The organism is Enterococcus sp., from assembly GCF_032555305.1.
In the GTDB taxonomy this organism is placed as follows: domain Bacteria; phylum Bacillota; class Bacilli; order Lactobacillales; family Enterococcaceae; genus Enterococcus_A.
This window is the reverse complement of sequence record NZ_JAWGOQ010000015.1, coordinates 1-104,893: the sequence shown is the minus strand read 5'-3', so window position 1 is coordinate 104,893 and position 104,893 is coordinate 1. Positions and strand designations below refer to the sequence as shown.

At 38.1% G+C, this 104,893-nt stretch carries 100 protein-coding genes; 12 read left to right on the top strand and 88 right to left on the bottom strand.

All coding sequences use genetic code 11. From position 1 onward, the window contains the following. Positions 1–98 precede the first annotated feature (98 nt). From E6139_RS12515 to galE, 3 genes are read right to left on the bottom strand one after another with little or no spacing between them, the layout of a single operon-like run. The gene (locus E6139_RS12515; RefSeq protein ID WP_316403399.1) at positions 99–1,082 is read right to left on the bottom strand and encodes a LacI family DNA-binding transcriptional regulator; all 984 of its coding nucleotides are present in this window, start codon (positions 1,080–1,082) and stop codon (positions 99–101) included. 12 nt (positions 1,083–1,094) lie between these two features. Further along, entirely contained in the window at positions 1,095–2,576 is a 1,482-nt protein-coding gene (gene galT / locus E6139_RS12510) for a UDP-glucose--hexose-1-phosphate uridylyltransferase (RefSeq protein ID WP_316403398.1), read from the bottom strand. 11 nt (positions 2,577–2,587) lie between these two features. Further along, complete coding sequence (gene galE / locus E6139_RS12505; protein WP_316403397.1) at positions 2,588–3,577, bottom strand: UDP-glucose 4-epimerase GalE; 990 nt, start codon at positions 3,575–3,577, stop codon at positions 2,588–2,590. Between the two features lie 151 nt (positions 3,578–3,728). Between galE and E6139_RS12500 the strand changes: the two genes are divergently transcribed. After that, entirely contained in the window at positions 3,729–3,896 is a 168-nt protein-coding gene (locus E6139_RS12500; protein ID WP_316403396.1) for a DUF3042 family protein, read from the top strand. Positions 3,897–3,924: 28 nt separating this feature from the next. Here E6139_RS12500 and E6139_RS12495 read toward each other — a convergent pair whose 3' ends face one another. The 11 genes from E6139_RS12495 to E6139_RS12445 all read right to left on the bottom strand — a co-directional run bounded on the left by E6139_RS12495 (position 3,925) and on the right by E6139_RS12445 (position 13,921). Further along, positions 3,925–5,694 (bottom strand): FAD/NAD(P)-binding protein, encoded by a 1,770-nt coding sequence (locus E6139_RS12495; protein WP_316403395.1) that lies wholly within the window; start codon positions 5,692–5,694, stop codon positions 3,925–3,927. 216 nt (positions 5,695–5,910) lie between these two features. Continuing rightward, positions 5,911–6,720, bottom strand: coding sequence for a sugar-phosphatase (yidA, locus tag E6139_RS12490; protein ID WP_316403394.1), 810 nt, complete (start codon positions 6,718–6,720; stop codon positions 5,911–5,913). Positions 6,721–6,967: 247 nt separating this feature from the next. Next, the gene (locus tag E6139_RS12485) at positions 6,968–7,369 is read right to left on the bottom strand and encodes a rhodanese-like domain-containing protein (protein WP_316403393.1); all 402 of its coding nucleotides are present in this window, start codon (positions 7,367–7,369) and stop codon (positions 6,968–6,970) included. A 26-nt stretch (positions 7,370–7,395) separates the two neighbouring features. Further along, on the bottom strand, positions 7,396–8,352 hold the full coding sequence (locus E6139_RS12480) for an ROK family glucokinase (RefSeq protein ID WP_316403392.1): 957 nt from the start codon (positions 8,350–8,352) through the stop codon (positions 7,396–7,398). Between the two features lies 1 nt (position 8,353). Further along, a complete protein-coding gene (locus E6139_RS12475; protein ID WP_010746043.1) occupies positions 8,354–8,560 on the bottom strand; it encodes a YqgQ family protein in 207 nt (68 codons plus the stop codon). A 203-nt stretch (positions 8,561–8,763) separates the two neighbouring features. Continuing rightward, positions 8,764–9,432, bottom strand: a complete 669-nt coding sequence (locus tag E6139_RS12470) for a rhomboid family intramembrane serine protease (RefSeq protein ID WP_316403391.1) — start codon at positions 9,430–9,432, stop codon at positions 8,764–8,766. Positions 9,433–9,473: 41 nt separating this feature from the next. Next, positions 9,474–10,013 carry a 5-formyltetrahydrofolate cyclo-ligase gene (locus E6139_RS12465; RefSeq protein WP_316403390.1) on the bottom strand — a complete coding sequence of 180 codons (540 nt, stop codon included), beginning with the start codon at positions 10,011–10,013 and terminating at the stop codon, positions 9,474–9,476. 56 nt (positions 10,014–10,069) lie between these two features. Beyond that, positions 10,070–11,062: a GDSL-type esterase/lipase family protein gene (locus E6139_RS12460; protein ID WP_316403389.1), complete on the bottom strand. Its 993-nt coding sequence runs from the start codon at positions 11,060–11,062 to the stop codon at positions 10,070–10,072. Positions 11,063–11,162: 100 nt separating this feature from the next. Then, a complete protein-coding gene (locus E6139_RS12455; RefSeq protein WP_316403388.1) occupies positions 11,163–12,149 on the bottom strand; it encodes an iron ABC transporter permease in 987 nt (328 codons plus the stop codon). Next, positions 12,146–13,129: an iron ABC transporter permease gene (locus E6139_RS12450; RefSeq protein ID WP_316403387.1), complete on the bottom strand. Its 984-nt coding sequence runs from the start codon at positions 13,127–13,129 to the stop codon at positions 12,146–12,148. Before E6139_RS12450 ends, E6139_RS12455 begins: the two co-directional genes overlap by 4 nt. Before the next feature lie 3 nt (positions 13,130–13,132). Continuing rightward, positions 13,133–13,921 carry an ABC transporter ATP-binding protein gene (locus E6139_RS12445; RefSeq protein ID WP_316403386.1) on the bottom strand — a complete coding sequence of 263 codons (789 nt, stop codon included), beginning with the start codon at positions 13,919–13,921 and terminating at the stop codon, positions 13,133–13,135. Positions 13,922–14,080: 159 nt separating this feature from the next. Between E6139_RS12445 and E6139_RS12440 the strand changes: the two genes are divergently transcribed. Further along, complete coding sequence (locus tag E6139_RS12440; protein WP_316403385.1) at positions 14,081–15,007, top strand: ABC transporter substrate-binding protein; 927 nt, start codon at positions 14,081–14,083, stop codon at positions 15,005–15,007. Positions 15,008–15,065: 58 nt separating this feature from the next. On the opposite strand, the gene E6139_RS12435 is transcribed toward E6139_RS12440, so the two are convergent. The 7 genes from E6139_RS12435 to E6139_RS12405 form a co-directional block, all read right to left on the bottom strand. Further along, positions 15,066–15,800, bottom strand: a complete 735-nt coding sequence (locus E6139_RS12435) for a DUF6681 family protein (RefSeq protein ID WP_316403384.1) — start codon at positions 15,798–15,800, stop codon at positions 15,066–15,068. Then, on the bottom strand, positions 15,797–16,207 hold the full coding sequence (locus E6139_RS12430) for a hypothetical protein (RefSeq protein ID WP_316403383.1): 411 nt from the start codon (positions 16,205–16,207) through the stop codon (positions 15,797–15,799). Before E6139_RS12430 ends, E6139_RS12435 begins: the two co-directional genes overlap by 4 nt. 262 nt (positions 16,208–16,469) lie before the next feature. Beyond that, positions 16,470–16,619 (bottom strand): 50S ribosomal protein L33, encoded by a 150-nt coding sequence (rpmG, locus tag E6139_RS12425; RefSeq protein ID WP_010740369.1) that lies wholly within the window; start codon positions 16,617–16,619, stop codon positions 16,470–16,472. Between the two features lie 123 nt (positions 16,620–16,742). Further along, positions 16,743–17,216, bottom strand: a complete 474-nt coding sequence (locus tag E6139_RS12420; protein WP_316403382.1) for a glutathione peroxidase — start codon at positions 17,214–17,216, stop codon at positions 16,743–16,745. A gap of 105 nt (positions 17,217–17,321) precedes the next feature. Then, positions 17,322–19,448, bottom strand: coding sequence for a penicillin-binding transpeptidase domain-containing protein (locus E6139_RS12415; RefSeq protein ID WP_316403381.1), 2,127 nt, complete (start codon positions 19,446–19,448; stop codon positions 17,322–17,324). Positions 19,449–19,817: 369 nt separating this feature from the next. Further along, on the bottom strand, positions 19,818–21,758 hold the full coding sequence (thrS, locus tag E6139_RS12410) for a threonine--tRNA ligase (protein ID WP_316403380.1): 1,941 nt from the start codon (positions 21,756–21,758) through the stop codon (positions 19,818–19,820). A 382-nt stretch (positions 21,759–22,140) separates the two neighbouring features. After that, positions 22,141–22,320 (bottom strand): 2-hydroxymuconate tautomerase, encoded by a 180-nt coding sequence (locus E6139_RS12405; protein ID WP_316403379.1) that lies wholly within the window; start codon positions 22,318–22,320, stop codon positions 22,141–22,143. Between the two features lie 325 nt (positions 22,321–22,645). Between E6139_RS12405 and E6139_RS12400 the strand changes: the two genes are divergently transcribed. Both E6139_RS12400 and E6139_RS12395 read left to right on the top strand, forming a co-directional pair. Next, the gene (locus tag E6139_RS12400; RefSeq protein WP_316403378.1) at positions 22,646–23,056 is read left to right on the top strand and encodes a VOC family protein; all 411 of its coding nucleotides are present in this window, start codon (positions 22,646–22,648) and stop codon (positions 23,054–23,056) included. A gap of 17 nt (positions 23,057–23,073) precedes the next feature. Then, entirely contained in the window at positions 23,074–23,940 is an 867-nt protein-coding gene (locus E6139_RS12395; protein ID WP_316403377.1) for a VOC family protein, read from the top strand. Positions 23,941–24,074: 134 nt separating this feature from the next. On the opposite strand, the gene E6139_RS12390 is transcribed toward E6139_RS12395, so the two are convergent. Then, positions 24,075–24,467, bottom strand: a complete 393-nt coding sequence (locus tag E6139_RS12390; RefSeq protein WP_316403376.1) for a hypothetical protein — start codon at positions 24,465–24,467, stop codon at positions 24,075–24,077. Between the two features lie 66 nt (positions 24,468–24,533). Then, positions 24,534–26,627 (bottom strand): LPXTG cell wall anchor domain-containing protein, encoded by a 2,094-nt coding sequence (locus E6139_RS12385; RefSeq protein WP_316403375.1) that lies wholly within the window; start codon positions 26,625–26,627, stop codon positions 24,534–24,536. A gap of 672 nt (positions 26,628–27,299) precedes the next feature. Between E6139_RS12385 and helD the strand changes: the two genes are divergently transcribed. Continuing rightward, on the top strand, positions 27,300–29,582 hold the full coding sequence (gene helD / locus E6139_RS12380; protein WP_316403374.1) for an RNA polymerase recycling motor HelD: 2,283 nt from the start codon (positions 27,300–27,302) through the stop codon (positions 29,580–29,582). An 888-nt stretch (positions 29,583–30,470) separates the two neighbouring features. Here the strand turns inward: helD and E6139_RS12375 are convergent. From E6139_RS12375 to E6139_RS12225, 31 genes are all read right to left on the bottom strand, one after another. Then, positions 30,471–31,190, bottom strand: coding sequence for a YebC/PmpR family DNA-binding transcriptional regulator (locus tag E6139_RS12375; protein WP_316403373.1), 720 nt, complete (start codon positions 31,188–31,190; stop codon positions 30,471–30,473). Between the two features lie 72 nt (positions 31,191–31,262). Next, the gene (locus E6139_RS12370) at positions 31,263–32,402 is read right to left on the bottom strand and encodes a nucleotidyltransferase (RefSeq protein WP_316403372.1); all 1,140 of its coding nucleotides are present in this window, start codon (positions 32,400–32,402) and stop codon (positions 31,263–31,265) included. 219 nt (positions 32,403–32,621) lie between these two features. Beyond that, positions 32,622–33,350 carry a class I SAM-dependent methyltransferase gene (locus tag E6139_RS12365; RefSeq protein ID WP_316403371.1) on the bottom strand — a complete coding sequence of 243 codons (729 nt, stop codon included), beginning with the start codon at positions 33,348–33,350 and terminating at the stop codon, positions 32,622–32,624. Next, the gene (gene rsfS / locus E6139_RS12360; RefSeq protein ID WP_316403405.1) at positions 33,350–33,706 is read right to left on the bottom strand and encodes a ribosome silencing factor; all 357 of its coding nucleotides are present in this window, start codon (positions 33,704–33,706) and stop codon (positions 33,350–33,352) included. The genes E6139_RS12365 and rsfS overlap by 1 nt, the downstream gene beginning before the upstream one ends. A gap of 30 nt (positions 33,707–33,736) precedes the next feature. After that, complete coding sequence (gene yqeK, locus E6139_RS12355) at positions 33,737–34,333, bottom strand: bis(5'-nucleosyl)-tetraphosphatase (symmetrical) YqeK (protein ID WP_316403404.1); 597 nt, start codon at positions 34,331–34,333, stop codon at positions 33,737–33,739. Further along, a complete protein-coding gene (locus tag E6139_RS12350; protein WP_410470531.1) occupies positions 34,323–34,958 on the bottom strand; it encodes a nicotinate-nucleotide adenylyltransferase in 636 nt (211 codons plus the stop codon). The genes yqeK and E6139_RS12350 overlap by 11 nt, the downstream gene beginning before the upstream one ends. A 36-nt stretch (positions 34,959–34,994) precedes the next feature. Next, entirely contained in the window at positions 34,995–35,306 is a 312-nt protein-coding gene (gene yhbY, locus E6139_RS12345; protein WP_016180655.1) for a ribosome assembly RNA-binding protein YhbY, read from the bottom strand. Positions 35,307–35,339: 33 nt separating this feature from the next. Then, positions 35,340–36,449 (bottom strand): ribosome biogenesis GTPase YqeH, encoded by a 1,110-nt coding sequence (gene yqeH, locus E6139_RS12340; RefSeq protein WP_316403370.1) that lies wholly within the window; start codon positions 36,447–36,449, stop codon positions 35,340–35,342. Continuing rightward, positions 36,450–36,974 carry a YqeG family HAD IIIA-type phosphatase gene (locus E6139_RS12335; RefSeq protein ID WP_316403369.1) on the bottom strand — a complete coding sequence of 175 codons (525 nt, stop codon included), beginning with the start codon at positions 36,972–36,974 and terminating at the stop codon, positions 36,450–36,452. Positions 36,975–37,117: 143 nt separating this feature from the next. After that, a complete protein-coding gene (locus E6139_RS12330) occupies positions 37,118–37,852 on the bottom strand; it encodes an amino acid ABC transporter ATP-binding protein (protein WP_316403402.1) in 735 nt (244 codons plus the stop codon). Positions 37,853–37,870: 18 nt separating this feature from the next. Continuing rightward, the gene (locus E6139_RS12325; protein WP_316403368.1) at positions 37,871–38,560 is read right to left on the bottom strand and encodes an amino acid ABC transporter permease; all 690 of its coding nucleotides are present in this window, start codon (positions 38,558–38,560) and stop codon (positions 37,871–37,873) included. A 12-nt stretch (positions 38,561–38,572) separates the two neighbouring features. Beyond that, entirely contained in the window at positions 38,573–39,418 is an 846-nt protein-coding gene (locus tag E6139_RS12320) for a transporter substrate-binding domain-containing protein (RefSeq protein WP_316403367.1), read from the bottom strand. Positions 39,419–39,694: 276 nt separating this feature from the next. Next, the gene (locus tag E6139_RS12315) at positions 39,695–40,480 is read right to left on the bottom strand and encodes an acetyl-CoA carboxylase carboxyl transferase subunit alpha (RefSeq protein ID WP_316403366.1); all 786 of its coding nucleotides are present in this window, start codon (positions 40,478–40,480) and stop codon (positions 39,695–39,697) included. Next, positions 40,480–41,346 carry an acetyl-CoA carboxylase, carboxyltransferase subunit beta gene (accD, locus tag E6139_RS12310; RefSeq protein ID WP_316403365.1) on the bottom strand — a complete coding sequence of 289 codons (867 nt, stop codon included), beginning with the start codon at positions 41,344–41,346 and terminating at the stop codon, positions 40,480–40,482. Before accD ends, E6139_RS12315 begins: the two co-directional genes overlap by 1 nt. Positions 41,347–41,357: 11 nt before the next feature. Then, on the bottom strand, positions 41,358–42,722 hold the full coding sequence (locus tag E6139_RS12305; RefSeq protein WP_316403364.1) for an acetyl-CoA carboxylase biotin carboxylase subunit: 1,365 nt from the start codon (positions 42,720–42,722) through the stop codon (positions 41,358–41,360). 6 nt (positions 42,723–42,728) lie between these two features. Further along, positions 42,729–43,151, bottom strand: coding sequence for a 3-hydroxyacyl-ACP dehydratase FabZ (gene fabZ, locus E6139_RS12300; protein ID WP_216409738.1), 423 nt, complete (start codon positions 43,149–43,151; stop codon positions 42,729–42,731). 12 nt (positions 43,152–43,163) lie between these two features. Then, positions 43,164–43,640, bottom strand: a complete 477-nt coding sequence (gene accB, locus E6139_RS12295) for an acetyl-CoA carboxylase biotin carboxyl carrier protein (protein ID WP_316403363.1) — start codon at positions 43,638–43,640, stop codon at positions 43,164–43,166. Positions 43,641–43,642: 2 nt separating this feature from the next. Further along, the gene (fabF, locus tag E6139_RS12290) at positions 43,643–44,869 is read right to left on the bottom strand and encodes a beta-ketoacyl-ACP synthase II (RefSeq protein ID WP_316403362.1); all 1,227 of its coding nucleotides are present in this window, start codon (positions 44,867–44,869) and stop codon (positions 43,643–43,645) included. 17 nt (positions 44,870–44,886) lie between these two features. Beyond that, positions 44,887–45,618: a 3-oxoacyl-[acyl-carrier-protein] reductase gene (gene fabG / locus E6139_RS12285; protein WP_316403361.1), complete on the bottom strand. Its 732-nt coding sequence runs from the start codon at positions 45,616–45,618 to the stop codon at positions 44,887–44,889. Next, the gene (fabD, locus tag E6139_RS12280; RefSeq protein WP_316403360.1) at positions 45,602–46,546 is read right to left on the bottom strand and encodes an ACP S-malonyltransferase; all 945 of its coding nucleotides are present in this window, start codon (positions 46,544–46,546) and stop codon (positions 45,602–45,604) included. The genes fabG and fabD overlap by 17 nt, the downstream gene beginning before the upstream one ends. 64 nt (positions 46,547–46,610) lie before the next feature. After that, on the bottom strand, positions 46,611–46,838 hold the full coding sequence (locus E6139_RS12275; RefSeq protein ID WP_010746005.1) for an acyl carrier protein: 228 nt from the start codon (positions 46,836–46,838) through the stop codon (positions 46,611–46,613). Positions 46,839–46,889: 51 nt separating this feature from the next. Then, positions 46,890–47,852: a beta-ketoacyl-ACP synthase III gene (locus tag E6139_RS12270; protein WP_316403359.1), complete on the bottom strand. Its 963-nt coding sequence runs from the start codon at positions 47,850–47,852 to the stop codon at positions 46,890–46,892. After that, on the bottom strand, positions 47,849–48,289 hold the full coding sequence (locus E6139_RS12265) for a MarR family winged helix-turn-helix transcriptional regulator (RefSeq protein WP_316403358.1): 441 nt from the start codon (positions 48,287–48,289) through the stop codon (positions 47,849–47,851). Before E6139_RS12265 ends, E6139_RS12270 begins: the two co-directional genes overlap by 4 nt. A gap of 195 nt (positions 48,290–48,484) precedes the next feature. Next, positions 48,485–49,894: a DUF2142 domain-containing protein gene (locus E6139_RS12260; RefSeq protein WP_316403357.1), complete on the bottom strand. Its 1,410-nt coding sequence runs from the start codon at positions 49,892–49,894 to the stop codon at positions 48,485–48,487. Between the two features lie 167 nt (positions 49,895–50,061). Next, positions 50,062–51,225, bottom strand: coding sequence for a cyclopropane-fatty-acyl-phospholipid synthase family protein (locus E6139_RS12255; protein ID WP_316403356.1), 1,164 nt, complete (start codon positions 51,223–51,225; stop codon positions 50,062–50,064). A 179-nt stretch (positions 51,226–51,404) separates the two neighbouring features. Next, complete coding sequence (locus E6139_RS12250; protein ID WP_010740403.1) at positions 51,405–51,635, bottom strand: YkuJ family protein; 231 nt, start codon at positions 51,633–51,635, stop codon at positions 51,405–51,407. 104 nt (positions 51,636–51,739) lie between these two features. Next, positions 51,740–52,648 carry an NAD(P)-dependent oxidoreductase gene (locus E6139_RS12245; RefSeq protein ID WP_316403355.1) on the bottom strand — a complete coding sequence of 303 codons (909 nt, stop codon included), beginning with the start codon at positions 52,646–52,648 and terminating at the stop codon, positions 51,740–51,742. Between the two features lie 19 nt (positions 52,649–52,667). Beyond that, positions 52,668–53,906 (bottom strand): glycosyltransferase family 4 protein, encoded by a 1,239-nt coding sequence (locus E6139_RS12240; RefSeq protein WP_316403354.1) that lies wholly within the window; start codon positions 53,904–53,906, stop codon positions 52,668–52,670. Between the two features lie 15 nt (positions 53,907–53,921). Continuing rightward, positions 53,922–54,965: a glycosyltransferase gene (locus tag E6139_RS12235; RefSeq protein ID WP_316403353.1), complete on the bottom strand. Its 1,044-nt coding sequence runs from the start codon at positions 54,963–54,965 to the stop codon at positions 53,922–53,924. 267 nt (positions 54,966–55,232) lie between these two features. After that, positions 55,233–56,960: a phosphoenolpyruvate--protein phosphotransferase gene (gene ptsP / locus E6139_RS12230; RefSeq protein ID WP_316403352.1), complete on the bottom strand. Its 1,728-nt coding sequence runs from the start codon at positions 56,958–56,960 to the stop codon at positions 55,233–55,235. After that, entirely contained in the window at positions 56,960–57,226 is a 267-nt protein-coding gene (locus E6139_RS12225; RefSeq protein ID WP_010740408.1) for a phosphocarrier protein HPr, read from the bottom strand. Before E6139_RS12225 ends, ptsP begins: the two co-directional genes overlap by 1 nt. A gap of 440 nt (positions 57,227–57,666) precedes the next feature. On the opposite strand from E6139_RS12225, the gene E6139_RS12220 reads away from it, so the two are divergent. Together E6139_RS12220 and E6139_RS12215 are read left to right on the top strand one after the other, a co-directional pair. After that, the gene (locus tag E6139_RS12220) at positions 57,667–59,886 is read left to right on the top strand and encodes an ATP-dependent Clp protease ATP-binding subunit (protein WP_316403351.1); all 2,220 of its coding nucleotides are present in this window, start codon (positions 57,667–57,669) and stop codon (positions 59,884–59,886) included. A gap of 150 nt (positions 59,887–60,036) precedes the next feature. Further along, on the top strand, positions 60,037–60,333 hold the full coding sequence (locus E6139_RS12215) for a DUF1827 family protein (RefSeq protein ID WP_316403350.1): 297 nt from the start codon (positions 60,037–60,039) through the stop codon (positions 60,331–60,333). Between the two features lie 12 nt (positions 60,334–60,345). Here E6139_RS12215 and E6139_RS12210 read toward each other — a convergent pair whose 3' ends face one another. The 4 genes from E6139_RS12210 to E6139_RS12195 form a co-directional block, all read right to left on the bottom strand. Then, on the bottom strand, positions 60,346–62,130 hold the full coding sequence (locus E6139_RS12210; RefSeq protein WP_316403349.1) for a hypothetical protein: 1,785 nt from the start codon (positions 62,128–62,130) through the stop codon (positions 60,346–60,348). Between the two features lie 21 nt (positions 62,131–62,151). Continuing rightward, on the bottom strand, positions 62,152–63,729 hold the full coding sequence (locus E6139_RS12205) for a peptide chain release factor 3 (protein WP_316403348.1): 1,578 nt from the start codon (positions 63,727–63,729) through the stop codon (positions 62,152–62,154). A 276-nt stretch (positions 63,730–64,005) separates the two neighbouring features. Continuing rightward, the gene (locus E6139_RS12200) at positions 64,006–65,382 is read right to left on the bottom strand and encodes a hemolysin family protein (RefSeq protein ID WP_316403347.1); all 1,377 of its coding nucleotides are present in this window, start codon (positions 65,380–65,382) and stop codon (positions 64,006–64,008) included. A 112-nt stretch (positions 65,383–65,494) separates the two neighbouring features. Next, entirely contained in the window at positions 65,495–66,619 is a 1,125-nt protein-coding gene (locus tag E6139_RS12195) for an AI-2E family transporter (RefSeq protein ID WP_316403346.1), read from the bottom strand. 76 nt (positions 66,620–66,695) lie between these two features. Here E6139_RS12195 and E6139_RS12190 point away from each other — a divergent pair, with 76 nt between their 5' ends. Beyond that, positions 66,696–67,130, top strand: a complete 435-nt coding sequence (locus E6139_RS12190) for a GNAT family N-acetyltransferase (protein ID WP_316403345.1) — start codon at positions 66,696–66,698, stop codon at positions 67,128–67,130. A 110-nt stretch (positions 67,131–67,240) separates the two neighbouring features. On the opposite strand, the gene E6139_RS12185 is transcribed toward E6139_RS12190, so the two are convergent. The 4 genes from E6139_RS12185 to recX all read right to left on the bottom strand — a co-directional run bounded on the left by E6139_RS12185 (position 67,241) and on the right by recX (position 71,743). Beyond that, entirely contained in the window at positions 67,241–68,989 is a 1,749-nt protein-coding gene (locus E6139_RS12185) for a DUF6056 family protein (protein WP_316403344.1), read from the bottom strand. A 180-nt stretch (positions 68,990–69,169) separates the two neighbouring features. Then, a complete protein-coding gene (locus tag E6139_RS12180) occupies positions 69,170–69,703 on the bottom strand; it encodes a DUF402 domain-containing protein (RefSeq protein ID WP_010740416.1) in 534 nt (177 codons plus the stop codon). 98 nt (positions 69,704–69,801) lie between these two features. Next, positions 69,802–70,953 (bottom strand): A/G-specific adenine glycosylase, encoded by a 1,152-nt coding sequence (gene mutY, locus E6139_RS12175; protein ID WP_316403343.1) that lies wholly within the window; start codon positions 70,951–70,953, stop codon positions 69,802–69,804. Beyond that, entirely contained in the window at positions 70,946–71,743 is a 798-nt protein-coding gene (gene recX / locus E6139_RS12170; protein ID WP_316403342.1) for a recombination regulator RecX, read from the bottom strand. Before recX ends, mutY begins: the two co-directional genes overlap by 8 nt. Before the next feature lie 179 nt (positions 71,744–71,922). Here recX and rlmD point away from each other — a divergent pair, with 179 nt between their 5' ends. Together rlmD and E6139_RS12160 are read left to right on the top strand one after the other, a co-directional pair. Next, positions 71,923–73,296, top strand: a complete 1,374-nt coding sequence (rlmD, locus tag E6139_RS12165; protein ID WP_316403341.1) for a 23S rRNA (uracil(1939)-C(5))-methyltransferase RlmD — start codon at positions 71,923–71,925, stop codon at positions 73,294–73,296. Positions 73,297–73,455: 159 nt separating this feature from the next. Further along, the gene (locus tag E6139_RS12160; RefSeq protein WP_316403340.1) at positions 73,456–74,796 is read left to right on the top strand and encodes an ISL3 family transposase; all 1,341 of its coding nucleotides are present in this window, start codon (positions 73,456–73,458) and stop codon (positions 74,794–74,796) included. Between the two features lie 131 nt (positions 74,797–74,927). On the opposite strand, the gene E6139_RS12155 is transcribed toward E6139_RS12160, so the two are convergent. The 3 genes from E6139_RS12155 to E6139_RS12145 all read right to left on the bottom strand — a co-directional run bounded on the left by E6139_RS12155 (position 74,928) and on the right by E6139_RS12145 (position 77,587). Then, a complete protein-coding gene (locus E6139_RS12155; RefSeq protein WP_316403339.1) occupies positions 74,928–76,190 on the bottom strand; it encodes an LCP family protein in 1,263 nt (420 codons plus the stop codon). A gap of 248 nt (positions 76,191–76,438) precedes the next feature. Further along, on the bottom strand, positions 76,439–77,047 hold the full coding sequence (locus E6139_RS12150) for a superoxide dismutase (RefSeq protein WP_316403338.1): 609 nt from the start codon (positions 77,045–77,047) through the stop codon (positions 76,439–76,441). Between the two features lie 72 nt (positions 77,048–77,119). Then, complete coding sequence (locus tag E6139_RS12145; RefSeq protein ID WP_316403337.1) at positions 77,120–77,587, bottom strand: GtrA family protein; 468 nt, start codon at positions 77,585–77,587, stop codon at positions 77,120–77,122. Positions 77,588–77,749: 162 nt separating this feature from the next. On the opposite strand from E6139_RS12145, the gene E6139_RS12140 reads away from it, so the two are divergent. Both E6139_RS12140 and E6139_RS12135 read left to right on the top strand, forming a co-directional pair. Further along, positions 77,750–78,565, top strand: coding sequence for a DUF1189 domain-containing protein (locus E6139_RS12140; protein ID WP_316403336.1), 816 nt, complete (start codon positions 77,750–77,752; stop codon positions 78,563–78,565). A gap of 91 nt (positions 78,566–78,656) precedes the next feature. Beyond that, positions 78,657–79,604, top strand: a complete 948-nt coding sequence (locus E6139_RS12135) for a phosphoglycerate dehydrogenase (protein ID WP_316403335.1) — start codon at positions 78,657–78,659, stop codon at positions 79,602–79,604. A 12-nt stretch (positions 79,605–79,616) separates the two neighbouring features. On the opposite strand, the gene E6139_RS12130 is transcribed toward E6139_RS12135, so the two are convergent. From E6139_RS12130 to E6139_RS12020, 23 genes are all read right to left on the bottom strand, one after another. Then, entirely contained in the window at positions 79,617–80,549 is a 933-nt protein-coding gene (locus tag E6139_RS12130; RefSeq protein WP_316403334.1) for a glycosyltransferase family 2 protein, read from the bottom strand. A gap of 15 nt (positions 80,550–80,564) precedes the next feature. Next, entirely contained in the window at positions 80,565–82,397 is a 1,833-nt protein-coding gene (locus E6139_RS12125) for a DUF6056 family protein (protein ID WP_316403333.1), read from the bottom strand. A gap of 38 nt (positions 82,398–82,435) precedes the next feature. Then, a complete protein-coding gene (locus E6139_RS12120) occupies positions 82,436–82,735 on the bottom strand; it encodes an iron-sulfur cluster biosynthesis protein (RefSeq protein ID WP_316403332.1) in 300 nt (99 codons plus the stop codon). 12 nt (positions 82,736–82,747) lie between these two features. Further along, positions 82,748–83,413 (bottom strand): TrkA family potassium uptake protein, encoded by a 666-nt coding sequence (locus tag E6139_RS12115; protein WP_316403331.1) that lies wholly within the window; start codon positions 83,411–83,413, stop codon positions 82,748–82,750. Between the two features lie 86 nt (positions 83,414–83,499). Then, a complete protein-coding gene (locus E6139_RS12110) occupies positions 83,500–84,132 on the bottom strand; it encodes a response regulator transcription factor (protein ID WP_316403330.1) in 633 nt (210 codons plus the stop codon). A gap of 148 nt (positions 84,133–84,280) precedes the next feature. Further along, positions 84,281–85,381: a sensor histidine kinase gene (locus E6139_RS12105; protein ID WP_316403329.1), complete on the bottom strand. Its 1,101-nt coding sequence runs from the start codon at positions 85,379–85,381 to the stop codon at positions 84,281–84,283. Next, positions 85,378–86,100: a cell wall-active antibiotics response protein LiaF gene (liaF, locus tag E6139_RS12100; RefSeq protein ID WP_316403328.1), complete on the bottom strand. Its 723-nt coding sequence runs from the start codon at positions 86,098–86,100 to the stop codon at positions 85,378–85,380. The genes E6139_RS12105 and liaF overlap by 4 nt, the downstream gene beginning before the upstream one ends. Positions 86,101–86,235: 135 nt before the next feature. After that, positions 86,236–86,715: a transcription elongation factor GreA gene (gene greA / locus E6139_RS12095; RefSeq protein WP_316403327.1), complete on the bottom strand. Its 480-nt coding sequence runs from the start codon at positions 86,713–86,715 to the stop codon at positions 86,236–86,238. Positions 86,716–86,810: 95 nt separating this feature from the next. Continuing rightward, the gene (gene mltG, locus E6139_RS12090) at positions 86,811–87,953 is read right to left on the bottom strand and encodes an endolytic transglycosylase MltG (RefSeq protein ID WP_316403401.1); all 1,143 of its coding nucleotides are present in this window, start codon (positions 87,951–87,953) and stop codon (positions 86,811–86,813) included. A 662-nt stretch (positions 87,954–88,615) separates the two neighbouring features. Then, positions 88,616–89,584, bottom strand: coding sequence for a glycosyltransferase family 2 protein (locus tag E6139_RS12085; protein ID WP_316403326.1), 969 nt, complete (start codon positions 89,582–89,584; stop codon positions 88,616–88,618). A gap of 66 nt (positions 89,585–89,650) precedes the next feature. Then, a complete protein-coding gene (locus E6139_RS12080) occupies positions 89,651–90,601 on the bottom strand; it encodes an NAD-dependent epimerase/dehydratase family protein (RefSeq protein WP_316403325.1) in 951 nt (316 codons plus the stop codon). Positions 90,602–90,627: 26 nt separating this feature from the next. Next, positions 90,628–92,034, bottom strand: a complete 1,407-nt coding sequence (locus tag E6139_RS12075) for a lipopolysaccharide biosynthesis protein (RefSeq protein ID WP_316403324.1) — start codon at positions 92,032–92,034, stop codon at positions 90,628–90,630. Positions 92,035–92,114: 80 nt separating this feature from the next. Then, positions 92,115–93,332, bottom strand: a complete 1,218-nt coding sequence (locus tag E6139_RS12070) for a CDP-glycerol glycerophosphotransferase family protein (RefSeq protein WP_316403323.1) — start codon at positions 93,330–93,332, stop codon at positions 92,115–92,117. Positions 93,333–93,346: 14 nt separating this feature from the next. Next, complete coding sequence (locus tag E6139_RS12065; RefSeq protein ID WP_316403322.1) at positions 93,347–94,753, bottom strand: O-antigen ligase family protein; 1,407 nt, start codon at positions 94,751–94,753, stop codon at positions 93,347–93,349. Positions 94,754–94,789: 36 nt separating this feature from the next. Beyond that, positions 94,790–95,770 (bottom strand): glycosyltransferase family 2 protein, encoded by a 981-nt coding sequence (locus E6139_RS12060; protein ID WP_316403321.1) that lies wholly within the window; start codon positions 95,768–95,770, stop codon positions 94,790–94,792. Next, positions 95,770–96,825 carry an NAD-dependent epimerase/dehydratase family protein gene (locus E6139_RS12055; protein WP_410470529.1) on the bottom strand — a complete coding sequence of 352 codons (1,056 nt, stop codon included), beginning with the start codon at positions 96,823–96,825 and terminating at the stop codon, positions 95,770–95,772. Before E6139_RS12055 ends, E6139_RS12060 begins: the two co-directional genes overlap by 1 nt. A gap of 10 nt (positions 96,826–96,835) precedes the next feature. Next, a complete protein-coding gene (locus E6139_RS12050) occupies positions 96,836–97,537 on the bottom strand; it encodes an IspD/TarI family cytidylyltransferase (RefSeq protein ID WP_316403320.1) in 702 nt (233 codons plus the stop codon). Then, positions 97,538–98,410: a phosphorylcholine transferase LicD gene (locus E6139_RS12045; protein ID WP_316403319.1), complete on the bottom strand. Its 873-nt coding sequence runs from the start codon at positions 98,408–98,410 to the stop codon at positions 97,538–97,540. Positions 98,411–98,425: 15 nt separating this feature from the next. Next, complete coding sequence (locus E6139_RS12040) at positions 98,426–99,466, bottom strand: glycosyltransferase family 2 protein (RefSeq protein ID WP_316403318.1); 1,041 nt, start codon at positions 99,464–99,466, stop codon at positions 98,426–98,428. Positions 99,467–99,480: 14 nt separating this feature from the next. Next, the gene (locus tag E6139_RS12035; RefSeq protein ID WP_316403317.1) at positions 99,481–100,872 is read right to left on the bottom strand and encodes a sugar transferase; all 1,392 of its coding nucleotides are present in this window, start codon (positions 100,870–100,872) and stop codon (positions 99,481–99,483) included. A 201-nt stretch (positions 100,873–101,073) separates the two neighbouring features. Beyond that, on the bottom strand, positions 101,074–103,767 hold the full coding sequence (locus E6139_RS12030; RefSeq protein WP_316403316.1) for a hypothetical protein: 2,694 nt from the start codon (positions 103,765–103,767) through the stop codon (positions 101,074–101,076). Between the two features lie 210 nt (positions 103,768–103,977). Further along, positions 103,978–104,295, bottom strand: coding sequence for a phage holin family protein (locus E6139_RS12025; RefSeq protein ID WP_410470528.1), 318 nt, complete (start codon positions 104,293–104,295; stop codon positions 103,978–103,980). A 125-nt stretch (positions 104,296–104,420) separates the two neighbouring features. Then, on the bottom strand, positions 104,421–104,893 hold a 473-nt coding region (locus tag E6139_RS12020; protein ID WP_316403315.1), incomplete at its 5' end, for a hypothetical protein.

Sequence of the window (104,893 nt, the reverse complement as noted above, 5' to 3'; positions counted from 1 at the left end):
TCGTCAATTTCACGAAAAGACCCTTGCACTTATTATACTAGAAATCCCTCTGAAACACTGAGGTTACAATAAAATTCAATGATTCAGTAGACATTAAATTATTTTGTTGAATCTCGTTGGATCAGCTTCGTTCCCAGCATGATTTTTCGTGGGACTGGAGAAAATTCTTTAGCCAGCTCTAGAATCGTCGAGACAGCCAGTTCTCCCATCCATTCAGTTTCAACTTTCACCGTCGACAAAGCTGGCGAAACGTATTTCGCTACACTGACATCGTTGAAGCCGATTACTGAAATATCTTCTGGAATGCGCAGACCCGCTTCCTGGATCGCCTGCAAGGCACCAACAGCTAACGCATCACTGGAAGCAAATAACGCATTCGGCAGCTTTTGGTTATTTGCAATGAACTTCGCCATTGCCGTTTTCCCCGCTTCCATTGAAAAGGCCGCAGACAAAGTAAATTCCGGTCGGTAAAGATTGAGCTGATTCAGCTTTGTCTTGAAAGCTTTTAAACGCGGATCTTCGATAGGCTGTAAATTGTGTTTGGTTTTTTCTTCGCCTGAAAGGATACCGATTTTTTGATGCCCTTGTTGGATAAAATAATCGATCACAAGATCTAAACTTTGATCAAAATCAACTACTAGTGAATTCACACCCATGTTCATTCCATCAAAATCAACGAATAATAAATTTTCATCGATTTGCTTTAATTGACGGATTTGTTCCGCATCAAATTTTCCTAAAGCAATCGTGCCGCTGACCTGAATATCCGATAATTCGTTCAATGCTTCTCTGCGAATCTGGATATTCAACTCTTCCGCTTTTTTCTCTATCCCTAAACGAATCGACAAATAATACAGATCAGCTAACTCTTCAGCTTCATCATACCATTGCACTAAGCGAATCACTGATTTGCCAATCTTGTTGGCGCGTTTATGTTTGGTATAATTCAATTCTTCCGCCACTTCAAAGATGCGCTGTTTCGTTTCTTGAGCGACGGATAATTCTTGATCATAATTCAACACACGGGATACCGTTGCCGGTGAAACACCCGCTAGCTTTGCAATATCTCGAATAGTTGCCATCGCTGCCCCCTTCTACAAAGTTTGGATAAAGCGTGTAAAGCCTTCTTGACCTTCAACATCGCGCTTAAAGACACCCGCATCTTCTAGAACCCGGGCGAAAACGGCTCCTACAGCTTTTTTTACAATTTCGGTCACGTTCTCAGATTTTATTTGATTTTCAGCTTTCAATCGATCGGCCCATTCTACATGATAGTGAGCAATCGCATTTTCTTCAGCCAACAAATACTTTTCCACCTCTTTTAGTTCTGGTTCTAAGCGCGGCGGCAAGACAGCCAATCCCATCACCTCAATCAAGCCGATGTTTTCTTTCTTGATGTGCTGTACATCAGGGTGGGGATGAAAAATGCCATCGGGAAATTCAGCTGATACATTGTTGTCACGTAAAACCAGATCCATTTCAAATAAATCATCTTTGCGACGAGCAATTGGTGTAATCGTATGATGAGGGGTTCCATCTGCCGTCTGAGCCACGATCTGCAAAGCTTCATCCGAATAAACTTGCCATTTTTCAAAAATCATCTGACTTGCTTCGATCAAGTCCTTTTGATTTTTTCCTTGCAAGCGAATAACTGACATCGGCCATTTGACGATTCCTGCTTTGATATTTGGGAAATCTTTCAGTTCAAACGTTCGTTCCATTTCAGCTACAGCCATCGGGAATGTATGCCGTCCGCCTTGATAATGGTCATGAGAAAGAATCGAACCGCCAACAATTGGTAAATCAGCATTCGACCCGACGAAATAATGCGGCAAGACCTCAGTAATTTTTAATAAACGTTGGAACGTTGCCTTTGAGATTTTCATTGGGCGATGTTCTTCTGATAAAATAATGCAATGCTCATTATAATACGCATACGGTGAATACTGGAAACCCCAGCTCTCCCCATCAAGGTTCATTCGAATAATGCGATGATTGGTACGTGCTGGATAATTCATCCGACCTTTATAACCTTCATTTTCCATACACAACATACATTCGGGATAATCGACCTTCTTCACTTGTCGTTCTGCCGCGATTTGCTTAGGATCCTTTTCCGGTTTAGACAGATTAATCGTGATCTCCAGTTCCCCATACGCTGTTTTAGCTGGGAAAATAATGTTGCGTGCGATCTCTCGAGTCTTGATATAATCGTTATCTTTACTTAACTTAAAGAAATAATCTGTTGCTTGAACAGGATCTTTTGAATAATACTGAGCGAAATAGGCATTCACAACAGACGGTGGTGGTGTCATCAAATCCATCAGCTGCGCCTCTAGCATATCCTTTTCAGCCTGCAGACCGTTGATCACTTTATTTTTTTCTGCTTGGATCAATAATTGATCCACTAATTCGACAGCACTTGCAGAAACTCCTTGAACCTCTGCCTTTGCTAGTGAATCTTCACCGATCATAGCGATGACCCGATTTTCTAAATACAAACGATCCATTTCCATCCAACCGCCTGATTGAATGGCTAACGAAATAAAATCTCTGATTGTTTGACTGATTGACACGTAATTTCCTCCTAGTCTTCATACCCATGTGGATGACTGACATGCCAATTCCACGCTGTTTCAATGATCGCTTTGATGTCGGTATATTCCGGATTCCAGCCCAATGTTTCTTTGACTTTCTCGCTTGAGGCTACTAAACGACTTGGGTCTCCAGCACGGCGTGGACCAATTTCCGCAGCAATCTCTTTACCCGTCACTTCACGAGCTGCATCCAGCATTTCTTTAACTGAATAGCCATTGTTTGACCCAAGATTAAAGAAATTGCTTGGATTTCCGGCTTTTAAGTACTCTAAAGCAAGGATATGAGCTTCGGCCAAGTCTTCTACTTGAACATAATCACGAATGCAAGTACCATCTGGCGTATCGTAATCATCACCGAAAATCGTCAAGTGATCTCTTTGACCTAGGGCTACTTGTAAAATGATTGGTACTAAATGCGTTTCTGGATCGTGATCTTCACCAATGCTTGCATCAGCTTTTGCGCCAGCAACATTGAAGTAACGTAAGGCAACATAACGCATACCATAAGCATTGTCACACCATTTCATCATTTTCTCCATCATTAACTTGCTCTCACCATAAGGATTTGTTGGATTTGTTGGCACTTCTTCAGTAATCGGTGAAACACCTGGTTCGCCATAAGTCGCAGCGGTTGAAGAGAAGACGATGTTTTTAACGTTAAATTCTTCCATCACCTCTAGTAAGCTTTCCATACCAACAACATTATTATTGAAGTATTTCAAAGGTTTCTCAACAGACTCGCCTACTAATGAACTAGCCGCAAAATGTACGACACCTTCGATCGATTCTTTCGTAAAGACCTCGATCATAAATTCTTTATCCCGACAATCTCCCTCATAAAAGCGTGCATCAGGATGCACAGCTTCGCGATGTCCGGTTAGTAAATTATCTACCACCACGACATCATATTTTTGCGAAACCAATTTGTCGACCGTATGAGAACCAATGTACCCTGCGCCGCCTAAAACTAAAATTGCCATTTGATCTACTCCTGTCATTTCTATTTTTGTTTAGTAAATAAATTATAATTTGTTTACTAAATAAAATCAAGTGGTTTTTCCATTCGTTAAACTTTTCATTTTTGAGGTTTTGCTTCATAATGAAGGTATAGAAAGAAAGGGTGATGAAACGATGCGTAAATTTGCTTCAGGATTCGTTACTGGTACTTTAGCTGCGGCAGCAGTTGTTGCGGGCGTAGTGGTGGGTGTTAAAAAGAAAGTGATCGACCCGATCGAAGAAAAAGAATCAAAAATCGATGAAAATCGTAAAAAAGCTCGTAGAAAACGAATCGCACGATAAAAAAAGAAAGCCCCGCGGCTTTCTTTTTTTATTGATAAATGACAGAGACAATTTGATTCGCTAAATAAAAAACTCGATCATCACTCTTTGGACGAGGAGAGGCTGCGTTCAACCAATCCAATCCCTCAAGAGGAATCCCATAACAAAATATATGCGGCTGAGCATTCCCAGCTTGATCAACTACTTGGTGGGTTTTACGCATAACTTGTAAGGCCCCGGTCTCGTGTTTTTCACCGTCAAAAGTTAAACTATGCGGTGCTATATAGCCCTTTTCCCGCATCTGAATCAATAAAGGATTCTTCGTTCGCCTCAATGTAGTTGCAGGCAAACGCGCCTCAATCAAGTTTTTAGTTTTAAATGAACGCTCAGCATCCTTTTTACTATAGACAAAAAATTCACCAGCTTTTCTTTCTACAACCATTTCTGGTGCTAAGAACTCGATAATTCCAGCCTCGACTAAGGCAAGCAATTGCTTCTGTCGAATTACTGGGGCACCGATCGTCAGAAAACTGTAGCTTCGATTAAACGATCCAAAAAAATCATCATAATATTCTTTCGGAGAGAATTTTTCATGATCCAACATGTAGTTAAAAGGGTCTTGTATTTCTTTATAGGTATCGATGGCCGTCGCAACTGCTCCAGTACAATTACCCAGCTCTGCCTCAGCAATGTCTTTTTTTAAATACGTTTGGATAAATGCTGGAAATTCTCGAGGATCAGTCTCCTTCGCTGGATCAAATAGTACCGACCATTCCAAACGATCCTCAACAGGAATCTGATAATTTTGTAAAACAACTTTTCTATCCCCAGTGCGATAATCTTTCAAAAATTCGTTTAAGTTAATTTCTGTATTTGCTAATTTTTGTTGATAATAGGCCAACTCTGCTTCTTTTTTCAGTAAATCAAACAATTCTGCCGCACTACCCTGAAACTGCTCCATAAATGCTTCTGTCAAAATCTGCGGATTAGCGTCTTCACCAGGATTTTTCTGATTATTTGGACGTGCATGATATGGCAAGCCTCTGCCAGATCCTACAATCAAATGCTGTTCATTTCCTGATGGTTCATAACGCAAACAATCATTCTCTTCAATAAAACTTCCGCCCCATTTAGCAACGAATAGCGCAATATAATCAAAAAAGCTTAATCCTAAACCACGCAGAACCACATTTTCCCCGTCCACTAAAGAATCAAGCGGAGTATCTGATGGATTTCCTGGACCTTGATAGAAAAGCTCATTTTCTTCAGCAAACTTTTGATTTTTTGCTTCCTCGCTAGTCAAATAATTTGCAGAATGTCCTATCGCCAAAATGACATCTGTTACTTGATAATCCTTATCGGTTTGAATAGTTACAGTACCTTTTGATAAAGTCATATCTATGACTTTTTCTTTAATCAGATGAACTCTGACATTCTCCGGTAGATTTTTTTGTAGTTCGTCAAAAAACCAACATTGATAGACACCATAATAGCGCCGCTGACAATAATCATTTTTCTCTAGATGTGTTTCAGAAAAGAATTCTTCTCCACGTTCAAAAGTTTTTAAGTAACTAGGTGCTTCTGTCCGATTCCATTCTGCTAAATTTGGACCTTCATCCTCGGAAAACAAGGTCACATGCTGCATGACCGTGTTCATGATTACTTGATCACTCTGATCTTTACGCCAAATATTCCCGCCTGGCCCATCTGGATCAAAAAGCAGCAAGTCAATTTTTTCACTCTTAGGTGCTCGCTTAATTAACCGATCTAATGCGATCAATCCATACGGACCCGCCCCAATAATTGCAATTTTTTTCATAGTTTTTCTCCATTTTTTATTTAGTTTCGCCTCTTTAAGAGTAGTGAAAAATGAACGAATAAGCAATAACTAACTCAAATTCAGTCCATCATTTTTCTCTTTTCATGAATTCTTTAAAGTTAGATCATAAATATCCAGTAGAGCTTGGTTCTCAGATATGTCTGAGACAAAAAAATTTCTGGTGACTATTTCACCAGAAATTCATAGAAATTATTATTATACAAAGCGTTCAAAAGCTTCTTTGACGCCATCTTCTAAATTTGTTGCTACCGTGTAATCAGCAGCTGCTTTGATTGTTTCACTGGCATTTCCCATTGCAATTCCAGTGCCAGCGAATTCGATCATTGACAAATCATTCTCGGCATCGCCGATCGCCATAACTTCAGATTGCTTGATGCCTAAATGTTCGCTTAATTCCTTCAATGCTAATCCTTTACTTGCATTAGGATTTAAGACTTCAAGAAAATACGGCGTACTCCGAACAATCGTGTATTTCTCAAAATATTCTGTTGGAATTTTTTTGAAGGCTGCACTTAAAATTTCCGGATCATCAATCATCATCATCTTGATTGGAAGAATATTTTCAGCTGAGATCTCTTCAGGTGTCCGATAATGCAAAGGCATGTTTACTAAATAAGATTCCAAAATTGTATAAGGACTAATATCCCGATTTGACGTATACATTTCTTTTTTATCCGCGAGATGAAGATGAACATCTAATAATCGAGCTAAGTGGTCAATCTCTAAATAGTCTTCCCGCGTTAAGCTATGCTCAGAAACAATATCCCACGTTTTCGTATTTAAAACCAAAGCACCATTGTAGGTAATAATGTAGTCGTCTGCTTGATTCAACTCTAGAACATCTAATTGGGCTCTTGTTCCCGATAAAGGACGTCCCGTTGAAAGCACGACATAGACTCCTGCTTTGCGAGCGGCCTTAATAGCGTCAACTACTGGTTGGTTGATTTCATGGTGGTCATTCAATAGTGTTCCATCCAAATCGATGGCAACAAGTTTTATACTCATAAGTTTCTCCTGTCTCTAATAAAAATTTGCCTTCTCAAAAAAATGAAAGTGTTTCATTTTTCAGTGATATTTTCTGTAAAGTCTCCAAAGTCCATCATAAGTGTAATTCAACTTTGAGTCAATTTATTGAAAACTGCAGATTGATCTTAATCTTTTGATCTTCTACTGAACGATCAATCTAGCCGGATTACTATTACTAAAATGATAATTATAAAAAACGGCTAGATAAGCATCCAGCCGTCACTGATTAATCGATTTTTTTCTGTTTGACTTTTCCAGTCCATTCCTGCATGCCGCCTTTAAGAATGAACAAATCTTTGTAGCCTTTTTTACGAAGCAGATTGGCTGCACGAGCACTGACCGCTTTATTATGGTCATAGATATAAACAGGCTGGTCTTTTCTTAAAGAGCTGTAAGTCTCTTTAAGCATACTATAAGGAAAGCTACGGGCTCCCAAAATATGTTTTGCATTGAACTCATCACGTTCACGAACATCGATGATTTGTGCTTTGCGCATTCCTGCTTGAAATTCTTCTTGCGGAATAATTTTAGCTGAGCGTCTCATCATGATCCGCACAAATAGCTCATAAAGACCGTATAAGACGATCACCGAGATTAGTACAATATTAATTTTCCACCAAATTGACATTACTTGATTCCTCTCTTACCTTTAGTCTATTTAGCCAATGAAGCCGCGCCGATGACACCAGCTTCATTTCCTAACTCTGCTAGTTTGATTTTTGTACTTTCGCGAACTTGCGGGAAAGTAAATTCCTTGAAATATTTTTCGATCCGGCTGCGTAAAAACTCTCCAGCTGCTGAAACGCCGCCACCAATTACGATCGTTGAAGGATTTAATGTGTTTCCGATATTCCCACAAGCTAAGCCTAAATAGAACGTTACTTTATCAACTACCATTAAGGCAAGGTCGTCATTTGCTTTTTCAGCTAGTTCAAAAACATCTTTACTAGTGATGTCTTCACCATTATCTAAACGAGCTTTCAATTCTGAACCGCCAGCGTACTCTTCAGCTAGTTGTCGAGCGACGCGAACGACACCTGTGGCACTCGCCACAGTTTCTAAACATCCGCGTTTACCACAGGTACACTCGAAGCCGTTTGGATCAACGGTTACGTGACCGACTTCACCTGCACATCCTGCGATCCCGTGAAGCAGCTGGCCGTTCATTACGATCCCGCCGCCGACGCCTGTGCCTAAGGTCATAAAGACAACATCTGGTTCATTATCGCCAGCGCCTTTCCAACGTTCGCCTAAAGCTGCCACATTGGCATCGTTATCGATGCTGAACTTGATTTTCGTCCCTTTTTCAATCTCACTTTTGACTTGTTGTAGAGTCGTCCAGTTAAGGTTATACGCACCAATAACAGTCCCTGCTTCAATATCGACACTCCCAGGAGTTCCCATACCGATACCGATAAACTGCTCAGGCTTCATATCATATAAGGACAAATGATGATTGATTGAATCGATAATGTCTGGCACGATGTGTGACCCATCATCTAAAATATTTGTTTCGATGCTCCATTTTTGTTGAATTTCACCGGCTTCAGTCAAAATCGCAAATTTAACTGTCGTTCCGCCTAAATCAATACCTAATAATTTTTTATCCACTCTAGTCACCTTCTCGACTTTCTTCAATGTGATGTTCTCGTTTTAAAATGCCCCAACCTTGCAAATAAGTGTCGCGATCGATTACGCGACTCTCATATAAATTCTTCAATTCGATCTGCATCAATTCGATATCATAAATCCGTTTTCCAACGTAAACATAGATACCAAATTGTTTTAATAGCTGCTGCACATCATACAAACTTTCCATCAAACCACTTCCCTAGTATTATACAGAAAAAAAAACTTTTTTTATAGCCTATTTTTAATTTCCTAGTTTATTTTTTAAAATAGATTATTTGGTCCACTCTACATTTTATAGTATTCGCTGCTCACTCGCAAATGAATCAAGATTATTGTTCTAATAAGGTTAAAATACCTTCTATCAAAAAAAGCGGACACCTTTGTCCGCAATCATAGAAACATGTTAAATTTTCTCAAACCGAAGAAAACAAAAACAACTATGGCGAAAATAAAGAATAAAACTGAAGTGACTCGCGCGCGTGTAGTAAATCGGTCCTGTGCATAAGGAACAGCTAGCGCCCAGCCTGACAATGCGCCTCCAATTATTCCGCCTAAGTGCCCCCAAATATCGATTGTTGAATCAAACAAGCCGAAGACGAGATTCATCATGATAAACAAAGCAAATTGGCGAGTCAGCGCTTGTATCGCACCGTTATCACGATAATGCAAGCCAACTACTAAGAAGGCTCCGAACAAACCAAAGATCGCGGTGCTGGCCCCACCTGATAAAGTCGTGGGCTGATTAAAAGCAAAGCTGGCAAAGTTCCCCATGATGCCGCTTAGCAAATAAATCAAGGCAAAGCGCCAATGACCAAAAATCGCTTCACACTGTTGTCCCATGTAATAAAGGACAACGCCATTCAAAGCAAAGTGCATCAAGCCGAAATGAATGAACATAGGTGTAATGAAGCGCCAGAACTGATGCTGCCAAATAACCGATGGAGCGAACATTCCTAATTGATTTTCAATCGATAATCCAGGCAATAAATACTGCATCACGAAAACGATCGTATTGATGGCAAAAAATGTGTACATCACATATGGTTTATCTTTTCTCATATATCTACCTCTCTCATTCTATGGATGATAATAGTACTTTACTAATTACTAAGAAATAATTGCTGGACCGGCTGATCAAATGCTTCTGTCTGCCAATCTTCCATTAATTGTTCAATAAAAACCAAACTGCATGTGTTACCTCTATAATCTGCTAAGTAACGATCATAATATCCTCCGCCAAAACCAATGCGGTATCCTGCTCGATTAAACACTAATCCTGGGACAATCAGCAGATCCAGTTCATCTGGCTGAGCAACAGCTTCAATATCTGGCTCTTCAACACCAAATCTTGTCGTATAAAATGCCGTATCAGGATCAACCCAATGAAAAATCATCTTTCCTTTAGGTAGCGATTTAGGGACAGCGATCCTTTTTCCCATCTCAAAAGCGCGCTGAATCAGTGGAGAAGTTGGAAACTCAAATTTCGTTGCCATTGTCACTCCAATGCTATCTGCCTCGCGCCAAACCTGACTTTGATATAACTTGTTTAAAATACGCGCTGCTTGAATCTGTCTCTCTTCGCTATCTGCTTTTTTTTGAAGACGAGTGATCACGCGTTGTCGAAGTTCATCTTTCTCCATCCATTCACCTTCTTATCTAGAAATACTAACAAACTCAGCACAAAATAAAAAGGGGATTACTCCCCTTTAACGAAATCACTAGAAATTTGACGAGCGATCGCCAATCCAGCAGCTGCATTAAAATGCAGATGATCCCCGCTATCATAAATAGTTCTTAAGTGATCATGTTCTTCAACAATCGCAGAGAAATCCCAAACTTCATTGTAATTGGCGACTAACCAGCGATTGATTTCTCTACGTAAGATTTCTTTTGATTGGTCCATCCCAGGATACCCCAAAGAAGGAGTCAGAGTGCACAGTTGATATGCTACATTGTGATCCCTGCAAAGTTCAATCAAGTTTTTAATCATCTTTTGAAAGTTAGCCAATGTTAGCTCTCCATTGATCAAATCGTTTGAACCTAGGAATAAAATGACTTTGCTGACATTGCTATGACAAGCCAAACAAAATTTTAATCGTGTAACGCTGTCGTAACCATAGAAAAGACTATTAGCCTTTTCTAACGAGCGATCACTGCTAGATTTCAATAAACAACTGCCATTGATGCCTTGATTAACCAAAAAAATATTCTCTCTGCGAATTTTCCTTTGTATAGGTGCAGTCCATGTTGCGCCCTCTGTTAAAGAGTCACCCAGCGCAATAATGCATTCACCTGCAGTCTCTGCCTCGATTGCTATTAGACCTGAACAAAAATCGTGTTCACCAGTCCTAGCTAAAAAATCTGCATCACTATAAGCAAAACCACTTTCAGTCGGCTTTGTTTCGAAAGAAATCTGCCATTTCTTTGCCTGCGGATCAATCGAAACAGCCTTCGTTCGATAAATTGCACCGGGAGAAATACAAAAATCTGGGATTGATTGACAGCACTCGTTCGTCTGAAAAGAGAGGTTTTGAACATGCTGCGTTTGTTTCCCGTACTCATTTGCAAAAACCAAACGAATCTCATCGACCGAAGTAATTTGTCTCATGACTATTTGAACTGAACTATTTGATTTACTATATTGTGCGATCCCCCGTTGCGCATGGCTCCATATCGTCGTCCAACTCATTGAATTTCTCCTTTTCCTTCTATCATTAAACTAAAATGCTGAAGTTAAAACAAAAAAACAGCACCTATTATTTTTGCAAAAAGCTGGATCGTCCTCTTTGCTATTGATTACTCTTTTTTAACAGCTGTAAAATAAAGTACGGCGCTCCAATCAAGGCCACTATGACACCCGCCGCCATTTCACCATCAGGCAAAATAACTCTTGCTAGAATATCACTGAACAGCAATAATATGCCGCCAATCAATGCGGTCATAATTAACGTTTGATTATTCTTTCGCCCTGTGAACTGACGTGCAATGTGCGGTGCAATCAAGCCGATGAAACTGATGCTCCCAGCAATCGAGACACTTACCGCCGCCAAGCAAACCGCACATACTAAGAAGAATACTTGCGTACGTTTCAATTTTACACCTAATCCTACAGCTATTTCATCGCCTAGTTCCAATACCTCCAAGGAACGTCCTCGTAATAGAATCAAAGGCAATAATATAATGATCCATGGTATTAACAACAATACATGCTGCCAAGTTGTCCCCCAGATTGTTCCAGCAAGCCAAGCTGTAACAAATTGATAATTGTCCTTAGAGACTCGGATTGTGCCCATCAATGTTAAGGCCGATATTCCCGCGTTTACAGCGACTCCTGCTAACAGCAATCGATTAGGAGTAATTCGTTGAGATTGACGACCAAAATAATAAACAAGTGCCGTCGCAAAAAAACTTCCTGCACAGGCAATCAACGGTAAATACCAGCTGTTCTCACCTGTCGCAAAAAAGCCTAAATAAATCAGAACTGTCAATCCTGCACCAGCATTAATCCCCAAAATCCCAGGGTCAGCCAAATCATTATGAGTGATTGTTTGGAACAAGTATCCAGATACCGCTAACCCCATTCCTGCCAATATCGAGACAAGCATTCGAGGAAAACGGAAATCAAAGACGATTAGTTGCTGGCTTGTCGTTGCCGTACGTTGAAAAACCTGTAGTAGGTCGCGAAAACTTAAAGGGATCGTTCCCACTGTCAGACTCAGTACTATTCCTAGTATCAATAGGAAAAATATACAGAGCCAACCGATTCTTTTCCTCATAAGCGTCCCTTCCTAATCTGCAAAAGTAAAAATGGTACACCGATGATTGTGATAATCACTCCAGCTGGTGTTTCTAAAGGCGGTGCAATCAAGCGTGAAGCAATATCCGCTACGACAAAAAATAAAGCACCAAAAATTCCGGAAGCCGGAATCACATAACGATAATCATGTCCAACAAAGAAGCGAACCACATGTGGAACAATCAGACCAATAAAGCTGATTGTTCCTACCAAAGCCACCGAGCTTCCAGCCAGCAATAAGACGAAAAGCATGCTTAGCTGACGGATTCGGCCGGGATTTTTTCCTAATGAGACTGCGGTTTCATCTCCCAAGCTTAACAAGGTAACTTGCGGACTGATCAAGCAAGCACCGATAATTCCCAGTAAAACCAATGGAAAAATCGTTTGTAATTGATTCCACGTAAGATTTGCGGTCCCACCGACAAACCAAAAGGTCATATCTTGATTCAAGTCAAACAACAGACTAATACTTTGACTAACTGCCGCAAAGAAAGAACTTAACGCTGCTCCCAGTAAAACGATGCGCACTGGTGATATACCAAAAGAAACCCTTCTAGAAACCAGATAAATTAAAAGAATTGATACTGAAGCACCGATGAAGGAACCGGTGATACCTGCAAGCGGCGATGGATTAGAACTTATTGCAAAAACAATAGCTAAACCTAATCCCGCACCTGAATTGATCCCTAACAATCCAGAATCAGCAATTGGATTGGAAGTGATTCCTTGAATCAAAGCACCAGAGATTGCAAAAGCCGCACCGACTAACACAGCTCCTAACATGCGCGGTAACCGTAGATAGCCAACTAACTGTTCCCCTTGATTATTGGGATCAAAATTCGTCAATGCTTGAGATACATCTGACCACTTGCTGGTGACTGATCCATAACGCAAAGATAAGATCATGGCTGCTATCAACAGAATGATGACGATTGGGAAAAAATACTTTCGTTTAATCATTCGTTAATGCCCCTTTACTAGATCATAAGAAACAACTAACGGTTTATCACTATTAGGCATCGTTGCAAATGTTGCTTGAATATCAAAAAGATTCAACAATTTGTCTGCTGTAAACATTTCTTTTGGCGTTCCTTGAAAAAGAAGCTCGCCTTTTTTCATCCCTAACAAATAATCGGAGAATCGCGAAGCATGATTCAGATCATGAATCGTCATCAAAATCGTTTTCCCTTGGTGATTAATTTTCTGCAGTAATTCTAAAATTTCCAATTGATGAGCGGGGTCCAAAAAAGTGATAGGCTCATCTAAAATCAGCACATCTGTATCTTGGGTCAAGGCCATGGCAATCCAAACACGTTGCTGCTGACCGCCAGATAGCGTGTCCAGTGTCTGATCTTTTAACTGTTGAAGATTTGTTGCTGCTAATGCCCAATTAATCAATTGATGATCATGCTCTTTTAAACCTGAAAATCCTTTTTGATATGGAAAGCGTCCATAGGCTACGATTTCTTCAACAGTCAATCCACTGATTTGATTGCTCGTTTGTGACAAAGAAGCAATCTTTTGCGCAACTGCTTTCGTATCCAAACGCTGAATATTTTCACCATCAATAAATACTTCACCCTTGGCAGGTTCAAGAATTCGTGCTAAAGCCTTTAGAAAGGTTGATTTGCCACTGCCATTCGGGCCTATCAGACTGGTGATTTGCCCCTTGGGAATTTCTACTGTGATATCGTTTACGACAATTTTTTTTTCGTATCCGATTGAAAGATCAGTGGTATTTAATTGTGTCATAGATCTTCCTCATTTCTCTGATAATCGTTCTCAATTATGAACTGTTTCGTTATCTTCGTCAACTGTCAATTAAACAAAAATCCCAGTTGACACCCTTGTTGCTTTCAGTAATAATAGCAATTGAGAATATTTCTCAATTAACTTCAAAGGAGTTTTTTTATGTATAAAAAAATTGTTTTAGGTACCGCTACTCTATTAGCGCTATTCACCTTAGCTGCTTGTGGGCAAAGCAGTGAGAGTAAAGATACAAACAATGACGTACGAACCTTGACCGATGCACAGGATCATCAGGTTAAAATTCCAAATAAGCCTAAACGAATTATTGCCTCCTATCTAGAAGATTACTTAGTCGCGCTAGATGAAAAACCTGTTGCTCAATGGACTGTTGGTGAAGGGAAAATTCAAGATTATTTACAGGATAAATTGAATGATATTCCAACGATTAACTATGACATGCCCTATGAAGATGTCTTGAAATTCGAGCCTGATTTGTTATTGATCGGTTCAAACGGATCGCTTGAAGGCGGAAAATACAAAGAATACTCTAAAATTGCTCCAACCTACGTCGTAAAAAATGGGGATAGTGTGACTTGGCGTGATCAATTAGAGGATATCGGTAATGTCTTAAACAAAGAAGACAAAGCCAAACAAGTAGAAAAAGACTACGATCAACTAGTCAATCAAACGAAAAAAGACATGAAAGAGCAAATCGATGGTAAATCTGCGGTTGTTTTATGGGTCACGAATAATTCAGCTTTCATGGTAGCGGAAAACCGTTCTAGCGGCCAATTGCTATATAAAGAGCTCGGATTTGAAGTTCCACAATTAACTAAAGATATCAGTAAAAAAGCGACTGCAGACTTTTCGCAAGTTTCATTAGAAAATCTGTCACAGCTTGACGCGGACTATATCTTCCTTGTCAATAGCGATTCTAACGCAGCAATGTTCAAGGATCCTTTATGGAGTAATATACCAGCAGTCAAAAATAATCATCTTTATGAGTTTGATGGTGAATCCAGTTGGCTATATAATGGTCCGATTGCCTATACCAAAATGGTTGAAAGTATTCGGGATGACTTAAAATAAAAATACCGTTCTGATCAAAACATTCTCTGTTAAAAGAACAGTTTTGATCAGACGGTATTTATTTTTTACTGCGACGGGTCCGTGTTGCTGCCCCTTCTGTCTTAGCTAGAAATTTCAATCGGTAAGGTTCATGATAACGAATGCCATCCTTAACAAAATCCCCACCTACAATAAACAAGCCGATCGGTTTCAAAGGTTCCGTTTGTCGAATCGTTCCGATCGTTTCCAAGTCACGATAATTTTTTCCGATCTGCAACTGATAAAGCCCTGTATCGATTTCTTTGACATAATAATAGGGATACAGCGTATTTTCATCGATCAAGAAACCTTCTTCTTTTGTTAGGTCACGTGTCGTAATTTCTTTATTATCAATCAGCGTCTGAATATTTTCAACTAATAGCAGCTGATAGTCCTGATTAAATTCAACAGGTATTTCTTTCGCTTGTTCAAAAACCTTCTTTTCCTTCTTATTAGGCTTTTCATTTTGAATATTGAAGGCATCATCTGGCAGATATTTAACAAACAGCTGTGTAATATCTCCTTTTACATTCTTATCCAAAAAGTAATAAAAGAAATTCAAAATAAAGAAATAGACCAAAACGAGAAATACTAACCCATATAATACTAATTGCAGATAATTCTGGTTAAGCCATAGTCCATAAACGATCCGAAGAATATAAACGGTCGGGATAATACTCAGCAATGTGTATGCTCGATTAGAGTACTTGGGACTGATGTCTAAAAAGCCCAGAAATTTATTAAGTCCATTAATGATATCTAATAGTAAGGTCATTGATTATCACCTGCTTCTGATCCAGCTGGTTCATTTGCTGGTTGCTGCTGTTGTTGCGTCGATACCGTTTGCGATTCTTCAGTGGATGATTGTTGCACAGTCGCAGAATCACTAGCGGTTAAAGGCTGTGTATTTTCTGTTGAATTGTTATAAACCGAGCTTTCTTGGACACCATTATTAACATTTGACTCTTCATTTTGAGCTTGCTCTTCCACCGTACTTGTTTCACTAATCATGCTATTTGAATCACGAGAAGAATCGGTGGTACGCGTAGTAGATTCTGTCGTTGTTGTCGTTGCCTTCCCTTGACGATAGCTAGAATTATTTAGAATTCCCGAAGTTGTCGCAATCAAGATCGACAATGTCAAAAGAGCAATTGGCTTTAAAATCGGTGGTACCTTTAGCATCTGATCCTTCCTTTCTAAAATCATTCTGGTTAATAAGTAATTCTATCCTGCGAAAGTTAGCTTTTGTTTAGGATTCTATGAAGTTTCTATGTAGATTTCAGAAAATGTTTTGCAAACTATTACGGTTATTGAATAAAATCAATCATCAATGAACTGCTGACTTCTAATCTAAAAAACATTGAAATATCCCTTCATATCCTGATCTAATAAAAATAGAAAAAAGCTAGGTTCCAAAAAAGGATCCTAGCTAATGAACTAATAATTATTTAACTTCTTTATGCAAAGTAACTTTGCGTTCGCGTGGGCAATATTTCATTTTTTCCAAACGATCAGGGTTGTTACGTTTGTTTTTGTTTGTTAGGTAGTTACGTTCTTTACAAGAAGTACATTCTAAAGTGATATTTACGCGCATGATTTTCCCTCCCTCGTCAAAGCAGTTTTCCAAGATATTTCTCAGACTTTGATATCATATCATGTTTCCATTTCTTTGACCAGTCTTTTTGATAATTTTGTTAAGTAGTTCTACTTGACGTTTTTAAAGCTGCGCTTCAATATCTTTGGCAATGTCTTCTGGCTTCGTTTGCGATGCATAGCGTTTAATCACGTTTCCTTCACGATCAACCAGGAATTTAGTGAAATTCCATTTGATTGCTTTGTTAAGTAAACCACCTTGCGCACTTTTCAAATAGCTGTACAATGGGGCTTCATTTTCACCATTGACATCAATTTTTCCAAATGTTTGAAATGTCGTGTGATATTTCAACTGACAGAATTCAGCAACTTCCACATTTGTTCCTGGTGCTTGATTGCCAAATTGATTGCAAGGAAAGTCAAGAATTTCAAAGCCCTGATCCTTGTATTGATCGTATAGATTTTGTAGGCCTTCATATTGCGGCGTGAAACCACAGCCCGTTGCCGTATTGACGATTAACAGAACTTTTCCCTGATAATCTGCCAATGACTTTTCAGTTCCATCGGTTTGTTTTACTTCAAAATTATATACTGACATAATTTTCACTCCTCATTCATATAAATATATTCCTTCAATGAAGCTTTCTTCACTGTACCTACAGCTCAGCAAACAGAAAAAGTTAAGGAGCTGAGCTCCTTAACTTTATTGTACGCCATATGTGTCCGCAAATGCATTTATTATGTCTTTTGCGATGGCTTTGTTCGTATCGTCGTGTTCTTCATCCAAGTTCGGCAGCATCACGCTGATAGCTACTTGAGGATTATCGTGAGGTGCATAAGCTACAATGTTACTATTAATCGTGTTCACCGCTTGACCATTGACCGATACCACTGTTTCGGCTGTCCCTGTTTTAGCAGCCGGATCAAGCTTGGCAGATGCTAAGTCTTTTGCAGTCGTATAACCATCCGTTCCATGTACCGCTTGATAGAATCCTTGTTTGATGATCCCCATTTGCTCAGCTGTAATGTTAACTTGGTCAAGTTTTTTACCTGTGATTTCCTTTTGCAGCTCACCCAATCCACCGCTATCATTGTTCCCATAGATTCCTTTAACCACATGAGGTGATATTCTCGTTCCACCATTCGCAACAGTCGATGCATATTGCGCTAGCTGCATCGGAGTGTACGTATCATACTGGCCAAATGACAAGTCAAGTAAATTCCCGCCACCTGGAGCATCTTTTGTCCCGAATTGATTATTAATGTAACCAGAAAATTCATTTGGCAAATCAATTTGAGTATCTACACCCATTCCATATTCCGCAAAAGCCTTACGTAACTTATCATACATTTCTTTAGAAGAAGCACTTTCTGGCAAAGTCATTTCTTGTTGGTATTGAACTCCCAACATGCGTAAGACGATTTGCATCATATAGGCATTGGAAGACCATTCCAACGCTTTTACAGTATTTAACGGTATCTGGTTGCCTAAAGATTTGTTATAGATAGATCCTTTTAGTGCTGTTCCAGCTAATTTAATTGGTTGGTCTATCAAAGTATCATTTCCGGTGATTACCCCAGTTTGGTAGCCGGCAGTCACTGTCCCCGCTTTAACGACAGATCCGGGAACAAAGGCACTAACAATTGTTCCTAAAGCGTGTTCTTCGATTTCTTTACTATTCATCTTATGAGTGAAGCCAGTCATGGCTAATACTTCACCAGTATTGGGGTTCATTGCAACTGCGTAAGCACCTGGTGAGTATTTCGCCACTCCGCTATCGACTAATCCTTGATAATGCTTCTTCAAGATGTCTTCAACTTTTTTCTGGAAGTCGCTGTCAATAGTCAAAACGACGTTTGAGCCTTTTTCACTTTTTTTGATTTCCTTTTGTTTTTCGATGGTCCCTTGATTGTTCAAAGTCACTTGGAACTCGCCTTTTTTACCTTGAAGTTCTTCTTCATATTGCTTTTCTAAATAACTCTTACCTACACGATCATTACGGGCATAACCTTTTTTCAATAAAGCATCCGCTTCTTCAGCCGGCAATCCTTCTTTTTCAGTGGTGATTGTGCCTAAGATACTTTTCAATGACCCCTCTAAGTTATCATTATATTCGCGATCCCAGTCCATCCCTACGGATACACCCGGTAGATCAGAGGCGCGTTCTGCGACCACTGCTAATTCTTCATCGGTCACACCTTCATTTTTTATAAAAACAGTACTAAGCTCTGCAGCGCTGTTCATTCGTTTAAAGATCGTTGCAACTTTCAGCTGATCTTCGCTGAACTGAATCTCGCTGTCTTTGACCTTGTCGACTACTTTTTGGTACTCATCCGAGGTATCAAGGTTCTTCTCTTTGAAAGATAGTCGGTCTTCGGCTTCTTTCAAATGATCTTTATCGGCCAACCAATAGTCTTTTTTATCACGAGTAGTCAGATTTTCGTCTGCAGGCACATCAATCAATTTATCAAGTTCGTTTGCAATGTCAAGAATTTCATAAGCTTTCATTGCACTTCCGCGAGTGAAAGTAATGGCGCGGTTAGCAGTATTTTTTACTAAAGCTGTTCCCTTAGCGTCATAAATCTCACCACGAGGCGCATTTTCTTTCACTGTAATCGTAGTTGATGCTTTCATTTCCGCTTTCATTTTATCGCCTTCAACGATTTGCAGATACCCTAATCGCGTGACCAAAATGACGAATAGGCCAAAAATGACAAAAAATAAAAAATTCAATCTAAATGGGATATGGCTTTTATTTTGATTACGGCCTTTTTCGTCCGCAAGTTTCAATTTATCAAAAAATTTCTTAAATGGATTCGTTATTTTCATTCATCTGTTCCTTCCACTTTGACAGTTACTTGTCTTATTGTAGCCGAAAAAATGATTTTTCAAAAGGATTAATCGCAGTTCCTTTAATATAGTTTAAGAACTTTGCTTTCTTTTATAGTCAAACACCAAATTGTTTCACAGTCGTATGATAAAAATTTAAGTTGATGTTCTATATAGCGTAAAATGACTATCTGCATCTGATACAAAACTCATTTTTCGTGAAACAATCCATTTAGTATTTTTCTGTGGAAAACTTTAAAAATTTAGAAAGCCAGTATTACGCAATTTCTTTAAAAAGTTTTCCACAAATGAATTTTTGATTTCTCCAAAAATAAAAAAAACCGGCGAGAAAAACTCACCGGAAATTTCCTAGTTGCGACTCATATTATCGATATCATCTTTGATCGCGTCAACAAACATATTCAAATCTTGCACTTCTTGTTCTTCACTACCATAACGGCGAACATTAACTGAAGCATCATTCATTTCCTTATCTCCAATTACTAATAGGTAAGGAATTTTTTGTGTCTGTGCTTGGCGGATTTTATAACCAAGTTTCTCGTTACGATCATCGACTTCGACCCGAACACCTTCACGAACTAGACGATCCTTCACTTCATAAGCGTAATCTCCATGATGTTCTGGTGAAACTGGTAAGATCGCAACTTGTTCTGGTGCCAACCAAGTTGGGAAAGCCCCTTTGTATTGTTCAATCAAGTAAGCAGTGAAACGTTCCATTGTTGAAACTACGCTGCGGTGAACAACGACTGGACGATGTTCTTTTCCATCTTCACCGACATAAGTTAGATCAAAACGTTCTGGTAATAGGAAGTCAAATTGGATAGTTGATAGTGTTTCTTCAGTTCCTAATGCTGTTTGAACTTGAACATCTAGTTTAGGACCATAGAAAGCTGCTTCCCCATCTGCTTCAAAATAATCAAAACCTGATTCATCCATTACTTCTTTCAACAAACGTTGAGAATTTTCCCACATTGCATCGTCGTCGAAATACTTTTCAGTATTTTCTGGATCGCGATAGCTTAAACGGAAACGATAATCTTCAAATCCAAAGTCTTTATAAACTTCTAGGATCAAGTCTAACGTACGACGGAATTCTTCTTTGATTTGATCTGGACGAACAAAGATATGTGCGTCATTCATTGTCATTTCACGAACACGTTGTAATCCGGATAATGCACCAGATTTTTCATAACGGTGATCCATTCCAAGTTCAGCTAACCGAATTGGCAATTCACGGTATGAATGAATATGATTTTTATAAATCATCATATGATGCGGACAGTTCATTGGACGCAATACTAATGATTCTTCGCCGTCTCCCATGTCCATGATTGGAAACATATCTTCTTTATAATGATCCCAGTGACCAGAAGTTTTGTACAAACCAGTATCTGCTAATACAGGAGTATAAACATGTTCATAGCCCATTGAGATTTCTTTATCAACGATATAACGTTCAATAATACGACGAATTGTCGCACCTTTTGGCAACCAGAAAGGTAATCCTGAACCAACTTCTTGCGAGATCATAAATAAATCTAATTCTTTACCAAGTTTGCGATGGTCACGTTCTTTGGCTTCCTCACGCATTTTTAAGAAATGATCTAGATCTGCTTGATTGAAAAATGCAGTACCATAAACACGTTGCATCATTTTGTTGTCAGAATTTCCGCGCCAGTATGCGCCGGCTACAGATAATAACTTGAAGATTTTGATTTTTCCTGTTGATGGGACATGTGGTCCACGACATAAATCAGTGAACTCACCTTGTGTATAAGCAGTGATTACTTCGTCTTCTGGCAAATCAGTAATCAATTCTACTTTATAAGGATCATAGCTGAAGAAATCTAACGCTTCTTGACGACTCATTACTTTGCGCTCAATTGGCAGATTTTCTTTAATAATCTTTTTCATCTCTTTTTCGATTGCTGGAAAATCTTCTTCGCTGATTTGTTCCCCGTCTCCATTATCAGTATCGTAATAGAACCCTGAATCAATCGCTGGGCCTACACCGAAATGCATATTTGGGAATAGGCGGCGGATCGCTTGCGCCATTAAATGTGCACTTGAATGACGAACGAGCGGCAACGCTTCTTCGTCTTTATCAGTCACGATTTTTAATTCCGCATCTTCTTCGATTGCACGATTTAAATCCTCCAGCTCACCGTTTACCACGACGGCTAATGCTTTTTTTGCTAATGAACTAGAAATGCTTTTCGCAATCTCTAAGCCAGTAACACCATTGTCAAACTCTTTTGCTGATCCATCTGGAAATGAAATTTTTACCATCCTGTAGTTCCCCCTTGAAATTATTCGATTGATAATCAGAAAGGTTTCTCGAACTCCTTTAACTTATTGCCAAAGAAGCTAGTTCGATAAACAATACACGAAAAAAAGTCCTAGTACCGAAATCGGTACTAGGACGAATAAACGTGGTTCCACCTAATCTTTGGACAGGATTTCTGTCCCTCACAAGCGATAACGGCGCTGTCCGCTCCTGCATTTAACAAGAGTCATCTGAAAGTGGTCATCCCTTGTGCTTGTTTGGAAAAGTTTCAGCCATGCTTTCCCTCTCTGATAAACAGCCTTCAAGTTCAGGTGTCTTTCTTCATCAATCAATTACAAGGTCATTATAAACACTTATTGATTTGAAATGCAAGCATAATATTTATTATTTTTTCCATTTGCCGCCCTGTGCATATTTCCCTTTTTGCATTTCATTGATGATGACATGAATGTTCTCTTTTGGGGCTCCGGCAGTTCTTGAAACTGCTTCAGTTACTTCTTCTACCATCTTGGTTAGTTGTTCTTCTGTTCTTCCTTCGATTAATTCAATGTGGACAAATGGCATATAAATCGCTCCTCTATTTTTTGATTTCAATCGTCTTATTTTACCACAATTAACTAACCGATGAGATTTTTTAGACCACCAAACAATCGTTTATTTGATTACAAGAAAAGACCACCTCATAGATAACCTTAAAAGATCGGTAGTTATTGTTCCCCCTTCGCCAACCTTAAATTTATTCATCGTAGATACATCTATCTTGTATTTTTAATCCAAGCATAAGTAAATCCTGCAAATACTTAAAAAATTTTCTTGTTTTGCGAGGCAGATCGTTATTGATAGCCCTTTCTTCATGGTAAAGTAGTGTCATAAGAATGGGGGAAATATTATGGATATCTATTTGCATTTTAAAGACCAAGCAGCTAAAGCAATTGCCTTTTACGAAAAAGTTTTTCAAACTGAACCGGCACAAGTTATGACTTTTGGACAAATGCCCCACGATGATGAACATCCTGTTGACGATAGCATCAAAGATCTAGTGTTGAACTCTAATTTAAAAATCAATGATACCAATGTCATGATCTCTGACAGTCCAGAAGGTATGGCGCCTCCTATAATCGTTGGAAATAACGTTGCTTTAGTTTTTAATGCAGCATCGGCTGACGAAGCGACTGATGTTTTTCAACAACTATCAAATAAAGGCGCGGTTTTATTACCGCTTGAAAAAACTTTTTGGGCCGAATTATACGGGATGGTCAAAGATCAATACGGAGTTATGTGGCATATCAATCTTTACTAATGAGAGGATGGTACTACATGGAACACCAATTTGGATGTTGTCTTTGGTTTGATGGGCAGCTAGACCAAGCTGCTGATTTTTATTCAACAGTTTTTGAGGATAGTAAAATACTCGATGAAACTCATTTCATTACTGATGAGCATGGTGAAATCGGTGATTTATTAACAATCACGTTAGAATTAGCTGGATGTGAATTTCTTTTGCTAAATGGCGGCGATGCCTTCAGACCAACTCCTGCAGTTTCCTATGTTGTAAACTGTGAAAATAAAGATCAGCTTCAGCAAGTTTGGGATCAATTGAATCAGGATGGAGAAACGCTGATGCCCCTTACTGATTATCCTGAACTTGGCATGTTTGGCTGGACGAATGATCGCTTCGGGTTTTCATGGCAAGTTCGTTTTGGGGATAGTTTACAAACAATTATTCCTTGTATTATGTTTGCCAATGATAATTACGGGCTGGCGCAAGCGGCAATCGATGAATGGATCGCTGCTTTCGGTGGAAAACAGAATTTTGTGATAAAGGGAAAGGATGACCGTTTACGTGCTGCTGGTTTTCAGCTTCGCGGTCATGATCTAATCATCATGGATAGTCCAGAAAAGCACGATTTCGAATTCACAATGGGAAACTCCTTCTATTTTTACTTAAAGGACCAATCAGATATCGATCAGGTTTGGGAAGCTATCACGAAGGAGGGCAAAGAATGGCCTTGCGGCTGGATGGAAGATCGTTACGGGGTTTACTGGCAAACGGCCAATCAACAACTGTTGGATTGGACAAATGATCCTGACACCGAAAAAGCCCAACGAGCTACCCAAGAAATGTATAAAATGAAAAAAATTGATCTTGCTCAAATCAAGCAAGCTCACGACGGAATCAAATAAATCGCTTTTGACCAAAGAAAGCCAACGTAAAGTTTTTTTGAAAAATACTTAACAAAAAGTAAAGTAAACGCTCATATTTCTTTCTATTCAGAAAGTTTATGAGCGTTCAGCTTTACTAATATATCTTTGAGTTTTTATCTTAAAATGGACCAATCATCAAACTGATCAAGCCGTGCATGTTTTTCGGCTTCAAATGCTTTTTCGTAGATGTCTTCCATCTCTTCTTGTAATGTAGAAGTACTCAATGCGTCAATCCAATGATTTTTCTCCATTATCGGCAAATATTCAAATGCATTAATCTCCCAAATAAAAGCTTCGAAGGTTTGAAACAATGATTTCTTTATCTTACGAAGTTGACGTTCTCCAGTCTCAATAATTTCTTTTAGTTCACTATGTTGAGTAGAATTGGTACTGCTAGACAGTTGCTGTCGATAAATCGATTTGGATTCTTCGTTCGTGTAAATCAAGAGATCAATCATTGTTTTGATTTCTTGCCGCATTATTTTTTCTCTTTTTTCATGTCCCATTCTCTTCCACCACAGTTTTCGATAATTGAGAAAAACACTGGAGCAAAAAAACTCCAGTGCTCAATGTTAAATCGAATATTTTTTCTTTAACAAAATCGCACTTGATAGGCTAACAAAACATAACCCTACTAATACGATCATCCAATTTGCAGCCTCACCAGTTTTTGGTAGTTCATCGCCTTTTTTTGTGAAGACTCTTCTATATTCTTTGATATAAACACTCTTTCGGACAGTAGGAAGAAATACTCTTACATTTACATTCACTTTTGCATCGACTTTTCCGGTATCATCTGCTGGTTGAACTGGAGTTGCAGGGTTTGTTGACATTGTAAGGAGCGCATATGCTTCTTCATATCCCTGTTGATAATGAGTGGAACCATTTAAATTAATTGTTTTAGGTCTTCCGGACTTCGCATCACTCTTTCCTGCTTGCAGTCCTGCCAAACGTTCCTCAGCTGCTTTCTTAGCGGCTTCCTTAGCAGTGATATCTTTTTTAGCGGCTTCAATACTTGCTTTAATATCGTCTTGCGCTTTTTTCAAAGCATCTTTTGCAGCAGCAATGTCCGCTTTCAGTTTGTCCACTTCTGCTTTTGCATCGGCTAGTGCTTTTTCTGCTTCTGCTACCTTATCTTTTTGCGCCTGCAGCTCTTCATTGGCTTCTTTGATCGTTTCATTTGAAAAATCAATGAATGGCTGCTGTTCTGCTACTACTGCATCGTATTCTTTCTTTTTGGCTTCAGCTTCCAGGTTGGCTTCTTGGAATGCTGTTTCGGCTTTAGTCAGTTCGTCAAGACTTTTAGCAATTACTTCTTCAGCACCCTTAATCACTTGATTTTGTTTAGCAGTCACTTTATCCCTGTTTGCCTGTGCTTGATTCATCTCTTTCAGCTTTTCTTCTTGATTCAAATTAGCATTTTGAACAGCGGTTTCGGCTTTCGTGATCAAGTTATCTCTATTTGCTTGCATAGCTTCCGCTGCAGCAATTTCTGCATCAGCAGCTTGATCAACAGCTTTTTTATTGACCAAAGTTTCTTGATAAGCAGTCTCGGCAGCGCTGATTTCTGCCAAAGCTGCATCGGCTATTCCTTGTGCATTGTTATACGCTGAGAGTGCTCCAGCTGTTTCATTGCTTAACATTGCCTTTTCATTTTGCGAATACTGCTGTCCCGCAAGATAACTATTCATCTCAGTTTCTTTTGCCGCATAAGCCGGATCACTAGGGGACAATGTTGCCAACTCACCCCTGACTTGAGCCAGTGCTGCTTCAAAATATGCAAGTTCTGATTCAATTGTTGGTAACATTGCTGTTTCTCTCGCTCTTACAGCCTCATATGTCGCTTGTGCACTCTTGGCAGCGGCATCTGCCACCGGATAGTTGGCGATTGCTTCACCTGAACGAATTTGAGCATCTTCAACTGCATGCTGAGCAGCAATTTTTTTCTCAGTAGCCGCAGCGATAATCTCTGGTTGCTTGTTTATCTTATTGATAACATCTTCAAGATTCAGGTTTGCTTCTTGAATGGCTGTTTCTGATTGATTAAAAGCTTGTTGAGTACCTTGATAAAGAGCTTCTGCTTCTGCAATCTTTGCATTTGCCTCATTTATGATGGCGTCTTGTTCTGACTTCACGTTCGCGTATTCTTCACCCTTTTGATTTACAATGATCTCTTTTTCATCCGCAACCTTTTGGGCTTCCAGATATGGTTGTCTCTTTTCATCAATCTTCTTTTCAAAAGATTCAAGTTCAGCCTCAGCCATCGCAATTGTATCAGCGTGCTGTTTTTGAACCTTTTCCAATTTTTCTTTTTCCGCTTTTAGTTTGGCTGCTGCATCAATAACTTGCTGTTCTACTGTAGCTAAAGCAGTCTGTTGTATGGCTATTTTATCTGCAGCCGCCAGAGCAGCCAAAACTCCTTGATCTTCTGCGGCTTTTGCTTCCGCCAATCTCTTCTCAGCTGCTTCCAGTTCTTGTTTTGCCTTCTCAACAGCCGAACGTGCTGCATCTTCCAAAGCTTGATAGGCCACATCGTCAAAACTTATTTGCGTAGTTTCCTGTGCAGCTTGTTTGGTTTCAGCCGCCTGAGTTAACAGAGGAGCAGCCACTATCGAACCTAGTATTCCTGATACTACCAATAACTTAACAATACACTTTTTCTTCAAATCAACTCTCTCCTTTTTCGTTTTTTATGTGAACCCGCTACAAAACAAAGAAGATTTTAAAAACGCTTACATTCTCTCCCTTCAAAAAATTGTCTGCTCTGACCAACCGCAAATACCTTTTCATCAACTTTCTATTTTGAGCTGAATGATAGAAAATGCAGTTAACACCTCCTTCTTTCAAATATTTGTTTTTTTCGCATTTAACAGAACTTTATGTTCTTTTATATAACACTATATATTATATCATTTATTTATTATTTAATAAAGTTTCTATAACACACTTAATTATAATGTTTTAGTTTTATTTGTTATACGGAATATAACTTTACCTAAGACCTTCATCTTAGAACCTTGGCTTGTATCCTAAAGCACTCCTTTTAAAAAATTATTAGTAAGCGAAAAGTAAATCCAGCACAGCACTTGCAACTATATTTAACATTTCATAAAATGTTCAACTTTCGCAATAATATTAGAAAAGTCTGTGCGCATTTCAAAAAAATTCTTTGCCGCAATAGGAAAAAGCACTCGATTAGATGGCCAGTTTCATGCTTATTCCTATACAATCATCCGCATTGTTAAACTAAGCTCCCTCTTTTGCTTCTCTTTCCCCTTATGTGCTATACTATTATGCTGTTATGAACAATTTGACGGAATAATAAAGGGGGATGCTCAATGAATGCAAGAGAGTACGAACAAGAGCACGTCCAACAGACAAGCGCTTTGATCCAGCAGGAACTAGCATTTTTGGACAGTCAAAAAAAAGAAACCAAATCGAAGTTTGATACCGACATGTTAGAAAATGCCGGTCAACGAATTCAAGGTGGTTCTTTCGAGGCATTGGCTGAAACAATGGCTGATACACGGCAACATGAAGCAGAATTGCTTTTACGTTACCAAACTTTAGCTTCGCAAGAAAAACGACAAAAAGTCCTGCGATTAATGGGAGAAAATCCTTACTTTGCGCGGATTGATTTCAAAGAGGATCAAGAAACAGAGACGCTTTATTTAGGAATCGCCTCTTTGCGAGATACACAGGAAGAAACTGTTGTAATCGACTGGCGAGCACCGATCGCTAATTTATACTATGAGGGGACCTTGGGACAAACTCAGTATGAAGCCCATGATGCTATTATCCCGATCGAATTATTACTGAAACGTCAATTCAAAATTCGTGAAGGTCAAATCTTATCGATGGTCGATACATCAGAAGCGATCAACGATGATTTTCTATTAGAGATTTTGGACGAAGCTTCCTCTAACCATATGAAGAATATCGTAGCCACGATCCAGCATTCGCAAAATGAAATCATTCGCGACACCAGAAGCAAAGTTTTAGTAGTAGAAGGAATCGCCGGCAGCGGGAAGACTTCGGCTTTGCTTCAGCGTGTTGCCTATCTGCTTTATCACAACCGGAAGTGGTTAGATAATGAACAAGTCCTATTATTCTCGCCAAACCATATTTTTTCTGATTATATTTCGACAGTCTTACCATCACTTGGCGAGAGCGGTATACCCACTGAGACATTCAAAACATTTTTAAGCGCTCTGCTTCCGACATATCAGATCCACACAGAAGAAAGCCACGAGGAAGTCTTTCTTTCTGGACAAGATGACCGTGTGTTACGAGCAAAAAGCAGTTTTGCAATCGTTCAGGAATTATATAAATACGTTGAGCGTATTTCTGATTTAGGTCCGCTTTTCCGTGATCTTAAGTTGAATCAGAATGTCTTAATCTCTAAGAAGCAAATTCGCAACTGGTATCAGGAAGCTAATCCGGAACTGCCGATGTATCAACGGATGCAATTATTGCAGACAAAGCTTTTGAAAAAAATTGGTGGTTTAGAAAAAGATGAAATGAAAAAAGATTGGGCGAAAAAGGCTGCAGATGAATTGGTCGAAGCCGTGTTTGTTAATAATCCTGATATGGAAGATTCAGAAAAAGCTGAACGCCGCTTACGTCGTCAAATGGCGCAAAAAGTCGTTCGGAAAAAAATGCGTCCGATCCGCAGATCAATCAATCGTTTTGGTTTCGTTAACTATGCCAAACAGTATTTACACTTCCTGCAAAATATCCCGAATAATTTCTTGGCTCACTATCAATTGACCCAAGAAAATTGGAAAGATATGCTCGACGAACTATTAACTGATTTTAAACGTAAAGATATTAGCCTGGAAGATGGCACTTTGATGTTTCTTTTGATGAAATCCATTCATCCGCTAGATGTGAAGCAAAAAGCGCGTTTCATTTTTATTGATGAAATGCAGGATTTCTCTCCTGCACAAGTAGCCTTGCTACGCCATTTATATCCAAAAGCAACCTATACCTTGTGCGGCGACTTGAACCAAAAGGTCTTCGGTAATGAAAGTATGGTTCATTCATTAGAAGAGATTTTCCCTGATCAGTCGCTGACTCATTTTGAACTGACTACGAGTTATCGTTCAACTGAAGAAATCACAAATTTTGCAAATCAATTCTTAACGCAGGAGAATCGCGTCGAATTGACCGCTCGTGTAGGAGATTTTCCAAGAGTTTATTATGCCAATGAAGCTCGTGAAATGGTTAATGGCTTGATCCGTCAAATCGAAGAAACTGCTGAAATGGCTAAGTACTGGCGAACAGCGATTATCGCCAAAACGGTCGAAGAATGCCAGGCTCTTTACGACCAATTGACGCCAGAACAAAAAAATCAAGTTCAGTTATTGACTGATGAAGAAGACTTCATGAAAAAAAGTTTGATTATCATTCCTACCTATTTAGCTAAAGGATTAGAATTTGATCGTGTCTATGCTTGGAATATTTCACCGGAAAATTACCATACTGAGCAGGATAAGCTGATCCTTTATACCGTCTGTACCCGGGCCATGCATGAACTAAATCTATTAGTCATTGGTAAAAGAAGCCCATTATTGGAAATGATTCCGGAAAATCTTTATGTACAAGATTCGTTAGTTTAATAGTTGAAACGAAAGAAGCCGAATGACCTTTTACTATCATGTTTGAATAGTAAAACGGTCGTTTGGCTTTACTTTTGTAAAGTATACTTCAGGAATACTTTACGATCGTTTTCTTTTTCGGTTAAGCAACTTGATGTCGCCGGAAACTAATGGTAAGACTTCACTTAAAATATTCAGCAACTTATACATGGGATTATGGTACGAAAACACCAAATTGCTTAGTCCAAGCTTCGATGCCGCTGAGAAGTTTTTTTCTCACAAAAACGATTACTCAACTAGATTCGTATATAACCCAATTTCTAATGGCTTTAGTGAATAGACATATTGAATCTATCGATGACTTATTACTATCTATCTGCAAATCCGTCTCAAATGACAAGGGCGATTCACTGATTCCTTTTCATCGTCCCTTAGGCTGCTACTTCATCACTGAAGTTCAAGGGTCCGTTAATTTAGCCTATTTTTTGGGTGACGAACTTAGGGTTTACATGGCTGATTTCGACGCCCCACACTACTGCAAAGAATATACTGATTTTCTAGCTGAGCATCGCTTTTCAAAACCAAATGCCTGTTTTGCCTTGCAAAACGAGCTTTCGCTCCTAAATAATTTATTATCCTGCATTCCCACAACTCATATTTATCAGGATAGAAACAAAACACTTACAGATACTGAGCGTTGCAAAAACGATCGGCTAAAATTAGTGAAAAAATGACTTGATCTAGAACGACACTTTATTTTTTATAATCGTTAAACAATGTACAGCTAGCTCAGGTTTGCTGGTTTCATTTTCTCATGCTGATACTTAAGCGACACAGTCAGTTCCTCAATTAGTAAAGATTAAAAAAAAGATCAGAAAGAATCATACAAGATTCTTTCTGATCTTTTTTCTAATCGTCTAATTCAACATTATGATAGACTTGTTGAACATCTTCTAACTCATCCAGTACATCGATCATTTTTTCAAATTTCTCTAAATCTTCACCAGTCAATGTTACTTCATTTTGCGGGATCATTTGCATTTCAGCCATGGAAAATTCAGTTATACCTTTTTCCTTCAATGCTTCTTGGATCGCGTTGAAATCTTCTGGTTCACCATAAACGATGATTTGACCTTCTTCATCTATTACATCTCGCACGTCAATTTCTTTATCCATTAGGTATTCTAGGATTTCGTCAGCATCTTCACCTGTAAAACCAAATAAGGCAGTATTATCAAACATGTAAGCTACTGCACCAGAGACACCCATGTTCCCGCCGTTTTTACCAAAAGCGGCACGCACATCTGAAGCTGTACGATTCACGTTATTCGTCAATGCATCGACGATTACCATTGATCCATTTGGTCCAAATCCTTCATAACGCAATTCTTGGAAGGTCTCGTCTCCAGAACCTTTTGCCTTTTCAATTGCTCGATCAATAATATGCTTTGGTACGTTATACGTTTTTGCACGTTCAATAACGAAGCGCAATTTTTGATTGGCATGCGGATCAGGCTCTCCTGATTTTGCCGCCGCATAAATCTCAATTCCAAATTTAGCGTAAATTTTACTATTGTTTGCATCCTTCGCAGTCTTTTTGGCTACGATATTCGCCCATTTACGTCCCATGTTTTCACTTCTCTTTCGTTAATTTCATACTTTCCCATTATAACGACTCCCCTGCGCTTTGAAAAGTATTTTTTATACGCGGATCGGAAATCGCCCAATCGTTTGCTCTAGCGGGTGAATCAATTGATAAACCTGATCGGCACGATAAGTCAAAAAATGTTTCTCTTTCTCATTCTGCCCTATCTTTGCAGCAACTGGTAGCGTAAATTGCTTTTTCTTCTCATTTAGATAGGCTTGTCCCTTTGCGGTAAAACCTAAAATATGCAGCATCGAGTTTTCTTGTTCAACCTTTATTTCAGCTTCCTTAACCTGCAATAAAACATAAGTTAAGAGACGTTGTAATCGTGGTTGTGTGTAGCGCTTTGTACTAATAGACTTTATATACTCAGAAAACTGTTCTGCATCCTGTTCTATCAGACGATGCTCCAAGCCTTCCTTCATTTGATAAATTCCTCGAAGGTTTTCCAATGAACTTGCCCGTAACTGATAATTCAAATATGGCCAAAAATCTTTCCAAGAAATGTGTGTGTGATTCAACTCGTCTTGGGTCTCAAAGGGAACAAAACCGGAAATATCTTCACCCGATAATACAGCCTGGCGAATCCCAGTGGCACTCGCAAACTGATCAATAACTAACTGCTCATCATGATAGCCTTGATCTTTTCGCAACAACGGAAAGATTTCCATTGGTTGATCATAGGTTGCATTTTCTTTGGCATAGCTCAAGCCTAAAATATGATTAGGTGGAAAATTTTGTGCCTTCGGATATAGACGAGAAACGACCTCCGCCATTTTTTCAGGATAACTCCAGCCAATCGGCAGTTCATGAAAGAGCCGATCGATTGCAGCTTTCTCTTCAATAAAAAAACGGCCATAGTCTGCATAATCAAAAGAGGAGTCGCTATCAGTACCAAAACACAGAACATTGCATTTCAAAGCTTGTAATAGCTGGATGCTCCCTTTAGCAAAATAATCCGCTGATTGTACTGCCCAAGAAAATGGCAGCTCGACAACTAGATCCACGCCATTTTTCAAAGCTGCTTCAGCACGGGCCCATTTATCAACAATCGCTGGTTCTCCCCGTTGTAAAAAATTGCCACTCATAACCGCAACGACAATATCGGATTGACTCAGCTCTCGCGCCATTTTAGCATGATAACGATGTCCGTTATGAAATGGGTTATACTCTACGACGATCCCACAAGCTCTCATGCTCATCCCACCTTTCGATAAAGTTTAAAATAATTATTGTCCTTGTACTCAAATCAGTTCATGTCATTTCTAAGGTTAGTTCTTCGGTCAAACAATCACATAGTGTGTGACAGAGAGAAAAGATATTTGTATTTTTTGTTCCATTTCCAAAACAGGAAAAGCAAACTAAGCCCAGCACGCTTTAAGCTGAACGAACAAAAAAACCGAGATTGCTCTCGGCTATTTTTGACAGACAAAGAACCAGCGTTTACTTTTCTCGTTTGGTGCCTCATCTGAGAAATCCGCAAAGACCTCGGTTTTAAAACCTGTCTCAGTCAACATCTGTTGATACAGTTCAATTGGATATGTTCGCTCCTTGTGCAGTTCATCGAATCGCTCAAACATTTCGCCGTCCTTTTTTACAAAGAAAGTTAAAAAGTGTTCAATGCTATGCATTGAATCCCCACGATAGCTATCCCAAAGAAAGGCAAAATCTTCGGTCTGATCATGAAAACTATACTCTGGAAAAACTTCATCTATTTGATAAGTCGAATGAACATCAAAAATAAATGTTCCGGAATCTTCCAGCAATTGATAAACACCTTCAAAAACTTGTTTGACTTGTGTCGCATCTTGCATGTAGCAAAGTGAATCCGAAAAACAAGTCACAGCTTGGTACTTACCAATATCGGTTAGATCAAGCATATCACCCGCGATCCAGTTAATCGAGAGATCCTCTTGAAGCGCGCGGTCACTAGCTAAAGTCAGCATTTCTTCCGATAGGTCTAAACCAGTCACATCAAACCCGTTCTTAGCGAATTCCACGGCTAATGCTCCGGTTCCACAAGCTAGTTCCAAAACCTGGTTTGTTGTCTTGGGCAGATGGCGTAGTGAAAAACTCAGCCATTGCTGATACAACGAATCATCCATCACCTCATCATAGACAAAGGCAAATGTTTCATAGGCCATTAGTCTAACCACGCATCAATATTTTCAAGTGGAGCGTCTGACCATAATTTTTCTAAATTATAAAATTCACGTTCAGAAGTACTAAAGACATGGACGATCAGGTCGCCTAGATCGATTAGGACCCATTTTCCGCCATCTTTTCCTTCAACACGTTTTACTTCAACGTTTGCTTCTTCCTCTTTATCAATGATCTCATCGACGATTGCATTGATTTGACGATCCGAGTTCGCTGAACAAATCATGAAATAATCCGCCAATAATGAGACTTGAGAAACATTTAATGCCACGATATCAACCGCTCGTTTCGAATCGGCTGCCTTCACGGCGATTTCTAACATATTTTTACTATCTATGATAATTCTCCTCCTTAAAATTTACTGCTATTATTATTGTATTCCAGCGACCCAACGATTATAAGTCTCGATCGTTTTGGGATAAACTGGACTTTCTGCTTCGACTAAATGAGCCAATGTGTGTTTGGTTTCAAAGGCCACCGCTTGATCTAAATCACTAAAAGCGATGACTCGTGCATCTTCTACACCGGGAAAATTCCTACCTGGTTCGATATAATCCGCTACATAAATGATTTTATCTAGCAAAGTCATCTCTGCCGCTCCTGTGGTATGTAGGCGAATGGCATTTAAGATCTCTTCATCCGTAATCTCTAGTTCACGAGCAACAAAATCAGTCCCGACAAGCCCATGCCAAATAGCATTTCCGTATTTCAACAATTCCTTTTTGTCCTCGTACTCGCCTTGGTCGATTGCCAGCTGAAATTCTTCATCAGTCCGTTCCTTGGCATAATCATGGGTCAAAGCAGCGATGCTTGCCTTCTCAGGCGATTCACCGTAACGTTCAGCTAAAGCAACAGCTGTTTCCTCCACGCCTAAAACATGTTTGAAACGGCGTTCACTCATCCTCATTTGAACAGCCTGCATCAAAGCTTCACGATCCAGCGCTGTATATTCATCGCTATATTTCATCAAGATATAGTCCTTCTTCCGTAATATACTCCCGCACTCGATCTGGAACGAGATAGCGGATCGAACAACCTTGCTTAACTTGTTTGCGAATATAGGAAGATGATAACTGAATCTCAGGGACATCGACCCATATAATTGGATACGGACTTTCTGTTGAGTAGCCTGCACGTTTCACTCCGACAAAATTTACCAGACGAACCAATTCATCGATCCGATGCCATTTCGGCAGATATGCAACTTCATCCCCACCGATAATAAAGTAATACTCAGTATCAGGATTTTCGACTGTCATCTCCAGCATCGTATCAATCGTGTAACTTTTACCTTTACGTGTTAATTCCCTAGTATCCACTGACAAAAAAGAATTGTCTTCAATAGCAAGCTTTGCCATCGCCAATCGATGCTTACTATCGATCGTTTTCTTTTCATCTACATGAGGCGGCAAATAACTTGGTAGCAAATGTACTTCATCAAATCCCATTTTTTGTCCGACCTGTTCCGCGATCATTAAATGCGCGTGGTGAATCGGATTAAAATTCCCCCCTAACAGTCCTACCTGCTTCTTCGGCATCGTAGTATCCGTCATTGGTTTAACTTTTGGAATCGTTAAGACATCTTGATACAACAGTTATTCCCCCTCGTTCTTTCGTAAAAATAAGGCTTAAATTCCTTGAACTTCTTTTGAAATTTTTTGATACTTTTCTTTGCTTGACGCTTTATATAAAACCAATACACGTCCGATAATTTGAACAATCTCGCAATTGATTTTTTCTTCTAAGACATGTGCTACGTCTTCAGCAATCTCATCGGTATTTTGTAATAAATTAATCTTAATCAATTCTCTTTTTTCCAACGCTTCATTAATCTGAACGATCACTGCGTCATTGATCCCATTTTTACCAATTTGAAAAATCGGTTGCAGGTGATGAGCCTGACTACGTAAAAAACGCTTTTGCTTTCCTCTTAATTCCATTAGAACTCTCCTAAAATAAATTTCTTATGCTACTTAGATCAATGCTTTGCGGGTCAGAACATCGACCCCTTTTGGTGCCCAACCAGCAACAACAGCTGGTTTTGTCACTGTCACCCAACCAAGTCCTGCAAAAACAATATCTGTTTTTTCCTTAATTGAAAATTCGAAGCGAACTAGTTCAGGAAAATCCTCTACTTCGTCAGGGCGAGGCGGCTGTAACAATCCACCAATATGCTTTTCATAAAATGCATCCGCCTTCTCTAGTTTCGTCCGGTGAGGCTCAATGTCATTCGAAACATACGCAACAAATGATGCACGATCGCCTTGAATAAAATCAAACCGCGCCAAACCGCCTAAAAATAAGGTTTGGCCAGCATTTAACTGATAGACCTTCGGCTTGATCTCTTTGTGAGGTGCGATGATCTTCAAGTCCTTTTTCCCAAGATAATGCGCCATCTGATGACGATGGATAATCCCTGGCGTATCAAACATGAAATGACCATCGTCCAATGGAATTTCGATCTTATCTAAAGTCGTTCCTGGAAACTGCGAGGTCGTGATCAAATCTTGTACACCCGCGGTTTGTTTGATGATTTGATTGATCAATGTCGATTTACCAACATTAGTAACACCGACTACATAAACATCGCGACCATTACGGTATTCTTCGATTTTCTCTAGTAACTCGGTCATTTCGTTTGATTTCCGAGCACTCGTTAATAAAATATCAACCGGACGCAAGCCCTCTTCGTGAGCGCGTTCCCGCATCCATTGGGTCAATTTTCCACGCTTAAGTGACTTAGGTAATAGATCGACCTTATTACCAACTAATAACACTGGATTATCCCCCACAAAGCGGTGCATCCCGGGGATCAGTGATCCGTTGAAATCAAAAATGTCAACAACATTTACAATCAAAGCATCTGCTTTGCCTAATTCGTTCAACAAGCGTAAGAAATCATCATCGGTTAATGAGACATCTTGAATCTCATTATAGTGACGTAGTCGAAAACAGCGTTGACAATAGACCTCTCCACTCTCTAAGCCTTTTTCCAAAGCTGATTGCGGAGTATAACCTAATTCATTGGGATGTTCGATTTGAATCTTTGCGCCGCAGCCGATACAAAATAATTCTTCTTCCATTTATAGTTCACTCTTCCATTTCATCTCAGGATCTTTACGCAACAAAACATGCATCACTCGACGTTCAAAAAAACGATTAATCCGTGTGTTCCAACCATCCGTGTTCAGAATCGGACGGACGAGAATACTGCGGATGCCTGCTGCACTCGCTCCGCGAATGTCAGTCATTACTTGATCTCCGATCATGACGATCTCATCTTTTGATACACCCAACTGTTGCTGTGCATTCTTGATTCCCACCGAAAAAGGTTTCATTGCCCGTGCGACGAAGTCTAATTTAAAGCTTTCTAATGCTTTTGCCACGCGGCTAGCTTTATTATTTGAAACGACGACCACAGGAATACCTGCTTCATCCATCATTTTTAACCAATCAATAAGCTCTTTGGTCCCATTGGGATTGTTCCAAGCAATCAGTGTATTATCCAAATCAGTGAGAACTGCCTTAAATCCATGAGCTTTCAATTGTTCTGGGGTTATTTGATAAATGGCTTCGACCATCCACGTTGGTTTGAATTTGTCTAACATGGCAACTCCTATATCCTTATTTTACATAGCTTTGTTTTACACATCTACAAAACCTGATTATAACGCAAATACGTTTAAAACTCTACATTTGAGAACAAAGGTTTATAAAAAGACTAGGCATTCTCTGCCTAGTCTCAATAATTTTATAATACTTTTGATAAAAAATCGATTGTGCGAGGATTTTTTGTCTGATCAAAAACTTCTTCAGGTGATCCTTCCTCTACAATCACACCGCCATCCATGAAGAGTACTCGATCCCCAACCTCTTTCGCGAAGCCCATTTCATGGGTCACGATCATCATGGTCATTCCTTCTTTCGCCAACTGCTGCATAACTTCTAATACATCGCCGACCATTTCGGGGTCAAGCGCAGATGTTGGTTCGTCAAATAGCATCACATCTGGCTGCATCGCTAAGGCACGAGCAATAGCGATCCGTTGTTGCTGTCCGCCGGATAACGATTGTGGATAGGCATCAGCTTTTTCTGATAGTCCAACTTTTTTCAAAAGTTCTTTTGCGACTTTTTCCGCATCTGTTTTCGAAAGACCTTTTACCTTAATCGGTGACAATGTGATATTGTCTAAGACGGTCATATTGGGAAAGAGATTGAATTGTTGGAACACCATCCCCATTTTTTCTCGCGTTTTAAAAATATCATTCTTTTTATCAGTAATATCCGTTCCTTCGAATCTGATCGTGCCAGAGGTCGGAACTTCTAATAAATTGACGCAACGTAAAAAAGTACTTTTGCCGGAGCCAGACGGTCCGATAATTACGACAACCTCTCCGGGAGTAATCTCTGCGGATATATCTTTAAGAACCTCGTTATCGCCAAATTTTTTGTTTAAATGTTCGATTTGAATCAATGCTTCTTTCATTCTACTCACCTCTGCTCCTTATCGCTGATAACCTTTTCCTAGTTTTTTCTCCCATAAATTGACTAAGCGGGATGTGATGAAGGTCATCACGAAGTAAACGACCGCTGCGACAATTAATGGTTCTAAAGGAATATAAGAATTTGAAACAACGATTTGCGCAGACCCCATCAATTCATTGATCCCAATCGTTGCAAGCAAAGATGAATCCTTAATCAAGGTAATAAATTCGTTCCCTAAAGGCGGTAAAATATTTCTCAACGCCTGTGGCAAAATCACATAACGCATTGTTTGAGCTGGACGCAGACCTAGTGAATGAGCGGCCTCCGTTTGACCAAAGTTCACAGCTGTGATCCCGCCACGGATGATTTCCGCAACATAGGCGCCAGAGTTTAATGAAAGAACAATCATCCCTGGAATCAAACGATTCAAACCAACGGACAATACGCCAACATCTAAATCGGTTGAAGGGAAAAATCTCTGTAGAATCAAAAAACCGATCGTGATTTGCAATAACATCGGAGTACCGCGAAGCACTTCGATGTAGATATTCGCTAACCAATTTAACGGTTTATGTTTAGATAGTTTCAACAGTGCCATGGCCAAACCGATCAAGGTTCCCAGACAAACTGTCACAAGCGAGATAATCACAGTGATCCCCGCCCCAGAAACAAAGTAAGATAAGTATTTATCTAAAAAAGAAAAGTTCAAAACGTGTTTCCTCTATTCTTCTGCTGATTTTTCGGCTAATTCATGATTTTTTTGTACATACTCATCGATCTTGCCTTCATCATTCAATTTTTTGATGATTTTATTGATCTCTGTTTGTAATTTATCACTGCCGTCTTTTGGTAAAGCGATTGCGAATGCTTCATCTTCATTTGCTTTCAAATCGATATTTGCGATCATCAAATCCGGATTTTGTTGTACATAAGATTCTGCGATCGTTTTTTCTACCACCATCGCATCCAATGAGCCGCTGTTTACTTCGATCACCATATTTGGAACCTTTTCGATTGATACAAGTTTAGCATCTTTCATTTGGTCTTTTACAACATCTTCTTGGATTGAACCTTTTTGTGCCCCAACATTTTTATCCTTTAATGCGTCCAAGCTGGTAAATTTGTCTTGATTCTTTTTATTAATGATCACTACTTGTGGTGGATTGTAATAGTTGTCGGTGAAGTTAAATTGTTCTTGACGTTCCTTTGTTGCTGAGATTGCTGAAATGGCGATATCAGATTTACCTTCTTTTAGTGAAGCTAAAACGGTATTAAAGCTCATATCAGAAACTTCTGCCTTCACACCTAATTGCTTAGCGATTTCATTGACTAAATCAACATCGGCACCAACGATTTTGTCTTTCCCATCTACCATGGTATGAAACTCAAAAGGCGCGTAATCCGCAGATGTCGCAACTTTTAGCACGCCCGCTTTCTTAATTGCTGCTAATCGATCTTCTGATTTTGCATTTGATGATGAATCAGCAGTATTATCGTTGCCTCCACCACATGCTGCTAAGGTAAATAATGCTACTAATGTCATAACTAAGCCGGTAATCTTTTTCATCCTAATTCCTCCTATTTGTTGAATGCTTTTTTCAATGAATTTATTATAGCATGAAATTTTCATAAAACAAGCACTTGGTTGTATAAATATTAAGATTAATTTGGATATAGTGCTATTTAATGTATATATTCAAATTTTATATGTATAAATATTTTATGTTCACTATTTCCACATCCGATAATCTTTATTCTCATTTGTTTAAAAGGAAAAAGCAAGAAAATCTGATCAATGACCAATTTTTCTTGCTTTTCATCGTATACATAGCAACCTAATTCTCTAAAATTTACGGAAACGTTGATATCTTTTTTCGACCAATTCCTCGGTTGAATACTGAGCTAACTCAGTAATTTTCTCAATCAAGGATTTCTTCATCATTCGTATGATTTTATCCTCGCTGAGCTTTTTGCCTTTCAACGTCTCAGGGATCACTCGGTCAATCACATCCAGCTCCAATAGTTCTGCTGCAGTGATCTTCATAAGCTCCGCCGCTTCATCAGCACGTTTACCGTCTTTCCACAGGATAGAAGCAAACCCTTCTGGTGAAAGAATCGCATAAATGCTGTATTCCATCATCCATACTTCATCAGCAACCGCTAAAGCAAGCGCGCCTCCGCTGCCCCCTTCTCCTGTCACAATCGAAATGATTGGTACTTTTAAATCCGACATCTCCATTAGATTGCGAGCAATCGCTTCGCCTTCGCCACGTTCTTCTGCTTCAACACCGCAGAATGCTCCAGGTGTGTTCACAAAGCAAATCACCGGTCGCTTAAACTTCTCGGCTTGCTTCATCAAACGTAAGGCTTTACGATATCCTTCTGGGTTGGGCTGACCAAAATTGCGTGCCATATTTTCTTTCAAATCGTTCCCTTTTTGAATCCCAATAACTGTGACTGGTTTGCCAGCAAGATTGGCGATACCGCCAACGATTGCAGGGTCATCACCGAATAATCGGTCTCCATGGAACTCTTGAAAATCAGTAAAAATCTTTTCAAAATAATCAAGACTAGTTAAGCGATCCTGATGCCTCGCCAGTTTTACGATTTCTCCAGCAGTAAGACTCATTAGTCACACCAGCCTTTCTGTTGATGAAATGCTAATAATTGCGACAATCGTTCTCGTAAAGTCATCCTCGGAACGATTTGATCAATAAATCCATGTTGTAAAAGAAATTCGGCTTTTTGGAAATCATCTGGCAGCTGCTGACGAATCGTTTGTTCAATCACTCGTCGACCGGCAAAACCAACTAACGTTTGCGGCTCAGCTAAAATAATGTCCCCCTCCATCGCAAAACTGGCGGTTACCCCACCCGTTGTCGGATCTGTTAAGACAGTAATATATAGCAACCCGGCATTACTATGACGTTTAACCGCAGCCGAAATTTTAGCCATCTGCATCAGAGAAAATATTCCTTCCTGCATCCGAGCTCCTCCTGAAGCGGTAAATAGAACAACAGGTAATTTTTCGGAAGCCGCTTTTTCGAAAAGTCGAGTGATTTTTTCACCGACGACTGTTCCCATGCTACCCATAATGAAATTCGCATCCATTACACCTATTGCTACTGCTTGTTCATTGATTGAAGCTTTCCCAGTTAAAACTGCTTCATCCAAACCAGTTTTTTCTTTCATTTTTTCGATTTTAGTCAAGTAATCAGGAAAATTAATCGGATTTTTCTGAGATAAATCATTATTCCAATCAACGAAGCTCTTTTCGTCGATCGTCAACGCCAATCGCTCCCAGGCACTAATCCGGAAACTATAACTACAATGAGGACAAACCTTTTCAGCACCAATCTCTTTTTTGTATAGCGTCCGTTTGCAGTTTGGACATTTTGCCCACATATCATCAGGCACAGTCGGTTTCGTTGTTGGTACACTATCGCGGTTAGGATTGATCCGAATGTAGTTTTTTTTCTTATTAAAAAGGCCCACCTAAATTCCTCCTACTCGCTTTGTTGCCACTCTGGTAAAAAGGTTTTTTGTAAGAAACTTGTATCGTAGTCTCCGAATAGAACACTTGGATGGCTGATCAAGTCCATTTGAAATTCAACATTTGTGATGACTCCATCAGAAACAAATTCACCTAGAGCACGCTGCATCTTCATCAACGCATCAAAGCGATCTTCTCCATGAACAATAATCTTTGCAATCATTGAATCATAATACGGGGGAATTGTCACCCCACTATACATTGCACTATCGACTCGTAGACCAAGACCGCCGCTAGGCAACAACAGAGTTTTGATTTTTCCTGGCGAAGGCGCGAAATTAAATGCAGGATTCTCTGCGTTGATTCGGCATTCAATAGAATGGCCTTGGAATTTCACGTCAGATTGCTTTAAGCCTAGTGGTTCGCCGGCCGCAATTTTGATTTGTTTTTTTACAATATCAATGCCTGTGACCATCTCAGTAATTGGATGCTCCACCTGAATCCGCGTATTCATTTCCATAAAATAGAAACTACCATCTTCATCTCGCAGGAATTCAATGGTTCCAGCACTTTCATAGTTTACTGCTTTTCCAGCCTTAACAGCGATGTCGCCCAGCATTTTACGGGTCTCTTCACCAATAACTACAGAAGGAGCTTCTTCTAAAACCTTTTGATTATTTCGCTGTAATGAACAATCCCGTTCACCTAAATGAATCACATCACCTTGCTGATCCCCTAAAATTTGGACTTCGATATGGCGAGCTGGATAAATAATTTTTTCCATATACATCGAATCATCACCAAAAGCCGCTTTTGCTTCAGACTTAGCTGATAAGAAATGCTTTTCTAGTTCGCTTTTTTTAGGGACTTTACGAATTCCTTTACCTCCACCGCCAGCAGCAGCTTTCAACATGACTGGATAACCGATTTTATCAGCAAGCTTTTCTGCTTCTTCTAACGTATCGATCGCTCCGTCACTTCCAGGAATTACTGGTACACCAGCTTCTTGCATCAATTGCCGTGCGTGGATTTTATTTCCCATCGCGTCAATCGTTTTTTCACTAGGTCCGATAAATTTGATATTGCATTCAGCACACATTGTGGCAAATAAACTATTTTCTGACAAAAAACCAAAACCCGGATGAATCGCTTCGGCATTCGTCACGATCGCTGCACTTAGGATTTCTTGCATATTTAAGTATGAATCCGTTGAGCGAGCAGGTCCAATACATATCGCTTCATCGGCCATCTCTGTGTGCAGTGCTTCTTTATCCGCCTCAGAATAAACCGCGACTGTCTGAATTCCTAGTTCACGACAGGCACGGATGATTCGTACAGCGATTTCGCCACGATTGGCAATCAAAATTTTTGAAAACATAGACATCTATCCAATCATAAAAGTCAATTCTGCTTCGGCTACTTTTTTGCCATCGACGTAGGCGATGCCTTTTCCGCAACCTGCTGAAGAACGAACTTTTGTTAATTCTACTTCTAAAACTAAAGTATCTCCTGGTACAACTTTTTTACGGAATTTCGCTTTGTCGATTCCGCCAAAGTAGGCTGTTTTTCCTTTAAATTCGTCCATAGATAATAATGCGACAGCACCTGCTTGGGCCATTGCTTCAACAATCAATACACCTGGCATGACAGGCTCGTGAGGAAAATGCCCTTGGAAAAATGGTTCGTTAACCGAAACATTTTTCTTGGCTTTGATACTTTTTCCCGCTTCTAACTCCTCCACGCGATCAATTAACAGCATTGGATAGCGATGCGGGATGATTTCTTTGATTTCTTCGATCGTTAACATTTTCTCTCTCTCCTAACTAATTCGGAACAATGGTTGTCCGTATTCAACAACATCTTCATTCTCTACCAATATCTCAGTAATAGTGCCATCAAAATCACTCGTGATCTCATTCAGTAATTTCATTGCTTCAATAATGCAGACTGTTTCGCCTTGTTTCACTGTATCGCCGACAGATTTATAAACATCCTGTTCAGGCGATGGCTTTAGATAAACAATCCCAACGATTGGCGAGGTAATCACTTGTCCTTCACCATTAGCTGCAGCAACAGGAGCTTGAGCTTTTTCTGACTCTGAAGTAGGTGCAGCAGTTGTCATCGGTGTTACTGGTGCTGGTTCTACTGATTGCTCTGGTTGTGACGCTGTCACCGTTTGACGATTCGTCTGATTTTTATTCATGTATAGCTCAAAACTGCCTTCTCGTAAATCAAATTCGGTTAGTTTTGAATCATTGAATTGATTCAGCAGTTCTTTGACTTCGTTGATCTCCATTTTTAATCCTCCCAGCGTTTCAAACAGATCACAGCGTTGTGACCGCCAAACCCTAGAGAATTACTTACAGCGTAATTGACTGGTGTTTCTTTTGCTTCATTCACAACAACGTTTGCTTTGATTTCTGAATCTACTTCTTGAATATTTGCAGTCGGCGGGATGAACTGATGTTGAATAGCCATCAATGATGCTACCGCTTCAACTCCACCAGCTCCACCTAATAGGTGCCCTGTTAAGGATTTTGTACTGCTGACATAAGCATTTTCAGTCAATGCCGCTTCGATGGCTTTGCTTTCAGCTTTATCATTCGCCTGTGTACTTGTTCCGTGAGCGTTCACGTAGTTTACATCAGCTGGATCGATACCGGCTTCTTTAACTGCTTCAGTAATTGCTCGTGCTGCACCTTCACCATCTGGGGATGGCGCAGTCATATGGTAAGCATCACATGTTGCTCCGTATCCAACGACCTCGCCAAGAATGTTTGCGCCACGTTTTTGTGCGTGTTCTAAAGATTCTAAAACTAAAACACCAGCGCCTTCACCCATCACAAAACCATTACGATCTTTATCAAATGGGATAGAGGCACGAGCTGGATCTTCTGAAGTACTTAGTGCAGTCAGAGCCGCAAAGCCAGAAATACCAATCTTGTTGATACAAGATTCCGCACCACCAGCGATAATTACATCAGAATAACCATGCTTGATATTCCGGAAAGCTTCACCAATCGAATGTGTTCCGCTGGCACAAGCTGTTACCGTACTTGTACAAATCCCTTTAGCACCAATACGCAAAGCAACATTTCCTGCCGCCATATTTACAATAGCCAACGGTACGAACATTGGCGAAACACGTGCCGGACCTTTTTTATCCATTTTAATTACTTGATCCTGGATCGTTCCTAGACCTCCAACACCTGAACCAATCATGACGCCAAAGCGCTCCATATCTTCTTCTTCAGTGTTGATCCCACTCATTTCTAATGCTTCAAGTGCAGAGTAGATGGCATACAATGAATAAGTTTCCATCCGTTTCGTATCTTTTTTAACAAAATATTTTTCCAAAGGGAAATCTTTCACTTCAGCTGCGACTGAGATGCCCGTTTCGCTAGCATCAAAGCGAGTGATCGGACCAAATCCGTGATTTCCTTCTTTTAAATTCTTTAAAAACGTTTCTTCGTCATTTCCAATTGGTGAGGCAACACCAAAGCCTGTAATTACGACACGATTCATTTTCTTCCGTCCTTTCTTTACATGACCATTCCGCCATCAACGTTCAATACTTGACCGGTGATGTACTTGTTTTTCGCTAAGAACAATGCGGCATTTGCTACATCTTCCACGCTGCCAAAGCATTTCAACGGAATTTGCCCTTCCATCTGTTCCTTAACCTTATCATTTAGTTCATCTGTCATATCTGTTTTGATAAAACCTGGTGCAATTGCATTACAAGTTATTCCACGAGGAGCGACTTCTCTTGCCACTGCCTTAGTAAAGCCAATCACGCCTGCCTTACTCGCTGCATAATTACTTTGACCAACATTTCCGATCAAACCCACTACACTAGAAAGATTAATAATGGCACCTGCGCGTTTTTTCATCATTTTCTTCAACACTTGTTGGGTCATATTGAATGTTCCCTTCAAGTTGATATCCATGACGGCATCGAAATCTTCTGGTTTCATACGTAAAAGCAGTTGATCTTTCGTGATTCCTGCATTATTAATCAAGATATCGATCGAATCCAACGTCTCTTCACATTCTTTGATCATCTTTCCAGCTTCTTCGAACGAACTGATATCGCCGCAAATGCTGGTGCATTTTACACCAAATGCCTCGATTTCAGCAATTTTTTCTGATGGAATCTCCTTCCGACCATTCAATACGATATTCGCACCAGCTTGGGCGAATACTTTTGCGATCCCCCAACCGATACCACGACTGCTGCCAGTAATAAAAACTGTCTTATTTGTTAGTTCCATTCGAACCTCCTAAAAAAATAATGGTTTCCTCTAACGTCTTCGTATCCTCCACCCGACTAGTTACTAACGAGCGATCAATTTTTTTGATGAAGCCCGTCAGTGTTTTACCAGGACCAATCTCGATCAATTGTGTGACACCCATCTCTTTTAATGTTTCAACACTATCGCTGAAACGAACAGGAGACATTACTTGTCTAGTCAATAATGAAACAATATCTTTTTGAGGCATAATTTCTGCTGTTGTATTCGAAATCACTGGAATCTGCATCTCTCCAAAAGCGATTGTCTGCAACACTTCATTCAATTGTTTGCTGGCTGGCTCCAATAATGCAGTGTGGAAAGGTCCGCTAACATTCAAAGGAATCATCCGTTTTGTTCCAGCAGCCTGCAATAATTCTTCCGCTTTTTCGACTGCGGCTACTTCGCCGCCAATCACGATTTGTTGCGGAGTATTATAGTTGGCTGGTGAAACAATTCCTAAATCAGAAGCTTCATTACAACAATCCTCAATTATCTCTGCCGCGGTATTCATTACTGCAACCATTTTTCCGCTACCAGTTGGTGCTGCTTCACTCATAAACTGTCCACGTTTGTGAACAAGTTGTACCGCATCGCTAAATGCTAACGCACCTGAAGCGACCAATGCTGTATACTCTCCCAGACTCAAACCTGCTACTGCATCCGCTTGAAACCCTTTTGCTGTTAGCACACGTAAAAAAGCAGTGCTGACTGTCAATATTGCTGGTTGTGTATATTTTGTTTCATTGAGCTGGTCATTTTCTGAAAAGCATAAATCTTCCATTGAAAAGCCCAGTAGATCACTTGCTTCTTCAAAAGTTTCCTTCACGATTTTTTCCTGTTGGTACAACTCTTTACCCATTCCGGCATATTGAGCGCCCTGACCGCTGAACAAGAATGCTGTTTTCATGATCGTCTCCTAATAGCAGGAAAGGCCAGGCCTTACGCCTAGCCTTTTCCCGAAATTTTATTAATTAAGCGTTTTGTTGTTTTTCAACATATTCAACTAAATCTTTAACTGTTGTGATGCCGTCTTCTGTTTCGATTTTCACATCAAATTCGTCTTCGATTTCGTTGATGATTTGGAATAAGTCCAAGCTATCTGCTTCTAGATCTTCTTGGATATTTGTTTCTAATTTTACTTCTTCTTTTTCTACTCCTAGTTCTTCTACGATGATGTCTTGGATTTTTTCGAATGTCATAAGTTGTTTCCTCCGATAATTTTAAGTTTTAATTTTATATTTTTAACAAGTTTACAGCTGAATCAGTAGGTTGCCCCACGCTAATCCACCGCCATAGCCTGTCAATACCACTTTTTGATTGCTGTTTAAAGTTAGAACATTGGTTTCAACAAGTTCATCCAATAAAATAGGAATACTCGCTGCTGATGTATTTCCATAATTCATTAGATTCATAGGAAATTTTTCAATCGGTTCATTCATTTTACGAGCGATTTTTTCAATGATTCGTTTATTGGCTTGATGTAGTAAATAGTAATCTACTGATTCTTCACCGATAAAATCTTTCAAACTTTTCGTTACATCATTTAGGGCGAAGTTCCAGATTCCGCGGCCATCCATTGCCAAAGCCGTACTAGTATCTGATCCTTCATGGAAAATATTGCTGTTTTGACGAAAACCGGCAGTCAGTGCATTAGCTCGTTCACCATCTGCTCGCAGCAATTGTTTTATAATAGAAGATTTCTCGTCTGCTTCTAATAAAACACCCGCTGCTCCGTCTCCAAAAAGAACGGCGGAAGAACGATCTTGCCAGTCTAGTAGTTTCGATGTTTTTTCACCACCGATAACAATTCCACGCTTCATGCCGCTGCGAACAAAATTTTCCGCAGTTGCCAGTGCATATACAAAACCGGCGCACGCGGCTGCCACATCAAAAGCCATCGCTTGTTTGGCTCCAAGTTTTCCTTGAACCTGACAAGCAACAGATGGAGATGTATAATCTGGCGACATTGTTGCAACGATAATAAAGTCTAAACTGATAGGATCAATCGCTGATTTTTCAATCAATTTTTTTGCAACCTGTAGACACATGTCTGAAGTATTTTCTGCTTCTGCAATGTGGCGCTGTTTAATCCCAGTTCGCGATTGAATCCATTCGTCTGAGGTATCCATCCATTCAGCCAAGTCATCATTCGTCACGATTTTTTCAGGTAAATAACGAGCAGTTGCAGTTATTTTTCCGAAGCTCATACTCATTTGATCTCCTCTAAGTAGTTATATAGATTAACTAGTGCTTTCAAGAAAACTTCTTGTTCATCGGTATCTAAATCTTTGATGGCACTCTTGACCATTTCGTGATGAAAATGCTGATGGATTCGAAAAACTAATCTTCCTTGTTTCGTCAAGCCCAGTTTGACCACGCGGCGATCATCTTCGCTGCGGATACGTTCTACATAGCCCTTTTTCACTAATCGATTGATTGACGTCGTAAGCGTTCCAACTGTTACTAATAGTTCTCTAGCAACTTCTGTTGTCGTCTTTTTCTTATACATCCCGATCGCATCAATGGTATGCATTTCGGTAATCGTCAAATCACTGAATTGTGATTTTTTTAGTTCGTTTTCTTCAATCGACAAGACGTCGTTGAAAATTGAAACTAAATAGGTATTTAATTCTTCCCAGTTTCTTTCCATGTCCTCACCTAATTAGTTTGATTATCAAATCATTTGATGTTCAAACTATATCTTATTTTTTTTCTGAATGCAACAAGATTTTTTCAATTAACTAAAAATTAATGATTATACTTGAGCCCACTTAATTCCTGCTATTTTAAAATTACTTTGGTTATCAAAGGAATTGCAAAAAAAAGAATCGCATCTCTGCGATTCTTAGCTATAACGATTCATTAATGTATACACCGTTGCGATTAAAACCAAGAGCATACTGATTGTTAGGATCAAATTAATTTTTTTTGGTGAAATATTTAAGACATCCTCAACACTCGAAAATAGCGGAATTATCAATAAACTTCCTGGAATAAAATATCTTCCTTGTAAGCCCTCGATTGATTTTATCCGTCCTACCTGATTCCAGATTTGATAAAGAGCAAAGAAAGTAAGTAGGACATACAGAACGATTGAGGCAACAAGTATCAAACGCTTAGAAATTGAGAGTGTTAACTCCCCTTCTGGATTGGCTAAAGCACCAATCACGACACTTACTATATATAGTACTACCCAATGCCATCCCAGCGGCGTATCCAACCAGCCAAAATTTCCTACGAAGGAATGGAGAACACCATCGCCCTTCACTCCAAATAAGTAATTTCCTAAGAAATTTCCCAAGAAAACAAATGGATTTTTTAGAAATGCACTAACTTGTCCTTTAGGATCAGCAAAATCCCGATATAACAATTGCTGATCAATCATCAGCCGATTCCATGATAAGTAAATCAGAAGGCAGGCCGCTAAAATGCCAACACCCCAAAATAGCTTTCGCTTGATACTCAGTGCTTTATTGGGAATTAAAAAGAATAGCATCCCAAAAACGATTAAAGTTGGCTTCATTAAAACCAGAGCCGCTAGCATTCCCCCGCTGAAGAACATTCGAGTAGTAGAGATAGTTGGCCGATTCAGCAAATTTAGCATCCAAGAAATGAAAAAGAAACTACCTGCAATCACCATTCCATCTCCAGAAACCGACGATGCCAAAAAGAGAGCCATTGGATTTAACGCTAAGAGGACTGCACCCCATTTTGAAAAAGGAAATAGTTTAATAGCAAAAAAAACAATCCCGATATATACAATCAAGTTGCAAATCCTAGCCGCGTAATATTGCCATAAAATAGATTTTCCTAAAGCTTTTCCAGTGAATGTCCCGACCAGTTGCGGAAGATAGTTGATAAATGAATAATTTGTTATTCCTCCGGTACCAATAAAAACTCTTTTATTTTTCCTTGCTAGCTGGTAAGGGGGCTTCGCATTTTTTCCGCGTGTTTGGTTCGCGTATTCATTCATACTTTGAACTTCATATGGAAGTTTGAACCCATATTCTCCCCAAGTCGGTTGATTGTTCTGCCCTGTAGCAGCGGATCTTTTTTGTGGACGAACCTTAAATTCCGAGAAGGCTTGAGTTTTCACAAAATGACCAATTTCATCTGGTGCTTGCAATGGCGGAACAACCTTAATACTCAACGCGCCAAACAGGACTGAAAAAAGTAAAAAAATAAGCGTTGGATAAGAAATATCTCGGACGACTCTTCCCCCGTTTCGATCAATGCGCTGAGCGCGATTCATCATAAGTTCACCTACTTTATAAATTATTCAAATCAAACATAACTTTTGTATTCATTGAATAATTATATCAATAAAGATATCTCAATAATATAGACAATGTTGATTTAAAAATGATAAATTAGCCACTGAATGTTTCGCATGCAAACTAAAAAAGCGGAAAACCCGCTTTTTTAAACATTTCGATGCATTGGAATCGCATTGTTATTTGGATGAACCAATAGATATTGAACCACATCAATATTGCTGGCCTGAAATGAAGCTGCACAAGCTTGAAGGTATAAGTCCCACATGCGATAAAATGCTTCGTCCTTTTGTTCGATCACCTTATCCCTCACTTGATGAAAATTCCTAGTCCAGTGTTCCAGTGTTAATTGATAGTCGCGCCGCAAGCTTTCAAGATCAATCAACTGTAGGTCATTTTCGGTGATATGCCCAACTAGTTCTGTCACGCCAGGAATGTAGCCGCCCGGGAAAATATATTGATTGATCCAAGCATTTTTTGCTCCACCTTGTTGCCGGCTGATACCGTGGATCAAGGCTGTTCCATTTTGTGCTAAATGATTTTCAACAACTTTAAAATACTCCTGCAGATTTTCTGCGCCAACATGTTCAAACATCCCCACGCTAGTGATGTGATCGAAAGTCCCTATTAGATCACGGTAATCCATCAATTCAACTGAAACTGTATCTTCTAGATGTTCTTTTGCGATGATTGCTTGAATGTGCTGATATTGTTCTTCGCTTAAGGTAATCCCTTTTGCTCTTACTTTATACTCCTTAGCCGCAGTCAAGATTAATGTCCCCCAGCCACAACCAATGTCTAATAAAGTCTCTCCTGGTTTAATAAATAATTTATCTAGAATATGATGCACTTTATTGATTTGCGCTTGTTCCAATGTATCCTCTGGCGTTTCAAAATAAGCACAAGAATAGGTTAATGTGCGATCCAACCACATTTCATAAAAATCATTGCCTAAATCATAGTGGCTGTGGATATCATGAGCTGATTGCTTTTTAGTATGCTTTTCTTTTGGCATCCATTTTTTAAAATTGGTATTATGGAAAAAACCGTTTGCCTGATTATAAACATCGTAAATCAAGTCCTGCAGATCGCCCTCGATTTCGATTTTCTTCTCCATATACGCTTCTCCCAATGCTAAGGATGCATTGTTAATCAATTCCTTCACTGGAATTTTTTCGTTAAAAATAATTTTGAAGATGACTTCACCTTCAGAATTCCCATACTCCTTTACAGAACCATCCCAAAAAGTCACTTGTGTTTTTTTAGAAAAAGATGGTTTAAATAGTTGATTGTATACTTCTTTATCTAACATATCATAGCCCCCTAAGTATATCTTCTGACTAAATTTAAATAAGTTCAAAAGATTTGACCCGAGTTGACACGAAAAATAGGAATTCCTCATAAAAATATAATCGAAAATTATTTGAAACCCTTTTAATATAAAAAAGCAGTTATCATCCGATAACTGCAAAAAAAACGGGTTTCCCCGTTTTATTGAATCAAATCATAAATTTCCATCGCTACGATATCGATGTTGTCAAATTGATAAGATTGTTTGCTGTCGCTTTCTGTCAGCTCAAATGTTTCTGTCGTATTATCATAAGTTACAGTACATTTCTCTACGCCTTCTTTTTCAAAACGACGCAATTGTACTTCATTATCAGTCGATTCAGTCATTGCTTCTAAGCGTTTAATAATGGCAACTAATTGTGAATGTTTCATCTAGGTGCCCCCCTTCTTCTCAATTCTGTCTTATTGTATCAAATCCGACCGTATCTTGCATTGATTTTCATCAATAAATTTATGTTTTTTTTACTAAATCTAACTTAAGATTCTGACCACCATAATTTAATTAAGGCCTGAGTTCCATCATTTTCAAATCCTTGATCGGCTAATTGTTCATAAAGCTCAGTCGCTAATTTAGTCGCAGGAAGATCCAGTTGCATTTTTTTCGCTTCGTCTAAAGCAATTTTTAAATCTTTAATGAAGTGTTTTACGAAAAAGCCGGGAGAATAATCTTCCTTTAATATCCGCGGTGCGTAATTCGACATCGACCAATTTTGCGCAGCCCCGCCGCCTAATGTTGCTAACACTTTTTCTACATCTAGTTTAGCCGCTTTGGCATAAACCAGCATCTCAGTCATTCCCGTCATTGTTCCAGCGATCATGATTTGATTTGCCATCTTAGTATGCTGACCAGCTCCGGCTGCACCTTGAAGAGAATAGCTTTTACCCATAATCTCAAAGAGAGGTACCACCTTTTCATAGACTGGTTGATCACCACCGACCATTATTGTTAAAGTACCGTTCTGCGCTCCTAAGTCTCCTCCTGATACTGGTGCGTCTAGTGAATCGGCACCGTTTTTCTTAGCTGATTGATAAATTTTTTCCGCCAGTGTTGGAGTTGAAGTCGTCAAATCAATCAAGATTTTCTCTGCAACATCGACAGTGAATACTCCTTTAGAACCATAATAAATTTCTTCAACATCACTAGGATATCCCACCATTGAGAAGATGATTTCACTTGTATTCGCCACCTCTGCTGGTGTATCCTGCCAGACTGCACCATGAGCAACCAATTCATCCGATTTACTCTTCGTACGATTGTACACAGCTACTTCATGACCAGCTGCAAGAAAATGTTTAACGATCGATTTCCCCATCACGCCTGTTCCGATAAATCCAATTTTCATATTCTCAACCTCCAATAAAAATAATCCACCTCTAGTATACATGAAGAGATGGATTTCAGCTTTATTTATCTTCGCTGTTTCTAAGCGAATTAATCCGTACCCGCATTTTTTGAACTGTTCGAGCGGGTGATTTTACTTCTTTATGATTTTCAGCATAGTAAACAATCATTTCTTGATAAAATTTAAGAATTTCACTCCCGAATCGTTCTGCTGATATTTCTACTAATTTATTCTGCTGAACTTCAGTGTCTAAAGGGATATTTTGTTGGATATAACGAATAAAGCTATCACTGAAATCTTCATTATGCTCAAATGTTATTCCTAAGGACTCGTGGTTGATCAATTGATTCAAATAATCATTACCTTCAACAATACACTGCGTTCCTGATGCTATTGCTTCTGCATAGGTCAATCCTTGAGTCTCTGAAGTTGAGGCGCTGACAAAATAATCAGCGGCATGATAATAAAAAGCGACTTCTTCATGCGGAACTTCACCAGTGAACTGGACATAGCTTTCGATCCCTAATTCACGAGTCAATTCCTCCAAATCCTCACGATAAGGTCCTTTTCCAACAATTACTAAACGAGCATTAGGACAGCTCATTAGAATTTCAGGAAATTGCTGTACGATGACATGAATGTTCTTTTCATAGGAAATACGACTCAAGGATAGAATCATCAACTCACCATCGTGGATTCCTAAATTTTCTCTTAGTTTATCCGTATCATTTTTGGTAATATCCGAACGAACAAAATGGGAAATATCAATTCCCGTAGGAATGATACGCATTGGAACATCTACTTCATAACGTTTCAGCGTATCCACCACTCGTTTACTAGGGCACACGACACCCGTTGAATGGTTTACAAACATCTTAATAAAATGCTTAACATGTGTAGGTCTAACCACTTTTCCATTTGCAATATAATGGAGATAATCCTCATACATTGTATGATAGGTATGAACAACGGGGATCCTTAAGCGATTTGCAACCATCTTCCCAAGGAAACCTGCCCCAAACTCCGTATGGGTATGAATAACCTCTAACTCTAATTCCTTAGCAATTTGATAAGCAAACCAAATTCCCCGTACAACGATCCGACGATCCTTGAAGGAGATGAAAGGGACGCTAGGCATCCGTACAATATCTTTTTCAAACTCATCAGCATCCGGATCTGTAGTTGTAAAAATATAAACCTCATGCCCTTGCTTTTCAAGTTCATTTTTTAACGTTCTGATTGATGTGGCTACCCCACTGACTTGCGGGAAATAAGTGTCTGTAAAAAAACCAATCCGCACGGCGATTCCTCCAAACTATTTTGTGACTTTTGCATATACTTGATAATCGTACGGCTGTTCTAAAACTGCTTGATAGACAGCTTTTAATTCGTTGCCGATTTGTGTAATACTCTTTTCTTGAGCTACTTTAAACCCCGCCATAGAGAGATTTGGTAAACGTCGATTCACTAATTGGTGAATCAACTGTTCAAATTCTTGGTTGTTGTTCCCCATGTAGCAATTCTTACGATCTTCCATCCAACCTTCGTAAACTGGGATATTTCTCAGCAAGACTTGTTGTTGACTAGCTAGTGCTTCCAGCACCACAATCCCTTCAGTCTCTTCATAAGAAGGAAAGAAGAATAAATCTGCTCCCGAATACGCTCCTTCGATCAAATCTCCATTTACATAGCCTGGGAAAAGAACGTTTTTTGGGTGATCCTTTTTCACAACACGACGAATATTAGCTGGAATTGAAATCATCGGAACATCACCAAACCAAATAAATGTATACTCAGGCATTTTCTCTGCTAGCTTGACAAAATCCAAAATTCCTTTGCGTTCAAAAAACAGTCCTACACAGATGATGACTTTTTGTGTTTCTGCTAAATTGAAATGTTTTCGGAAGGCTGCTTCCTTATATTCATCAGGATAGTATTTCTTTAGGTCGATACCATTTGAAATAGCAGCGATCGGTTGCGTCAAGCCATAGCTGCGCAGTAACTTTTTAGAATATGGTGTCGGTGTAATTAAATGATCTGCCTGCTGATATAGAGCAACCAGCCATTTCTTAAATAAAGGGGCTAGTTGATTGGAGCCGATAAATGAATTTCGAAAATCTTCTTCTGTCGAATGGGCATGAAAAATAATCCTTTTTCCCATTTTTTTTGCTTTCCTAACAAGTCGCAGGCTTTTCGGACCATAGGTGTTGATATGTAATATATCATAATCTGTTGCTTTCGGGTCAAGTGTATAATCAATGCCCATAGCATTTAATGCTCTCTTTTGATGACTTAGTGCTCGTCCAATACCAGATTTTCCAATCACATTCTGACCTTCAAAGTAAAGTAAAATTTTCATAGGTCACCTTCTTTTTCTATATTGTTTTAAAGTCATTTCAAGTTCAGGTTGTATTCAGTAGAAAACTCTAAAAAATTTCCAATCAGAAAGGAAAAATGTAAAATAGATAACTGTCTTTTTTAAAGTAAATTAATTATATCATAAGCATTTGAACATGTTCTCAACCTATAGTCTGATTTTAAAGTGAAAGCGATCCTTTCATTCAAATTATGATCGCACCAAAAAAAAAGACCGTTGCCTAATTTAGACAACGGTCCAGGAAAAAGCTTATTTTACGTATTCTTCTACCAATTCTTGAACTTCTTCCATTGTATCGCACTCTTTCAACGCTTTATCAGCTAATTCAGCCATCTTAGTCGTTGTCAGACGTTTCATTAAGCTGCGAGTTCTAAGAATAGATGTCGCACTCATAGAGAATTCATCTAATCCCATACCCATCAATAATGGAACAGCCGTTTGATCGCCGGCCATTTCGCCACACATACCAGCCCATTTTCCTTCAGCGTGTGCTGCATCAATTACGTTTTTAATCAAACGTAAAATTGATGGGTTATAAGGTTGATACAAGTACGAAACGCGTTCGTTCATGCGGTCAGCTGCCATCGTGTATTGGATCAGGTCATTTGTTCCAATACTGAAGAAGTCAACTTCTTTAGCAAACTTGTCGGCTAAAACAGCGGCAGCAGGAATCTCGATCATGATTCCGACTTGGATTGTGTCAGAAACCTCCACGCCTTCATTAACAAGTTTTTCTTTTTCTTCGTTAAACATTTTCTTCGCTGCACGGAATTCTTTAAGTGTCGCAACCATTGGGAACATGATACGCAAGTTACCATGAACAGAAGCGCGTAACAATGCACGTAATTGTGTACGGAACATGTCATCGCCTAGTTCAGATAAGCTGATACGCAATGCACGATAACCCAAGAATGGATTCATTTCGTGAGGTAAAGTTAAGTAAGGTAGTTCTTTGTCTCCGCCGATATCCATCGTACGAACAACGACTGGTTTGTCACCCATGCCTTCTAAAACAGCTTTATAAGCTTCAAATTGATCGTCTTCTGTTGGGAAATCTGAAGAGTCCATGTATAAGAATTCAGTCCGATACAACCCGATCGCTTCAGCGCCATTATTATGAACACCTTCAAGATCTTTTGGCGTACCGATGTTTGCAGCTAACTCAAAATGCTTGCCATCAGCTGTGACTGTTTCAGCATTTTTAAGTTTTTCCCATTCTGCTTTTTGCGCTGCATAAGCTTCGCCAGCTTTTTTGTATTCAGCTGCTTGTTCGTCAGTTGGGTTTACGATTGTTTCACCAGTGATACCGTTGACCGCTAAGACGTCGCCTTCTTTAGTTTTAGAAGTGATTTCTTTTGTACCAACGATTGCTGGAATTTCTAATGAACGAGCCATAATTGCTGAATGAGATGTACGTCCACCGATATCAGTAACAAAAGCTTTTACAAAGTTTTTATCTAATTGTGCAGTATCACTCGGAGTCAAGTCATGTGCAACAACGACAACTTCTTCGTCGATCATTGATGGATCTGGTAAAGATACGCCTAATAGATGAGCCATTATACGTTTAGTTACGTCGCGGATATCCGCTGCACGTTCTTGCATATAAGCGTTATCATCCATTGCCTCGAACATGCCGATATACATATCTGTAACTTCTTTAAGTGAGCTTTCTGCATTCACTTTATTATCTTGAATATGTTGTTTGATTTGACCAATCATTTCTGGGTCTGAAAGAACCATCAAATGAGCATCAAAAACTTGTGCTTCTTCTTCACCTAAGCTTTTCGCTGCTTTATCCCGAATTTTTTCTAATTCAGCAGAAGAAGCCGCCAAAGCGTCGTCTAAACGCTTTTCTTCGGCAGCAGTGTCTTCTACATTATTTTGTTTGAAAGATAAATCCGGTTGTACTAGCAGATAAGCTTTCGCAACGGCAACTCCGTCACTTGCGGCAATACCTTTTAGTAATTCAACCATTATTCAGATAATCCTTCCTTTTTCATTGTTTCTACGATTGCTTCCATTGCTTCTTTTTCGTCAGCACCTTCAGCAGAGATAGTAACGTCAGAACCTTGGCCAACACCTAGAGACATAACTCCCATGATTGATTTAAGGTTAACTGATTTTCCTTTATACTCTAAGTTAATATCAGAGTTAAATTTGCTTGCAGCTTGCACTAATAAAGTTGCGGGACGTGCATGAATCCCTGTTTCTGCTACTACGTGAAAATCTTTTTTTTCCATATTGACCGTTCTCCTTTATAAAAAAAAATGTTTTTTTATGTTAGGGCTTTAATGATAACATCCATCATTTTGAGCCCTTCATTTTCTTAGATTACCATTTTTTTACCGTAGATACAACAATTTTAGTCGAATTATTCCAGTTAAATGTATGCCCTTTCTTAAAATATCTGGTTTGATTGATCAATCCCCTGATTATACCTGTTTTCATTTTTTTTACATAACAGTAAAAGAGAAAAAAATGTGGGTGTATATCTTTTTTTAGCACTCGAAGATGTTGATTGCTAAAAAATGAAACAAACTGTTTGCTTTTATAAAAAATCTCGCTATAATTATTCTTAAGGTCAGTGATAGTCAAACAACTGGCCAGCGTATCTTTTTACGAGATTCGCTTACTCGATGTACAATGGAAGAAACAATCAACTATTGAAAGGGTGAAAAAAATGCTTTGCCAAAATTGTCATGAAAATGAAGCAACGATTCATTTATATGCAAACGTCAATGGACAACGAAAGCAATTAGATTATTGCCAGAGTTGCTATCAAAAATTGAAGAATCAAGCTGGAGGTGCGCCGCAAATGGCAGGAAATGATCCTTTTGGTTTTGGAAGTTTAGACGATCTGTTTCGCTCGATGTCGCAGCAAATGCAACAACGACAAGGCGCTGCAGATCAAACTCCACCGACTCAATTCGGTGGCGGAAATGGTATCAATAATCAACCCCCTCGTGGAAACGGCGGCGGGCTGTTAGGCGAATACGGAATTAATATCACTGGATTAGCACGAGAAGGAAATATCGACCCCGTTGTTGGACGAGATGATGAAATTCAACGTGTTATCGAAATATTAAATCGCCGAACAAAGAACAATCCAGTTCTTATCGGTGAGCCAGGTGTTGGTAAAACCGCTGTGGTTGAAGGTTTGGCTCAAAAAATCGTTGATGGAGATGTACCTCAAAAATTAATGGACAAGGACGTCATCCGTTTAGATGTCGCTTCTCTTGTACAAGGTACTGGTATCCGGGGACAATTTGAAGAACGGATGCAAAAGCTGATCGAAGAAATTCGTCAAGCTGAAAATATCATCCTTTTCATTGATGAAGTTCATGAAATCGTCGGTGCCGGTGCAGCTGGCGACGGCAATATGGATGCTGGTAATATTTTAAAACCAGCCTTGGCTCGTGGTGAATTACAAATGGTCGGAGCTACTACATTAAACGAGTATCGTATCATTGAAAAAGATGCTGCTTTAGAACGCCGGATGCAGCCTGTACGCGTCGAAGAACCTTCCGTTCAAGAAACGATTGAAATCTTGAAAGGCTTGCAAACACGCTATGAAGATTATCATCATGTAAAATATACAGATGACGCTATCAAAGCCGCTGCAGAACTTTCAAATCGTTACATTCAAGACCGTTTCTTACCTGACAAAGCGATCGACTTATTAGACGAAACAGGTTCAAAGAAAAACTTGACGATCCAAATTGTTGATCCAAAAACGATCGACAAGAAATTAGCGGAAGCAGAACAACAAAAAGCTCAAGCTTCTCAAGAGGAAGACTTTGAGAAAGCAGCTTACTACCGCGACCAAATTAATAAGTTGCAAAAAATGAAAGATCGCCAGTTAACAGATGAAGAAACACCTGTCATCAGCGAAAAAGACATGGAACAAATCGTTGAAAAACGGACGGGAATTCCTGTTGGTGAGTTGAAAGAAAAAGAACAAACACAATTAAAAAATCTTGCAGTAGACTTGAAGCAACATGTCATCGGGCAAGATGAAGCCGTGGATAAAGTTGCCAAAGCTATTCGACGTAACCGTGTCGGTTTGAATAAGAAAAACCGTCCAATCGGTTCGTTCCTATTCGTTGGACCAACCGGGGTCGGAAAAACAGAATTAGCTCGCCAATTAGCCGAAGAATTATTCGGCTCAAGTGATTCGATGATTCGCTTTGATATGAGTGAATATATGGAAAAACATAGTGTCTCTAAATTGATCGGTTCACCTCCTGGTTATGTTGGTTATGAAGAAGCCGGGCAATTGACTGAACAAGTACGGCGTCATCCATACAGCTTGATCTTGTTGGATGAAATTGAAAAGGCACATCCAGATGTTTTGCATATGTTCCTGCAAATTCTTGATGATGGCCGTTTGACAGATTCACAAGGACGTACAGTCAGCTTCAAGGATACGATCATTATTATGACCAGCAATGCTGGAACTGGCAAAATCGAAGCCAACGTAGGTTTCGGAGCTGCCAGAGATGGTGTTACCCGTTCAGTCTTGGGTCAATTGAAAGATTTCTTTGCCCCAGAATTCTTGAATCGTTTCGATGGCATCATTGAGTTTAGTTCACTATCAAAAGAGAATTTGATGAACATTGTTTCATTGATGCTTGATGATGTAAACGAAATGCTCGCTCATCAAAAGCTTCATATTGATGTACCAGATAACGTCAAAGCAAAACTGGTCGATCTTGGTTATGACCCTGCGATGGGAGCTCGCCCGCTTCGCCGGACAATTCAGGAAAATATTGAAGACGGAATTGCTGAGTTCTATTTAGATCACCCAACAATTACCGATCTTAAAGCGAAACTTGATAAAGAAGACCATATCGTCATCACGTCAAAGCCTGAACGCTTAGCCAAAGAAGATAAAAATTAAGCGAAAGGATTCCTGTTAATAGCGGGAATCCTTTTGCCTTATCAATTTCTTTAAACCTTCTCATAAAAAATGAGCAACATCCTTCTTTTTTCTTAATCTTTCTTATATAATTACACTATGAAGTAGCATTTAGGAAGAAGGTGTTTCGGGATGAAACTAATCAATGTAACCAATAGCCATTCACAAATGGTTTATAATCAGCTAGAGAATACTGATGCAAATATGATTAAAGTCTATACAATCGGAAATACTACTGTGATTTATACGGATGCCTACAAGCACGCGGAAATCGTTTTAAAAAACGATAATCGGAACATCTTGCCCTCGGAAGTTGATTTTGTACATAAATATTTTAAACGAAAATTAGACGAAGGTACTTATGATTTTTCAAATATTTCTTATTTGGAATCTCCTGGTCTAATTGAAATGTCGATAACAAAAAAATAGTTGAAGCTAGCTTCAACTATTTTTTTTGTTTAGTTTTTTAGCGATGATCGGCAATTGAAGGATGCCGACTAAAGCCAGCACTTCAAGCCATTGAATCACTGGAACTCCTGCTCCAGTATATATCATCATAAACATCTCTTTCCGCTCAGGAGCCCATGAACAAAACCATGAGACCCCGATCAGGAAAATCAGATAAGACAACACTAGCCCCAATAGTATTAATAGCATTCCGCGAAAAATTTTTAATTGCTCCTTAGAAAAAAGACTTCCAAAAATGATCACTAAGATTCCTGTCACCGTCACCAGCAACCACAGCGGCAATAAGTTTTGATACCATTTAATTATACTGTCTGATATTCTTGAAATTTTAGAAGCTTTGATTGGTCTATTTTGGGGAGCATTTACATCCTGCCAATTGTTTGAGAATGAATGTCTCAATAGGGTCTCTGCCTTTTTGATCTCTTCTTTTGGACCGAGAGTACCATTTGCTCCTTGACTATAGTTCTTATAAAAAACATTGTAACTAAATCCGCTTTTCATAAAATCAGCCACTAATGGTAGATCTTTCACCAATTTTCCATCACCAGTTGCGGTCAAATATAGCTCTTTCTTCTTTTTCAATTTGCCATTTTTATAGGCTTCTGATAATTCTGAATCTACTTTTTGCCAAAATTGCTCTGTTTTCTGTCCGTCTTTATAATAACCTGCTTGTGCAGCAGCATCTCGCAATGCCCAGAAAATAATGTCGCCCGCTATGTCCTCACCACCAGACCAAGGACTATCCTGATAGATCCAGTCGATATTTTTAGCGATGGATTTAAGTGTTGGTGAAGCGGCCTCTGCTTTTTCCAACGCCTTCCTCGAAACCCAAACTTTACTATTATTCTGGTTCAACTTCGTACCATCGTCCATCCGAATCAATTGCTTCGAAACATCACCAAAAGCACCGCCAGTGCGATCATTGACTAATTCAATCCCGTAATGTTCTTTATTTATATTTTTCAAAACAGTTGTTGTTGAATAAAGGAACACAAAAGGCAACACACATAATAACAACTTAGCTAACTGTGTCCTTGTGAAGTAAAACTTTTTAAGCGCTGATCGAAGATTTTTTATTCTGAAATCCGATACATTTTCGAAAATAACTGAGCCAGCGATGATCAATAATCCAACGATCATCAATGGAAAAAGCCACAAGGAATCCTCTCTAATGTACCAATAAAACGGAAAAACAAGTGACAATCCTAGACTCCAAAAAACAAATGATCGCAGCTTCCCATTTCGTCGAAAATATAGTCCGACTAAACAAGCGATTACCAAAACTACTGCGGGAACTACTAAAGTATTTCGATAGATCCGTGTGCTATACTCGCTTGTTAAAGTTACAGGAGAATACAAGAAGAACATATAAATGAAAGTCGTTATCCAACGATTATTAACCAATGGACGCAGTGCGAACGTCGCAACTGAACAAGCCAAAACATTGAACAATCCTAAAAACATTCCATACGATAAGTGAAGCTTATTAGCCCACACGATAAATAGAGAATAGGAAATTCCTTTAGATAATGTCTTAGTAGAATAGGCCCCCAGCCAATTCCCATTTAGTATCTCCTCGCTGTAATGAATGAACAGTTGATCATCATAACCAGCAAATAAGTTGGTGAAGTAAGGAGCTTTAGCGCTCAGGACTAAACGAAATACAGTTAATCCAACCAACAGAATGATCAGAAACAGATTTGCTGGCTGCTTTAGCTTTTTCAAAATAATCAATGCGTCACTTTTTAGTTTTTGCATCGAAGGTTCCTCTCTCAACGTTTACATTAGGCTCTTTAATTCGACTTCCGGGTATTTATCCGCAAACCAACGCATCGCAAATTGATTTTCGAAAAGAAACAGTGGCTGATCAAAGCGATCTTTCGCTAAAATATTTCGACTTGAGCTCATGCGTTCATCTAGTTGCTCTGGGTCAATCCAACGAGCAATCTTGTTCCCCATCGGAGTCATCACAACTTCTGCATTGTATTCGTTCAACATACGATGCTGAAACACTTCAAACTGCAATTGTCCAACAGCACCGATAATATACTCGTCCGTCAAGTAAGTCTTATATAATTGGATCGCACCTTCTTGAACTAGTTGATAGATGCCTTTATGGAAGGATTTTTGTTTCATCACATTTTTAGCAGTCACCTTCATAAATAGCTCTGGTGTGAATGAAGGAAGCTCTTCGTAAGCAACCTTTAGTTTTCCTTCATATAAAGTATCGCCGATTTGATAGTTTCCAGTATCATAGACTCCGATAATGTCGCCAGCAACGGCCTCCTCAACATTTTCGCGAGCGTCTGCCATAAATTGCGTAACATTACTTAATTTCATTTTCTTGCCAGTCCGACCAAGAGTGATATCCATTCCGCGTTCAAAAGTACCTGAACATACACGAACAAAAGCGATCCGATCACGGTGGTTAGGATTCATGTTGGCTTGAATCTTGAAAACAAAACCGGAAAACTCGTCTTCGTATGGAGAAATTGCCTCCCCGTCTTCTGTTTTATGTGCGTGTGGTTTTGGTGCAAGATTGACAAATGTTTCTAAGAATGTTTCTACACCAAAATTGGTTAGCGCCGAACCAAAGAAGACCGGTGTCTGATCTCCACGTTCGATTTTCTCCAGGTCGAACTGATCGCCCGCTTCACGAACCAGTTCTACCTCTCCTAACACATCGTCGTATATTGATTTCTCTTTTAAGGGGTGCTCGCCAGCAATTTCACCATCCGTCAATTTCACATATCGTTCACCTTCATATTGCTCTGGACGGTAGAATTCGATTCGTTCGTTGTAGATATCATAAATTCCTTCTAAGCCTTTACCCATACCAATCGGCCAATTCATCGGATAAGATTCGATATCTAATAATTCTTCCAGTTCTTCTAATAGTTCCAAAGGTTCGCGTCCATCGCGATCCAATTTATTAATAAAAGTAAAAATAGGGATTCCCCGTCGTTTTACTACTTGAAATAGTTTTTTCGTTTGAGCCTCGATACCCTTCGCACTATCAATCACCATTACAGCACTATCGACTGCCATTAGTGTACGGTATGTATCTTCAGAAAAATCTTCGTGCCCAGGTGTATCTAAAATATTTACTCGTTTACCATCAAAATCAAATTGCATCACGGAACTCGTTACCGAGATTCCACGTTGTTTTTCAATGTCCATCCAGTCGGATTTGGCGAAATTGCCAGTCTTTTTACCTTTGACTGTTCCGGCTTGACGGATTGCTCCGCCGAATAATAATAATTGCTCAGTTATCGTCGTTTTACCAGCATCCGGATGGGAAATGATGGCGAAAGTACGACGACTGTCTACTTGTTGTTTTAAATCAGGATTGTTCATTCTACTGCTCCATTCATCTATCTAATATCTTAAAATTTCCAACCCAATCAGTATAGCATGGATTTTACTCCGTTGAAAAGTTGAATCGCTTAATCTTAAACGGCGGTTAGTATTGTCAATCAAAACTTTCCCCAGTGCATAATATTCTGCTTTCAACCTGATCGTAAATTTGCATAAAACCAAAATTTCATTTTAGATTCGACTTACGTAAAACCATAAAAAATCAGGCCTCCTCTCGAGAGTCGAGATTAAGGCCTGATATAATTATGTTTCTTCTTAGCGACGAGGTTCATCGTCCTCAAAATCTTTGGTGAATAAACGCCGTTCTTCTTCTGGTTGTACATCTTCGTGTTCTTCTGGGTGGAAAATCGCGCGCAATGTCAACACACGAGAACCTTCCATTTCTTCTGAGATTAAGGTCAGATCATCCACATCAAATGAAAGCTTTTCTCCCTCATCTGGAATCGTGCCTAGTGCAGTAATTAAATAACCTGCCATCGTATCAACATCACTCATATGCAAGTTCAAATCAAACTCTTCATTGAACTCATCAATCAGCATCTTGCCGTTGATTAAGTATTCATTGTCGCCGACTTTTTCGTAAAGCTTTTCAACTTCATCGGATTCATCATCGATCTCGCCAACGATTTCTTCCAATAAATCTTCTAACGTCACTAGTCCAACCATCCCGCCGTATTCATCTAGCAAGATAGCCATTTGGTTTTGCGTCTTTTGCAATTGATAAAGTAAGTCATCGATGAAGATTGTTTCCGGTACGAATAAGGGTTCTTGCAAAATCTTTTGCAAATTAATATTTTCAAAGCCAAATTGGCGTGCGGATTTCAGCAATCTTTTCGTGTGCAAGATTCCCACGACTTTATCTTTATCTTCATCATAGACCGGTATTCTCGAGTAACTTTCATTCAAGATCTCATCGACATTTTCCAACACTGGATCATTGATATCAATCATGAAAGAATCAGTACGAGGAACCATTACTTCTCGGGCAACTTTGGTATCCAATGAGAAAACACCCTGCAGCATCTCAATCTCATCATTGTCCAACACGCCTTCATTTTCTAACATATAACGCATTTCGTCACGAGTCATCTTCGTATCTTCATCATCAAACGTCATTGGCGTAATTTTTGCCAACAGGTTTGTTGAAGCCGTCAACAACCAAACGAAAGGTTTTGTGATTATTCCTAGTTTACGAACAACACCGGAAGTAAATTGTGCAACTTCTTCGGTCTTGGTCATGGCAATTCGTTTGGGGTATAATTCACCAAATACAATCGAAACATAGGTCAATAACATCATGACGATCGCAGCAGCAGCTGTTCGCGCAATCGCACTGCCTCCTAATAAAGGCGCTAGACGAGCAGACAAGCTATCCGCCAAGGACGCCCCTGACAAGATGTTGACTAACGTAATTCCTACTTGAATCGTTGATAAGAAATTATTCGGACTTTGAATAACCTCCAACAACTTCTTCGATTTTACGTTACCCTCTTCTGCTTTTTGTTCTACTCGGTTTTTATTGACCGATACCACCGCAATTTCAGCCGCAGCTAAAAATCCGTTGATTAACGTTAAAACTACTAAAAGACCTAGTTGTAAGATTAACGACTGACTATCGGGGTCAGCATTCATAATTGCATTCGCTCCTTATTTTTAAGTGTAAAAAAAGTGGCACAAAGGCCACGATAAAATCGTATCACATCGGTTGTTTTTATGCAATCTTTTCCGAACGAAGAGCCATTCGCTAGCTTAGAAATTCTTGTTCACGCTCTTCTTGTTTACTCTGCTTGAAGATTTTCACTACGAAAATTACCAATGTCCGTAAAATAGCATAAACTGGAACTCCTAGAAAGACTCCTAATATACCAGAAAGATTCCCTGCGACTAATAAAATTAAGATAATCGTCAATGGATGGATATTCAATGATTTCCCGATCACATTCGGATAGATAACATTGCCGTCGATCTGCTGAACGACCAATACGATTAAAATACATAACAATGCTCTAGTTGGCGAATCAAAAAATGTATAGATCAGCGCTGGAGCCAAGCCCAAGTAAGGACCTAAGTATGGAATCAAATTCGTCAATCCTGCAATTACTCCAAACAAGAAGGCATAATCCACACCAATCAGCAAATACCCTAGAAAGGTAAACGTTCCGACAAACAAACATTCAATCGCTTGCCCACTAATATAATCCGATAACGTCTTATTCAGCTGCTGTAAAAGTCCTTTGATATTGTCTCGCTGTTTCTCAGGAAAAAGCCGTTCGATATTTGGGACAAGCTTCTCGCCGTCTTTTAGCATATAGAAAAGAATGAACGGTACAGTAATCAGCAATAGAACGACTGTTGTGATCTTCCCAATTACTGATCCCAAACCATTTGTTACGCCTGTTAAAGACTGTTGAATAATGCTTCCTGCTGATACATCAAGATTGTTGATATATTTATCAACATCCAATTCTTTGAAGAGTGGGAAACGAGTGGCATTGTCTGCCGCTTCCTGAAGCCAAGTCTGCATATTGCTGATAAATCCTGGAATATTTTTAGCCAAGGAAACCAACTGTTCAACCAGATTTGGAATCACACTCATAAAGATCAACACGATCATGCCAATCAATAGAATAAATATTAACGCTATTGCCACTATCCGTTTAACGCCCATTTTCATCAACAGATTCACTAGAGGATTCAATAAATAATACAAAAAGCCGGCGATCAAGATCGGGGCAAATAACGTAGTAAAGAATGTTCCGATCGGTTGAAAAACAAAGTCAATTTTTGATGATACCAAAATCAAGGTTGCAATAACTAATAGCTCAACAGACCAGAACATTAATTTTGAATTTTTAATTTTCTCAAACATCCATCTACTCCTTTTTTTTAATTTAGTTTATAGTATACATCAAGTGGAGAAAAATCCCCTTTAGGAAGGTGTCATTATGAAAATTTTAATTACTAAAGATACGATGAGCGAAATCTATCTCGACGCTGTTCGCATCCGGCAAAAAGTATTTGTCCAAGAACAAGGCGTGCCTGCCAATCTGGAGATCGATGGGAATGAAGCCTACTCCGTTCACTTCGTTCTCTATACAGATGACAAGAAACCGGCGGCGACCGTTCGGTTATTGGCATTAGATGACCAAACATTTAAACTTCAACGTATGGCTGTTTTAAAAGAGTATCGCGGCAAAAAACTTGGTGCTGCTATTGTGGCTGAAGCAGAAACCTTTGCTAAACAGCAAGGGTATAAAACAATAGAGCTAGGTGCGCAATTATCGGCAGAAAAATTCTATCAAAAAATGGGCTATGTTACATATGGTGAAGTTTTTCAAGATGCTGGAATCGAGCATGTGCATATGAAGAAGATGATCTAATTTCATACCAATCAATAAGAATAAAATATTAAAAAGCGGCAATATCTCTGGTCTCAAGGCCACATGAGCATATTGTCGCTTTTAAGTTCTATCATACCTAGAACAGAATGTTATTTCTTTTTCATATCAACAGTTGTCTGTTCATCAGTCTTATTTGTTTTTAAATTATGGATTCCCACATCTATATGTTCAATATCTTGCGGTCGAATATCACCGATAGGAGAAGAAAAAATGTACTTATCCTCAACCAACAACTGATTATTTAATGATGTATTGACATCGAAACGAGTAATAGCTGAATTAGAATCTCTTCTCCAATAAACGTGAATAAACAACATCGCTTCATCCGAGGAATAATTCTGTAATAGGTTTTCATTGAATGTCAAATTAACACTGTAGTTATTTACGTTTCGATCATCTGAGAATACATTTAAAGCCTTCAAGTAAATGTTTTTTCCAAATGATCGGTTCAAAACAATCTGCTTCGCATTAATGAGCTTTTCATTACTATAATCAAAACTAAAATCTTTATCAAAAGAGACGATTCTAGTACCTGTTTCAACCTCATAATAATCATTAAGATTCCCCTGATATAAGTCAATACTATCGGAAGGATTATATAGCTTACCAACATAGTAATTGGGGATATAAATTGTTTTTTGGTTTCTTTTCTTTCCATCAAGAATGGCTTGTTCTCGAACTTTAAATTGTCCATGTAAAGAAATCACGCTCTTAGTAGCATAGTAATATGTCAAAACAAATGGGAGACATAGTAAGATAACGAGATACGTTGCACTTCTTTTATGGAATGGGATTCTTTCGTATTGTAAATCACTCAAGAAAAACGCGATTGAAATCAAAAATAGTATCAATGCCCCATTTAAAGATCTAAGAGAAACGGGGAAAACATACGACCCGCCAAAAGCAGCATTTGCAATAATTGCTGAAAAGAAAAAAATTAAGCTATAAATCATGTTCTTCTTTTGTGGCTGTTGACGTCTTAAAAAATAAATAAATCCAATTAGAATGAATGTTACAAAAATCCATGAGAAACTTTTGAATGTCTCGATAAACCATGGAGATGAAAAATAATTCCACAGTCTTTGAAGTAATGACTGCTCACGAGAAATTTGGAAAATTGGATTTTTCAGTCTTTCACTTTGTCCAGGCGAAAGGAGTAAACTCAATGCTCCAACGATTGTAAAGGGTAAACCCAATAGAAATAAACGCTTCTTTTTCTCAATTAACAAAAATACAATCGTGAGTAGTACTACAACTATTGAGGTATTTTCATTAGAATTTCCAGCTAATAATCCCAGCAGCGGAATAGCAAGAAAGTGCCATAATTTAATCTTTTTGTCTTTGAGGAAAAAGATTAACGCAAAGTACAACAATATGAAGAAGTTGGTAAGGATGTAATTTGTGAATCCCACGGTCCAAAACGATGTCTGTCCTAAATTGGGATTAGCAATCCAATAAAGCAGAAATACAATGATAAAATTTTTAATGTTCCAACCAGTATCTTTGTTAGTAATTGCAGGTAATTGAGAAATAAGGATTATAAGGCCTAACCAAATACCCGCTTTCAAAATAGTGTAAACAATCGTAGGCAGCTTTAACAAAATTAATGATGCTCCATCTGCTACAATACGACCTGACCAATTCATATATCGCCACGCAATGTCAGACCACTTAGAGTTGTCCACGATATAAATGAAATCATCACTCGAAACAGGAGTAAAAATTAACGGGATGATAAGCAAAATAAATGCGATACACATACAAAACAAAATAACTAGCTTTTTATTATGTCTAGTTCCATCATTATCCTTGGTTCTACTTCTTTTCAATTGGTCCAAAATAAACGCTCCTAAATGTAAATTATTCTTTTTTAGTGTAACAAAGAACTGATTGAAAACCAATCAACCAAAGAAAATTGACCAAATGCTGGTTCAAAAAAATCATAGAAAGAGCAATCTCACTCTTCAGCTCTATAGCAATTTAAAAAGGCTGTACCATTTCTGGCACAGCCTTTTCGTCTACTTTCGCGACAATTGCTTGTAACGATCATACCAAATATCAATATAGCCTTGGGAAAAAGGCCCCTTTTCATTGTTGATCCAGTCCACTAAGATCTTGACATTCTCCTTGAGGATATAATCAATTTCTTTAGAGTAATGCATTTGCTGACTATGGGCTTCATATTCATCCACGTCTAATAGACGCTTCTCGCCGTCCGGAAAAACTTTGACATCTAAATCATAATCAATATACTTTAGTGCCTCGTCATCTAATACATAAGGTGATGCTAGATTACAATAATAAGAAACTCCCTTCTCTCGAATCATTGCTATTATGTTGAACCAGTATTTTTGATGAAAATAAACGATTGCTGGTTCGCGAGTGACCCATCTTCTGCCATCTGATTCTGTGACCAATGTATGGTCATTCAAGCCGATCAGTGAACACTCACTTGTTTTTAATACCATGGTATCACGCCACGTTCGATGCAAACTGCCGTCGTGTTTGTAACTTTTGATCGTTACAAACTCTCCTTCTTTTGGAACTCCCATAGCTACCCTTCCCTCAGCGAAAAAAAGATTTCGCATTTGTTTGGGTGTTATCACACCGACATCAGAATTATTATAGCAATAAAATCTAAGATTGCCTACTAATCTTTGTCGTCAGCTAAATTATTTTCAAAAACTTCCAACATTTTCTGCTGTGGTTTTGGAAAAACATAGCCGGGAAAATCATCTGGTTTCACCCATCGGCCATCAATTGTCAATGGCGCAGCACTACGACCGTAAAAAACAAGAATATGCCAGCGCAGATGACTAAAAACATGCTTCACTTCACCTAGGATTTTTTTCTGCCAGATAACTTCTTGATCTGAAAAGAAATCTGGACTATCCTCAGCGACATTAGAGCTAGAAAATAAGTCCCAAGCGGCTGGATCGTATTGCTCCTGGAGCTCAGTATAACGAGCGGCGTTGATCTCCTCTAATGGAAATAGCCACATGTTCGCCAAAAGGCCTGTTTCTGATCGCTTTTTCAGAAAAATTTCTTGCTGCTGGTTTTCGATGATGCCAGCTACGTAGTATACATCTTTTGGTTTCTGCTTTTTAGATTTCACCGGAAATTCCGCTTGACGATTTTCCTGATAGGCTTGACAATACTGTTGAATCGGACAAACTTCACATTGTGGATTCGTTGGCGTGCAAATACTGGAGCCTAAGTCCATCATTGCTTGATTGAAATCTCCTGGTTGAGTTTGACTGATAATTTTCCGCATCGCTTCATCAAAAATCGTTCGGCTGCTAGCTTTCGCTATATCTGCTTCAATACAGAATAAGCGACTAACTACACGCATCACATTGCCATCAATCGCTGGTTCAGTTATCTCAAACGCAATGCTGCTGATTGCTCCAGCAGTGTAGGGACCAATCCCTTTCAAGGAGCGAATGTCTTCAACCGTTGTTGGAAATTCCCCTTCGAAATCTTCCATGATCTGCTTTGCTGCCGCCTGTAAATTGCGAGCCCGAGAATAATAGCCTAAGCCCTCCCAAACTTTCAGCAATTTGTCTTCTGGTGCCTTTGCCAAATCCTGAATCGTTGGAAATTCTTCCATAAAACGATAGAAATAATCGATCACCGTATCAACTCGCGTTTGCTGCAGCATAATCTCCGAAATCCAGATACGATAAGGATCTTGATTATAGCGCCAAGGTAGATTCCGCTTTTCCTGCTGATACCACATCAAAAAATCCGCCTGAAAATCTTCCACCTCTGAAGCTGTCCAATTCTCCCATCCCTTACTCATCTTCTTCCTCTTTTCCACGAATAAAGGCATCAATTTGATCTAGCTGAAAGCCTTTTTGGTACAAACTCTGTTTTACTTTTTGCCGTCGTTTTGCTGGTTCAAAGCGCTGATTTTTACGCCATAATTTTTCCCCTTGCATTTCCAATGCATCGTTTTCCTGTTCTTCAACTTCGGAAAAATCCATTTCAGCTAAAACATTCTTACTAATATCGCTGTTGAAACCTTTAGTCATCAATAATTGTTGAATTTTCTGCTGTACTTCACGCTGACTGCTGTGATGATATTTTCTCAAGGCTTTTTGTGCAGTTTGTAAGGCAACATGAAATTGTTCATCGCCTTCATAAAGATAGAGCGCTTGCTGAATATCGTTGTCACTTAAACCCTTTTGTTTTAACTTTTGTTGTAAGACGCGCGGTCCCTTATCTCCTAAACGCATTTGCGTGCGAACATAGCTTTCCCCATAGACAAGATCATTCAGCAAATCCATTTCCTTCAGCCGATCAACAATCTTGTGACGATCCCCGCTTTCGATCTCATTGTCTTTTAAATACGTCCGAATCTCTTTTTCCGTCCGCAATTGATAGCTTAAATAATTCAATGCCATCTGAAAACCCATATCCTCTTTGCCTTCTTGTTTGATTTCCTCCAATACTTTCTCGTCTAATTCTTGCCCTTTGAGCAAACGATGGCGTACAACAGTATCTTCCGATAACCGTAATTTTTCGCCATTGGAAAATTCCACCTTATAAAATGGGCCACGGCCTTGACTAATCTTTACTACTGTTAACATTTTTCCCTCCTACTCATAGTTTACATTTATCATAATTGGTCTTCGTAAACCAATAACACTCTGAAATTTCTATACTCGCAAAAATTAATTCTATCATAGATAACCGACCAATCGATAAAAATATGCTAAAATGAATTGCGCTGAAAAGCTGAAAATACTATTTAAGAAAGAGGCTCTTTATGGCTGTTCAACTTAAACCTAATCAAACCCTGACATTAAAAATCAAAAGACTTGGTATCAATGGTGAAGGCATCGCTTATTACAAACGTCTAATCATTTTTGTGACTGGCGCGCTGCCCAATGAAACAGTTGTTGCTCGGATCACAAAAGCTACTCCGCGTTTTGCTGAAGCCAGTCTAGTAAAAATTACGAAAAAAAGTCCGGATCGCATCACTCCGCCTTGTCCGGTTTACGAAGAATGCGGCGGATGTCAGCTGCAGCATCTTGTTTACAACAAACAATTAGACTTTAAAAAAGATTTGTTGCGACAAGCATTGGAAAAATATAAACCCGCAGGCTATCAACAGTTTGAACTGCGGGACACGATTGGAATGGATGATCCTTGGCTTTATCGTAATAAGGCACAATTTCAATTGCGGAAAAATAAACAAACAAAGCAAGTCGAAGCGGGGCTTTATCAAGCAGATTCCCATCAATTGGTTCCTATTAAAGATTGTTTGGTCCAAGAACCGACTACTCAAAAAGTGATCAATACAATCACGAACCTCTTATCAAAATACGACATGCCAATCTATGATGAACGAACAAACTCAGGGATTATGCGTACTTTGATGGTTCGTATCGGCATTGAAACTGGTGAAGTACAGTTAGTGTTGATTACAAAAACCAAAAAGCTGCCTCAGGGAAATGCTTTGATTCGAGAAATCACGAATAGACTACCGGAAGTTGTTTCAATCATGCAAAACATCCAGGACAAAAAAACGTCCGTCATTATGGGCGATGAGACCATCCATCTTTGGGGCAAGGAAGCCATCAATGAAAAAATAAATGAAGTAAGCTTTGAGCTTTCACCACGTGCTTTCTTTCAATTAAATCCAAAACAGACAAAAGTCCTTTATCAAGAAGCTATCAATGCTTTAGATTTATCGACTCCGAAGACAGTAGTAGATGCCTACTGCGGTGTTGGAACAATTGGACTGTCTCTAGCTAAACAAGCCAAAGAAGTTCGAGGAATGGATATCATTCCGCAAGCGATTGATAACGCGAAGCAAAATGCAGAGGCGATGAGTTTGACAAATACCCATTACGAAGTTGGAACAGCCGAAAACTTGCTACCGAAGTGGTTAAAAGAAGGCTTCGCACCTGATGCAATCGTCGTTGATCCGCCACGAACTGGTCTAGATGCGAAGCTATTAAAAGCAATCCAAGAATCACCTAGCCCGCAAATGGTCTATATTTCATGCAACGTGTCAACACTGGCCCGTGATCTTGTCAGTCTAACAAAAATCTATCGTGTAGAATATCTGCAATCCGTTGATATGTTTCCACAAACCGCACGCTGTGAAGTGGTCGTAAAGCTGTCAAAAAAATGAACCTGTTCCAAAGTTTTTAACAAATAATGGCTCTATAATATTTAGTGTTGGTGACACCTTCTGTTGCCAATACTTTTTTCTTTTTTAATAAACGCAAACAGACACCTTGAAATCCTTTAGAATAAAGTCGACGAAAACCATTCAAAGGAGTGTTTCAAGATGTCTTATTCAGAGTTTACCAAAGAGTTACTAGATATTCTAGACCTAAATCTTACGTTTCATGAAGATGCCTTTCGCAAAGAACGAATCAATGGCGAGACGTGCTTTGTTTTTGTTGGCACATTGACCTATCGACCAGAAGATTGCTTTCATTGCCACCATGAAAATGATCAAACCATCATTAAATGGGGCTGGAAGGAGGTCTCTATCTTATTAAATGACGTCAGTAACTACAAGGCTATTCTGCGAATAAACAAACAACGCTTTAAGTGTAAACATTGTGCAAAAACTTTCTTAGCGGAAGATTCGGTCAGTGATCGTCGATGTTCCATTGCTCGCAGAGTCAAACAAGCCGTTCTCGAGTTGTTGAGCGAACCCCTTTCCATGTCGCTGATAGCGCGCATGAAGCACGTTTCTCCAACAACCGTCATTCGGATGCTTCGCACCCTTCGTCCTAAAACCGTTTCCTTGAACCAGTCACTACCAGAAGTATTGTGTTTTGATGAGTTCAAATCGGTGAAAAACGTCTCTGGTGCCATGAGCTTTGTCATGATGGATGGGAAAACACATCAACTGTTGGATATTGTGGAGAATCGGCAACTTCCACATTTGCGAGACTATTTCTTACGTTACCCCAGAAAAGTACGTGAACAGGTGCGCTTGGTTGTTTCGGACTTCTATACACCCTATCGCACATTAGTGAAAGATTGTTTTCCAAACGCCCGAATCGTCGCCGATCGTTTTCATATCAGTCAACACATTGCTCGAGCCTTTACCACTCACCGAATTCAAGTAATGAAGGCTTTTAAAAAAGGCGATAGTCGGTCAAAACACTTAAAGAAATACTGGAAACTGCTTCAAAAGAATGCGTGGGAATTAAAGGGGCAACACCGCTACTGGCGTCCATCCTTTCGTGATCATCTAACAGAAGCAGAGATAGTCGATCGATTATTATCTTATGATGACTCCTTAAAGCGGGGCTACGAAGTCTACCAGCATTTTCTGTCCACTATCAAAAGACGAGATGTTCCTGAATTCACCGCGCTCCTAGAGGAAAACTACAAGGAGTTGCCAGAACACTACCAACCAGTCTTCAAGACCTTCAAGAGATACCGAAAAGAAATCAAACGAGCGTTGCGAGTTCCTTATTCCAACGGCCCTATTGAATGTTTAAACAACCATATCAAAGTACTAAAACGAATGGCCTATGGCTTTAGAAATTTTCAAAATTACCGAGAACGAATCTTTTTATATCGAGGGAAGTATTTCAAGAAAACCAAAAATACCACCCAACTGACTAAAACCAGAACAACAACACGGCTAGACAAGAGAGCTGCCTAGCCGTGTGAGTATCTCGATTATTCTATTGAATTTCTTCACCAACACTAGTTGACGAAGATCCCAAATAATATATTATATAGATTGTGAAAAGGCGAAAAAGGCGTGACCAGAATTTGGTCACGCCTTTCAATTTAGTAGCCTGCAGCTGGTTGTCCATAGACATCGCTTTGTTGTCCCACACCTGCATTAGGATCTGTCGCTCCGCCATAACCTTGATTCGGATCTGTATATCCTTGGTCATATTGGTTTGGATCGCTATATCCCTGATTATTTTGTGCAGTATCGTCGTTCTGTTGATAACCACTATCTGTACTTGACGAATCTCCGTAAACACCGTTATTATCATAACTATTCGGATCATCGTAGCCTGGTGCAAATTGACTGGTATCCTCACTTGCCTTGCCATCAGAATCATCATAGAACAAAGTATCCGCATCGGTTTCCTTCAGATTCGATAAAGTTTCATCTGTCGGTATTTCTAATTGCTTCTTCAATGTATTTTGAATATCAAGCAATTCATTTACCCCTAATATCTGGTAATAAATCTCATCAATCATCTGACTCTTACCAACTAATTGTTTTTGTTTGATCGTATCAAAAGCGGATAGATAGTTGGTCCCAATATCCATCATATCGTCCCAATCTAAATCCGTCTTCATATTTTTCTCTACTGCCTTTAAGATTTTCCGATAATTTCCGACACCATTAATGGACATCGCTTTCCGTAAAATCTTAGTAACCACTTCTCGCTGCCGTTTCTGCCGCCCAACATCGCCTTCTGGATCTTCGTAACGCATACGCGCATATGCTAGACCTTTTTCGCCGTCTAAAGTCTGTTTTCCTTTCTCTACATGAATGCCATCTAAAGTAAAGTCAATTTTATTATTCACTTCAATTCCACCAACGGCATCAATCAAATCTTTTAATCCACGCATATTGATTGATACATAATGATCCAGAGGAATATCTAATAACGTTTCAATTGTATCCATAGACATTTTTACTCCACCAAAAGCATACGCGTGATTTAATTTGTCATTCGTTCCATAACCGACGATTTTAGTCAAAATATCTCGATCTAAACTGACAATCGTTGATTTTTTTTGTTTTGGATTAATTGTCACTACCATCATACTATCTGAGCGTCCTTGATCGGAACGACCTAAATCACCGGTGTCTATACCAGCAAGAAGGATTGAGAACGGCTCTGCATTGTCGATGTTCGGTTTATCTCCGCTTTCACGTTTTAAGCTTGTTCGCTTGACGGTTTGACGGATATTGCTGATCATTTTACTCGCATCATTTGTCACTTGGACAGCGTAGTATGTGATCCCACCAATAAATAAATTCAATAGGATCAACAATCCTATGACAACTTTTTTCCACCGACTCATAGCACACCTCTATCAACGAATTTTTTCGTTTTATTTTCTCACAGATCGCCCGTCTGTTCAACCGCAGCAAAAAAATAATTAGTTTTATATAATGGAAACTTATAAAATAATGATTATTAATTTACCGTTCGACTTAGAGTTATACCATAAAAATATGAAGAATTTTGGAAGAGAAAAAATTTAAATAGATGATTCCACAAAAAATTGGAAAGACCGAATACTCCAGTCTTTCCAATTCATCATTTTGATTATTTAGCAGCTGCTAAATTTTCGTTTGCTTGATCCCAATTTACAACATCCCAGAAAGCTGCAATGTAGTCAGGACGTACATTTTTGTATTTCAAGTAGTAAGCATGTTCCCAAACATCTAATCCGATGATTGGTGTTTTACCATCCGTTAATGGGCTATCTTGATTAGCAGTTGAAGTAATTTCTAATTTTCCATTATTCATTACTAGCCATGCCCAGCCAGAACCAAAACGGCCTGTTGCTGCAGTTTTGAATTCTTCCTTCATTTTTTCAAAGCTGCCGAACGCTTCATTGATTGCATCTTTAATTGCGCCTGTTGGTTCGCCGCCAGCATTTGGCGCCATAATTTTCCAGAAGAAGCTGTGGTTTGCATGCCCGCCACCATTGTTACGTACTGCTGTACGAATGTCTTCTGGAACTTCATTTAAGTTCGTCACAAGTTCTTCAACTGATTGCTCTGCTAATTCTGGATATTTTTCAATCGCAGCATTTAAATTAGTTACATAAGTGTTATGGTGCTTGTCATGATGCAAATGCATCGTTTCAACATCGATATAAGGCTCCAATGCGTCGTAGCCATAAGGTAGATCTGGTAAAGTATAAGCCATAGTTCAATTCCTCCTTAAAATATCTTACATCTTAACTGTAACAAACATTGCAAACTTCTTCAAAACATCTGCCTACTGTGCAGAAGAATTCGTTTTCTCATCCTCAATAATCTCAACTTTTTTGAAAATAAACACTTTACTGAAAACATAATTGGCGATAACGACAACGACTTGAGTAATTATTTTTGCTATTAGATTACCAGTGTGCAACATATCGATAAATAGATACATACAAATCATATCCATACCAAATGATACCACACGAGCAAAAACAAATTTCCCGAATTCCCAAGCTAGTTCTTTGAAATTTCCGGTTTTTGATTGAAAAACCCAAACTTTATTCGTAACATAAGCAAAAAGAACAGAACAGATCCACGAAATAGCGTTAGAGACAGGCCAGCTTAAATGAAATAATTGAAAAGCCATTGCATAGGTAACAATATTTACAACAGTCGCAAGACCACCAAAAAACAAATAAATAAAAACTTCCCACAATCTTTTTTCTTCTAAATAATTTTTAAATGCCTGATAGATTTTCATGACTACTCACTTTCTTATTCTTCTCTTCTTTAAGTACGATAGCGAACCCAGAAAAAATAGTCAATTCTTTCTTGCTTTCTTTTTACATTTTTACAGTTCGCCTTGTTATTTCAAGCCTGTTTCGCTACAATGGCTCTTGTATATAAAGATTGGAGCGATCACATGACTTTTCGTCAATTAATCAAAGGATCCCTATTTCGCTTTGAGGATCTAAAATCAGCAAAGGATACGCCTTTTTGGAAATCGATTGTTTATCTGCTAGGACTGAGTCTGCTCTTAGCCATTCCGAGTGTCTATCAAGCGCTTCAGGTAATGAATCAACTAAAGGCTGATAGCTTGGAAATTGCTGAAAAAATTCCCGATTTCACAATTGAAAATGGTCAAATCCATACAGATCAACCAGAAAAAGGCTTCATCTATCAAACTAATTCAATTATTTTGACCTTTGATCCTGCGGGAAAACGTTCGCAGCAAGATGTTGAGAAAGATTTGATCGGAAATTATTTCAGTGTTGGATTGTTAAAAGATCAGGCTATCGTAGTCTTACCGGATTATGGTGGTGTTAGTTCTGCAATGTTCGGTGACAATGTTCTGAAATTCTCATACAAACAAGCCCCATTAAAAAATATGACTGGAGATAACATAAGAACTGGTCTTGAAGATTTGGAAATGCCCGTTTGGACACCGCTGGTGATGTTGTTAGCAGGAATTTACCCTTCCTTCATTAATTTATTTATCACCTTGATCTTTGCAGGTATTGCCGGTATGATTGTGGCAAAACTTAGATTGCGGCGAGTGACTTTCTTTGAATGCTTCAAGACAATTATTTTCTGTGCAACGATTCCAACTATCTTAGCTACTATCGTGCTACTATTTCAACCAAATTTCGACTCAAGTATACTCATAACTCTTATCAGTTTGTTTATCTTTTTCCAAGTCATCAATCATTTTCCAAAAATTGAATTACCAACCAACTAACTGCTTATGAGTCAATAAGCAGTTTTTTTTAGCAAGCTTTGTTAAAATGAAATTGAAGATTCTAAATGCAAATTGAAGTGAGGTACAAACCATGACAAAGCCAATTATTTACTTACAGAGAACCTTTCGTGAGGAATTTATAGATAAAATTCACACAATCGCTCCCGAGTATCAAATTAAAACAGAATTAACGAATGCTGACCTATCCGTTGTAGAAATCTCAGTCGGCTGGTCAAAACAATTTGGTGAATCATTACTAGCATCTGATAACTTGAAGTGGGTACAGTCGATTTCAGCAGGGGTGGACTATTTACCGTTAAAGGATTTTTCTGATCGAAACATTCTACTATCTAATGGCAGTGGCATTCATGCACTATCAATCAGTGAACATATTATCGGTGTCCTATTAGGCTATTATCGAGGATTGAATGAGGCAGTAAAAAAACAAGAACAGGAAGCTTGGGCACAAGACTCAATTCACTACGATCAGCTTTCCGGCAAAAATTTATTAGTGGTGGGTACCGGACACATCGGGCAGCAGCTTTCCAAGTCAATTCATAGCTTAGGAGTAAATGTTTATGGGATCAATACTACCGGCCATCCTGCTGAAGGGTTTGTTGAGACCTATTCTATTAAAAACATGGCGAAGATTGTACCTGAGATGGACATTGTAGTAGGAATCTTACCTGGAACTCCCGCGACCTATCACATTTTCAATAGCGATATTTTCGACAAAATGAAAAAGACCGCCGTCTTCATAAACGTCGGTCGTGGTGACACCGTTCATACAAAAGAATTAACCTTAGCTTTAGAGCAAAAAAGCATTGCCTTTGCTGCCCTGGATGTATTCGAAGAAGAACCCTTGCCAAAAGAAAAGCCATTATGGAAATTCGATAACGTTCTAATTACACCCCATATCTCAGGCATGACAGTTGATTTTCAAAATAAATTTATGAAAATCTTTTTAGCCAACTTAAAGAGCTATGTTGCGGATAAAGAGTTGTCAGTTAATCAAGTCGAGTTGAAACGCGGATACTAAAAAAGTTGGAGATTATTTCTCCAACTTTTTTTCAGTCTCCTTAACAATATAGACTGGTCGTTTCTTAGTTTCCATAAATATCTTCCCAATATACTTTCCAATAATACCAATACACAACAATTGTACCCCACCTATAAAGAGGACAATTGTCACCATAGACGGCCACCCCGCCGTTGGATCACCAAATAGTAAAGCACGCACAATGATAAAAATCATTGCGATCACAGCGACTAGACAGGAAAAAGCTCCTACAAATGAAGCAATATTCAATGGTGCATCCGAAAAATTGACTATTCCATCAATTGAGTAATTGAATAGTTTCCAAAAAGACCATGATGTCTCTCCAGCTGCACGTTCACGATTTTCGAACGAAATATATTCTGTCTTGAATCCAACCCAACTAAACAAGCCTTTTGAAAAACGGTTATGTTCGGTTAATTCTAAAATTGCATCCACCATTTGTCTGGTCATTAAACGATAGTCTCGCGCGCCATCAACCATTTCTGTCTCGCTAATTCTATTAATTAATTGATAAAATTTCTTCGCAAAAAAGCTGCGAATCGGCGGTTCTCCCTTACGATCCGCGCGACGCGTTCCGACACAATCAATATCTGAAGACTCAATCATCTCGATCATTTGTGGTAACAGTTCTGGAGGATCTTGCAAATCAACATCCATTACAGTCACAAGTTCTCCCTCTGACGCTTGCAATCCTGCATATAAAGCCGCTTCTTTCCCAAAATTTCGAGAAAAAGAAATATATCGGACAAAACTATGTTCAAAAGCTAAATCTCTTAGCACTTGTAGGGTCAAATCTTTTGACCCATCGTTAATAAAGATATATTCGAAATCAAGAGAAACGATTTCCTTTACTTTTTCCATTTCTGTAAAAAAAAGAGGAATAGCTTCCTCCTCATTAAAACAAGGAACAATAATTGATAACATTTTGATCTTCCTTTTTTATCTAAAAGCTCCCTTTGGATTTTCAGATTGATTAAAATTCACAGAATCTAATACTTTACCACTATTCTTATCAAAAACCACAAAATTTAAGCCATCCATATTTCTAGATAATTGTAAATCATCTATTTTCACATACGCAAATCTTTGATTCTCATAATGGGTATAGCTACTTTCTAGTTTTATTAGTTTCTTATTTATTGTTGTTCTCAATGAGCTGAAATTATTTTTTGTAATCCCTTTATCATTTTTTGAGTTTAATACCCCACAATAAGTCATCTCCATATTATTTGATATTTGAAAATTCGGGAACAATTTTTGAACTTGTGCGAAATCCTCACTATTTATACTCTCTGAATAATTTATAGCAACTAAAGCCACCACATAGTCCTTCTCAGCCATTACTTTTAAATATTCAGTCAAGTTACTGATTTTCATTAAACTTGGATCACCATTCAAATAGATATTATTCCAATCGGCTATGGAAATAGCTTTTACTGACTTCAGACCGAAATACCTTGCAGTAGAGCGATTAATCTGACTATCAGTATCTAAACCGACATGTGACAGGATATTAGAATAGGCTGGATAATTAGTATTATTAGAACTATCAATATCGGCAAAAAGTGGATTCAAGTTCCCAGATTCTTTCTGCTTTTCCAAATATTCATAGCGTTTATTTATTGAGATATAAGACTTTCCTATATCAGCAATACCCAAAATAAATGAAAATACGAAAGGAATTATTAAAATCGCGGATAGAACAACATATGCATATTTTATTCCTGATTTTTCAATATTTAGATTATCGGGATAATTCATAAATAGAGCAATTATAAAATATAAAACCCCTCCATAAAATGATCTTCCCCAATTAAGACCAGAGGGAGAAAGAGATAGCACATAAATTGTTGCCAAACCAGCAATGACATATCCTAAACCTATGAATGACCTAATCGAATTTTTATGAACTAAGAAACCTAGTATAATGAATATTCCTAATAAAATGAAAAAAAGAATAGCATGGTCTTTTAAATTTTCAGTAATTTGTATAATACCTAAGATTAATTTTTTTGAAAAAGACCAAGTAGCCCTTTCGAAATACGTTGATCGAATAGCATTACCCGGCGCACTAACCATTAGTATTAATCCAATCGTCATTCCAACTATCCCTGATGTCATCCAAGGTTTAAAGTGATTATTTTTAAATTTCATAACTAATACATACATAATTACGATCAATAATGCCCCCCCTGATGTATTCTCGTTGCACCAACCAGAAACGACACCAAATAAAAGCATTAATATAATCCCTACTACTCTATATCTCTCAAGAAAACTATTTGATTGTGTCAAATATGCTTTATGATAAATTGCTATCATAGATAGCATAATAATACTACCCCATAAATAATTGGCTGATCCTGTTTCCCATAAAAAAACTTGACCAAAAGTTGGTATGAAAAGCCATAAAGCAACACTTATCAATAAATACTTACCAATTGAATATTTCTTGTTATGAGTCCACCTTGATATATAAAATATTAGTAATGTCAAATAGGCAAAAGCTAATGAGTTAAATATATTAAATATAAATTTTGGCATTAAAAGAAAAATTCTAGCTATTATATGAACTATTGAGCGTCCAGTCCACGTCATGTACTGTGTGTATTCATTCTGTAGAATGGTTGAAAAATCTTGTGTCTTGTATAAATACTCTAAATCATCCGCAATTAAGGGGGTTAAAAAATTTAGAACCAGCATAACAAGAAAAACAATACTAACACTCATCATAAAAAAAAATTTACTACTTAAACTGAACTTTTTTTTCACTCTCTTACTCCTCTATATTAATATAGGAAAATATTGAACTACAGCGAGTTAATAGTAAACTCATATTTTGGTTCATCTAGTTCCGCATCATAATCTACAACCAAATCGTATCCTTTAAAAAACCATTCATCTGCTTCTTCAACAAAGAACATCATACCATTAGCATTTTCTTCAAGCAATGGGTTTTCTGGAATATCCACCGACATTCCTACTGAAAAACCATCGTGTACCTGTGTTTTTCCATAGACCTTGCCATAAAACTTGATGCCTTGTCCTTCTGCTAATTCAAGTTCGCGTTTGAACCATTCTTGGGCTTTTGGTGTTATTGTTAACTTCATTTATTGAACCACCTATCCATTCATTTTTTCATCTAAATAATCTACGTCTTCATCACGACCGATTACTACTAAATGGTCATCCTTTTGCACGACCTCTTCGGCTGGCGGAGTAACGATCGGATCTTGATTGTCGCGGCGAATCGCTACTACATTCAAGCCAAAACGTTGGCGGAAATCTAGCTCATCCAGTGTTTTTCCATAAAATTTACGATTGGTTACATTGATCTCTGCCAAAGAGAATTCATCTGAAAGCTCTAAATAATCCAGAATATTTTTTGAAACTAGATTATGCGCTATCCGTTGTCCCATATCACGTTCAGGATGGACAACGCGGTCAGCACCGATCTTTTCTAATACACGTGCATGGTATTCATTTTGCGCTTTGGCTAAGATGTTTGGCACACCCATTTCTTTGACCATCAAAGTCACTAAAATACTCGCTTGGATATCCTCACCGATGGCCACAATCACATGATCAAAGTTGCGGATTCCTAGTGATCGTAAAGTCATCTCATCCTGTGCATTTGCGACTACGGCATGAGTGGCAATATTCATATATTCATTCACACGATCTTCGCTGCTGTCGATCGCCAAAACCTCTTGTCCCGATTCAATCAGTGTCCGGCACATACTACCACCGAATCTACCTAATCCAATGATCACAAAACTCTGTTTCATATTATCTCCTCGCACTAAACTAGTCATTTTTTATTTCACTTTCTAAGTATAGCAAAGAACGGGTTGATAAAACAGAGATGAACTCTCTATTTTATCAACCCGTGTTTAAAGGCATAGATCGCTGCTTGTGTCCGATCTTCTACCTCCAGCTTAGCCAAAATATTGGATACATGTGTTTTTACTGTTTTCAACGTGATGAATAACTCATCGGCAATTTCTTGATTACTCATTCCTTGCGCGATCAATAGCAATATCTCCTGTTCGCGATTCGTCAATTCTTCATGCAGAACATGACGGTTACGATTTGATAATTGCTCCATCATCTTTGTTGTCACTTCTGGTTCTAGGACGCGCTCTCCATTGAACGTTTTTCGAATAGCGTTCGCGATCTCATGAGCAGTCGATGTTTTCAGCAAATAACCAGATGCCCCTGCTTCGATTGCTGGGTATACCTTTTCATCATCGATAAAACTGGTTACAATCAAGATTTTAGCCTCTGGCCATTCCTTCAAAATTTTCTTAGTTGATTCAATTCCATCCATTACTTCCATCACTAAGTCCATTAAAATTACATCTGGCCGAAGATCCATTGCCTTCTCGTAGCCTTCCTCGCCATTTTCCGCCTCGCCTACGACTTCTACATCCGCTTGGATCGATAGATAAGAAGAAACGCCTAAACGAACCATTTCGTGATCATCCACTAATAACACTCGTATCATATTCTGCCTCCTTGTATATTCGATTTGTATGACCTTTGTCATTCAACTATAATGCAATCCTACTATTATTTGAACTGACTTCCTTATTTCGCTTCTATTGACATTGTCAGACAATATCTGACAACAGAATTTTAAATTACTAACCCGATTATTCATTTCCATTCGCTGCTAATGAACTTTCAATGTTTGAATTGGCATCTTCAACAACCGGAACTTTAATCTCAATACTCGTTCCTTGACCCTTGAAACTAATAATCTTAGTTGAGCCGCCAACCCCAGCGATTCGTTCACGAATATTTCGCAGTCCATAGCTCCCGGCATGTTCATCTTTAGCTTCAAAACCGACCCCATCATCGATGACACGCAGCAAGATGCTCTGGCCAACAATTTTCAGATAGACTTCCAACTCATTCGCTTTCGCGTGACGCAGCGTGTTGGAGAGTAATTCTTGTACCACACGGAACAATTGGTCTTCGATACCAGCTGAAACTTGGATATCTTGGACATCCCATTTCAACTGAATCTGAATCTTTGTCTGCAGCTCTTTCAGCAGCTGCTCGATCCCTTGCCGCAGACTCTTTCCTTCTAAACTGATAGGTCGCAAATGAAGAAGCAATGCCCGCATTTCTGATTGGGCCGCATTGATAATATCAGCTACCATCGCCAATTGCTTTTTGTAGGGCTCTAGCTCTTCCGAATGCTGAGACTGCTCATTCAGGGCTGACATCATCATCATTGCCGCAAACAGCTGTTGAGAAACTGAATCGTGCAATTCTCGGGCTAAACGATGCCTTTCTTCTTCTAAAATCTTTTCTTTCGTTGTCCCATCCACCATTTGCGGCTGATTACTTAATTGCTGCAGTTCCCGTGACATACTGACTAGTTTTTCTTTGATCCGTTTAATATCATGGTCTACCAGAAGCATCTCTTTATTTTGGGAGATGGCAACATCTAAAGAAGGCTGATCGTAATCACCAGAAGCTAAGTTCTGTAGTTTCCCTTCGATTTTTCCCAGTTGACGTTTTTCTAAAAACGTCACAAGAAAATAGACTGCCGCACTCACAGTCAAGGAAATGACGATAATGTGAACAAATAAAGGAATATAAAAAATTCGTGCTACGAATAATTGCCCAAACATCTGCTTTTTACCAATTGCGTACATGTACAAAAATAACGTTGTCAGAATCAATAAAAAGGAGATCAGCCCAGAATAAAGGGAAATTTGTAAACGAGAATATTTCCCCATCATACGCGGATCACCTCGACATCTCCAACCAATGTATTGGTCACAATTTTTAATCTTCGAGGACTTTCATCGTAATCCTCACTATACATCTTGATTGTTTCATTACGAAGAACCTGTGTGTCCTCATCAAAATCAACTTTCCCATACAATGTTGCATGTTCGAAAAGAATACCGATCCCATAAGGAACTAATATACGTGTCCTTCCAAAACCCTTACGAACAATCACTATACTATCCTCTTTCGGCAGTAATGTATTTCCTAGGTCAACGATCGTATCTCCAGCTAGAACTGCTACGTTAATATCATCCCACTCGAAAACTTGTGTCCCGATTCGATCATTTCCAATCCAGCTTTGTTTCTTCCGCTCGCCATTATGACTCGTCGGATCTGTGGTTTCCACCATCACGATGCTCTTCTTATTCTTTAAGGATCGATTCGGCATGGAGATGCCTGCAATTTCAAACCCCTTAAGGCCAAGAAATATTACAGCAAAAATCAACATCAACCAAGTCGCAGGACTATTCACTAAACAGATGATTAAAATCACAGAGCCTAAGATCAATTGGAATTTGCTACGACGATGTTTCCGTAAAGCCCAATAGATATTCAATGCTCCAAACAGAAGCATAATCAACATAAAGGGATTTGAAGATAATTGCCATAATAAGAAAATTGCAAGCAAGGCTTCAATTACAATGAAAAAGCGCCACGGACTTTTCATTTTGTCTTCCTCCCAACTTTTTATTTATACCTTATTCTACTTTCTTTACGTTCTAAATACTATCGGTCTAAAGTCGCAACCTCCGTCAATAGAACCTAAAATAAAAGAGGCGACCAGCGCCTCTTACGTTTACTTCTAGTTTTGTTTTACATCAACGATCTTGACTTCCATGTTTCCGCCTGGTGTTGCAATTGTCACAACATCCCCAACACTTTTGCCAATCAGCGCTTGTGCGATCGGTGAATCATTTGAGATTTTACCAGTCAATGGATCTGCTTCAGCTTTCCCAACGATCGTATATTCTTCTTCTTCATCATCAGGCAGTTCAACAAAAGTTACAGTCTTGCCGATTGAGATTTCATCTGAGTCAACATTTTCGTTGTCAATAATTTGCGCGAAACGAATCATATTTTCTAAAGTACTAATACGTCCCTCAACAAAGGCTTGTTCATCTTTAGCAGATTCATACTCAGAGTTTTCAGATAAATCGCCAAAGCTGCGGGCAATTTTAATTCTTTCAATGATTTCTCCACGTTTTACTGTTTTTAATTCTTCTAATTCCTGCTCTAACTTTTCTTTTCCCTCTAGAGTCATTGGATATGTTTTTTCTACCATTTTTCTTCTCCTTCAATCAACAAAATTACGAAAGGTAATCCTTTATAGATTTTATCCACAAAAGATTACCACGTAATTACTGTAATGTAAATTGTTTATTTCTCTTTATTGACATATTTTTCAACCAATTCCATATGCTCTTCATAAGTTTTGGCATAATAAACTTTTCCGGTCGAGATATCTGCAACAAAGTAATAGTTCTCATTCTTGGTCGGATCAAGTACAGCCAAGATTGCTTCTTGACTTGGATTATCGAATGGTCCAGGTCCATAACCAGAATTCGTGTACAAGTTATAAGGCGAATCAACCTCTGTATCTTTGATCGTGACAACCTCTTTATGCTCACCTAACGCATATAGAATTGAAATATCTGATTGTAACGGCATTTGCGCTTCAATCCGGTTAAAGAAGACTTGCGCGATTTTTTTGCGGTCAGATTGAGTTACCCCTTCTTTTTCTACTAATGACGCTAAAGTCATGACTTCCTGAACAGTTAACCCTTTTTCTTTGATCTGACTATAATAAGGGGTTAATACTTGATTCATCGTATCAACCATCTGTGTCACTAAATCTTCCAGACTCCTATTCTTGTGAACATTATAGGTTGCTGGGAATAAATAGCCTTCTAAGCGATAACGCACATCCTTGGCATTACCTGCGTCCGTTAACAGATCAGGATACTGAGCTTTCAATTGATCAAAGAATTTTTCATCTTTCATTACTTTGATGAAATCTTCTTTCTTGAAGTCTGTCTTTTTAGCAACTAAGCTGGCAATCTTATCGACATCGTATCCTTCAGGAACAGTTAATTTGGATGCATCGTCAAGTGGTTCAGCACTGCCTCCCTGTTGTAACTCTTTACTGATTTGATCTAACGTCATGTTGGGTGAAAATTGATAATAACCCGCTTGAAAATTCGTCAGGTTCTTAAATTTAGTATAGAAGTTGAAGACCATCCCATCGCGAATGACATCTCCTTCTTCCAATATATCGCCAATCTGACGATTTGAAGATCCACTTGGAACTTCTACCTGTACTAATTTTTTATCATTCTTATCTAATGGCTTTAACCCAGCACTGACATAATTATAGCCTGAGATTGCTAAAATTCCGGCGACGATCAAAATCCCAATCGTCAATATATATACGATTTTGCGGACGACTCGATCCTCTTTGCGACGTTCTGCTCGTTTCAAGTTGCTCTCCTCACTTAAATCCCCTTCAAATTCATCATCCATACTGCGAAGCTCATCAAACTTTTCGCCTAGACGATGGAAAATCGATGGTTCTTCTTCAGTATTTCCATCACTTTTAGGCTGCTTTTCAACTTGATCTGTTGATTTCTTCGCAACAGGAGCAGCAGCTTTTGCCGTTTTATGAGATTCTGAATGACGGGATGATGCTTTTTTATTTGGTACTTTTGAAGGTTCAGACTTTTGCTCTTTCTTTTTAACAGCTTTCTTTTCTTCAACAGTTGTATTCTTAGCTTCTTTTGGTGACTCAACCTCTGATTTAGAAACCTTATCATCTGAAATGTTTTTTTCTTTTGGTGGTTCTTTCTTTTCTATTTTCTTTTCGACTGGCTTAGACTTCTGCTCAGAGACCGTTGATGTTTTCTTACTTTGTCTGTTGCCAAATAAGCGCTCATAAGACGAAGCTAAATCGTCATCATCGCTAGAATCTTTCTTTGCTCCTGAAGTTCCAGATTTCGTCGTCTTTTTTTTGGTTGACTCTACATCACGATTTTTCTTTCCCTCTTCTAAAGCCCGCATAATCTGCTCTTTAAAAGATCCTTCTTCTGAGTGTTGGTTTTGATCCTCAGACAAAAACAACTCCTCCTTACTTCATGTCATAACTTTAACCATTATACATGAAATGAAAGAGGAGGGAAATGTAAAATTTATTTAGTTAAGGAAATTATATTTTTTTCTCTTTTACTTTCTTCTTCATATAAACGATACAGGTTTAACTCATACTCTTTTTTTGCATTTGTGACTACTGTATCAAGGATTAATCCCGTAATTAACAACAACAACGAAAAAACCATTAAGCCTGTTGCTAATATCGAAGAAGGCACTTTAGTAATAAAACCTGTGCGAACAAACTCATTGATCACTGGTACACCAAAAATCAGTCCAAACAAAAAGAAAATTAGACTAATAACAGAGAAAAACAATAACGGCTTATAATCTTTGAACATCTTCAAGATCGTCAATAAAACTTTGATCCCATCAGAGTAAGTATCTAACTTCGATTCACTACCTTCAGGTCGGTCACGATAATCTATCGGAATCTCTACCAGTTTAAAACGCTTATCTAAAGCATGTATTGTAAATTCTGTTTCAATTTGAAATCCTGAGCTCATTACAGGAAAACTCTTAACAAACATTCGGTTGAATCCGCGATAGCCAGTCATTACATCCTTAATATCCGCTTGATACAAACGATTGATTGAGTTCTTGACCAAGTTATTCCCGAAATCGTGAAAGGCTCGTTTATTCTCGTTAAAATACGTCCCATTGGATAATCGATCTCCGATAACCATATCCGCTCTGCCTTCTTTTAAAGCTGCAATTAGCTCCTTAGAGTTTTCAGCGGGGTACGTATCATCACCGTCCACCATCAAATAGTAATCTGCCTCTATATCAAAAAACATTTGACGAATAACATTCCCTTTCCCCTGGCGTGGTTCCTTTTTTACGATTGCTCCTTCATTCAGTGCAATTTCGTACGTATTATCTGTTGAATTATTGTCATAGACGTAGATAGCCGCACCAGGCAATTCCCTTTGAAAATCATTGATTACTTTTTTGATTGTCAGTGATTCGTTATAACAAGGGATAAGGATAGCTATTTTTTCATTGTTCATGTTTACTCTCCTAACTTCACAACTATCTATCATAATACCAAAAAAAAGTCGGATGCGCTCCGACTTTTAAATCAAATTTTCAGATTCTAAATATTTTCTCATACCTGCTTGAACACTAAAGTTTGGTTTAAATCCTAAACTCTTAAGTCTGGAAATATCAGCAACTGAGTCCTTAATATCTCCATCTCTTTCTGCTTCATACTTTACAGGCAGTTTAATGTCTAATGCTTCATCAATTACTCCAATTAGTTCATTCAAATCGAGTGCCTCTCCAGTTCCAACATTAAACTGTCGACCCAAAGAATCTTCTTTACTTGCTACGAGCAATAAAGCCTGAATAACATCTTCAATGAAAACGAAATCGCGTGATTGCGAACCATCACCAAACAAAGTAAATTCGGCTTCTGCTCCTGCTTGTAGTTTTTTGTACCGATCTACTAAAATTGATATAACACCGCTGTATGGTGATTCTGGATTCTGATTTGGTCCATAAACATTAAAGAAGCGCACAGCACTAGTGCGTATACCATACAGATGATTATAATCCAATACATATTGCTCTGCAGCAAACTTGTCGACTGCATACGGAGTCAAAGGACGAATAACTGATTCTTCCTTCTTGGGTAAAGTTGGCTCATCACCATAAACTGCTGCTGATGAGCTGAAAACTAACCGTTTCAAATCTTTTTGATACTTTTTGATTAATTCTAGCAGCATCAAAACACTTTCAAAATTTATTTGGTGTGTTTCTACCGGACGCTCGACCGAATCTGCCACACTAGCAATTGCAGCCAGATGGAAAATATAGTCGAAAGTATTTTTTGAAAGAATTTCATTCATTAATTCTTTATCCGTAACTGAACCATTAACAAATGTAAGGTTGGAATTTTTTACTAAGTTCTCCTCTTTCCCCATCGATAAATCATCAAGAACAATTACAGAACTTTTTTTAGATAAATGATTGGCTAAAGTAGAACCGATGAAGCCGGCACCACCTGTGATTAAGATACTTCTCATTACATTATCCACCTCTGATTAAAATTCTATTTCTTTGAACGAATAGTACGTCTTATTGTTTCAATCGTTCCTTTGACAATGTCTCCATTTACAAACAACAGGATTATTAAGCAGATAGTCTCCAAGATTATTAGTATTAGTCCATCGAATTTAAAAATTAAAAAAACTTGAAGAGCTAAGACAATGTGATTTGCTACAATATTCTTAATATCTATTTTGACAATAATAAACTTACTTGTATCATAGATTCGGATCATCCAACCAACAAACAAACTTATCATAGAGGCCAATCCGACACCTATTAAGCCGAACATTGAAATAAACACAAAGTTAAGAACAATACTTAAAATACCAGAAATAATTGAAGTATTCATTAATCCTCTTGTTTTCTTTTCTGCTATATAAAATTGCCCATAAAAACCAATAAACCCTGAATAAATCGCTGAAATTAATAAAAATGGAGTGACTTCCCAACTGGTAAAATATGAACTCTGAACAAGATTACCCAACAACCACTTCAATATGACCATAATTGAAGATGCAGTAAAAAAAAGTAAAAATGCATAATATTTAAAAATATTTGCATGGAACTCACCACGATTCTCAGAATCAATCTCTTCAACTAATGAAATCTGCCAAGCTTGAGAAAATACAGACTGCATCATAGAAATCACTGAGGGTATCTTGTTTGCTACAGCATAAATTCCGTTTGCTCCTACTCCTAAAAAATATAGAATGAAATACCGGCTGGCACTGTTCACAAACCACCATAATACGTCATTGGGAATTGTCGGAACAGAAAACATTAGCATTTCTTTGATAAAACTTTTACTAATCAGTTTAGTCGAAAAACTTTTAAAGTATGGTGTCGTTATTGAAAGATAAATCAAAGAAATAATTTCAGCAAGTATTAGAGAAATAAGATAACCATTCAAGCCCATCTTTAAAACCACTAAAAAATAAATATTCAATAATCCGATTGCTAATGTCTTGATCATACCGTTAAAGGCAAAAACTCTTACTTGTCCATTACCTCTGGCAAATTGAGCAATTATTTGTGTGAAAATTTGAAATGCTAACAGCATTATAAACGCCAATAATATTTTATTAAACGCTCCGGTTAAGGACAATAAAGGATAGCAGAGAGCAGTAATTAAGATACCTATTAAAGCTATTACTGTTGAATTGGTAACCACGGCTTTCTTATCTACGCCTTTATCTAACGCAAAGCGCAAAACAGCAACAGATATTCCGCCAGATACTATTGGAATCATTAAGCTGACTGTCGTTGTTACTAAATCAACTTGTCCATATTCTTTAGTCGTAAGATAATATGTATATAGTGGAACTAGGACAAATGAAATTAATTTACTTCCCAAATTTCCTACTGCAAATATAAACGAATTTCCTACTAACTTTTTGTATTTACCCATATTAATTCAATATACGACCTTTCGGAAAAATTTTAAGCAAAAGAGAACATTAGCAAATGTCCATACATTGAGTCCTCTTCCTATTTTGACATTTCCAATAGTATTCGATCTCCTAAAGTTTGGCTTGCATGGCCGGATTCGGAAATATTTAATTCATCTTTAAATCTTCGAACACTCAGCAAATATTCATTCAAATCAAAATTTCTGATACTATCAAGAAAAGAATTTTGATCCATCGTTACTGGAAAAGGTAAATCAATTAAGTCCATTACCAATCCTCTATTTTGTTTATACTTATCATAATCATAAGCATAAATAAAGCACTTTTTATCAGAAACCAAAGCTTCGCCAATAGTTGATGAGTAATCAGTTATTAGTAAATCAGTAGCACATAACAGCTCCTGCATATCATTGTAATTAGAAGCATCAATGATATGAGTGCTATTAATATCACCAAGAATCAATTTCTTATTTTCTGTATCATTGGGATGTAAACGAATAAGTAATACATAATCTTTATTGAACTTCATAGAAATTGTTTTTCTTACGTTCTCTAAAAATTCGGAGTTAACTTCTACAAGCTCACCAGCCCTAAAAGTAGGAGCATAGAGCACAATTTTTTTTTCTGAAGGAATAGAATAATTTTTATAAACTTTCTTAATTACAGCAGGATCATTATTTACAATTACATCATTTCTAGGAACTCCCTCCCTGAAAATCTCTCCCTTGTACCAAAACATTTTTCCAACATTTTTGAATAATTTAGAACTTTCAAATACAAGCAGATCACACATTTCAGAGTCTTTTTTTGCTAATTTTACATATCTTGGTTTTAGTTTTTCGACAGCATTATTTTCGATTCGTTTTAATCCAAATCCAGCATGCCAAGTCTGTAAGTAAAACTGACCTTTTCGTTTTGGAGGATAAAAACTTTTTCGACTATTATCTATCCAAATTTTTGCCGAAAACATCTCAAATAATGCTTTTATTGATCTATTTTTTACCAAACGAATTCCAATTGGAAATTGCATAGCTTGAGTCTCGATTACTTCTGGTTTACATAACCATACAATATCCAAATCCTTCCTCTGAGATAATAAGTATTCACAAATATACTTTGGATTATCCCCATAACCTTTGCCAAAATAACTGGAAACCACAATTTTGTTTTTATTGAGTGGTTTTAAAACTAGGAATGGATAGCAACAGTAGAATATTCCATATCTTCCAATTCTCAGAAGAATACTTTTTAACACAAACATTGTTCGGAATATTTTAGATTCTAAGTTATTCTTCATTGACATTATTCCTCTCAATGCAAATTCTGACCTTCTTTTTCCTCGTTCATTTTTCCAATCACATTACCTAGTAAAAACCAGAATAAAAATGCTCCTGAAATATTCACTAAAATCATTTCATTGTGAAAAAAACCAGAAAAAGCTAGTGCAAAAACACCACAAATACAATATACAATACGTTGAGATAAAAAGTTAGCTATTGGTTTGAATAGAAAACCAATTACCTTTGAAGCTTTACTGACAATAAAGGCAATAAAAGTTATTCCACCAAAAATTCCAGTAGAAGCTAACGTGTTCAAATATGCGTTATGGACCGAAAAATTACGTTGTGCAATATAAGTATTAGGTAAAACATCCTGTGCATATGCAATCATGTTTTTCGGAGATGTCCCAAATAGCCAGTTAGACTGAAAAATTTCCAAAGCGCTTTTCCAAATAGTAAAACGTAAATTAGATACATCCGAACTATCCGTCACATCATGTCTAGTCAAATTAACTTTACCTTCCATTTTTTTTCCGGCAGATTGTTCTTTCTCAAAAAATTGTGGAAAATAAGACCATCCGGTTTTAATTAGCTTAGTGATTAAAAAGATAATTGCAGCGACTGCTACTCCGCTTAAAAGAGACAACAAAATTGATAGCCCTAAATTTGTCTTCTTTTTTAATTGAAACTGGTACATAGTAAAGAATACAAAAACAAAAGTTGTCAATAAAAGCGTAATAAGCCCATTTCTAGATCCTGATAATACGATATAACTAATATTTAGGAATATCGATAAACAAATACCTGCTATTAACCATTTATTTTTAAATTCTTTACTAAAAAGATAATACAAACTTAAAAAAATAGTAACGACACACATTACTGATCCATAGTTTGGATCAGAAAAAACACCGAATAAGCGGCCTTCTAGCATTCCAATTCTCAATGGGTTTACCCTTGTTAATTGAATCAAATAATGAAATTGTGTCAAGAACATTCCGAGTGAAACTACTACTAGAAGCGTCCAAACAGTAATAAGAATACCACTAATCCAAGACAATAATTGTTCGGAATCTTTTTGGTTGGAACTTACACCATGGTCATAGACAATGAAAAAGTATAATGCCTCCCATATGATGAATTTAATGTTTGCAAAAATTCCATATTTCATATTGACAAGACTTGAAACAATCATAATAGCAATGAACAAAAGAAGTAATGTATCATAAGTCCAACGATTCCTTTTCAATATTCTTGTAAAAAAATCTGCAGCTAAGACGATACTTCCAAAAATTGCTAAAAATGAAAATATTACATTATCAATAATTGAAGGCAATAAGCTGTAGGGTCCGACCGCTCTACTAATCAGTAGTAGTAACAACCCAATTATAAAAATATTTTTCCCTCTTTGGAGCAACACATTTTCTTTATATTCCATAAAACCCATTCTTCCTTTTGACAAATTAAAATTTTATCAACTATTTTTTTTAACCACATGATTATACTTTATTTTTGCTAATAAATCATAACAAGAATTACTGATCATCAAAGCTATCATTGATAATTTTCTACTTTTTGTAAATACTGAATTCTTCATTACAAATGTAAAATTAGATCGAAGAAAGTTCACGATTTGTTTTCTACTTTCTTTCATCCCTTTTTCATCACTCAAAGCCATCTTATCCAATACATCAAAATAGGACCAACAAATTCTCCTCTGAATAGAATCTAGGAGTTCTGGGTATACTTTGTTAATCAACTTTCCATTATACTCCCATGCTTCTATAACATCAAAATTTTTTTCAGAAAAAGCTAATCCGGTGATACTATCATTTCTTCTATAATAAAAGTATTTTTGTTCCGTATTCGAAACGACTCTATCGCACTGCAGTAACAAATCCATAATGATAAAAGCATCTTCCACAATTTTACCTTCTGGATAGCGCACCTTATCGAATAGCTCTTTTTGATAAAGTTTATTCACAGCATAGGCAAAAATATCTGTACTATCTAGGACTGCCTTAATAGCATCTTTTTGATTAATAAGCTGTACTTTTTTTTTGTTGGATACTTTAGTCACTCGATTTTCATAGACATCTATCATTTCTATCGTTGATATATTGGCATTGTAGGCTATAATTTGATTAAATAAAACTTCATACATATCCTCAGCAATATAATCATCACTATCCACAAAGCCTAAATACTTACCCTTGGCAATTTCAATACCAGCGTTTCGTGCACTACTCAATCCGCCGTTCTCTTTATGGATTACTCTGACACGAGCATCCCGTTTAGCATATTGGTCACAAATAGCACCAGAATTATCGGGCGATCCATCATCTACTAAAATCAGTTCAAAGTCCTTGAAAGTCTGATTTAGTATAGACTCAACACATTTTCTTAAATACTTTTCTACATTATAGACAGGAACGATGATACTTATTTCACACATTAAATTCGCTCATTTCTGATTAACTCTACTGTATTTTTTAAAGCCTCATTCACTCCAAATAGTGCTTTCCAGCCGATGGAATCAATTTTATTTGAAGCTAAGATAGCTTGACTTGCTGTTGAAAAACCTTTTCGTTCTTCTTCGTCAGGCAAATCAAAAATAACTTCTTTCTGATTTAAGCTTGCTAATGCTTCAGCTAAATCTTTTAAATATAAATCAAATTCTGGAACAGCAATATTATACGCTTCACCATTTTTACCACTTGCTAATAAGTAGAGTAATGCATAAACTACATCTCCAACATAAGCATAAGAGAAATATTGATTACCTTCACTCTTCAAAACAATATCCTCATCATTAACAGCATTCAAGATGAATTGCGATGATGCCTTTGAATCGTTTAATAGCATTGTAGGCCCGAAAGTACGACAAATCCGCGGAATAACAATATCCAATTTATGTTTTGCAATATATGCTTGGCAAAGACTCTCACTAGCTCGTTTTCCCTCAGGATATCCTGCTCTCAATGTATTACAATCAATATAGCCACAGTAATCTTCTGAAAATTTCTCCACGTCTCCTCTGTTTTCACCATAGATTTCAACAGTTGAGAGAAAAGCAATTCGCTTTGAACGATTACGGACAGCAAAATCTAAAACTTGTTGCGTGCCCATTAAGTTTGTCATGATCGTTCCGATTGGATCAGTTGCATAGGCTCTGGGATGTGTATTACTAGCTCCATGGAGAACATAATCAACTTTATCATCTAATGCAATTGGTTGAGTGACATCTGTTTCTACCATATGAAAAAGGCTAGAGTCCAGATACATTGAAAATCTTGATCTTAAGCGCTCTAGACTTCTTCCCATTGCAAAAACATGGATGTTTGCATTTAGTTTCTCATTTCTTCTCATTAAAACATCTATCATATAGGAACCAATCATTCCAGTTGCACCGATAATCAAAAATGAATGGTTATCAATCTTGTTCCAGTCATTTTTTGCCTGGTTGATTCTATCTAACTCAGAACGATAGATTTCATTTTCTAATAACACACTTCCACCTCTAGTCCTTCATCTTTAAATATGCTTTGAAAAGTTCTAAATCATCCTGTGTCGTTAATTTGATGTTCTTGTCAGATCCAGCTGCAAAATACAATGTTTCTCCCAGTTCGACCATCATGGTATTTGTATAGGAAGAGTCGGTCATTCCAACATCTTCTTTGATTGCTTTATCATAGGCCCAGCTTAATTTTCCAAACTGATAAGCTTGAGGAGTAGAAACTCTGCGTAGGGTATTACGATCAATGTACTGTTTCGTAGTTTCTTCTGTATCCTTTAAGAAAATTTGCTCGTTATATGGTAATGAAGTAACGCCATTTCCATACTCTTGACACTTAACGATTACATCTGACAATACAATTTCATCTACTAAAGGGCGAATGCCATCATGAATAATGATTGTGTCATCTTCCTCCGAGTACTCTTTAAGAAATTGAACACCATTATTGATAGACTCCTGTCCTTTGGAACCTCCGGGAATGATCCATTGAACCTTTTTAAGTCCGTATTCTTTCACGTAACCCCACAGTGTTTCTTCCCAGCCATGCTTACAAACAACTAATACCCGATCAACAAGCGGATGTTGCTCAAAAGACTCAAGAGTATAGATGATGATTGGCTTACCTTCAATTGTTATGAATTGTTTTGGTATATCCTGTCCCATTCTTTTTCCGACACCGCCGGCAATAATTAATGCTGTAATCACTTATTTGTCCTCCTTGTTGGTTAAATAATAAATACCTTTATATTTTGTATAAGCATTATCTGGATCAATAAACACTGTTTCGTGGTGCGCCACTCGTTGATCTTCTGGAGGTAGCTGCATGTAGTGTCCGAAAACATTTGATAGATAATTATCATAGCCAATTGGTATTGGTAATTCTGTATTCTCAAAAGGAACTTTTTTAGCATCAGAGAAATCTTTTTTAGGGTAGACATTACCCATGTACCTAGGGCCTACACATAATTCAGTAACAAAACCAGTTTCTTTTGAATTATACTTTGTCATCCTATTTTCTGCATACTTCCAAACATGGTACTTATTCAATTGACTAGGTGCCAGATTCAATAACAATTTTCCTAATTTCGCAAAAAAAGCTCCATGATTTTGGGGAACTTGTTGACTACAGTATACAGCATAAACTAATGCCCAAAACTTTTGGATTTTTCTTTGATATTTTTTTTCTGGAGCAACATCTAAAGGAAAAATATCAATCTGAATACCATGACTAATATCCAAGTCTTCTTGATAAGTCTTGATAAAAGTGGTCTCTTTATCTCGAAGCGTTGTGAACGAATTTCGATCATTGTAATCCTTACTAGCTCTCAATAAAACGAATTTATTATCGCTCTCTTGATCTTTCCACAAAACTAGTAGTTTTTCATAATCTGACCTAGGCATAAAAAAATCTAAATCATCATCCCAAGGAATAAAGCCTTGATGCCTAACTGAACCTATTGCTCCCCCACCACATAAATAGCATAACAATCCATTCCGATCACAAAAATCAGAAAAATACTTTGCAAGTTCTAAGCTAGTTACTTGTACTTGACGTAATTGCTTGTCTTTACTGTACATATGATCCCTCAATCGCTAATATTTTCTCTTTAATAATGCCATTAATCCTGGCATCCTTGTCTCAACAAAAGCACCAGTATTAAGGACAAGTAAAAACAAAGGTTTTGGTATATTAAAAAATATCTTGGTAATTCTTTTTGCTATGGTATCAGTTTTAGCTATTTTTTTTGCGTCTAAAATCGATTTGTCAAGCAAAATTCTATTGATTTCAATTTTTTTTTGACTCTTATTAATTTTTTCTGTTTCCAAAATCGAAAAAATGACAGACGTTGTCCCCTTGAGTAATAATGCAGCCATCCCATCTTTATTTTCATCATTTGTAATTGCATTACTACGTTCGTAAAACTCTTTAAAAGTGGCAAACTTATTTTTATTATACTTATTCGTAATTCCTAGGCTGTTTTCAAACTCATAAATATATTCAATTTTTGAGTTCATTACAACCTTAGAACAATGTTTGTAATAGTCTAAATTGAAAATTCGATCCTCACAACTACTATAATTCTTGAAACGTATTGCGCGATCCACAATAATATCTCGTCGATAGCATTTATTCCACACAACATACATCAATTGTTTATTCATCAATTCATACATGTCAGATAAAAATTCTTCATTATTACTATAAACATAGTCATCCACTAAATAATCCTTTTCATCAACAATCTTTTCTTGATTTAGAGTTCTAAAGGTGAATGAGCTTATAATCAAATCAAGGTTAGAATTATCAGAAATGATAGTCAAATAATCATCTAATATGGTCTGCTTAGGAAAATCATCCGCGTCAAAAAAGAGCAGATAGTCACCCGTTGCTTGCTCAATTCCGAAATTTCTAGCTAATCCAGGTCCTTCATTCTTTTTACTAAACAAAGTGAATCTTGTATCTCCTACAATATAATTATTAATTACTTTTTCAGTATCATCAGTAGAACCATCATTAACGAGTAAAACCTCAAAATTCGAGGAATCCATTTTCTTCAATATATCGATAGTCTTGGTAATGGTTAGTTCAGCATTGAAAATCGGAATTATAATACTAAATTTTGGTTTGGACATTCTTTCACCTCAAATTACTGTAAGATTTTCTCTTTTGGAAAGTCCATATTATCTAACGATGTGCAAACCTCGTCTTCTTCCAGACCTTGTGAAGAAACTTTATCAAATAATATTTTGATGGTCTGCAGCAAGATTTTTAAATCCAACATGAAAGAGTATTTCTTGATATAAAGCAAGTCAAATTTCAATTTGCTGTTGTAGTCCGAAACATATTTACCATAAACCTGAGCATAACCAGTAATTCCAGCGCGCACGTTATGGCGTAGATAATAATAGGGATTTTCTTGATTAAATTGCTCAACAAAGAAAGGTCGTTCTGGACGTGGACCAATAATGGACATGTCCCCTTTTAGCACGTTAATCAATTGAGGTAGTTCATCAAAACGAACAGCACGGATAAATTTTCCAACAGGCGTTACGCGAGCATCATTACTTTTAGCTAAAACTGGTCCTGATTTAGACTCCGCTGTTGCGCTCATGGAACGGAACTTATATATAGGAAACTCCTTTTGATCCTGAGTAATTCGAATTTGCTTGTAGATAACTGGACCAGGTGACGTTACTTTTACTAAAATTGCGGTAATCAACATAAAGGGCGATGCAATTACCAGTAAAATCAAAGAAACCACAATATCAAAAAGGCGTTTAAACATCGCATCTTCTGAAGGAATCCTGAATCCAGATGACTCAATAATACTTTCATCTTCAAAGTTCATGATATTCGGATTAATCGTCACTAAGTTTTCAAAGGTTGTATTTAGAAACAATTTCTTTTCTTCTTTAGTCACTAATTGATATACTTTGATTTTTTCAGCCTCAGGAATGTCTGATGCCAAATATACGATATCTACATCACTAATGATTTTAAACAAGTTATCATAGAAATGATCTAAAACAACTGACTCTACTTTATGTTTATTGTTTTTTTGTGAACTAAAGTTTTGAATCGCTGGTGCTACATCCTTTTCAAAACCAAGAATTGTCACTTTTTTATCAGAGCTCAATTTCATATAGGCTTTATAAATGATTGTACGATAGACAATCAATAATACTGTGCCAAGTAAAAATGAAATCAAAATTACCGTTCTGGGAAAAGCGAACCAACGTCCAGCAAAAGTAATGATCATAATACCCAAGGACATCAAGAATTGCCCAATAACCGTCACAAAAAAAATGTCACTGACGATTCTATTATAAAAAACGTACGTCCCTAGTAAAACATTTAATATAATGAAGAACAGCGAAGTAAATAATGCAGAACTTTCAAATGTTTGAAAGTTTCTTGCTGGAATTTCTCCACCAAATTTTAGCAAAAAGCTAAGGTAAACAGAGAAATTATAAACAACCACGTCCACTAAAATAATAAAAAAACGGCGGGCAGCGCTCCATTCGCCACTTTTATTCATACAAACACTCCTAATCCACAAAATAATCCACTTCACATCTTACCATACACCCTAAAAAAAAAGTAGCATTCCTAGAAAAAGTAATAAAAAAGAAAAGAACAAAAAGCGGTCAAATCAGTAGATTTTGACCGCTTTTAATCAAAGTTTCAGATGGATTATATAAAGAAATTTTAAACTTTAAAAATGCATATTTTTACATTTCTAATCTTGTGGGAAAAGGTACACTTTTGAATAGGGGGTACCGGAATAGATGTGAGATATTTTATTGCCATCAATTACTTGATGCCAGAATCTGTTCTCACTCGGGCTATTTCCCCAGAAAATCCCGATATGACAATCATAAGTAGGATTTGTAAAAACGGCTTCCAGATAAATAAGATCGCCCTTTTGCGCTTTTCCGCTTCTTAATAAAGCATCAATCGAACTAAACGAATAATACTCAACATTTCGGGTTAAGGCATCTCGCCAATTATAAGCATTCACGTACCCACCAACTCCAGAAGTTATTCCTGAAATGCGGTTTAAGTTTCCACCGCTTCTTCGAGTGACAGTAGCAACGAACCCAGTACAATTCATACCTGGTCCGTATACACTCGGCACACCATTAGGAACTAAAAACATCTCTGGATTGCTGAAACCAGCTAAGCGGAATGGCGTTCCTAAGTAAAAACGATCATTTTGATGTGCATTTAGCTCATTGAGTACTTTTTGACGAGTATTTCCTAGATAATGCGACACACCTCTTCGCTCTCTGACTGCTCCACTATTAACATAACCGAACCATTTGCCATTAGCATCATAAAGCGAATAATAAGTTGAACCATTCATATGTTTGTAATACCACTTGACTTGATAAGTTTTATTGATCAGTGAATTCGTTCTAGTCTTCTCTTTCCAGCTAAAGTTGTTCCATATAGAATATCCACTTTTTATTACTAGAACCGATTTATTCATAGAAAAACCAGTTCCTTGGGCACCACCCGCTTTAGCAGCACCACCTTCATTCAAATAGCCCTGCCATTTCCCTTTATTGTCATACAGAGATAAGTATTTGGTTCCATTAAAATGGCGATACCAACCAGTTACTTGGTAGGTTTTTGTGTGTAAATTTTTAGTTGAACTTCCATTTTGAAAATTAAAATCTTTCCAAATGCTCCAATTATTCTTATTTACGGTCACGTATTGATTCGTACTATTCCATTTACCGCCAGGATTATTTGCCGTTTGTGCTCCGTCTTCGTTCAGATATCCCATCCATTTGCCTTTATTGTCGTAGACTGATAAATATTTTGTGCCATTATAATGGCGATACCAGCCTGTTATTCGATACGTACGTTGATAGAGATTTTTTGTTGAACTTCCATTCTTGAAATTGAAATCCTTCCAAATGGTCCAATTGTTTTTAGTAACGGAGATATATTGATTAACGCCATTCCACTTGCCTCCAGGGTTATTTACTGTCTGTGCTCCGCCTTCATTTAAATATCCCAACCATTTGCCTTTATTATCATAGACTGATAAATATTTTATGCCATTATAATGGCGATACCAGCCTGTTACTCGATACGTTCTCTGAAATAAACTTTTAGTCGAACTTCCATTTTTAAAATTGAAATCCTTCCAAATGGTCCAATTGTTCTTTGTAATTGTTATATACTGATTGGTTCCATACCATTTCCCTCCTAGAGTCTGTACTACTTCAGCGCCTTCTGAATTAAGATAGCCTTGCCAAATACCTTTACTATCATAAACAGACAAATATTTCGATCCATTTAAATGATTATAATATCCAGTAACTTTATAGGTACGTTGGTACAGGCCTTTAGTAGAATTCCCATTTTTAAAGTTAAAATCTTTCCAGATTGCCCAATTATTCTTTGTAATAGTGATATGTTGATTCATTGATCGCCATATTCCACCAGAACTACTTGCCTTCTTTATTGTCCCTTCTTCAACAAACCCTCTGAATATTCCACCATTATCATAAAGTGCATAATACTTTTTCCCGTTAAAATGGTAATACCATTCCTTAACACTAAAAGTTTTTTCATTGATTGATGCAGTGGTTCCCAACTCATCAAAATTTAGATCCTTCCAAATTTTTTGATCTTTCTTCATAACAGAATAATAGTCATTCACAGAGTGCTTGATACCTGCTTGATTGTCTGCTTTTTCAACTGCAGATTCCTCTACCACACCGATTGATTGATCAGTGGAATTTTTTAATAAATAATATACTTTCTCATCGTAGTGATTATAATAGCCTGCGATCTCAAAAGTTTGATCTTTTAAATTTTTCGTCGTTCCATTTTGTTTAAAATCCGTAGTGAATAGCTCTGCATCAGCAGATATTATACTACCATAAGTATTAGACTCAGAAAATAGTTTTCCTTCCTCACTAGTTACCTTTTCAGTACTATCTGGATTAATATAACCTATTTCACGCTTAGAGTTACTTAAAAGATAGTATTTTGTTCCATCATTGCTGGTAACTTCTTGTGCAGCAAACGTTTTTTGATAGTTCTTTCGTCCATCATCAATTGTTTCACCATCTAGATTCTTAAATAGAACATAATTCTCATCACTGATTGAAATAAAAAATTTTTCGCTAAATGATTCCGCCTGTACACTAGGTTCTTCTTTTCTTGTATTTTGCTTCTTTTCACTCATTGATGTTTCATCGTCAGAAACTGACGAAGGTACTTCTATTTCAGAAGAATACTCTGAGCTTTCTATTGTTTGTTCAACTGTAGTACTACTATTTAAAGTACTACTAATTTCCGTCTGAAATGCTCTCGTTGATGAAGAACGTTCAGGGGATGAGTCTTCAACAGAACTTGTAAATCCAACCAACGGTAAACACAAAATAACCGACAAGTACCACAACCATAACACCTTTTTCCTTTTCATAACTAAATGTCAAATAATCTGATAGATTACTTAACAACCCTCCCAACTTAATCAATATTGTTATAAATATTTTATCATAATTGAAAAAGAAATAGTTTTGATAATCTAATATCCGATTATTTTTCCATCATTTCATTCAAAGACTCTCAGCCATTTTTGCAGCCAAGTAATTTTCAGCCCGAATTCATGGGCATTTTACAGAATCGAGCCGATCTCGTAAACGATTAGTAAAGCCGTCCAGATCAGCGCGACATTGATGGGTAATGTGATCCCAACGGTTGGAGCGATCTTGTCTAATGCTGCAGCGCAAATGATGGTAGAAAAGGTGATGAATTTGGTAAATAGTCCATAAAGATTAATGGAGGATACCCATGTATGGCTCCTTAATGCTTTAATGTAGCCAGTGAAAAGGTCTAAGCCGGTCATAGTTAAGAAAACACCCATGATCGGCACGCTTCCACCGAATAAATAATCGAGGATACTTCCTCCTGATACGATTGTTAAAAGATTCATGTATATACCTCGCTTTCTAAAAATAGTTAGTAAACACCTGCGAGTAGAATCGCAGGTGTCAGAAAAATGTTGTTTCCTACGCAGTTATGAACTTGTCATTGATCGGATGTAATCGCGAAAATGGCTTATTCGCGCGGAATTTCTGTGGGTCCTTCTTTGTTTTTCTTCCTAATCCTGTGGAGCCAGTGCAGTAGTCCGGTTCGTTCTTGCTTATCATGGCTTGAGTCAGGCTTAGCAGTTTGAACCGAATCTTGCTTCTGTTTGATCTTCTCGATTGGCATTGTCTTCGCTTGTAGAAGAGTGTCCTTCGCCACTGCTACTACGGGTTTTTCTGTTGTGTCAATACTAGTTAACTGCTTGAAATAGCGTCCAAGTGGTGCTTTGGGTAGAGCAGTTGGTTTCGGAGTCGCCAACAGTTCCTGTTCTACTTTTTTCGGCTCATCTGCTACTTCAAAACAACCTACTTCTTCACAGGTTGGTTCTGCTTCTTTGCCTGGCTCGCCGTAATAATTCACGTTCTGTGCCTCATGTTCTGGATCAAAGATTAAGGTATCAATGTATTTCACGACCTTTGCGGTCACCACAGAATCAAATAGTT

Bases quoted from the DNA above. Each gene is read 5' to 3' on its own strand.
- accB (WP_316403363.1), bottom strand. From the start codon at position 43,640: ATGGAGATCAACGAAGTCAAAGAACTGCTGAATCAATTCAATGATTCA.
- E6139_RS12335 (WP_316403369.1), bottom strand. From the start codon at position 36,974: ATGTTAGACAAATTCAAACCAACGTGGATGGTCGAAGCCATTTATCAA.
- E6139_RS12495 (WP_316403395.1), bottom strand. From the start codon at position 5,694: ATGAAAAAAATTGCAATTATTGGGGCGGGTCCGTATGGATTGATCGCA.
- E6139_RS12245 (WP_316403355.1), bottom strand. From the start codon at position 52,648: ATGTATACTAGAGGTGGATTATTTTTATTGGAGGTTGAGAATATGAAA.
- E6139_RS12035 (WP_316403317.1), bottom strand. From the start codon at position 100,872: ATGAATAAAAGTGGCGAATGGAGCGCTGCCCGCCGTTTTTTTATTATT.
- E6139_RS12205 (WP_316403348.1), bottom strand. From the start codon at position 63,729: ATGAACAATCCTGATTTAAAACAACAAGTAGACAGTCGTCGTACTTTC.
- fabF (WP_316403362.1), bottom strand. From the start codon at position 44,869: ATGAATCGTGTCGTAATTACAGGCTTTGGTGTTGCCTCACCAATTGGA.
- E6139_RS12420 (WP_316403382.1), bottom strand. From the start codon at position 17,216: ATGTCAGTATATAATTTTGAAGTAAAACAAACCGATGGAACTGAAAAG.
- fabD (WP_316403360.1), bottom strand. From the start codon at position 46,546: ATGAAAACAGCATTCTTGTTCAGCGGTCAGGGCGCTCAATATGCCGGA.
- E6139_RS12370 (WP_316403372.1), bottom strand. From the start codon at position 32,402: ATGAGAGCTTGTGGGATCGTCGTAGAGTATAACCCATTTCATAACGGA.
- E6139_RS12225 (WP_010740408.1), bottom strand. From the start codon at position 57,226: ATGGAAAAAAAAGATTTTCACGTAGTAGCAGAAACAGGGATTCATGCA.
- recX (WP_316403342.1), bottom strand. From the start codon at position 71,743: ATGTTAACAGTAGTAAAGATTAGTCAAGGCCGTGGCCCATTTTATAAG.
- E6139_RS12025 (WP_410470528.1), bottom strand. From the start codon at position 104,295: ATGAATCTTTTAACAATCGTATCAGGAGGAAGTATCCTCGATTATTTA.
- E6139_RS12060 (WP_316403321.1), bottom strand. From the start codon at position 95,770: ATGTGTGAAATAAGTATCATCGTTCCTGTCTATAATGTAGAAAAGTAT.
- E6139_RS12140 (WP_316403336.1), top strand. From the start codon at position 77,750: ATGACTTTTCGTCAATTAATCAAAGGATCCCTATTTCGCTTTGAGGAT.
- E6139_RS12515 (WP_316403399.1), bottom strand. From the start codon at position 1,082: ATGGCAACTATTCGAGATATTGCAAAGCTAGCGGGTGTTTCACCGGCA.
- fabZ (WP_216409738.1), bottom strand. From the start codon at position 43,151: ATGTTAACGATCGAAGAAATCAAAGAAATCATCCCGCATCGCTATCCA.
- E6139_RS12455 (WP_316403388.1), bottom strand. From the start codon at position 12,149: ATGAGGAAAAGAATCGGTTGGCTCTGTATATTTTTCCTATTGATACTA.
- E6139_RS12065 (WP_316403322.1), bottom strand. From the start codon at position 94,753: ATGGAATATAAAGAAAATGTGTTGCTCCAAAGAGGGAAAAATATTTTT.
- yqeK (WP_316403404.1), bottom strand. From the start codon at position 34,333: ATGAAATATAGCGATGAATATACAGCGCTGGATCGTGAAGCTTTGATG.
- E6139_RS12320 (WP_316403367.1), bottom strand. From the start codon at position 39,418: ATGAAAAAGATTACCGGCTTAGTTATGACATTAGTAGCATTATTTACC.
- E6139_RS12145 (WP_316403337.1), bottom strand. From the start codon at position 77,587: ATGAAAATCTATCAGGCATTTAAAAATTATTTAGAAGAAAAAAGATTG.
- E6139_RS12485 (WP_316403393.1), bottom strand. From the start codon at position 7,369: ATGTCAATTTGGTGGAAAATTAATATTGTACTAATCTCGGTGATCGTC.
- E6139_RS12465 (WP_316403390.1), bottom strand. From the start codon at position 10,013: ATGGAGAAAGATGAACTTCGACAACGCGTGATCACTCGTCTTCAAAAA.
- E6139_RS12075 (WP_316403324.1), bottom strand. From the start codon at position 92,034: ATGGGTAAATACAAAAAGTTAGTAGGAAATTCGTTTATATTTGCAGTA.
- E6139_RS12475 (WP_010746043.1), bottom strand. From the start codon at position 8,560: ATGGAAAGTTTGTATGATGTGCAGCAGCTATTAAAACAATTTGGTATC.
- E6139_RS12130 (WP_316403334.1), bottom strand. From the start codon at position 80,549: ATGTTATCAATTATTGTTCCTTGTTTTAATGAGGAGGAAGCTATTCCT.
- liaF (WP_316403328.1), bottom strand. From the start codon at position 86,100: ATGAAAAGTCCGTGGCGCTTTTTCATTGTAATTGAAGCCTTGCTTGCA.
- E6139_RS12415 (WP_316403381.1), bottom strand. From the start codon at position 19,448: ATGAAAATAACGAATCCATTTAAGAAATTTTTTGATAAATTGAAACTT.
- E6139_RS12275 (WP_010746005.1), bottom strand. From the start codon at position 46,838: ATGACATTCGAAAAAATCCAAGACATCATCGTAGAAGAACTAGGAGTA.
- rlmD (WP_316403341.1), top strand. From the start codon at position 71,923: ATGGCTGTTCAACTTAAACCTAATCAAACCCTGACATTAAAAATCAAA.
- mutY (WP_316403343.1), bottom strand. From the start codon at position 70,953: ATGAGTAAGGGATGGGAGAATTGGACAGCTTCAGAGGTGGAAGATTTT.
- E6139_RS12430 (WP_316403383.1), bottom strand. From the start codon at position 16,207: ATGCTAAAGGTACCACCGATTTTAAAGCCAATTGCTCTTTTGACATTG.
- E6139_RS12070 (WP_316403323.1), bottom strand. From the start codon at position 93,332: ATGAAGAATAACTTAGAATCTAAAATATTCCGAACAATGTTTGTGTTA.
- E6139_RS12375 (WP_316403373.1), bottom strand. From the start codon at position 31,190: ATGGGACGTAAATGGGCGAATATCGTAGCCAAAAAGACTGCGAAGGAT.
- E6139_RS12255 (WP_316403356.1), bottom strand. From the start codon at position 51,225: ATGTTAGATAAAGAAGTATACAATCAACTATTTAAACCATCTTTTTCT.
- E6139_RS12040 (WP_316403318.1), bottom strand. From the start codon at position 99,466: ATGTCCAAACCAAAATTTAGTATTATAATTCCGATTTTCAATGCTGAA.
- E6139_RS12305 (WP_316403364.1), bottom strand. From the start codon at position 42,722: ATGTTTTCAAAAATTTTGATTGCCAATCGTGGCGAAATCGCTGTACGA.
- E6139_RS12105 (WP_316403329.1), bottom strand. From the start codon at position 85,381: ATGATGGGGAAATATTCTCGTTTACAAATTTCCCTTTATTCTGGGCTG.
- E6139_RS12115 (WP_316403331.1), bottom strand. From the start codon at position 83,413: ATGAAACAGAGTTTTGTGATCATTGGATTAGGTAGATTCGGTGGTAGT.
- E6139_RS12135 (WP_316403335.1), top strand. From the start codon at position 78,657: ATGACAAAGCCAATTATTTACTTACAGAGAACCTTTCGTGAGGAATTT.
- E6139_RS12180 (WP_010740416.1), bottom strand. From the start codon at position 69,703: ATGGGAGTTCCAAAAGAAGGAGAGTTTGTAACGATCAAAAGTTACAAA.
- E6139_RS12265 (WP_316403358.1), bottom strand. From the start codon at position 48,289: ATGGAAAGAAACTGGGAAGAATTAAATACCTATTTAGTTTCAATTTTC.
- E6139_RS12210 (WP_316403349.1), bottom strand. From the start codon at position 62,130: ATGCAAAAACTAAAAAGTGACGCATTGATTATTTTGAAAAAGCTAAAG.
- E6139_RS12390 (WP_316403376.1), bottom strand. From the start codon at position 24,467: ATGGGACATGAAAAAAGAGAAAAAATAATGCGGCAAGAAATCAAAACA.
- E6139_RS12160 (WP_316403340.1), top strand. From the start codon at position 73,456: ATGTCTTATTCAGAGTTTACCAAAGAGTTACTAGATATTCTAGACCTA.
- E6139_RS12235 (WP_316403353.1), bottom strand. From the start codon at position 54,965: ATGAAAATTTTACTTTACTTTGAAGGTCAGAATGTGATTGGAAAATCT.
- E6139_RS12450 (WP_316403387.1), bottom strand. From the start codon at position 13,129: ATGATTAAACGAAAGTATTTTTTCCCAATCGTCATCATTCTGTTGATA.
- yqeH (WP_316403370.1), bottom strand. From the start codon at position 36,449: ATGGAAGAAGAATTATTTTGTATCGGCTGCGGCGCAAAGATTCAAATC.
- greA (WP_316403327.1), bottom strand. From the start codon at position 86,715: ATGGTAGAAAAAACATATCCAATGACTCTAGAGGGAAAAGAAAAGTTA.
- rpmG (WP_010740369.1), bottom strand. From the start codon at position 16,619: ATGCGCGTAAATATCACTTTAGAATGTACTTCTTGTAAAGAACGTAAC.
- mltG (WP_316403401.1), bottom strand. From the start codon at position 87,953: ATGGATGATGAATTTGAAGGGGATTTAAGTGAGGAGAGCAACTTGAAA.
- E6139_RS12460 (WP_316403389.1), bottom strand. From the start codon at position 11,062: ATGAGTTGGACGACGATATGGAGCCATGCGCAACGGGGGATCGCACAA.
- E6139_RS12435 (WP_316403384.1), bottom strand. From the start codon at position 15,800: ATGACCTTACTATTAGATATCATTAATGGACTTAATAAATTTCTGGGC.
- thrS (WP_316403380.1), bottom strand. From the start codon at position 21,758: ATGGTAAAAATTTCATTTCCAGATGGATCAGCAAAAGAGTTTGACAAT.
- E6139_RS12120 (WP_316403332.1), bottom strand. From the start codon at position 82,735: ATGAAGTTAACAATAACACCAAAAGCCCAAGAATGGTTCAAACGCGAA.
- helD (WP_316403374.1), top strand. From the start codon at position 27,300: ATGAATGCAAGAGAGTACGAACAAGAGCACGTCCAACAGACAAGCGCT.
- E6139_RS12215 (WP_316403350.1), top strand. From the start codon at position 60,037: ATGAAACTAATCAATGTAACCAATAGCCATTCACAAATGGTTTATAAT.
- E6139_RS12085 (WP_316403326.1), bottom strand. From the start codon at position 89,584: ATGAACAATGAAAAAATAGCTATCCTTATCCCTTGTTATAACGAATCA.
- E6139_RS12330 (WP_316403402.1), bottom strand. From the start codon at position 37,852: ATGAAAGAAGCATTGATTCAAATCGAACATTTAAACAAAAAATTTGGC.
- E6139_RS12200 (WP_316403347.1), bottom strand. From the start codon at position 65,382: ATGAATGCTGACCCCGATAGTCAGTCGTTAATCTTACAACTAGGTCTT.
- ptsP (WP_316403352.1), bottom strand. From the start codon at position 56,960: ATGGTTGAATTACTAAAAGGTATTGCCGCAAGTGACGGAGTTGCCGTT.
- fabG (WP_316403361.1), bottom strand. From the start codon at position 45,618: ATGGAACTAACAAATAAGACAGTTTTTATTACTGGCAGCAGTCGTGGT.
- E6139_RS12080 (WP_316403325.1), bottom strand. From the start codon at position 90,601: ATGAGAAGTATCTTAATCACAGGTGGTGCCGGCTTCATCGGTTCTACT.
- E6139_RS12365 (WP_316403371.1), bottom strand. From the start codon at position 33,350: ATGGCCTATGAAACATTTGCCTTTGTCTATGATGAGGTGATGGATGAT.
- E6139_RS12445 (WP_316403386.1), bottom strand. From the start codon at position 13,921: ATGACACAATTAAATACCACTGATCTTTCAATCGGATACGAAAAAAAA.
- E6139_RS12195 (WP_316403346.1), bottom strand. From the start codon at position 66,619: ATGTTTGAGAAAATTAAAAATTCAAAATTAATGTTCTGGTCTGTTGAG.
- yidA (WP_316403394.1), bottom strand. From the start codon at position 6,720: ATGAGTATAAAACTTGTTGCCATCGATTTGGATGGAACACTATTGAAT.
- E6139_RS12395 (WP_316403377.1), top strand. From the start codon at position 23,074: ATGGAACACCAATTTGGATGTTGTCTTTGGTTTGATGGGCAGCTAGAC.
- E6139_RS12270 (WP_316403359.1), bottom strand. From the start codon at position 47,852: ATGAGTATGAGCTTCGGAAAAATAACTGCAACTGCTCGTTATTTACCT.
- E6139_RS12260 (WP_316403357.1), bottom strand. From the start codon at position 49,894: ATGATGAATCGCGCTCAGCGCATTGATCGAAACGGGGGAAGAGTCGTC.
- E6139_RS12315 (WP_316403366.1), bottom strand. From the start codon at position 40,480: ATGAGTCTTACTGCTGGAGAAATCGTAAAACTGGCGAGGCATCAGGAT.
- E6139_RS12045 (WP_316403319.1), bottom strand. From the start codon at position 98,410: ATGTACAGTAAAGACAAGCAATTACGTCAAGTACAAGTAACTAGCTTA.
- yhbY (WP_016180655.1), bottom strand. From the start codon at position 35,306: ATGGAATTAAGAGGAAAGCAAAAGCGTTTTTTACGTAGTCAGGCTCAT.
- E6139_RS12110 (WP_316403330.1), bottom strand. From the start codon at position 84,132: ATGATACGAGTGTTATTAGTGGATGATCACGAAATGGTTCGTTTAGGC.
- E6139_RS12220 (WP_316403351.1), top strand. From the start codon at position 57,667: ATGCTTTGCCAAAATTGTCATGAAAATGAAGCAACGATTCATTTATAT.
- E6139_RS12470 (WP_316403391.1), bottom strand. From the start codon at position 9,432: ATGAGAAAAGATAAACCATATGTGATGTACACATTTTTTGCCATCAAT.
- E6139_RS12190 (WP_316403345.1), top strand. From the start codon at position 66,696: ATGAAAATTTTAATTACTAAAGATACGATGAGCGAAATCTATCTCGAC.
- galE (WP_316403397.1), bottom strand. From the start codon at position 3,577: ATGGCAATTTTAGTTTTAGGCGGCGCAGGGTACATTGGTTCTCATACG.
- E6139_RS12440 (WP_316403385.1), top strand. From the start codon at position 14,081: ATGTATAAAAAAATTGTTTTAGGTACCGCTACTCTATTAGCGCTATTC.
- E6139_RS12155 (WP_316403339.1), bottom strand. From the start codon at position 76,190: ATGAGTCGGTGGAAAAAAGTTGTCATAGGATTGTTGATCCTATTGAAT.
- E6139_RS12500 (WP_316403396.1), top strand. From the start codon at position 3,729: ATGCGTAAATTTGCTTCAGGATTCGTTACTGGTACTTTAGCTGCGGCA.
- E6139_RS12405 (WP_316403379.1), bottom strand. From the start codon at position 22,320: ATGCCATTTGTCCACATTGAATTAATCGAAGGAAGAACAGAAGAACAA.
- E6139_RS12250 (WP_010740403.1), bottom strand. From the start codon at position 51,635: ATGAAACATTCACAATTAGTTGCCATTATTAAACGCTTAGAAGCAATG.
- E6139_RS12400 (WP_316403378.1), top strand. From the start codon at position 22,646: ATGGATATCTATTTGCATTTTAAAGACCAAGCAGCTAAAGCAATTGCC.
- E6139_RS12150 (WP_316403338.1), bottom strand. From the start codon at position 77,047: ATGGCTTATACTTTACCAGATCTACCTTATGGCTACGACGCATTGGAG.